The organism is Zhenhengia sp. (assembly GCF_046966505.1).
GTDB classification, from domain to species: domain Bacteria; phylum Bacillota; class Clostridia; order Lachnospirales; family Cellulosilyticaceae; genus Zhenhengia; species Zhenhengia yiwuensis.
Genome location: NZ_JBKVCH010000001.1, coordinates 173,014 through 288,356, shown reverse-complemented (window position 1 = coordinate 288,356; position 115,343 = coordinate 173,014). Strand labels below are relative to the sequence as shown.

At 35.2% G+C, this 115,343-nt stretch carries 118 protein-coding genes and 2 other annotated features (2 of these 120 only partly in view); of the genes, 109 read left to right on the top strand and 9 right to left on the bottom strand.

The window, feature by feature from the left end; translation table 11 throughout:
• The 10 genes from ACLTBU_RS01430 to ACLTBU_RS01385 form a co-directional block, all read left to right on the top strand.
• Nucleotides 1-578 carry the 3' portion of a ribonucleoside-diphosphate reductase subunit alpha gene (locus ACLTBU_RS01430; RefSeq protein WP_412217162.1) on the top strand. Its footprint begins 1,714 nt before the window's first position, so only the last 578 of its 2,292 coding nucleotides appear in the window; its start codon lies beyond the left edge, outside the window; its stop codon occupies nt 576-578.
• Between the two features lie 26 nt (nt 579-604).
• Complete coding sequence (locus ACLTBU_RS01425) at nt 605-1,633, top strand: ribonucleotide-diphosphate reductase subunit beta (RefSeq protein WP_412217161.1); 1,029 nt, start codon at nt 605-607, stop codon at nt 1,631-1,633.
• Between the two features lie 164 nt (nt 1,634-1,797).
• Nucleotides 1,798-2,469, top strand: a complete 672-nt coding sequence (locus ACLTBU_RS01420; protein ID WP_177669536.1) for an ATP-binding cassette domain-containing protein — start codon at nt 1,798-1,800, stop codon at nt 2,467-2,469.
• The gene (locus tag ACLTBU_RS01415) at nt 2,466-3,182 is read left to right on the top strand and encodes a hypothetical protein (protein WP_412217159.1); all 717 of its coding nucleotides are present in this window, start codon (nt 2,466-2,468) and stop codon (nt 3,180-3,182) included. The genes ACLTBU_RS01420 and ACLTBU_RS01415 overlap by 4 nt, the downstream gene beginning before the upstream one ends.
• Nucleotides 3,164-3,937: a hypothetical protein gene (locus tag ACLTBU_RS01410; RefSeq protein WP_412217157.1), complete on the top strand. Its 774-nt coding sequence runs from the start codon at nt 3,164-3,166 to the stop codon at nt 3,935-3,937. The genes ACLTBU_RS01415 and ACLTBU_RS01410 overlap by 19 nt, the downstream gene beginning before the upstream one ends.
• 11 nt (nt 3,938-3,948) lie before the next feature.
• Nucleotides 3,949-5,145, top strand: coding sequence for a hypothetical protein (locus ACLTBU_RS01405; RefSeq protein WP_412217155.1), 1,197 nt, complete (start codon nt 3,949-3,951; stop codon nt 5,143-5,145).
• A 2-nt stretch (nt 5,146-5,147) separates the two neighbouring features.
• Nucleotides 5,148-5,987 (top strand): amidohydrolase family protein, encoded by an 840-nt coding sequence (locus tag ACLTBU_RS01400; RefSeq protein WP_249332417.1) that lies wholly within the window; start codon nt 5,148-5,150, stop codon nt 5,985-5,987.
• 89 nt (nt 5,988-6,076) lie between these two features.
• Complete coding sequence (locus ACLTBU_RS01395) at nt 6,077-6,589, top strand: hypothetical protein (RefSeq protein ID WP_412217153.1); 513 nt, start codon at nt 6,077-6,079, stop codon at nt 6,587-6,589.
• Nucleotides 6,590-6,705: 116 nt separating this feature from the next.
• Complete coding sequence (gene pyrE, locus ACLTBU_RS01390; RefSeq protein ID WP_177669548.1) at nt 6,706-7,377, top strand: orotate phosphoribosyltransferase; 672 nt, start codon at nt 6,706-6,708, stop codon at nt 7,375-7,377.
• 433 nt (nt 7,378-7,810) lie between these two features.
• Nucleotides 7,811-9,358 (top strand): DEAD/DEAH box helicase, encoded by a 1,548-nt coding sequence (locus ACLTBU_RS01385; RefSeq protein ID WP_283246172.1) that lies wholly within the window; start codon nt 7,811-7,813, stop codon nt 9,356-9,358.
• Nucleotides 9,359-9,419: 61 nt separating this feature from the next.
• On the opposite strand, the gene ACLTBU_RS01380 is transcribed toward ACLTBU_RS01385, so the two are convergent.
• Entirely contained in the window at nt 9,420-10,316 is an 897-nt protein-coding gene (locus tag ACLTBU_RS01380; protein WP_412217150.1) for a stalk domain-containing protein, read from the bottom strand.
• 157 nt (nt 10,317-10,473) lie between these two features.
• Here ACLTBU_RS01380 and ACLTBU_RS01375 point away from each other — a divergent pair, with 157 nt between their 5' ends.
• Together ACLTBU_RS01375 and ACLTBU_RS01370 are read left to right on the top strand one after the other, a co-directional pair.
• A complete protein-coding gene (locus tag ACLTBU_RS01375) occupies nt 10,474-12,192 on the top strand; it encodes an ABC transporter ATP-binding protein (protein WP_412217149.1) in 1,719 nt (572 codons plus the stop codon).
• A 131-nt stretch (nt 12,193-12,323) separates the two neighbouring features.
• A complete protein-coding gene (locus ACLTBU_RS01370; RefSeq protein ID WP_177669553.1) occupies nt 12,324-12,905 on the top strand; it encodes a helix-turn-helix domain-containing protein in 582 nt (193 codons plus the stop codon).
• A 60-nt stretch (nt 12,906-12,965) separates the two neighbouring features.
• Here ACLTBU_RS01370 and ACLTBU_RS01365 read toward each other — a convergent pair whose 3' ends face one another.
• Nucleotides 12,966-13,682, bottom strand: coding sequence for a lysophospholipid acyltransferase family protein (locus tag ACLTBU_RS01365; protein WP_177669555.1), 717 nt, complete (start codon nt 13,680-13,682; stop codon nt 12,966-12,968).
• A 161-nt stretch (nt 13,683-13,843) separates the two neighbouring features.
• Between ACLTBU_RS01365 and ACLTBU_RS01360 the strand changes: the two genes are divergently transcribed.
• The 5 genes from ACLTBU_RS01360 to ACLTBU_RS01340 all read left to right on the top strand — a co-directional run bounded on the left by ACLTBU_RS01360 (nt 13,844) and on the right by ACLTBU_RS01340 (nt 17,858).
• Nucleotides 13,844-14,119, top strand: a complete 276-nt coding sequence (locus ACLTBU_RS01360) for a hypothetical protein (RefSeq protein ID WP_249332419.1) — start codon at nt 13,844-13,846, stop codon at nt 14,117-14,119.
• 11 nt (nt 14,120-14,130) lie between these two features.
• The gene (locus ACLTBU_RS01355) at nt 14,131-14,718 is read left to right on the top strand and encodes a class I SAM-dependent methyltransferase (protein ID WP_337530055.1); all 588 of its coding nucleotides are present in this window, start codon (nt 14,131-14,133) and stop codon (nt 14,716-14,718) included.
• The gene (locus ACLTBU_RS01350) at nt 14,711-15,574 is read left to right on the top strand and encodes a class I SAM-dependent methyltransferase (RefSeq protein WP_412217146.1); all 864 of its coding nucleotides are present in this window, start codon (nt 14,711-14,713) and stop codon (nt 15,572-15,574) included. The genes ACLTBU_RS01355 and ACLTBU_RS01350 overlap by 8 nt, the downstream gene beginning before the upstream one ends.
• Nucleotides 15,575-15,577: 3 nt before the next feature.
• On the top strand, nt 15,578-16,795 hold the full coding sequence (locus ACLTBU_RS01345) for a radical SAM/SPASM domain-containing protein (protein WP_177669563.1): 1,218 nt from the start codon (nt 15,578-15,580) through the stop codon (nt 16,793-16,795).
• Nucleotides 16,796-17,078: 283 nt separating this feature from the next.
• Nucleotides 17,079-17,858 (top strand): flavin reductase family protein, encoded by a 780-nt coding sequence (locus ACLTBU_RS01340; protein ID WP_177669565.1) that lies wholly within the window; start codon nt 17,079-17,081, stop codon nt 17,856-17,858.
• A 3-nt stretch (nt 17,859-17,861) separates the two neighbouring features.
• On the opposite strand, the gene ACLTBU_RS01335 is transcribed toward ACLTBU_RS01340, so the two are convergent.
• On the bottom strand, nt 17,862-18,515 hold the full coding sequence (locus ACLTBU_RS01335; protein WP_337530063.1) for a DUF4397 domain-containing protein: 654 nt from the start codon (nt 18,513-18,515) through the stop codon (nt 17,862-17,864).
• 215 nt (nt 18,516-18,730) lie between these two features.
• Between ACLTBU_RS01335 and ACLTBU_RS01330 the strand changes: the two genes are divergently transcribed.
• From ACLTBU_RS01330 to ACLTBU_RS01175, 32 genes are all read left to right on the top strand, one after another.
• Complete coding sequence (locus ACLTBU_RS01330; RefSeq protein WP_337530066.1) at nt 18,731-19,852, top strand: helix-turn-helix domain-containing protein; 1,122 nt, start codon at nt 18,731-18,733, stop codon at nt 19,850-19,852.
• Nucleotides 19,853-19,872: 20 nt separating this feature from the next.
• A complete protein-coding gene (locus ACLTBU_RS01325; RefSeq protein ID WP_412217341.1) occupies nt 19,873-20,223 on the top strand; it encodes a DRTGG domain-containing protein in 351 nt (116 codons plus the stop codon).
• 1 nt (nt 20,224) lies between these two features.
• Nucleotides 20,225-20,638, top strand: coding sequence for an ATP-binding protein (locus tag ACLTBU_RS01320; protein ID WP_177669570.1), 414 nt, complete (start codon nt 20,225-20,227; stop codon nt 20,636-20,638).
• 17 nt (nt 20,639-20,655) lie between these two features.
• Nucleotides 20,656-21,957: a [Fe-Fe] hydrogenase large subunit C-terminal domain-containing protein gene (locus ACLTBU_RS01315; protein WP_177669572.1), complete on the top strand. Its 1,302-nt coding sequence runs from the start codon at nt 20,656-20,658 to the stop codon at nt 21,955-21,957.
• A 10-nt stretch (nt 21,958-21,967) separates the two neighbouring features.
• Nucleotides 21,968-22,315: a DRTGG domain-containing protein gene (locus tag ACLTBU_RS01310; protein ID WP_177669574.1), complete on the top strand. Its 348-nt coding sequence runs from the start codon at nt 21,968-21,970 to the stop codon at nt 22,313-22,315.
• Nucleotides 22,312-23,013, top strand: coding sequence for a PHP domain-containing protein (locus ACLTBU_RS01305; RefSeq protein ID WP_177669576.1), 702 nt, complete (start codon nt 22,312-22,314; stop codon nt 23,011-23,013). Before ACLTBU_RS01310 ends, ACLTBU_RS01305 begins: the two co-directional genes overlap by 4 nt.
• A 124-nt stretch (nt 23,014-23,137) precedes the next feature.
• Nucleotides 23,138-23,632, top strand: a complete 495-nt coding sequence (locus tag ACLTBU_RS01300) for a complex I 24 kDa subunit family protein (protein ID WP_177669578.1) — start codon at nt 23,138-23,140, stop codon at nt 23,630-23,632.
• Nucleotides 23,633-23,649: 17 nt separating this feature from the next.
• Nucleotides 23,650-24,048 carry a (2Fe-2S) ferredoxin domain-containing protein gene (locus ACLTBU_RS01295; RefSeq protein ID WP_249332424.1) on the top strand — a complete coding sequence of 133 codons (399 nt, stop codon included), beginning with the start codon at nt 23,650-23,652 and terminating at the stop codon, nt 24,046-24,048.
• A gap of 20 nt (nt 24,049-24,068) precedes the next feature.
• The gene (gene nuoF / locus ACLTBU_RS01290; RefSeq protein WP_249332425.1) at nt 24,069-25,856 is read left to right on the top strand and encodes an NADH-quinone oxidoreductase subunit NuoF; all 1,788 of its coding nucleotides are present in this window, start codon (nt 24,069-24,071) and stop codon (nt 25,854-25,856) included.
• A 13-nt stretch (nt 25,857-25,869) separates the two neighbouring features.
• Nucleotides 25,870-27,624, top strand: coding sequence for an NADH-dependent [FeFe] hydrogenase, group A6 (locus ACLTBU_RS01285; protein WP_249332426.1), 1,755 nt, complete (start codon nt 25,870-25,872; stop codon nt 27,622-27,624).
• A 127-nt stretch (nt 27,625-27,751) separates the two neighbouring features.
• Nucleotides 27,752-28,972 (top strand): DUF1015 domain-containing protein, encoded by a 1,221-nt coding sequence (locus ACLTBU_RS01280; RefSeq protein WP_177669586.1) that lies wholly within the window; start codon nt 27,752-27,754, stop codon nt 28,970-28,972.
• 94 nt (nt 28,973-29,066) lie between these two features.
• Nucleotides 29,067-29,279: a binding site (T-box leader), on the top strand.
• Nucleotides 29,280-29,328: 49 nt separating this feature from the next.
• On the top strand, nt 29,329-29,910 hold the full coding sequence (locus tag ACLTBU_RS01275) for a M15 family metallopeptidase (protein ID WP_320650294.1): 582 nt from the start codon (nt 29,329-29,331) through the stop codon (nt 29,908-29,910).
• 12 nt (nt 29,911-29,922) lie between these two features.
• Nucleotides 29,923-32,568 (top strand): alanine--tRNA ligase, encoded by a 2,646-nt coding sequence (gene alaS, locus ACLTBU_RS01270; RefSeq protein ID WP_412217141.1) that lies wholly within the window; start codon nt 29,923-29,925, stop codon nt 32,566-32,568.
• A 125-nt stretch (nt 32,569-32,693) separates the two neighbouring features.
• Nucleotides 32,694-32,873: a 30S ribosomal protein S21 gene (gene rpsU, locus ACLTBU_RS01265; protein ID WP_053985353.1), complete on the top strand. Its 180-nt coding sequence runs from the start codon at nt 32,694-32,696 to the stop codon at nt 32,871-32,873.
• Between the two features lie 132 nt (nt 32,874-33,005).
• On the top strand, nt 33,006-33,302 hold the full coding sequence (locus ACLTBU_RS01260) for a YabP/YqfC family sporulation protein (protein ID WP_177669592.1): 297 nt from the start codon (nt 33,006-33,008) through the stop codon (nt 33,300-33,302).
• 5 nt (nt 33,303-33,307) lie between these two features.
• Nucleotides 33,308-34,540 (top strand): sporulation protein YqfD, encoded by a 1,233-nt coding sequence (yqfD, locus tag ACLTBU_RS01255; RefSeq protein ID WP_177669593.1) that lies wholly within the window; start codon nt 33,308-33,310, stop codon nt 34,538-34,540.
• Nucleotides 34,540-35,520 (top strand): PhoH family protein, encoded by a 981-nt coding sequence (locus ACLTBU_RS01250; RefSeq protein ID WP_177669595.1) that lies wholly within the window; start codon nt 34,540-34,542, stop codon nt 35,518-35,520. Before yqfD ends, ACLTBU_RS01250 begins: the two co-directional genes overlap by 1 nt.
• A gap of 36 nt (nt 35,521-35,556) precedes the next feature.
• Nucleotides 35,557-37,578, top strand: coding sequence for an HDIG domain-containing metalloprotein (locus ACLTBU_RS01245; protein WP_337527405.1), 2,022 nt, complete (start codon nt 35,557-35,559; stop codon nt 37,576-37,578).
• A gap of 1 nt (nt 37,579) precedes the next feature.
• Nucleotides 37,580-38,080 (top strand): rRNA maturation RNase YbeY, encoded by a 501-nt coding sequence (gene ybeY, locus ACLTBU_RS01240; protein WP_337527407.1) that lies wholly within the window; start codon nt 37,580-37,582, stop codon nt 38,078-38,080.
• A gap of 12 nt (nt 38,081-38,092) precedes the next feature.
• The gene (locus tag ACLTBU_RS01235; RefSeq protein ID WP_249332433.1) at nt 38,093-38,491 is read left to right on the top strand and encodes a cytidine deaminase; all 399 of its coding nucleotides are present in this window, start codon (nt 38,093-38,095) and stop codon (nt 38,489-38,491) included.
• 10 nt (nt 38,492-38,501) lie between these two features.
• Complete coding sequence (gene era / locus ACLTBU_RS01230; protein WP_337527411.1) at nt 38,502-39,407, top strand: GTPase Era; 906 nt, start codon at nt 38,502-38,504, stop codon at nt 39,405-39,407.
• A gap of 109 nt (nt 39,408-39,516) precedes the next feature.
• Nucleotides 39,517-39,636, top strand: a complete 120-nt coding sequence (locus tag ACLTBU_RS01225) for a YqzL family protein (RefSeq protein ID WP_177669603.1) — start codon at nt 39,517-39,519, stop codon at nt 39,634-39,636.
• Nucleotides 39,637-39,641: 5 nt separating this feature from the next.
• On the top strand, nt 39,642-40,403 hold the full coding sequence (gene recO / locus ACLTBU_RS01220) for a DNA repair protein RecO (protein WP_412217138.1): 762 nt from the start codon (nt 39,642-39,644) through the stop codon (nt 40,401-40,403).
• A gap of 90 nt (nt 40,404-40,493) precedes the next feature.
• On the top strand, nt 40,494-43,115 hold the full coding sequence (gene polA / locus ACLTBU_RS01215; RefSeq protein WP_412217136.1) for a DNA polymerase I: 2,622 nt from the start codon (nt 40,494-40,496) through the stop codon (nt 43,113-43,115).
• Between the two features lie 9 nt (nt 43,116-43,124).
• The gene (gene coaE, locus ACLTBU_RS01210) at nt 43,125-43,730 is read left to right on the top strand and encodes a dephospho-CoA kinase (protein WP_177669609.1); all 606 of its coding nucleotides are present in this window, start codon (nt 43,125-43,127) and stop codon (nt 43,728-43,730) included.
• A 7-nt stretch (nt 43,731-43,737) separates the two neighbouring features.
• Complete coding sequence (locus ACLTBU_RS01205) at nt 43,738-44,271, top strand: lytic transglycosylase domain-containing protein (RefSeq protein WP_177670002.1); 534 nt, start codon at nt 43,738-43,740, stop codon at nt 44,269-44,271.
• Between the two features lie 12 nt (nt 44,272-44,283).
• Nucleotides 44,284-45,888: a peptide ABC transporter substrate-binding protein gene (locus tag ACLTBU_RS01200; RefSeq protein ID WP_177669611.1), complete on the top strand. Its 1,605-nt coding sequence runs from the start codon at nt 44,284-44,286 to the stop codon at nt 45,886-45,888.
• Between the two features lie 90 nt (nt 45,889-45,978).
• A complete protein-coding gene (locus ACLTBU_RS01195; RefSeq protein WP_412217134.1) occupies nt 45,979-46,884 on the top strand; it encodes a DUF4931 domain-containing protein in 906 nt (301 codons plus the stop codon).
• A gap of 22 nt (nt 46,885-46,906) precedes the next feature.
• The gene (locus ACLTBU_RS01190; protein WP_249332459.1) at nt 46,907-47,179 is read left to right on the top strand and encodes an ACT domain-containing protein; all 273 of its coding nucleotides are present in this window, start codon (nt 46,907-46,909) and stop codon (nt 47,177-47,179) included.
• A gap of 24 nt (nt 47,180-47,203) precedes the next feature.
• Nucleotides 47,204-48,562 (top strand): PFL family protein, encoded by a 1,359-nt coding sequence (locus ACLTBU_RS01185; RefSeq protein WP_177669617.1) that lies wholly within the window; start codon nt 47,204-47,206, stop codon nt 48,560-48,562.
• Between the two features lie 13 nt (nt 48,563-48,575).
• Complete coding sequence (locus ACLTBU_RS01180) at nt 48,576-50,036, top strand: aminoacyl-histidine dipeptidase (protein WP_412217132.1); 1,461 nt, start codon at nt 48,576-48,578, stop codon at nt 50,034-50,036.
• A gap of 12 nt (nt 50,037-50,048) precedes the next feature.
• Nucleotides 50,049-51,203 carry an AI-2E family transporter gene (locus ACLTBU_RS01175; RefSeq protein WP_177669620.1) on the top strand — a complete coding sequence of 385 codons (1,155 nt, stop codon included), beginning with the start codon at nt 50,049-50,051 and terminating at the stop codon, nt 51,201-51,203.
• Nucleotides 51,204-51,260: 57 nt separating this feature from the next.
• Here the strand turns inward: ACLTBU_RS01175 and tyrS are convergent, their stop codons facing one another.
• Nucleotides 51,261-52,490, bottom strand: coding sequence for a tyrosine--tRNA ligase (tyrS, locus tag ACLTBU_RS01170; RefSeq protein WP_177669622.1), 1,230 nt, complete (start codon nt 52,488-52,490; stop codon nt 51,261-51,263).
• Nucleotides 52,491-52,543: 53 nt separating this feature from the next.
• Nucleotides 52,544-52,739: a binding site (T-box leader), on the bottom strand.
• 155 nt (nt 52,740-52,894) lie between these two features.
• Between tyrS and ACLTBU_RS01165 the strand changes: the two genes are divergently transcribed.
• The gene (locus tag ACLTBU_RS01165; RefSeq protein WP_320650284.1) at nt 52,895-54,841 is read left to right on the top strand and encodes a glycogen debranching protein; all 1,947 of its coding nucleotides are present in this window, start codon (nt 52,895-52,897) and stop codon (nt 54,839-54,841) included.
• 56 nt (nt 54,842-54,897) lie between these two features.
• Here the strand turns inward: ACLTBU_RS01165 and ACLTBU_RS01160 are convergent, their stop codons facing one another.
• Both ACLTBU_RS01160 and ACLTBU_RS01155 read right to left on the bottom strand, forming a co-directional pair.
• Nucleotides 54,898-55,308, bottom strand: a complete 411-nt coding sequence (locus ACLTBU_RS01160; RefSeq protein WP_249332441.1) for a twitching motility protein PilT — start codon at nt 55,306-55,308, stop codon at nt 54,898-54,900.
• 148 nt (nt 55,309-55,456) lie between these two features.
• Entirely contained in the window at nt 55,457-55,675 is a 219-nt protein-coding gene (locus ACLTBU_RS01155; RefSeq protein WP_177669628.1) for a DUF378 domain-containing protein, read from the bottom strand.
• A 203-nt stretch (nt 55,676-55,878) separates the two neighbouring features.
• Between ACLTBU_RS01155 and ACLTBU_RS01150 the strand changes: the two genes are divergently transcribed.
• The 38 genes from ACLTBU_RS01150 to rsfS all read left to right on the top strand — a co-directional run bounded on the left by ACLTBU_RS01150 (nt 55,879) and on the right by rsfS (nt 89,796).
• Nucleotides 55,879-56,835, top strand: coding sequence for a TIGR01212 family radical SAM protein (locus ACLTBU_RS01150; protein WP_249332442.1), 957 nt, complete (start codon nt 55,879-55,881; stop codon nt 56,833-56,835).
• Nucleotides 56,836-56,870: 35 nt separating this feature from the next.
• Nucleotides 56,871-57,878, top strand: coding sequence for a M23 family metallopeptidase (locus tag ACLTBU_RS01145; protein WP_249332443.1), 1,008 nt, complete (start codon nt 56,871-56,873; stop codon nt 57,876-57,878).
• A 55-nt stretch (nt 57,879-57,933) separates the two neighbouring features.
• Nucleotides 57,934-58,629, top strand: coding sequence for a metallophosphoesterase (locus tag ACLTBU_RS01140; protein ID WP_177669632.1), 696 nt, complete (start codon nt 57,934-57,936; stop codon nt 58,627-58,629).
• A 17-nt stretch (nt 58,630-58,646) separates the two neighbouring features.
• Nucleotides 58,647-60,014, top strand: coding sequence for an RsmF rRNA methyltransferase first C-terminal domain-containing protein (locus ACLTBU_RS01135; protein WP_177669634.1), 1,368 nt, complete (start codon nt 58,647-58,649; stop codon nt 60,012-60,014).
• An 8-nt stretch (nt 60,015-60,022) separates the two neighbouring features.
• On the top strand, nt 60,023-60,754 hold the full coding sequence (locus ACLTBU_RS01130; protein ID WP_177669636.1) for a pseudouridine synthase: 732 nt from the start codon (nt 60,023-60,025) through the stop codon (nt 60,752-60,754).
• Complete coding sequence (locus ACLTBU_RS01125) at nt 60,738-61,403, top strand: HAD family phosphatase (protein ID WP_337530485.1); 666 nt, start codon at nt 60,738-60,740, stop codon at nt 61,401-61,403. The genes ACLTBU_RS01130 and ACLTBU_RS01125 overlap by 17 nt, the downstream gene beginning before the upstream one ends.
• A 172-nt stretch (nt 61,404-61,575) precedes the next feature.
• Nucleotides 61,576-62,511, top strand: coding sequence for an ornithine carbamoyltransferase (gene argF / locus ACLTBU_RS01120; RefSeq protein WP_177669640.1), 936 nt, complete (start codon nt 61,576-61,578; stop codon nt 62,509-62,511).
• A gap of 102 nt (nt 62,512-62,613) precedes the next feature.
• Entirely contained in the window at nt 62,614-63,705 is a 1,092-nt protein-coding gene (serC, locus tag ACLTBU_RS01115; RefSeq protein WP_412217127.1) for a 3-phosphoserine/phosphohydroxythreonine transaminase, read from the top strand.
• On the top strand, nt 63,702-64,859 hold the full coding sequence (locus tag ACLTBU_RS01110) for a phosphoglycerate dehydrogenase (RefSeq protein ID WP_177669643.1): 1,158 nt from the start codon (nt 63,702-63,704) through the stop codon (nt 64,857-64,859). The genes serC and ACLTBU_RS01110 overlap by 4 nt, the downstream gene beginning before the upstream one ends.
• 114 nt (nt 64,860-64,973) lie before the next feature.
• The gene (locus ACLTBU_RS01105; protein ID WP_412217124.1) at nt 64,974-65,516 is read left to right on the top strand and encodes an ATP-binding protein; all 543 of its coding nucleotides are present in this window, start codon (nt 64,974-64,976) and stop codon (nt 65,514-65,516) included.
• 110 nt (nt 65,517-65,626) lie between these two features.
• Complete coding sequence (gene rsxC, locus ACLTBU_RS01100; RefSeq protein WP_320650131.1) at nt 65,627-66,943, top strand: electron transport complex subunit RsxC; 1,317 nt, start codon at nt 65,627-65,629, stop codon at nt 66,941-66,943.
• Between the two features lie 18 nt (nt 66,944-66,961).
• A complete protein-coding gene (locus ACLTBU_RS01095; protein WP_177669648.1) occupies nt 66,962-67,957 on the top strand; it encodes an RnfABCDGE type electron transport complex subunit D in 996 nt (331 codons plus the stop codon).
• Nucleotides 67,954-68,523, top strand: coding sequence for an RnfABCDGE type electron transport complex subunit G (locus ACLTBU_RS01090; protein ID WP_249332450.1), 570 nt, complete (start codon nt 67,954-67,956; stop codon nt 68,521-68,523). The genes ACLTBU_RS01095 and ACLTBU_RS01090 overlap by 4 nt, the downstream gene beginning before the upstream one ends.
• Nucleotides 68,520-69,116, top strand: a complete 597-nt coding sequence (gene rsxE, locus ACLTBU_RS01085) for an electron transport complex subunit RsxE (RefSeq protein ID WP_412217121.1) — start codon at nt 68,520-68,522, stop codon at nt 69,114-69,116. Before ACLTBU_RS01090 ends, rsxE begins: the two co-directional genes overlap by 4 nt.
• Nucleotides 69,117-69,130: 14 nt before the next feature.
• Complete coding sequence (gene rsxA, locus ACLTBU_RS01080; RefSeq protein ID WP_320650132.1) at nt 69,131-69,706, top strand: electron transport complex subunit RsxA; 576 nt, start codon at nt 69,131-69,133, stop codon at nt 69,704-69,706.
• 12 nt (nt 69,707-69,718) lie between these two features.
• Nucleotides 69,719-70,525 carry an RnfABCDGE type electron transport complex subunit B gene (locus ACLTBU_RS01075; protein WP_320650133.1) on the top strand — a complete coding sequence of 269 codons (807 nt, stop codon included), beginning with the start codon at nt 69,719-69,721 and terminating at the stop codon, nt 70,523-70,525.
• A gap of 103 nt (nt 70,526-70,628) precedes the next feature.
• Nucleotides 70,629-70,880 (top strand): DUF4321 domain-containing protein, encoded by a 252-nt coding sequence (locus ACLTBU_RS01070; RefSeq protein WP_177669658.1) that lies wholly within the window; start codon nt 70,629-70,631, stop codon nt 70,878-70,880.
• Between the two features lie 13 nt (nt 70,881-70,893).
• Nucleotides 70,894-71,469, top strand: a complete 576-nt coding sequence (locus ACLTBU_RS01065; protein ID WP_320650134.1) for a Maf family protein — start codon at nt 70,894-70,896, stop codon at nt 71,467-71,469.
• Nucleotides 71,470-71,569: 100 nt separating this feature from the next.
• Nucleotides 71,570-72,253: a RadC family protein gene (gene radC / locus ACLTBU_RS01060; protein WP_249332454.1), complete on the top strand. Its 684-nt coding sequence runs from the start codon at nt 71,570-71,572 to the stop codon at nt 72,251-72,253.
• A gap of 166 nt (nt 72,254-72,419) precedes the next feature.
• Nucleotides 72,420-73,430, top strand: a complete 1,011-nt coding sequence (locus ACLTBU_RS01055; RefSeq protein ID WP_177669663.1) for a rod shape-determining protein — start codon at nt 72,420-72,422, stop codon at nt 73,428-73,430.
• A 23-nt stretch (nt 73,431-73,453) separates the two neighbouring features.
• Complete coding sequence (gene mreC, locus ACLTBU_RS01050; RefSeq protein ID WP_249332455.1) at nt 73,454-74,287, top strand: rod shape-determining protein MreC; 834 nt, start codon at nt 73,454-73,456, stop codon at nt 74,285-74,287.
• Between the two features lie 11 nt (nt 74,288-74,298).
• Nucleotides 74,299-74,808: a rod shape-determining protein MreD gene (mreD, locus tag ACLTBU_RS01045; protein WP_177669667.1), complete on the top strand. Its 510-nt coding sequence runs from the start codon at nt 74,299-74,301 to the stop codon at nt 74,806-74,808.
• Between the two features lie 15 nt (nt 74,809-74,823).
• Nucleotides 74,824-77,955, top strand: coding sequence for a penicillin-binding transpeptidase domain-containing protein (locus ACLTBU_RS01040; protein WP_412217118.1), 3,132 nt, complete (start codon nt 74,824-74,826; stop codon nt 77,953-77,955).
• Nucleotides 77,956-77,970: 15 nt separating this feature from the next.
• Nucleotides 77,971-78,654 carry a septum site-determining protein MinC gene (gene minC, locus ACLTBU_RS01035; RefSeq protein WP_177669671.1) on the top strand — a complete coding sequence of 228 codons (684 nt, stop codon included), beginning with the start codon at nt 77,971-77,973 and terminating at the stop codon, nt 78,652-78,654.
• A 30-nt stretch (nt 78,655-78,684) separates the two neighbouring features.
• Nucleotides 78,685-79,482 carry a septum site-determining protein MinD gene (gene minD / locus ACLTBU_RS01030; protein WP_177669673.1) on the top strand — a complete coding sequence of 266 codons (798 nt, stop codon included), beginning with the start codon at nt 78,685-78,687 and terminating at the stop codon, nt 79,480-79,482.
• 27 nt (nt 79,483-79,509) lie between these two features.
• Nucleotides 79,510-79,785 carry a cell division topological specificity factor MinE gene (minE, locus tag ACLTBU_RS01025; RefSeq protein ID WP_408646574.1) on the top strand — a complete coding sequence of 92 codons (276 nt, stop codon included), beginning with the start codon at nt 79,510-79,512 and terminating at the stop codon, nt 79,783-79,785.
• A 22-nt stretch (nt 79,786-79,807) separates the two neighbouring features.
• Nucleotides 79,808-80,932, top strand: coding sequence for a rod shape-determining protein RodA (rodA, locus tag ACLTBU_RS01020; protein WP_177669677.1), 1,125 nt, complete (start codon nt 79,808-79,810; stop codon nt 80,930-80,932).
• Nucleotides 80,933-80,943: 11 nt separating this feature from the next.
• The gene (mgsA, locus tag ACLTBU_RS01015; protein WP_177669679.1) at nt 80,944-81,339 is read left to right on the top strand and encodes a methylglyoxal synthase; all 396 of its coding nucleotides are present in this window, start codon (nt 80,944-80,946) and stop codon (nt 81,337-81,339) included.
• A 104-nt stretch (nt 81,340-81,443) separates the two neighbouring features.
• On the top strand, nt 81,444-83,285 hold the full coding sequence (locus tag ACLTBU_RS01010; RefSeq protein WP_177669680.1) for a TIGR03960 family B12-binding radical SAM protein: 1,842 nt from the start codon (nt 81,444-81,446) through the stop codon (nt 83,283-83,285).
• Complete coding sequence (locus ACLTBU_RS01005) at nt 83,275-83,967, top strand: TIGR03936 family radical SAM-associated protein (RefSeq protein WP_177669683.1); 693 nt, start codon at nt 83,275-83,277, stop codon at nt 83,965-83,967. The genes ACLTBU_RS01010 and ACLTBU_RS01005 overlap by 11 nt, the downstream gene beginning before the upstream one ends.
• Nucleotides 83,960-85,366: a ribonuclease E/G gene (locus ACLTBU_RS01000; RefSeq protein ID WP_249332456.1), complete on the top strand. Its 1,407-nt coding sequence runs from the start codon at nt 83,960-83,962 to the stop codon at nt 85,364-85,366. The genes ACLTBU_RS01005 and ACLTBU_RS01000 overlap by 8 nt, the downstream gene beginning before the upstream one ends.
• Before the next feature lie 120 nt (nt 85,367-85,486).
• On the top strand, nt 85,487-85,798 hold the full coding sequence (gene rplU / locus ACLTBU_RS00995) for a 50S ribosomal protein L21 (protein WP_177669687.1): 312 nt from the start codon (nt 85,487-85,489) through the stop codon (nt 85,796-85,798).
• A gap of 5 nt (nt 85,799-85,803) precedes the next feature.
• On the top strand, nt 85,804-86,142 hold the full coding sequence (locus ACLTBU_RS00990; RefSeq protein ID WP_177669688.1) for a ribosomal-processing cysteine protease Prp: 339 nt from the start codon (nt 85,804-85,806) through the stop codon (nt 86,140-86,142).
• Nucleotides 86,143-86,161: 19 nt separating this feature from the next.
• Nucleotides 86,162-86,452, top strand: a complete 291-nt coding sequence (gene rpmA, locus ACLTBU_RS00985; protein ID WP_177669690.1) for a 50S ribosomal protein L27 — start codon at nt 86,162-86,164, stop codon at nt 86,450-86,452.
• Nucleotides 86,453-86,554: 102 nt separating this feature from the next.
• The gene (obgE, locus tag ACLTBU_RS00980) at nt 86,555-87,832 is read left to right on the top strand and encodes a GTPase ObgE (RefSeq protein WP_177669692.1); all 1,278 of its coding nucleotides are present in this window, start codon (nt 86,555-86,557) and stop codon (nt 87,830-87,832) included.
• A 24-nt stretch (nt 87,833-87,856) separates the two neighbouring features.
• Nucleotides 87,857-88,147, top strand: coding sequence for a ribosome assembly RNA-binding protein YhbY (gene yhbY, locus ACLTBU_RS00975; protein ID WP_177670006.1), 291 nt, complete (start codon nt 87,857-87,859; stop codon nt 88,145-88,147).
• Nucleotides 88,148-88,215: 68 nt separating this feature from the next.
• Nucleotides 88,216-89,403: a nicotinate-nucleotide adenylyltransferase gene (gene nadD, locus ACLTBU_RS00970; RefSeq protein WP_177669694.1), complete on the top strand. Its 1,188-nt coding sequence runs from the start codon at nt 88,216-88,218 to the stop codon at nt 89,401-89,403.
• A gap of 48 nt (nt 89,404-89,451) precedes the next feature.
• Nucleotides 89,452-89,796 carry a ribosome silencing factor gene (rsfS, locus tag ACLTBU_RS00965; RefSeq protein WP_177669696.1) on the top strand — a complete coding sequence of 115 codons (345 nt, stop codon included), beginning with the start codon at nt 89,452-89,454 and terminating at the stop codon, nt 89,794-89,796.
• Between the two features lie 36 nt (nt 89,797-89,832).
• On the opposite strand, the gene ACLTBU_RS00960 is transcribed toward rsfS, so the two are convergent.
• Nucleotides 89,833-91,182 carry a D-alanyl-D-alanine carboxypeptidase family protein gene (locus ACLTBU_RS00960; RefSeq protein WP_320649814.1) on the bottom strand — a complete coding sequence of 450 codons (1,350 nt, stop codon included), beginning with the start codon at nt 91,180-91,182 and terminating at the stop codon, nt 89,833-89,835.
• Nucleotides 91,183-91,298: 116 nt separating this feature from the next.
• Between ACLTBU_RS00960 and ACLTBU_RS00955 the strand changes: the two genes are divergently transcribed.
• The 6 genes from ACLTBU_RS00955 (at nt 91,299) to holA (ending at nt 98,267) form a co-directional block, all read left to right on the top strand.
• Entirely contained in the window at nt 91,299-91,922 is a 624-nt protein-coding gene (locus ACLTBU_RS00955; protein WP_412217114.1) for a helix-hairpin-helix domain-containing protein, read from the top strand.
• A gap of 11 nt (nt 91,923-91,933) precedes the next feature.
• Nucleotides 91,934-92,620: a response regulator transcription factor gene (locus ACLTBU_RS00950; protein WP_177669701.1), complete on the top strand. Its 687-nt coding sequence runs from the start codon at nt 91,934-91,936 to the stop codon at nt 92,618-92,620.
• 100 nt (nt 92,621-92,720) lie between these two features.
• Nucleotides 92,721-94,046: a sensor histidine kinase gene (locus tag ACLTBU_RS00945; protein ID WP_337531019.1), complete on the top strand. Its 1,326-nt coding sequence runs from the start codon at nt 92,721-92,723 to the stop codon at nt 94,044-94,046.
• Between the two features lie 16 nt (nt 94,047-94,062).
• The gene (locus ACLTBU_RS00940) at nt 94,063-95,010 is read left to right on the top strand and encodes a GerMN domain-containing protein (protein WP_177669706.1); all 948 of its coding nucleotides are present in this window, start codon (nt 94,063-94,065) and stop codon (nt 95,008-95,010) included.
• 49 nt (nt 95,011-95,059) lie between these two features.
• Nucleotides 95,060-97,300, top strand: a complete 2,241-nt coding sequence (locus tag ACLTBU_RS00935) for a DNA internalization-related competence protein ComEC/Rec2 (protein ID WP_412217112.1) — start codon at nt 95,060-95,062, stop codon at nt 97,298-97,300.
• Nucleotides 97,301-97,304: 4 nt separating this feature from the next.
• On the top strand, nt 97,305-98,267 hold the full coding sequence (holA, locus tag ACLTBU_RS00930) for a DNA polymerase III subunit delta (protein WP_249333192.1): 963 nt from the start codon (nt 97,305-97,307) through the stop codon (nt 98,265-98,267).
• A gap of 51 nt (nt 98,268-98,318) precedes the next feature.
• On the opposite strand, the gene rpsT is transcribed toward holA, so the two are convergent.
• Nucleotides 98,319-98,582, bottom strand: a complete 264-nt coding sequence (gene rpsT / locus ACLTBU_RS00925) for a 30S ribosomal protein S20 (protein ID WP_177669711.1) — start codon at nt 98,580-98,582, stop codon at nt 98,319-98,321.
• Between the two features lie 161 nt (nt 98,583-98,743).
• Between rpsT and gpr the strand changes: the two genes are divergently transcribed.
• The 13 genes from gpr to thiI all read left to right on the top strand — a co-directional run bounded on the left by gpr (nt 98,744) and on the right by thiI (nt 113,313).
• Nucleotides 98,744-99,751, top strand: a complete 1,008-nt coding sequence (gene gpr / locus ACLTBU_RS00920) for a GPR endopeptidase (protein WP_337531021.1) — start codon at nt 98,744-98,746, stop codon at nt 99,749-99,751.
• 60 nt (nt 99,752-99,811) lie between these two features.
• On the top strand, nt 99,812-100,987 hold the full coding sequence (locus tag ACLTBU_RS00915) for a stage II sporulation protein P (RefSeq protein ID WP_249333194.1): 1,176 nt from the start codon (nt 99,812-99,814) through the stop codon (nt 100,985-100,987).
• Nucleotides 100,988-101,052: 65 nt separating this feature from the next.
• Entirely contained in the window at nt 101,053-102,864 is a 1,812-nt protein-coding gene (gene lepA / locus ACLTBU_RS00910; RefSeq protein ID WP_177669717.1) for a translation elongation factor 4, read from the top strand.
• 9 nt (nt 102,865-102,873) lie between these two features.
• The gene (hemW, locus tag ACLTBU_RS00905; RefSeq protein ID WP_177669719.1) at nt 102,874-104,010 is read left to right on the top strand and encodes a radical SAM family heme chaperone HemW; all 1,137 of its coding nucleotides are present in this window, start codon (nt 102,874-102,876) and stop codon (nt 104,008-104,010) included.
• A gap of 137 nt (nt 104,011-104,147) precedes the next feature.
• The gene (gene hrcA / locus ACLTBU_RS00900) at nt 104,148-105,179 is read left to right on the top strand and encodes a heat-inducible transcriptional repressor HrcA (protein WP_177669721.1); all 1,032 of its coding nucleotides are present in this window, start codon (nt 104,148-104,150) and stop codon (nt 105,177-105,179) included.
• A gap of 20 nt (nt 105,180-105,199) precedes the next feature.
• Nucleotides 105,200-105,724: a nucleotide exchange factor GrpE gene (gene grpE / locus ACLTBU_RS00895; RefSeq protein WP_177669723.1), complete on the top strand. Its 525-nt coding sequence runs from the start codon at nt 105,200-105,202 to the stop codon at nt 105,722-105,724.
• A 30-nt stretch (nt 105,725-105,754) separates the two neighbouring features.
• Nucleotides 105,755-107,590 (top strand): molecular chaperone DnaK, encoded by a 1,836-nt coding sequence (gene dnaK / locus ACLTBU_RS00890; RefSeq protein WP_249333196.1) that lies wholly within the window; start codon nt 105,755-105,757, stop codon nt 107,588-107,590.
• Between the two features lie 87 nt (nt 107,591-107,677).
• On the top strand, nt 107,678-108,829 hold the full coding sequence (dnaJ, locus tag ACLTBU_RS00885; RefSeq protein WP_412217108.1) for a molecular chaperone DnaJ: 1,152 nt from the start codon (nt 107,678-107,680) through the stop codon (nt 108,827-108,829).
• Nucleotides 108,830-108,851: 22 nt separating this feature from the next.
• Nucleotides 108,852-109,790 carry a 50S ribosomal protein L11 methyltransferase gene (gene prmA / locus ACLTBU_RS00880; RefSeq protein WP_249333197.1) on the top strand — a complete coding sequence of 313 codons (939 nt, stop codon included), beginning with the start codon at nt 108,852-108,854 and terminating at the stop codon, nt 109,788-109,790.
• A gap of 3 nt (nt 109,791-109,793) precedes the next feature.
• Complete coding sequence (locus ACLTBU_RS00875; RefSeq protein ID WP_177669731.1) at nt 109,794-110,537, top strand: 16S rRNA (uracil(1498)-N(3))-methyltransferase; 744 nt, start codon at nt 109,794-109,796, stop codon at nt 110,535-110,537.
• Entirely contained in the window at nt 110,537-110,905 is a 369-nt protein-coding gene (locus tag ACLTBU_RS00870; protein ID WP_177669733.1) for a response regulator, read from the top strand. Before ACLTBU_RS00875 ends, ACLTBU_RS00870 begins: the two co-directional genes overlap by 1 nt.
• A gap of 57 nt (nt 110,906-110,962) precedes the next feature.
• On the top strand, nt 110,963-112,135 hold the full coding sequence (locus ACLTBU_RS00865; RefSeq protein ID WP_177669735.1) for a cysteine desulfurase family protein: 1,173 nt from the start codon (nt 110,963-110,965) through the stop codon (nt 112,133-112,135).
• Nucleotides 112,132-113,313: a tRNA uracil 4-sulfurtransferase ThiI gene (gene thiI / locus ACLTBU_RS00860; RefSeq protein ID WP_412217105.1), complete on the top strand. Its 1,182-nt coding sequence runs from the start codon at nt 112,132-112,134 to the stop codon at nt 113,311-113,313. Before ACLTBU_RS00865 ends, thiI begins: the two co-directional genes overlap by 4 nt.
• Nucleotides 113,314-113,363: 50 nt before the next feature.
• Here the strand turns inward: thiI and ACLTBU_RS00855 are convergent, their stop codons facing one another.
• Nucleotides 113,364-113,594, bottom strand: coding sequence for an HPr family phosphocarrier protein (locus ACLTBU_RS00855; protein WP_177669739.1), 231 nt, complete (start codon nt 113,592-113,594; stop codon nt 113,364-113,366).
• Nucleotides 113,595-113,694: 100 nt separating this feature from the next.
• Between ACLTBU_RS00855 and mtaB the strand changes: the two genes are divergently transcribed.
• Together mtaB and ACLTBU_RS00845 are read left to right on the top strand one after the other, a co-directional pair.
• Complete coding sequence (mtaB, locus tag ACLTBU_RS00850) at nt 113,695-115,008, top strand: tRNA (N(6)-L-threonylcarbamoyladenosine(37)-C(2))-methylthiotransferase MtaB (RefSeq protein WP_177669740.1); 1,314 nt, start codon at nt 113,695-113,697, stop codon at nt 115,006-115,008.
• 90 nt (nt 115,009-115,098) lie between these two features.
• Nucleotides 115,099-115,343, top strand: partial view of an IreB family regulatory phosphoprotein gene (locus ACLTBU_RS00845; protein ID WP_177669742.1) — the 5' portion only. The gene runs 7 nt beyond the window's last position; the window shows 245 of its 252 coding nt (coding positions 1-245); the start codon lies at nt 115,099-115,101; its stop codon lies off the right edge, out of view.

The window sequence follows — 115,343 nt, the reverse complement described above, 5'->3', positions numbered from 1 at the left end:
CTGATAAGCTATTTGAAGAAATTGCTTATCAAGCTATTAAAGCTTCTATGGAACTGGCTAAAGAAAAAGGTGCTTATCCTGCATTTGAAGGATCAGAATGGCAAACAGGTAAATATTTTGAAAGACGTGGCTATACTTCTCCAAGATGGCAGGCTTTAAAAGCAGAAGTACAAAAACATGGTGTAAGAAATGGATACATTATGGCAGTGGCACCTACAGGTAGTACGTCTAATATTGCCAATACAACAGCTGGGATTGATCCAATCTTTAAGAAGTTCTTTATTGAGGAGAAGAAAGGGAGTTTCACACCAAAGACAGCACCTGACTTGTCTATGGAGAATTTCTGGACCTATAAAGAAGCGCATACTATAGACCAACAGTGGAGTATTAAAGCTTGTGGGATTAGACAAAAACATATTGATCAATCACAGTCCTTTAATTTATATATAACACCAAATATAGCAGCTAAAGATATTCTAGATATGTATACAGAATCTTGGCGATTAGGCGTTAAAACACTTTATTATGTAAGAAATCAATCTTTGGAAATGGATGAATGTACAAGTTGTTCAAGCTAGGAGTTTAAGAGAAAAGGGGTTATAAAATGGATAAAAAAATGATATTTAATCAAAGAGGCGATAGAGGAACGCAGTCTATGATTAATGGGAATACAACGAACTTAAGAGAATGGAATCGTATCAAATACGATTGGGCGAATACCTTATACCGTACTATGCTCAATAATTTCTGGATTCCAGAAGAGATTTCTCTACATGAAGATGTGAAGCAATTTCCTTATTTAACAGAGGGGGAAAGAAATGCCTTTGATAAGATTATTTCTTTCTTAAACTTCCTAGACTCTGTACAGTCAGAAAATCTTCCTAACTTATCACGCTATATTACAGCAGCAGAAGTTTCTTCCCTTCTTAATATTCAAGCTTTTCAGGAAGAAATTCATGCGCAGAGCTACTCTTATATCTTGGATACAGTAACCAATCCTGTGACAAGAGATGCTATCTATGATATGTGGCGAGAGGATGAGCACCTTCTTAAACGTAATCAATTTATAGCAGGCATCTATCAAGCTTTTAATGAGGAGCCTACAACCCATAATTTTTTAAAAGCAATTATGGCTAACTATATTTTAGAGGGCATTTATTTCTACTCAGGCTTTAGTTTCTTCTATACCCTTGCAAGACAAGGTAAAATGACAGCTACAAGTACACTTTTTAAATATATTAATAGGGATGAAGTAACGCATTTAGTTTTATTTCAAAATATATTAAAAGAGCTAAAAAAAGAGAATCCCGACTTGTTTACACCGGCCTTTGAAGAAGAATTAAGAGAAATGATGCGCATAGGTGTAGAGCACGAAGTGGCTTGGGGGCAGTATGTGACCAATAACCAAATCTTAGGGCTTAATGATGTGCTTATAGATAGTTATATTAAGTACTTATCTAACTTAAGACTAAAAGCTATTGGCCTTGAGCCTTTATACTTAGAGATTACTGCTCATCCTATGGCGTGGATTGACAACTTCTCCAGTCTTAATGCTACCAAGACAGATTTCTTTGAAGCTAAAGTAACCAATTATACCAAAGCGGCAGTATTTGATTTTGATTCATTAGAATAAATTCCAAAAGGAACTGTTTAGAAAAACAGTTCCTTTTTATTATTTTGAACTAAATACATATAAAATAAATAACTTAAGCATAAAAATAAAGGACAGGCTATATTAGAAATTCATAGAATAAGTGTATACTAAAAGAGATTACTTACACATGTAGGGAGGTATGTATGTCAATATATATTAAATTTGAAAACGTATGTAAATCTTTTCGTCATGAAGAAGTCTTAAAGCATGTAAACTTTGAGCTTAAGAAAGGCCAAATTTATGGTTTTGTAGGTCGTAATGGTTCAGGAAAAACCGTGATCTTTAAGATGATTACAGGTCTTATGAGACCTTCATCAGGTCAAATTTTCTTAGAAGAAGTTAATATGACTCATTCTAAACAATTTCCAAAATCTATTGGTGCACTTATTGAAACTCCAGGTTTTATTTCCCACTATAGTGGTCTTAAAAACCTTAAGATTTTAAATGGTCTATCTGAAAAGCCTGTGTCTCTAGAAGAATTAAAAGAAAGTATGCGTCTTGTAGGGCTTGATCCAGATAACAAAAAGCCTGTTCGTACCTACTCATTAGGAATGAAACAGAAGTTAGGCATTGCTCAGGCTGTTATGAATAAACCGGATTTACTTATTTTAGATGAGCCTATGAATGGATTAGATGAGGAAAGCGTAAAGCGTATGCGTCACTTTTTCAAAACGCTTAAAGAAGAGCATGGTGTAACCATTTTACTGGCTAGCCATAATAAAGAGGACATTCAAATCTTATGTGATGAGTTATTTTATATTGCAGATGGCACCTTAAGAGCACAGAAAGAAACGCAGGCAGGGGTGAGTGCATGAGATGGTTTATAACAGATTTTAAAAGGGGACTAAGTGAACGTAGCTTTTTAGGCGCTATAGCCCTAGGTATACTGAGTTTAGCCTTAGGTTTAGCTTATTATGTATATGGACAAGATACCTATACAGCCGATCAGGCCTTTATTGTCAGTCAATCCTTTGCTATGCCTTTTATTGCACCACTTCTAGCTTCTATGGTTTATAGCAATATGAATATGCTAGAGAAGGATTCAGGCTATAGGAACTTGCTTATTTTAAAGCATAAGGGGAAGAACTATACTTTGAAAAGATGGTTTGTTAACAATATCCTTTCAGGTATAGCACTTTTTATCCCTATGCTTATGTTATACGGTGTATGCAGCCTTTTCTCACCTTATGTGCAGCAGGAAGAGATAGTAGGCGTTATGTTATTAGGCTTTTTATTCGGTTTTGTCTATGGGTCTTTTGCCTATAGCCTGACATTTGTTAATAGAAAACGGTATATTCCTATTGTAACGCCTCAGGTTTTATATTTACTCTTTATCTATGCTTTTCCTTATTTAAATCTGGAAAAATTCTATCCGCCACTAAGCTTTTCACCATGGCTTATGAGGACTCATGTAGATATACAGCTCATTACCCTTGAACTACTCATTATACTTGGGATATCTGGTGTACTTGTAGTAGGTAGTATGCTTTATAGAAAGGGGGAAACGTTATGGTTACAGCAAAGATGATTCGGTATAATATCTCTGAAAGTTTTAATTTAGTAAGATGGTGCCTGACCATTATTGCTTTTGCCTTTGCATGTGTTGTAAGTGTGGCGAAGTATATACAAATATCAGATATGACAGCCATTACGTTTTCATCTCTTGAGATAACTTATTTAATTTTAAATGATACGGTAAGCCTTATTTATATTTATTTACCTCTTTACTTATTCCTTATATGCGGCATTATGTTTGATGATAACTTTGGTTCTTTAGAAGTCATTAAGTGCCAAAGTAGAGGAAAATGGCTTGTTGGGAAATGGGTCACTTTATTGTTTTATACCCTTTTATTTTTTGTAGCACTTTTTACGCTAAACTTTTTAATCAGTGATCAAGTCTTTCCTTTTAGTGCAAGTTGGAGTTCAGATTTCCTTAAAGTACAGGTAAACATGGGGCAAAGTGCAAGAAACTTTATTTACACACCTTTTCAAACCATAGGCTTATCCTTAGGTTCTGTATTTAGCTTGTATTTGGCAGTAGGTATGCTCAGTATGGTCTTTTCACTGCTTACGCATAAGGAAGCTTATGCGTTATTCCTATCTTTAATAATAGGTATTTTAACAAGTGCTGTATTTGTGTATGTACTAGACTTTACAAGCCAAATGAGTGTCGCTTCTTTTGCATGGCGTAATGGTATACTCTTTGCAAGTATGGTACTTACTTTTATAGGTGCTCTTTGGATTACGTATAAAAGAGACTTTAATATAGAGCGAAAGGAATAGGAGGGTAGAACATGATTAGAAATTTAATGAAACTAGGTGTCCTAGCCGCCGTTACAGGTTTTTCCTTAAACTTTGCAAGTCAGACTATTAATGAAATGGTTATTGCAGTACATAAAAGAGAAAAGACTATTGCAGATGCAATTATTAAGCAGCAGGTGCAAGAAATGCTTAAAGAAGCAGAAAAGGAGATTGAAAAGGTACAAGAAGAAACAAAAATAGAAATCAAGCAGGAAGAAGTAGCCATTAAACCACCTCTTCCCCAAAAGCCTAAAAAAGACAAGCCAAAAGAAGAAAAAGAAGAAGAAAAAGTAGAACAGGTAGAAGTTGCTGAGGTTCAAGATGAAATGATTATAGAGGAATCTGAGCAAACTGAGGTGACGGTAGATGGCGCAGCAACGGATGCCAACTTAGATATGACTACTTACTATGCACTTACCAAAGAAGATATTACTTATATAGGTGAGTATTTAGTAGATCACTATTTCTTATTTGGGTATGAATACTATCAGGCAGAAACAGACCCTGTACGCTATGCACGTAAAAAACTTGCAAGTGATATGGAGGACCATGTTATTGGGAGTATAGGAGATAGCTTGACGCTCTTAAGGGATATGAAAAGCCTAAATAGTGCTACGCTTACGCCACTTGCTGAAAATGCACATTTATTAGCAGCGCAGTTCAAAGAAACTTATAAGGATGTAGCCAGTCAGGGCGAAGAGTTTGCACGTATTTATGAGAGTGTTAATAGCTTTATGGATACTTACCTAGCTACATTAAACAAGGCAGAAGAGACTTTTAAAATGTTAGAAGAAACCACCAACAAGGCACTTGTTCTGCCTATGCTTTTAAAAAGTATGAATCAGGACTTATTACCAAGTGTGAAAGATGTCCTAAATGAAGGATTTGCTCTAAAGGAGCAGACAAATAAAATTTATATAGAAGGACTAGAAGCAGATTTCCTTATTACGCCAGAAGAAGTTATGGATATTATCGAAAATCCATACAGCATTCTTCCAAATAAAGTACCACCTACTACACCTAATGAACCGAATACAGTAGTACTAGAGGAGGAGATTCAGCCACCTGTGACCACAACATCTAAACCAGCCGAGTCAGATGTATTAAAAGAGTCTGAAGTAGGTCATGCTACTCATGAAGAAGCTACAAATCTGCAAAGTGAGGAAACTTTAGAAAGCGAAGGAAACTAGAAATGAAAATAGATACACATATTCATATTACCCCCCCAGATATCATAAAGGATTGGAAAAAAATTGGACAGCGTGAGCCTTACTTCAATTTATTGTCTGCAACGCCTCATAATAAGTTTGCCACTTATGAAACAGTAGCAAATCATTTAGAGGAGGAAGGTTTTGATAAAGGTGTAGTATTCGGATTTTCTTTTCAGGATATGGGACTATGTAGATATGTCAACGATTATACGATGGAAGCAGTTAAGCAGTATCCTGATAAGTTTATTGGTTTTATGACCATGCCTGCCCATCATAAAGATTTAGAAAAAGAAATTATAAGGTGTTATGAAGGTGGGTTAAGAGGTATAGGAGAATTGTTCCCAGAGGGGCAGAATTTGCAGCTTGAAGGGCTTCATCATACGGCATTAAAAGCATGTTGTATGAACTATAATTTGCCTGTACTTCTGCATGCTAATGAACTTGTAGGACATGAGTATGCAGGTAAAACAAGCGTGAGTCAGAAAAGCATTGAAACCTTTGTACGTAATCATCAAGAAATTCCTATTATACTTGCGCATTTTGGTGGGGGACTTTTATTTTATGAACTGATGAAAGAAATAAGAAGCAGTTTTAAAAATGTTTACTATGATACAGCAGCAGCTGTCTTTTTATATGAGCCCACTATTTATAAGGTAATTCGTGAAATTGGTATACTGGATAAACTACTCTTTGGCAGTGATTATCCACTTCTTCCTATCAGCCGTTATGAAGAAGGACTTAATATACTTAAAGAAGAAGAAAAGAAAGCAGTTATGGGCGGAAATGCACTAAAACTCTTTGAAACATGTCATATATTGTAGTAAAGTTTTCAGGAAAACTCCTTGAAAAATATTCCGAATTTAATTAAAATGTAATATATATGTAATATTTTTAAGGGGGCAGTTAGGGGATGTTAATTCAAGTAGGTGGGCTTTTAAAAATATGTATTACAAAATTGAAGAGGGGGTTAAGAGAAGAGAGAGCGGCTTTCAATCCTAATCCTTTTACAGCAGAGCATGAACAGGTGCTGTCAGCCATAAGAGGGTATCTAAAGGTGTATATAGAGGAAGAAGTAGAAAAAGTTATACATGATCAGCAGATGCTTATTTTTACGAATGGTATAGATAGGCCCTTTGTACGTGAATGTGAAAAACAGGAAAAGCAACTTGGACAGCTTATTACAGTTGCAGAGCGTGAAATAGAACATACTCTTACAGAATATGAAAAAGCTTTTTTAACCTATGCTTTTTATAATGAAGTAGAAGATACCATCTTAAGACGTGTATGGCAACTCAATTTCTTTAATGTTAAGAAGCTTTGTATCCTCCTGCAGGCTGGGCAAGAAATTCTATATACAGACCTTCAGGAAATATATGCAGCTTATGACAGTAGGAAGATTTGGAAGTATCATTTAGAACAATAAAATAGACCCTACAAAAAAGTTATCTTCTATTATAAGGAAGGTAACTTTTTTATAGTCAATTTACATTTTCCATGATATGATAGATAAGATAAATGCGTATAGAGTGGAGGATTCATATGAGTTACAAAAAAGAGTTTATTGAATTTATGGTGCGTTCAGGTGTACTTACTTTTGGAGATTTCACAACTAAAAGTGGTAGAAAAACACCTTACTTTGTAAACACAGGAAACTATAAAACAGGTTATCAAGCAGGGAAACTTGGTGAGTTTTATGCAAAATGTATTACAGAAAATATAAAAGATGATGTAGATGCTTTATTTGGACCAGCTTACAAAGGAATTCCATTATCTGTAGCAACAGCTATTTCTCTTGCAAATAATCATGATAAAGATGTAAACTACTGTTTTAACCGTAAAGAAGCTAAAGACCATGGCGAAGGTGGTACAATGGTAGGATACAAACTTCAAGATGGAGACAAAGTGATCATTGTAGAAGATGTTATCACAGCTGGAACAGCTATTCGTGAATGCCTTCCTATTTTAAAAGCAGCAGCAAATATTGAGATTGCTGGACTTGTTATTTCTGTAGACCGTATGGAAAGAGGCCAATCAAACAGAACTGCTATTCAAGAAATTGAAGAAGAATTTGGTATAAAAACATACCCAATCGTTACAGTGAGAGAAATCATCGAAACACTTCATAATGTAGAAATCGATGGAAAAGTTGTAATCGATGATGAAATGCGTGCACGTATGGAAGCATATCTTGCTGAATACTGCGTAAAATAGTTAGAAAAGTAGCTAGCAAAAAGAATGCCCAGGGAATCCTGGGCATTCTTTTTTACTTTCAGTATAAAGAGAATATTAAATAAGTACAATGATGAGTTATATGAATGAGATTCAACTATTAGTTCAATTTTTAATATATTAAAGTATGTAAATTAATGGAAAAGTTATCGTTTCTATCTAAAGCGTATACCTATATGAATACTGATGTAGAAGAGAAATGAGTGAAATCGTTAGAAAAGTAGCTTCACTTGGAAGAGACTTTTTTAATAGGCCTAGCTTGTTATTTTAAGGGAAATGTGTTAAGATGAGGGTTGCCGAGAAAAAGAGAAACGAAAATAGACAAATTTAATAGATTGTAGAGGTATAGATTATAGAAACAAGACTTTTTAATGACCTAGATATTTCCAGCGAGATCAAACGCGCTATAAGTGATATGCAATTTGAAGAGATGACACCTATTCAGGCGAAATCTATTGATCCAATTATGGACGGAAAAGATGTTATTGCACAAGCTCCTACAGGAACAGGTAAAACATGTGCCTTTGGTATTCCAGTAGTTGAAAGAATAGATACAAACAGTGATAAAGTACAAGCTCTTATCCTTTGCCCAACGAGAGAGCTTGCAAACCAAATCGGAGAAGAACTTCGCTCACTTTGTAAATATAAGAGCAATGTACGTACATTAGCTGTTTATGGGGGACAACCTATGGACAGACAAATTATGGCTCTTAAGAAAAGACCACAAATCATTATCGGTACACCAGGCCGTGTGATGGACCACTTAAGAAGACGTACTCTTAAATTAGAAGACTTACGTATGCTCGTATTAGACGAGGCGGATGAAATGCTTAACATGGGCTTTAGAGAAGATATTGATACAATTCTTCAAAGCGCTCCAGAAGAAAAACAATTCATTTTATTCTCTGCTACACTTCCAAAAGCTATTCAAGATATTGCTAGCCAATATCAAAAAGATGCAGAGCGTATCAGTGTGCTTAAAAAAACTGTAACAGTAGATACAATTAAACAATATTATTTAGATGTAAATGAACGTTATAAAATTGAAGTACTTAGCCGTATGATGGAAGTAACAGCCTTCAAATTAGGCGTTGTATTCTGTAATACAAAAAGATGTGTAGATGAGGTATGTAGTGCACTTCAACAACGAGGTTTCTTAGCAGAAGCACTTCATGGTGATATGAAACAGCTTCAAAGAGATAGTGTAATGGCTAAGTTTAGAAAAGGTTTTGTTAACGTACTTGTTGCAACAGACGTAGCAGCAAGAGGTATTGATATCGATGATATTGATGTTGTATTCAACTATGATGTACCAACAGATGAAGAGTACTACGTACACCGTATTGGTCGTACAGGTCGTGCTATGCGTCAAGGTTTATCTTATACGCTTTGCACACCTAAAGATCGTTCAAAACTTAGATTTATTCAAAATTACACTAAATCTAAAATTGAAAAAGCTGAGATTCCAACAATCGAAACGATTAAAGAAGGTCAACTTCTTCGTGTATGTGATGAAATCCGTGAGGCAGCTCAATCAAGAATGCCAAAACGTTACAAAGAATGCATTGACCATCTTGTAGAAGAAGGCTACAATGAAGAGCAAATCATGATTGCTTTATTTAAACTTGTAATGAGCAATCAAACAATGAGTGCAAATGATCATATTAAAATGGAAGACTTACAACCACGTCGTGAAGCATACCAAGGTGGTGGAGACTTCGTAAGATTATTTATTAACTTAGGGAAAAAAGATAAGTTAAAAGATATAGATCTTATTAAACTTGTAAGTAATGAAACATCTACGCCACGTAAAGGCATTAGAAAAGTAGACATTATGGAGAAATTCTCATTCTTTGAAGTGCCAAATGGTTGTGAAGATGAAATTCTAGGTGTACTTACAAAACAAAAATATAAAGGTAGAAAAATTAACGTAGAGATTGCTCAACGTAAAAATAGAAGATAATCTCTTATAAATTTGTAAAAAAGAGGCTGGCCCCTTAGGGCAGCCTCTTTTTTAGTTTTAATTATTGAGCTAAAATTGTAATTTCGATAGCAGTTGTTTGACCTGGAAGAGATAAAGTCATAATTGGTGAGTGAACAACTTTAAGTTTCATACCTTTTTCTAAGTCACTTGCTTTATAAATAGCTTTATTTTTTTCATGTTTAATGACCGTTTCTTCATTAATGTGAAGAATAGTTTGATTCATAATATCTTCTGGACTTTCATTTTTTCCTACTAACACAGAGTAACCAAATTTTGTTTCATTAACCTCTACAACTTGGACATCTTCAAGTGTTACGTTTTCGAGAGGTTTTACCTCAGCTTCTGCAAGTACATTAAGTGTAAAAGCTGCTGTTTGTGGTGGTAGAGAACGTGTTGAAACACTTGAATGTGTAACAGATACTTTCATACCTTCTACAAGATCATTTAATGTAAGTGAAGTGCCATCTTGTGTAAGTGTAGTATCTTCACTAATATTTAAAATAATATAGTTTGTAAAAACATCTTCCTTACCTGCTGGAAGAACTCCTACTTGTTTACTTTCTACATCAACGCTCATAATAGTAGCTTCATCAATCGTTACAGCTTCAAGTTCTGGTGTTATTTCTGTAGCGGATACTTGAGATTCTTTTGTATTAGAAGAAGCAGCTTCTGGGTCAGTTTCTCCTGTTGTAATAGATACAACTTTATTTTTATAAGTAATATCAGCATCTAATGTTTCACCAATTGCGCGTACAGGTACATAAAGAGTATCATTGTACATAAGTGCTTCAGAATCGCCCATAACTTTTTCACCATTTAGTTCAAAAGAGATAGCTGGGTCAATTTTTGCTGTTACATTTTTTACGATAGGTGCTGCAATAAGTGTTACACTAAGTGTACCCATTGCTGTAAGCATAACTAATAATTTTTTACTCATATTAAATCCTCCTAAGATTACATGTTTGAATTTCTATATTACTTTAGACGAATGAATATAAAATAAAGTTCCTTAACGGATAAAAATGTTTTATAAGTTAGGAGCCTATGCTACAATAGATAAGAATGATTAAAAAACTTGAAAGGATGATAGTATAATGTTTAAGAGATTTGTAAGCTATTATAAGCCATATAAAAAGCTCTTTTTCTTAGATTTACTCGTGGCTTTTTTATTTGCAGTATGTGACCTTGTCTACCCCATGATGACAAGAGAATTACTTAATAATAGTATACCAAACAAAGAATTCCGTATGATAGGGGTCTTTGCAATAAGTCTTCTTGTGATTTATGGTATTAAATATGCATGTAGCTTCTTTATGCAATACTGGGGACATGTTGTAGGGGTACGTATGCAGGCAGATATGAGAAGAGATATTTTCACACATTTGCAGAAGTTACCTTGCACCTTCTTTGATAATACAAAGACAGGAGATGTCATGTCTCGTATCATTAATGACTTAATGGACATTTCAGAACTTGCTCACCATGGTCCTGAGGATTTATTTATCTCAGCTGTTATGTTAGTGGGTTCCTTCATTATTTTATTAAATATTAATGTATCTTTAACCTTACTTATTTTTGCTTTTATCCCACTTACTTTCTGGTTTACATGGAAGAAGAAAGATAAAATGGGAAGAGCTTTTACAGCAAGCCGTGTAGAAACAGGGAAAGTTAATGCTATTTTAGAAAATAGTATTGCAGGTATGCGTGTTTCTAAAAGTTTCTGTAGCAAGGATACAGAGCTTGAGAAATTCCAAAAAGGAAATAATGCCTTTAAGAATGAAAGAGAAAAAGCCTACAAAGTAATGGCAGAGTACTTCTCAGGTTCTACTTTATGTATTGATATTTTAGACTTTGTATGTATGATTGGTGGAGGGCTTTTTGCTATTAATGGCACCATTACCTTTGGTGATTTTATGGCTTATATGCTTTATATTAAAATGTTTACACAACCTATTAAAAAACTTGTCAACTTTATGGAGCAGTACCAAAGTGGTATGACAGGTTTCAAACGTTTTACAGAGCTTATGGATGAAATAGAAGAAGCAGATAGAGCGAATGCTATTAATTTAGAAAAGGTAGATGGGGAAATTACCTTTAAAGAAGTTTCTTTCAAATATGAAGATGAATATGTTTTAGATAAAATCAATTTAACCATTCCAAAAGGTAAGATGGTTGCACTTGTAGGCCCATCAGGTGGGGGTAAAACAACCTTCTGTAATCTTATTCCAAGATTTTATGAAATTGATGGAGGGGATATCCAAATTGATGGACGCAGCATCTATGATATTAAGTTAGAGAGCCTTCGTTCTCACATTGGTATTGTGTCCCAGGAAGTATTCCTCTTTACAGGAACCATTAAAGAAAATATCCTTTATGGGAATCCACAAGCTACAGAAGATGAGGTTATTGATGCAGCGAAGAAAGCTAATATTCACGACTTTATTTTAAGCCTTCCAAACGGTTATGAAACTTTCATTGGAGAAAGAGGCGTAAAACTTTCGGGAGGACAGAAACAGCGTTTATCTATTGCGCGTGTATTTCTTAAAAATCCTTCTATTCTTATCCTTGATGAAGCCACATCGGCGCTGGATAATGCAACAGAGTTTATGATTAAGAAAGCTATTGATGAAGTATGTAAAGGACGTACAACAATTGTTGTTGCTCATAGGCTTTCTACAATCCGTAATGCAGATGAGATTATTGTACTTGGAAAAGAAGGTATAAAAGAATCAGGAAGCCATGAAGAGCTCCTTGCTGAAGAAGGTATTTACAAAATGCTTTATGAGGCTCAGTTTGAAGGTTTAGTAAGTTAATAAATAATAAAGGAGAAATAGCTGCATGCTAAAAACATGCAGCTATTTCTATTAAAAGAAGGGTGAACTCTACGGAGCGTTTGTTGTAGGTTTAAGATAAAAACAGTATGATAACAAAGGAGGTGAGCAGGATGGATTGCACTAAAGTAGGCAAGCTCATTGCAAGTTTAAGAAAAGAAAAGCATATGACACAAAAGGCATTAGCAGAGGCTATGCATCTGAGCGATAGAACCATTTCAAAATGGGAGAGAGGGCTTGGCTGTCCTGACGTAACACTTTTACGTAGCCTTTCTGAGCTTTTAGGTGTCAATGTAGAGCAGATTTTAGCAGGTGATTTATCACCTAATGAAAAGGATGGAGGCAATATGAAAAAAATAAAATTTTATGCATGTCCACAGTGTGGGAATGTTGTATGGAGTACAGGTGAAGCAGAACTATCTTGCTGTGGTAGAAAGCTTGCAGCCCTAGAAGTACAGAAAGCGGATGAAGGGCATGAGGTAGAGATTGAAGAAGTGGAAGATGATTATTATATTACAATAAATCATGAAATGACTAAAGCACACTTTATTTCATTTATAGCTTATGTAAGATATGATCGTGTACTTATTGTAAAACTTTACCCAGAACAAAACGCAGAAGTACGTTTTCCTAAAATGAGTAAAGGTAACATTTATGCGTATTGTACACAACACGGACTTATTAAACTTAAATAAAAAAGCACTAGGCAAGTAAAAGATTGCCTAGTGCTTTTTGCATTATAAAAGTACTTCTTATTAAGAAAGTTTAGAAGCAATAATGTTTTTAACACGTTCTGGAAGTTCGATTTGTTCTTCCTTAGTTAAGTTAGCGGTTTCAACGGGTGGGTGAATATAAACATTGACAGTAGCAGGTTTAACCTTTCCGCCTTGAGCTTCCATGAGTTTATAAGTACCATCCATTGTTACTGGAATGATAGGTGCTTTAGATTTTGTAGCAAGTTTAAAACTTCCTGCCTTAAATTCACCAAGGGGACCGCCTTTACTACGTGTACCTTCTGGGAAAATAACAAGAGAGTGGCCTTCCTTAATGATTTTAATACCTTCTACAATAGCCATTGCAGCTCCTTTTAAGGAAGAGCGGTCCATAAAGACGCAGTGGATAAGACGCATCCAAGTACGTACGATAGGAAGTTTATCAATTTCAACTTTAGATACATAACCTTTTGGTTTATCAATATAGCTCATGAAAAGGGCAATATCAAAATTGCCTTGATGGTTGCTCATAAAAACAACGGCTTTATCTTTTGGAATATTTTCTAAGCCATGTACATGTACAGTTGCACCACTGTTCTTAACTTGGGCCATTGCCCATTTAGAGGTCACTTTATTAATGTATTTTTCCGCTTCCTCAGTTTGTCCTTGTTTAAGAAGAGATTTAGCTTTATAAAGTGCAGGTAAAGTAAATACTAAGCTAATAGCAAAATAACCATACCAATAAATCGTTCTAAACATATAAAACCTCCTATTATGATTGCCTGTATAGCATTTCTTCCTATATTATAGCAAAAAACTAGGTTAGAATACAGGATTATTTGCAAAGGTATAGATGCAGAATAGTTTAAAATATTATGGTATAATAGGCTTAATTGAGAAGGTAAGAAAGGGGAAAGGATATGTTACTTATTTTAATAGGTGTGATTATAGGTTTTTATGTATTGTATCTTATACTTATGACAGTGGTGGAGCACTCAGGAATAGTAGAAGAATTACAAGAAATTAAAGTTTTGCTTAAAGAGATAAGGGATGAGATTTGCACAGAGCATGTGAATGAAGAAATAAAAGAAGAAGTGCTTAGCATGGAGCAATGCCCTGCTTGTGGTATAACTTTAGCAGAAACGGATGAGGCATGCCCAAGTTGCGGACTTAGTTTGAATAACGAAGAAGAATAGAGGAGAAGTAAGTGGCTTATTTATTTAAATACTATGCTAGAATTTACGATAGATTTATGCGCAGGTTTAAATTAGATACAAATGAAGTACTTTTAGAAAGTCTAGGAGAGCTTAAAGGTAAGCGTATCTTAGACTTAGGTGGAGGAACTGGTACCTTGGCAGATAAGTTGCAGCACATGGGTGGGGATGTCACACTCATAGATCCTCAGAAGGAAATGACAGCTATTGCTAAAGAGAAAAATGCCTATCTTACCATTTATAATGAAACACTCGAGGAAGTATTGCAACATAATAAAGTAGCACCTTTTGATATAGTTGTCATACGAGATGCTTTGCATCATATAAGTAATCAGCAGGAAATTATAAGACAGGTTGCCTTATGCCTAACTGAAGAAGGAATACTTGTGATTAGTGAATTTAATATTCGTCATATAAAAGCTATGTGTATTTGGTGCTTTGAAACTTTATGCTTTGAACGGTGCCATATGTTTACAATGGAAAGTTTACTTAACTTATGTAGCCCTTATTTTAAAAATCAGGAGATTAGACCTATAAGCGCTTTTGAGATGCTTTATAAAGGAGAAAAGAAGAATGTTTAAGCATATACAATTACTGTCTAGACTTGTAGGGCTTTGTCTAACACATCAAATGGTGACAAAGGAATGTATTGGACAGACCTATAGTGAGGTAAGTAGTACGTATGAAGATTATTTTTTAAAAACAATGCATACTTATAATGACCTTGTATTAAAAGGGTTATTAAAAGAAGAGCCTCCTTTGGATTTACGTGTGCTTGACCTAGCATGTGGAACAGGCTATAACAGTGTGTATCTTCAAAAGTACTATGAAAAAGCTCAATTTAAACTTGTAGATATTTCAGAAGGGATGCTTGAGCAGGCAAAGAAGAAAGGGCTTAAAAATGCAACCTATACACAGCAGGATATGCTCAGTTTTTTAGCTAGGGAAAAAGATGCTAGCTTTGATAGAATCATATGCTGCTGGGCAATTAAATATCAATCCCCTCAAAAGATTATCAAAGAAGTTTATAGAGTCTTAAAGCCAGGTGGTCTATTTGGTGTTATTGTGAACACAAAGGAGACCTTGCCAGAAATACGTAGCATTTATCCAAAGCTCCTTTTAAAGGAACACAAAGCCATTCAAAAGGTTATGTTAGAACTTCCTAATCCAGTCAATAAAAGAACTTTCGATAGTTGGTTTGAGAAGATGGGGTTCAACGTTTTAGAAGGTGAAGAAGGTAAACATATTTTTACATTTGAGGAGGAAAGTCTATTAATAGACTGGGTCACCCATACAGGGGCGCTAGCAGGTTTTGATACTATGATTGATTTAAAGAATAAAAGTGTGCAGAGGGAAATGTGTAAACTATTTGCTGAAAAAGGGATTAAACAGGTAACGCATACTTTTGTATGGGGCATCTTTAAAAAGGAGGAGTAGAATATGGATAGACAAGTAATAGGTAAGATTCTACCTATGTGTTTAGATAGAATGGCGATAAAGAACTTTTACACTTTACATAGACGTTTTAAAGAAAATAAAGCATATAAACTGCGTTATCTTATAGACTGTTCATGTAATGTGATTAAGCATGAAAGAATTGTAAAGCATGACGGGTACTATATCATCAATGCATTTTTACCTCCAGTAAATAGTAGAGCTTTTGAACAAATTGCTAGGAGTGTACCAGGAGAAGGGGCAGAGTTTTATACAAGCCATGTATCAGGTAAAAGATTAGCACCTATTTCTACTTATGTTGCAGTTACCGGAAAGTGTATGTATCATTGTTGGCATTGTAGTGCAAGTAAGATGATGCAAGAAGGAGAAGAGGACTTAGATACACGTAAGATAATCCAAATTGTAAAGAGTCTACAGGATTTAGGTGTAGGTATTATTGGATTTACAGGGGGAGAACCTCTTATAAGAAAGGACTTAGAGAAGATTATACAAGCTATAGATAATAGAAGTATGACTTTAGTCTTTTCAAATGGCTATGGGCTAACATTAGAGCGTGCCAAGGCCTTAAAGGCAGCGGGACTCTTTGGCATTGCTATAAGTTTTGATAGCACTAAAGCTGAGGTACATGATGTAAAGCGTGGTTATAAAGGGGCTTATGAGATTGCTTTAAAAGCTATTAGACATGCTAAAGCAGCAGGACTTTATACTATGGGGCAGGTTGTTTGTACGAAGGAGATGCTTAGAACGAAAGAGATTCATGATATAGCCAAATTCTTAAAGCAAGAAGGTATACATGAATTAAGAATAGTAGAGCCTATTCCTTGTGGACTGCTAGAAGAGGCTAAAGATGAAATGCTAACAGAAAAGGAAAAGAGAGAGCTTATTCAGCTACACATTACATTTAACGAGGACCCGTCTTATCCTAAGACTTCTGTATTTCCTTATGTAGAATCTGAAGATCAATATGGCTGTGGAGCAGGTGTACAGCATAGCTATATTGATCAAGTAGGTGATTTTAGATCTTGTGATTTTATTTATAAAAGTTACGGTAATGTTTTGGAAGAGCCTATTGGTCAAATTTGGGAGCGCATGCATAAGGCTTGTGGTGGACCTAAATGTATGTGTTGTGCTAAGCATAAGTGTAGTAACAGCCAAAGTGAAAAAATCCCTAAATACTATAGATTATTAGGTGGGAAAGCATAATTGAACATAAAAATTCTAAGGAAACACTTTTAGAGGAAAAGAGCAGTATTGAGCAAATTACAAGTGGTAAGGAAAAGTATGAAAGCTTATTTTAAGATATTGATGAATCTCAAAAGTCTATTTACATTTAGTATTAGGGCATACATAATGACCTGGTAGGGCAGCCTTAAAGTATAAAAATATTTCTCCAAATACTATTCAAATACTTGAAAAACTGTGCTATTCCTTATATGCTTAAATAAGCATTGTAAAGCCAAGACTAACATCAAGGAGGCATACATTAATGGCAAAACAAAAATGGAAAGCGGGCAATATGGTTTATCCACTGCCAGCAATTATGGTAAGCTGTGGAAGTGAAGATAAGCCTAATATTGTAACAGTTGCATGGACAGGAACTATTTGTACCAATCCACCTATGACTTATATTTCTTTAAGACCCTCTAGATATTCCTATGATCTTATTAAAGAAAGTGGCTATTTTGTAATCAACCTGACAACAAGAGCACTTGTTAAAGCTACAGATTTCTGTGGTGTAAGATCAGGAAGGGATGTAGATAAATTTAAAGAAATGAATCTTACAGCAAGTTGTGACAATGTAGCTGGTGTTCCTATGATTGAAGAAAGCCCAGTTAATATTGTTTGTAAGCTTAAAGAAATTAAACCATTAGGGTCCCATGACTTATTCATTGCAGATGTATTAGAAGTCTATGTGGATGACCAATATATGGATGAAAAAGGTAAGTTCCATTTAAATCAGACAGATTTGATTGCTTATTCTCATGGTACCTACCTTACATTAGGAGAAGAACTTGGCACTTTTGGCTATTCGGTTAAGAAAACAAAACCAGTAAAAAGTAAACAAGAGGTGCAGCGTACTAACAAGAGTTCTATTAGTGAGAAGAGTAAAAAACAACCTAGAAGAGGAACTGCAGCAGAGAAAAAACAATCAGAGAAAAATACTAAAAAGTTTGCTTCAAAAAAGACATCAAAAGGTAACAGTACTTTTTCAAAAAGCAAAAAGTCGGTAGTAAACAAAAAGCAAGAACCACGTAGGAAAAAATAATTCCTAGGTGGTTCTTTTTTGTATCTTTTCAATGGGTAGATAGGAAAAACCATCAATACTTAAAACGGGTTTATATGGGAAAGTCTTAGTGCCATCACCTACTAGATAAATAGAATACAGCCTACCGGGCTTAAGCTTTTTAGAAGAGAGTGTGGTAAGTTCATTTTCCTCACTTGTTTCTTTAATGATGAAGGTATAAGGGGCTGGTTCTTTAACAAGATAGGAAGAAGCCTGGCCATAGCGAATGTTACGAATGGGAAGTGGCTCTTCAGGAAGATTTAAAGAAGTAGCACCATCAAAGCGTGCAAAATGGTTAAGACGTACAGCAAGTCTAGGTGGTTCTAAAAGCTTTTGCGGTTCTTCTAAACAGAAAATATGATAAGTTTCAGGGTCTTTATACTTACAAGCTAAGACACCTGTATAAATCTGAAAACGTTGCAAGTTTATTTTCTTTTCATAGAGCACATCTTCCTTATGATGCTGTGTTAATTTTAAGATATGCTTTCCAGATGGAATAGGATAGTATTTAGTAAAGTCTTCATATAGGAAATAACTATACATGAGTTGATTATCTAAATAAAGGTCAAAGGCTATAGATGAAGTGAAAGCGTTAAAAAGACGTATATAACAAAGGGATGTATCCTTTTTTGTGGGCATTTTGAAACCTCCTCATAAAATTGAAGCTTAATAATATATATGAAGAAGAATAGAGAGAGATAACCTTATTGAAAAGTATAACTTTTCTGTAAATTATAAAATATAATTTATTAAATAAGTAACATAACAATATAATAGTCTACAAATTGTTTGTTTAATGTGTTAAAATAGAAACAAATCAAATAAATTAGAATTCTTATTAGGCAGGTGAATTAATGAACAAATCTAAGCTCATACACTTACTTAATGAAGATGAAGGTTTTAAATTAGATTTTAAGCTTAAATTGGCTTTAGAATTAGACTCTGATAAGAAAGAGTTCGTAAAAGATGTTATTGCTATTGCGAATACAGAAGGTGGGAGAGGGTATATCATCTACGGTATTGAAGATAAGACGAAGCGATTAGTAGGACTAAAGGATATACCTATAGATATAGAAGAGCGTATTCAACAAGTCATTGCTTATAGAAGTGTACCACCTGTTCCGGTAAGTTTTGAAATACTAGAAATAAAGCAAAAGAAGATAGGTATACTTACTATTTTTAAAAGCAGGCAGGTGCCACATCAGATGCGTCAAAACGGAGCATTTTATGTGAGAAGAGGTTCTACAACAGATACAGCAACAAGGCATGAATTAGCTCAGATGCTCCAAGAGCAGGGAATTATAAGTTTTGAGCAGGTACCTTGTAGGGCTGCGACTTTAAAGGATTTAAATTTTGAACTTATAGAGTGTTATTTAAAACATTTTAATCTATATGAAACCAATCAAATGCAGATGCTTAAAGTGCTAGGTATTATAAGTGATAAAGAAGAAGGAATACTAACATGCCCTACTTATGGCGGTTTACTTCTTTTTGGTAAGCTTCCACAGCTTTTTATGCCTAATGCATTGATAGAGGTAACTTATGAAAAAGAAAACTTTGGTATTATGGGCAATATAATAGAGATGTTCAAAGACTTTAATGAACGTATTAAGCCACTTTTGCCAAGCAGTTATCCTTATGAAGCTTTATCAGAAGTACTTGCAAATGCCATTATTCATAGAGATTATTGGAACCCTTACTATTATACTAAGGTGGAAATTGGCTTAGATAAAATTTCTGTTATGAATCCAAGACAGTATTATTATGAAAAGTTTAATCAGCTTAGTATCCATACGAATCCATGGCTTTACTCTAGACTTTTATTATTTGAACAAAAAGATAATACACTTCACTTTGGAATAGGACTTAAAAAGGTACAGAAAATCTTTGAAGAAACCGGATGTGGAGAAATTGAAACAAGTTTTCAGGAAGGCTTTTTTACTGTGAAATTACCAGGCATAGCCTATTACAGCTGATAATGAGGGAGGAATCAATGATGAAAATAAGGGAAATTAAAGAAATATTAGGTGCAACCATATGGGTAGGAGAAGAATATCTAGATCAATGCTTACATGCTGCGTGCGGATGTGACTTGATGAGTGATGTACTCGCGTTTGCTAAAGAAAAGGTGTTACTTCTTACAGGGCTTATTAACCCTCAGGTTATTCGTACGGCTGAAATGCTGGATATTAGAGCTATTGTATTTGTAAGAGGAAAATCCCCAACAGAGGAAATGATAGAACTTGCAAGGCAAAAACATATTACACTTTTGTCAACTAATGAACCACTTTATATAGCTTGTGGCAAACTTTATGAAAAAGGATTAGGTGGTGGAGGCGAGGAATAGAATGAAGCTACACTTTGAAGTGGATGGGAATGATTTTTTACTTGCAGGAGATGCATCGGGAAAGGTTAAAAATGTACTCAAAAAATTAGGAATAGAAAGTAGCATCATTCGTAAGATTGCTATTGCCATGTATGAAGCAGAGATGAATATGGTCATTCATGCTAATGGAGGAAGGGTAGATGTAGATATTTTGCCGGAACAGATACAAGTTGTACTGCAAGATACAGGACCGGGCATTCCAGATATTGATTTAGCTATGAAGGAAGGTTATTCTACAGCTTCTCATGAAATACGTGAGCTTGGATTTGGTGCAGGAATGGGACTACCCAATATGAAGAAATACAGTGATAACCTTCATATTACATCAGAAGTAGGTAAAGGAACTAAAGTAGAAATCATAATACTTTTAAAGTAGAAATTAGGTGAAAAGAGATGTATAGCCATTCTGTAACACTAGATAGCAGTAAGTGTAGAGGTTGTACGGACTGTATTAAAAGATGTCCGACAGAAGCTATTCGTGTACGTGATTCAAAAGCTAAAATTATTAATGACCGTTGTATTGACTGTGGTAACTGTATTGCTGTATGTAACAACGGTGCTAAGAAAGCAGTTATGGATAGCATAGGAATGATTAAGGCTTATCCTTACCGTATCGCTTTAACTGCTCCTAGTTTCTATGCTCAGTTCTCTAAAGGAGAAAGTATAGAAAATATTATTGCGGCTTTATATACCATTGGGTTTACAGACGTATTTGAAGTGAGTCAGGCTGCACAGATTATTACAAAGCATACACAAGAGTATATGAAATCAGATAGAGAATATCCAGTCATCTCTTCAGCCTGTCCAGTTATTATGAGACTTATTCAAAGAAGATTCCCGGCACTTATTCACCATGTCCTACCCATTATGTCGCCTATGGAGCTTGCTGCGCGCTATGTAAAAGAAACTTATGCTAGAGCGGGTATAGATGTAAGTCAGGTAGGCGTATTCTTTATTTCACCATGCCCTGCTAAGGCAACAGATATTCATAAGCCTAAAGGCTTTGAAAAATCTTATGTAGATGGTGCATTCTCTATGCAGGAGATTTATCTAAAAGTAATCCATACTATGGAAGGAACCTATTTAAAAGAAAAGAAGAGAGTACCTTCACCAGATGGCATTCTCTGGGCAACACGTAATGGAGGCGTTTCTAATAATGAAATAGATAATCATATTGCTGTAGATGGCATAGAGAGAGTTATTGATATTCTAGAAAAAGTAGAAGATGGCACTTTGTCAAAGATTCATTATATAGAGGCACTTGCTTGTACAGGAGGATGTTTAGGAGGTGCCTTAACCATAGAGAATCCTTTTGTAAGTAGGCACACCCTTAAGAAATTAGTAGAGAAAGAGCGTAAGCTGTTAGGAGATAAGGCTATACAAGAAGATACTCTACTTGAGGAAATCCCCTACCTTTATAATATATCCGTTGACCCTAAACCTGTATTTTCATTAGATGAAGATTTAGAGACTGCTATAGAAATGATGGAACATATAGAAAGTTTATATAAGCAGCTTCCGCAAATTGACTGTGGATCATGTGGAGCCCCTACGTGTAGGTGCTTTGCAGAAGATGTGGTCAAGGGATGTGCAAATGTAGAGGATTGTATTTTTATGCTTAGAAAACGTATTAAGGAATTATCAGAATCTATGTTTGAACTTACAAAGAAAATTCTACCAACTACTAAGGGTTAGGAGGGGCGATATGACTGTAGGAGAATTAGTAAAGAAATATAATTTGAGTATATTAAGTGAAAGTGATGGTCTAAATCAAGAGATAACAGGTGGATATGTAGGGGATTTATTAAGTTTTGTAATGGCACATGCCAAGGAAAAAATGGTATGGATTACTATACAGGGACATATTAATACCATAGCGGTTGCAAGTTTGGTAGGAATAGGGGCTATTATCTTAGCTGAGGGGAGTGAGCCTACGGCTGATATGCTTGAAAAAGCACAGGAAAATGGTATTCCCGTTCTTACCTCTCCTTTAAGTAGCTTTGAGATCGCTTATAGGTTTGGGATGGACCAAACTTTAGGGGGGATAGGGTGAGAATTTCTTATGATTTTCACATTCATACCACGGCCTCACCTTGTGGGGATGAGGCCATGACCCTAAATAACATTATTAATTTATCCTATTTACTTGGTAAGCAAATTATCGCCATTACAGACCACCAAAGCTGTGGCAACTGTGAGGTTGCCGTAAAGCTAGGAAGACAGAAAGGCATTATAGTTATCCCAGGGATGGAAATAGAATGTATGGAAGAATTTCATGCTATTGCACTCTTCCCTTCGTTGGATGCTGCAAAATATATAGAAAAGGAAGTACAAGGGCATATGCCCTATATCAAAAATCAAACACATATATTTGGACACCAGTGGCTACTAGATGAAGAGGGAGAGGTTGCAGGAGAAATTGAAAGGATGCTTCTAGTAGCTACCAATCTATCTATTTATGACTTAGTACTCTTAATTAAACAGTGTGGGGGTATTCTTTATCCTGCTCATATAGACCGAAGTGCATATAGTATTCTATCGAATCTAGGAACAGTACCTGATGACTTAGATTTCAAAGTATTAGAGATCTCTAAGATGGGAAATCAGGAAGTTTTTGAGAGACAGTTTAACCGGTATAAACTACTTAGAAGTTCTGATGCGCATACATTAGAAGCGCTTTGTGAAAGTGAGCAATTCTTAGAATTAGAATACTTAAGTCAAACGCAACTGTTTGGTTTTCTGAAAAGTTAGGTAAAGTGTAAAAGTGATGATGATACTACAAAAGCGTAGTATTTTCATAAATAAGTTATTGAAGATATTGGCTACTTATTCAATAAGTTAGCCAAAAGTAATAAAAGTGTGAGGAGGATAGGCTATGTCATGTGAAAGTTGCAAAAATGAGCTTGCAAGAGAAATGTATGCAGAACTCGAAAAATTTATTGACGAATTACCAGAAAAAAGGGGCGCTTTAATTTCAGTACTTCATAGAGCACAATCTATTTTTGGGTACCTTCCGAAGGAGGTCCAAGCATTCGTTGGTGAAAAGTTAAATATTTCAACAGCACAAGTTTATGGTGTCGTAAGTTTTTATTCCTTTTTTACAATGGAGCCAAAGGGGAAATATCCTATTTCTGTGTGTCTAGGAACAGCTTGTTATGTAAGAGGTGCAGATAAAGTATTAGAGGCTTTTAAAAATGAGCTTGGCATTGATGTAGGGCAGACTACTTCAGATGGTAAGTTTTCGCTTGATGCATTAAGGTGTGTAGGTGCATGTGGCCTTGCGCCAGTTGTACTTATTGGAGATAAAGTATATGGACGCATTAACTCAGCTGAACAGGTTAAAGAGATTATTAAAGAGTACCAAGATTAATTCAGGAGGGGAAAGCTATGACTAAAATTATGTCACTTGATCAGCTTAAAACACTAAGAGACAATGTAAAAAATAAAGTTGATCTAAGAGTAAAAGGTGAAAATGTTGAAAATATGGTAGTCGTTCGTGTTGCAATGGCAACTTGTGGGATTGCTTCAGGAGCAAGAGAAGTGATGAACTATTTAGCAGAGCTTATAAGAGATGAAGACATCGAAAATGTAGTCATTACACAAAGTGGCTGTATGGGGTACTGTTATGCAGAGCCAACAATTGAAGTTACACTTCCAGGGAAAGAGCCAGTTGTCTATGGAAATGTAGATAAAGCCAAAGCAAAAGAAATTTTAGAGAAACATATTCTTGGCGGCGAAATGGCAGATGGTATTATACCAGCTATTCATAAATCCCTTGATGAGTAAAGAAAGAAGGTGGCCTAAAAATGTCTAAATATACAATGCACGTTCTAGTATGTGGTGGTACAGGATGTATTTCTTCAAGATCTAAGGAAATTGTAGAAAATCTTAATTTACATATTAAAGAAGTAGGTATGGAAGACAGTGTACAGATACTTACAACAGGATGTTTTGGTTTTTGTGAAAAAGGACCGATTGTTAAAATTCTTCCAGATAATACGTTCTATGTACAGGTAAAACCAGAAGATGTAGAAGAAATTGTAAAAGAACATATTGTAAAAGGTAGAAAAGTTGAAAGACTTCTCTATGTGAATCCAACAACAAGTGATAGTGTATCAGATTCCAAGCATATGGAATTCTATAAAAAACAAATGCGTGTAGCACTCCGTAACTGTGGTTTTATCGATCCAGAAAATATTGAGGAATATATTGCAAGAGATGGCTACGGGGCACTTGGTAAAGTTCTTTCTATGACTCAGCAAGAAGTTATTGATGAAATGAAGAAGTCAGGTTTACGTGGACGTGGGGGCGGTGGATTCCCTACAGGGCTTAAATGGGAGTTTGCTTATAAAAACAAGAGTGATCAGAAATACGTTGTATGTAATGCGGATGAAGGGGACCCGGGTGCTTTCATGGATCGTTCTATTCTAGAAGGGGATCCGCACTCTATTGTAGAGGCTATGGCTATTTGTGGTTACGCTATAGGGGCAAATCGTGGGCTCGTTTACATTCGTGCAGAATATCCACTTGCTGTTAAACGTCTTGAAACAGCGATTTTAGCTGCACGTGAGTATGGTTTACTAGGTCATGATATTTTGGGTACAGGTTTTGACTTCGATATTGAAATTAAGTTTGGTGCGGGTGCTTTTGTATGTGGAGAAGAAACAGCGCTTATCCACTCTATGGAAGGTATGCGTGGTGAGCCAACAACCAAACCACCATTCCCAGCAGAGAGTGGTTATTGGGGTAAGCCTACTAATGTAAATAACGTTGAAACTTTCGCTAATGTACCTGTTGTTTTTCTTAAGGGAGCAGATTGGTTTAGTAAGATTGGTACAGAAAAATCTAAGGGTACAAAAGTATTTGCTTTAGCAGGTAAAATTAACAATGTAGGGCTTATTGAAGTACCAATGGGAATCACTTTGAGAGAAGTTATTTATGATATTGGTGGCGGTATTAAAGATGGTAAGAAGTTTAAAGCTGTTCAAACTGGAGGACCATCTGGTGGCTGCTTGACAGAAAAAGACTTAGATACACCTATAGATTTTGATAACCTTATTGCAAAAGGGTCTATGATGGGTTCAGGTGGTATGATTGTTATGGATGAAACAGACTGTATGCCAGCTGTTGCTAAGTTCTATTTAGAATTTACTGAAGAAGAATCTTGTGGTAAATGCACACCTTGCCGCGTAGGTACAAAGCGTTTACTTGAAATCTTAGAGAAGATTATAGCTGGTAACGGTACGATGGAAGATTTAGAGACTTTAAAAGAACTGAGCCAGGTGATTAAAGATACAGCACTTTGTGGACTTGGCCAAACAGCACCAAACCCTATTTTATCTACACTTGAAGCGTTTGAAGATGAATACATTGCCCATGTAAGAGATCATAAATGCCCTGCGGGTAAATGTACGGCATTACTTCAGTACAACATAACAGATAAATGTATAGGTTGTACAGCGTGTGCAAGAATTTGTCCAGTAAATGCAATTTCAGGTAGTCCAAAACAACAACATACAATTGACCAAACTAAATGTATTAAGTGTGGTGCTTGTATGACTAAATGCCGTTTTGGGGCTATTGTAAGAGAATAGGGGGGAGTTTAAGATGTCAGAACTTAAAATTACAATAGATGGCAAAGAAACCATGGTAAATCAAGGTGCAACTATTCTTGATGCTGCAAAACAAGTAGGTGTAGAAATTCCTACCCTTTGTTATCTTAATTTACATGGTACAGCAATGAAAAGTCAGACTGCATCTTGCAGAATTTGTGTTGTAGAAGTAGAAGGTAGAAAAAATCTGGCACCAGCATGTGCAACACCTGTTATAAATGGTATGGTGGTTAAGACACATACACCACGTGTTATGAAATCTAGACGCATGGTACTTGAACTTTTGCTCTCAGACCATCCAAAGGATTGCTTAAGCTGTGAAAAAGCTGGGAATTGCCAGCTGCAAGATATGGCTGTGAAGTTTGGTATCCGTGATGTAGCCTTTAATGAAAATCATGCACAATCTACTTATCCAAAACAATTAGGCGTATCGATTATGCGTGATATGGATAAATGTATTATGTGTCGTAGATGTGAGACAATGTGTAATAAAGTACAGACTGTAGGAGCTCTTTCAGGTGTAAATCGTGGATTTAATGCCTTTGTAGGCACAGCTTTTGGTCTGCCACTTGAAGAAACAGTATGTACACAATGTGGTCAATGTGTAGCTGTATGTCCAACGGGAGCACTTTGTGAAAATGAACAAGTAAGTGATGTACTAAGTGGACTTGCAAATCCAGACAAAGTCGTAGTAGTTCAAACTGCGCCAGCTGTTCGTGCTGCACTTGGGGAAGAGTTTGGGATGGAAGCAGGTACACTTGTAACAGGTAAGATGGTAGCAGCACTAAAAGAACTTGGTTTTAATTATGTATTTGATACAGACTTTGCGGCAGATGTGACCATTATGGAAGAAGGTGCAGAGCTGATTGACCGTTTAACACGTTCAATAAAAGGAGATAAGAGTGTACATCTTCCAATCCTTACAAGTTGCTGTCCTGCTTGGGTAAATTTCTATGAAACACAATTTAGTGATTTATTAGATTATCCATCTACGGCAAAATCTCCACAACAAATCTTTGGTGCTATTGCAAAATCCTATTTTGCAGAAAAAATGAATATTCCAAGAGAGAAAATGATAGTAGTTTCTATTATGCCATGTCTAGCTAAGAAGTATGAAGCAGATAGACCAGAGTTTGAGAAAGATGTAGATATTACACTTTCAACAAGAGAGCTTGCGGCACTTATTAAACAGGCTAATATTGATTTTAATAGTTTAGAAGAAGCCGAATTTGATCATCCATTAGGGGAGTCGACAGGTGCAGCTGTAATCTTCGGTACCACAGGTGGTGTTATTGAAGCAGCAGTACGTACAGCATATGAAAAAGTAACAGGAGAAAGTCTTGGTAAAGTAGATTTTGAAGAGCTAAGAGGATTTGATGGTGTACGTGCAGCTACTGTAAAAGTGGGAGACTTAGATCTAAAGATTGGTATTGCACATGGCCTTGGCAATGCAAGAACACTTATGGAAGAATTAAGAAACGGTAACCCAAGAGGTTTCCATGCTATTGAAGTGATGGCATGCCCAGGAGGATGTGTTGGCGGTGGTGGCCAGCCTTATCATCATGGCAATATTGAAGTGGTACAAAAACGTCGTGAGGCACTTTATAGGGAAGATGAGCATAAACCACTACGTAAGTCTCATGAAAACCCAGCAGTAATTGAAATGTATGACACTTATTTTGGACATCCAATGAGTCATAAGGCACATGAACTGCTACATACACATTATACAAAGAAAGATAGAATTTAAAAAAAGGAGTAAGGCAATCTAAATGCCTTACTCCTTTTTAGTATGACTTTTTACTTGAAAGAAAAATAAGACATAATTTAGGGTTCTTCTTAATAAAACTAAATAAGATAGAAAGGAGGGATATGGGATGATTTCTATTAAGCCTTTTAGGGCTTACAGACCCCGAATAGATTATGCAATGCAGGTTGTAGCCTTACCTTATGACGTAATAAGTGAAGAAGAAGCAAGAAGAATTGGAGAAAGTAATCCCTATTCTTTTTTACATATAGATAAACCAGAAGTTTTTTATAAAGGGCAAGAGCTGAAGCAATATGAGTATGCTAGAAACATTTTGGAAGAGCTTATAGAGGTAGGTATACTGATACAGGAAGAGAGTCCTTGCCTATATATCTATGGGCTTATTACATCTTCAAGTAGCCAATATGGCATTGTAGGATGTCTAAGCTGTAGGGAGTATGATGAAGGCAAAATCAAAAGACATGAGAAGACTAGAGAGGATAAAGAGCAAGATAGGTTTTTGCATATTGAAGAGTGTCAGGCGCATACAGGGCCTATTTTCTTAGCATGTAAAGAAGAAGCACAGCTTAAAGCTTTTATAGAAAGGTATAGGCTAGATCATAAACCTCTTTATGATTTTGAACATGAGGGAGTAAGGCAATTGGTATACTGTATAGAGAATCCGCATGAACAAGCTGAAGTAATAGCCTGTTTTAATAAAATGAAGAATTTATATGTAGCAGATGGACATCATAGATTAGCTGCTGCAGCAAGTTATGCAAGAGTAAGAAGAAAAGAGGTATTTAAGGAAGAAGGAGAATATGAAGACTTTCTAGGTGTTATATTTCCAAAATCTGATTTAAACATTATAGATTATAATCGTGTGATTCAAGATGAGAGTGAATTGAGTGAAGAGGCACTGATGAATGCCATAGAAAAACAATTTAATATTACTCAGATGAAAGAGCAGACATACCATCCATCTAGACCCCATCATATAGGGATGAGATATAAGGGAAGTTGGTATAATCTGAGCCTTAAGGATAATCAGGTTAATGAAAAGGATCCTGTAGCAAGGCTAGATACAGCTATTTTACAAGATTTAATTTTAGAGCCTATTTTTCATATTAAGAATCCAAGGACAGATAAAAGAATAGATTTTATAGGAGGTATCAAAGGGATAGAGGCACTTAATAGGCGTACAGATGAAGATATGGATATTGCTTTTGCACTTTGCCCGACTACTATGGATGAGCTTATACAGGTAGCTGATGCTAATAGACTTATGCCACCTAAGTCCACCTGGTTTGAACCTAAGCTTAGAAGCGGCTTATTTATTCATAGGTTTTAAAGGAGACATGCATTGACAAAAATGCCTTTATTTCTTATAATCAGTATCATAATACGCATATGAGAAGCTGTACTAAGTATATATATAGAATAAGTGAAATGCGAAGATAAGGAATAGTATATAAATAAGGGTTTTCAGAGAGGAAAGTGGTGGTGAGAGCTTTCTAATGCCTGTTTATAGAAGCAGCCTTTGAGCATGCATCTTGAACCATAAGTAGGGATGTACGGGTAACTACGTTACAAGTTGAAGAGGGATACTCTATGTAGAGTATAACTAGGGTGGTACCGCGAGAAACCTCGTCCCTAATTTGGGATGGGGTTTTTTATTTTGCCTTGAAATCAAAAAGAGGTGATTCTATGTATAAACTTAGTATAGTCAATGAAGATAGACCTTTAGATGCTTTATATATTCCAGAGTCTTTAGTTTGTGACCCAGTCATGCATATTTGGCTTGTCAAAGAGGTTTATGAAGCTTTTTATGAGATGAATAGAGCTTTGCAAAGAGAAGGCCTGCCATCTATTTATGGACGCAGGGGTTACTTATGCTTTGCTTATCAAAAAAAGCTTTTTCAAAATGAAGTTCAAAAAAATATAAGGCAGGGGCTTAAGGCAGAGCTTGCTTATGAAAAAGCAAGAAGAACGCTTATGCCACCAGGATGCAGTGAGCATCAGTTAGGGCTTTGTATTGACATTGCGCTTCATCATATGCAACAAGATAATAGTATTTCTATATATGAAGAAAGTCCACAGTTCCATTGGATGAGGGAATATGCCACATCTTATGGATTCATACTTAGGTACCCTAAAGATAAGATGTTCTATACAAAGTTTTCTTATAGACCGTGGCACTATCGTTATGTAGGTATAGGGCATGCTAAAAAAATGGCTAAGCTAGGACTTTGTCTTGAAGAGTATTATGAAGCTTTTTATAAAGAATAAGGAGGATTACTTATGAAAAACTACGGTTTAAATGAACTAAGAGAAATGTATTTAAGCTTTTTTGAGTCAAAAGGACACTTACGTAAAAAAAGTTTCCCACTTGTACCTCAAAATGACAACAGTTTATTATTAATCAATGCGGGGATGGCACCACTTAAGCCTTACTTTACAGGTCAAGAAGTACCACCAAAGACACGTATGACAACTTGTCAAAAATGTATTCGTACAGGTGATATCGAAAATATCGGCAAAACAGCACGTCACGGTACATTCTTTGAAATGTTAGGGAACTTCTCATTTGGGGATTACTTCAAAGAAGAAGCAATTAGCTGGGCATGGGAGTTTGTAACAAAAGTACTTGAGCTTCCTGAAGATCGTCTTTATGTATCTGTTTATGAAGAGGATCAGCCAACAGCTGAAATTTGGCATGAAAAAATGGGCGTTCCAAGAGATCACATTGTATTCATGGGTAAAGAAGATAACTTCTGGGAAGTAGGCGTAACAGGTCCATGTGGTCCATGTTCAGAAATTTACTTTGATAGAGGTCCAGAGTTTGGTTGTGATTCCCCAACTTGTGCGGTAGGGTGTGACTGTGACCGTTACTTAGAATTTTGGAACTTAGTATTTACACAATTTGATAGACAAGAAGATGGTACTTACCTTCCACTTCCAAAACCAAATATTGATACAGGTATGGGTCTTGAAAGACTTGCAGCTATGATGCAAGGTGTAACATCTATCTTTGATGTAGATACAGTTAAAGCAATCCGTGATCATGTATGTGAACTTGCAGGTGTAGAATACGGTCAATCTCAAAAAACAGATATGTCTATCCGTGTTATTACAGATCATATCCGTTCAGCAACATTCATGGCATCTGACGGGGTACTTCCATCAAATGAAGGCCGTGGCTATGTTATGAGAAGACTTATTAGACGTGCAGTAAGACATGGTAAACTTTTAGGTATTGAAGGCTTATTCTTAAAAGAACTTGTTAAAACAGTAGTAGATAACTCAAAACATGAGTATACAGAGCTTGAAGATAAATTCGACTATATTGTAAAACTTCTTACAGTAGAAGAAGAAAACTTCAACAAAACAATTGAACAAGGACTTAACATCTTAACAACTTATATTGAAGAACTTGAAGCAAAAGGTGAAAAAGTATTAGATGGTGTAGCTTGTTTCAAACTTTATGACACTTATGGTTTCCCTATCGATTTAACACGTGAGATTTTAGAAGAAAAAGGTCTTGCAATTGATGAGGAAGCTTTCAAAAATGAAATGGAAAAACAAAAACAACGTGGTCGTGATGCACGTGGTGAAACAAACTACATGGGTAGTGATGAAACAGTATTCCACAAATTAGATACAAACTTATCAACACAGTTCGTTGGCTATCATACACTAGAAGTAGAGTCTACTATTGATGCACTCACAACAGAAACAGAAATTATTGAAGAAGCAAAAGAAGGCATGGACGTGTATATTGTATCAAAAGCAACACCATTCTATGCTGAAAGTGGCGGTCAAGCTGGTGACGTAGGAACGATTACAACAGCTACAGGTACAGTAGAAGTAACAAATACAACAAAAGCTGTGGGTGGTAAATTTGTACACCATGGTAAAGTAGTAGCAGGTACGGTGAAGCAAGGTGAAACAGCTACATTTAAAGTAAACAGTGTAGTACGTCTTGATTCTGCACGTAACCATAGTGCAACACACCTTCTTCAAAAAGCGCTTCGTGAAGTAGTAGGTGGACACGTAGAACAAGCTGGTTCTAATGTAACAAAAGATCGTTTAAGATTTGACTATACACACTTTGAAGCTTTATCAGCAGAGCAAATCGAACGTGTAGAAGCTATCGTAAATGAAAAAATCTTATCTGCTTTAGATATTACAACAATGGAAACTTCTATTGATGAAGCAAGAAAAATGGGTGCTATGGCACTCTTTGGTGAAAAATACGGTGAAGTTGTACGTGTGGTAGACATGGGTCATTACTCAGTAGAGCTTTGTGGTGGTACACATCTTATTAATACAGCTCAAATTGGTACATTTAAAATTGTTTCTGAATCAGGTGTTGCTTCAGGTGTAAGACGTATTGAAGCAGTTACAGGTCGTGGTGCAATCCATTATTACCAAGAAATTGAAAAAGAATTAAATGAAGTTGCTAAACTTGTTAAAGCTAAAAAAGATGGTATTACTAAAAAAGTTGAGCATTTAATGGCTGAAAGCAAAGAGCTTCAAAAAGAAAATGATAAACTTAAAGCAGAAATGGCGAAAGCTGAAGCAGAAAATATTTTTGATCAGGTACAAGAAATTGCAGGACTTAAAGTATTAGTAGCAGCACTTCCAAATATGGATATGAATGCTCTTCGTAATATGGGAGATACATTCAAAGACAAATTAGGTGAAGGTGTAGTTGTACTTGCAAGTAGCCAAGATGAAAAAGTAAGCTTAGTAGCAATGGCTACAAATGATGCAGTAAGCGCTGGTATCCACTGTGGTAATATTATTAAAGCATCTGCTCCTGTCGTACAAGGAGGCGGTGGTGGTCGCCCTAATATGGCACAAGCTGGAGGTAAAGATGCATCAAAAATGAATGAAGCATTACAAACAGCAACAGATATCATTAAAGAACAATTAAAGAAATAGCTAAAAGTTGCTAAGAACCTATTGACGTAATATAAGATGTCAATTATAATTTAGGGTAGTGCTTTAATCTTTTCTCCGTACAAATGCATAAAGCACGATACTGCAGCCCGGAGGGAGGGAAAGAAATGTCAGAGGTTACTGTTCGCGAAAATGAATCTTTAGATAGCGCTCTTCGTCGTTTTAAAAGAAATTGTGCTAAAGCAGGTATCATGCAAGAAATTCGTAAAAGAGAACATTACGAAAAACCAAGTGTGAAACGTAAAAAGAAATCAGAAGCAGCACGCAAAAAAAATAGACAATACTAATTAGTATAAATAGTGAGTGCTATAGTCAACACATATTGGCTAATGAAATCCTAGAAGCTAGATAGCTTCTAGGATTTTTTGTTATACTTGTCCTGCCCTATGCATAATATAGAAATAAGGGGGGAATCAGTCATGAAGAAGGAAAAATCAGACAAGAAGAAAGAATGGATACTTGATATGATGGAAAGCTTTGAAATTCCTAAAGAAACCGTGCTGGATGTACCTATTATTTCTTTAGTTGGAGATAGAGAAATTGTCATTGAGAATTTTATAAGTATCGTAGAGTATGGAGATGAAGTCATTAGATTAAAAACGCAGTGCGGAGAATTTACAATAGAAGGCAAGAACTTAGAGGCACGTAGTATGGATAGTGAGCATATCCAAATCAACGGGAAAATCCAAGCTTTAAGCTTTGGGAATAGGGGGTGAGCCATTTGTTTTTATCTTTATGGAATTATTTAAAAGGTTATGTTATAGTAGAAGTAAGTGGCTACACTTTAGAAAAATTTATGAATTTAGCAATACGCCATCAGAATACTTTTTGGAATATTAAACGTAAAGATGGTAAAATCTATTTAAGTACTACTATTGAAGGCTTCAAGCGTTTGAAGCCTTATGCCAAGAAGGCACGATGTCGTATGAGAATTGTAGAAAAAAGGGGTCTTCCTTTTTTGACATTTAGATATCGTAAACGTGTCATGTTTAGTGTAGGTGTCTTTTTGTTTATAGGTTGTATTTACCTGCTAAGCTCATTTGTATGGCTTGTAGAAGTGCAAGGCTGTGAGAGGCTTAATGAAACAGAGGTTATAGAGACATTAGAAGAAAGTGGTTACAAAGCAGGAAGGCTTAAAGCAAGACTGAATTTACGAGAGGCCGAGCAAAAACTCATTAATACATACCCGGACATTATTTGGACTGGGATTAAGTTTGAAGGAACAAAGTTGGTTGTAGAGATTTCAGAATCTGTTCCTAAACCAACTATACATACAGAAAATGCACCTTGTCACCTTGTTGCTAAAAATGATGGACTTATTACTTATATTGCGACAGATAAAGGAATGCCTGGCGTGAAAAAAGGAGATACTGTGAAAAAGGGAGATATTTTAGTCTCAGGCAGTATGCAGCTAGGTGATGAAGGAGGTTCCCTTTATTTAACACATGCAAAGGCAACCGTTAAGGCAAAGACAGGCTATGCGCTAGAAGCAAGTATGCCTCTTGAAACAGTTCAAAAGGTTTATACCAATCGTGTCAGTACAAAGTGTGATTTAAGGCTTTTTGATTTAAGAATTCCTTTTTTAAGGAGTCATACAAAAGAGCAGTATGACGATTATGATGAAGTGATAACGGTTAAACAGTTTAAGCTTACAGATCAGTTTCCATTACCATTCTATTATGAAAAAGAGCAGAAAGTAGAGTATACACCGTATAAACAGCCTATTGATGAAGAAAGTGCTAAAGAAAAACTTTATGGAACACTTTATGACGCTTTGCTTAAAAAGTTAGGTGATGAGGCTCAGGTGATTTACCATGAAGTTGTTTATAGTAAAGATGATAATAAGCTGGTTGCAAAGCTTCAGGCTATTGTAGAAGAAGATATTAGTGAAGCTCTTTATTTAACACCTCAAGAGATGATGCCACAAAGTGAAGTAGAAGGAGAAAACGAATAATGGGTTTAGACGAAAAGAAAATACAAATTCCAACATGTTATATAGCAGGAATCTTTGGAAAGTTTGATGAACATATTAAACTTCTAGAAAAACTTTTTCATATCAAAGTAGTCCTTCGAGATGAAGATATTAAAATATCTGGAGAACCTGCTCATATCGATTTAGCCATTAGAACTTTCAAAGAGCTTCTAAGTGCAGCTGAAAAAGGAGAAGTTATAGATACACAGATGGTAGAATATACCGTTGACCTTATTAAGAAAAACAAAGAAAAAGAATTCTCTATGGCCACACAAGACCTTATTACAATGACTGCAGCTGGAAAACCTTTAAAAGCTAAGACATTAGGTCAAAAACAATATATAGACAGTATTAGAAAGAATATGGTAGTATTTGGGATAGGTCCTGCTGGAACAGGAAAAACGTATCTGGCTATGGCTATGGCTGTAAATGCTTTTAGAAAGAATGAAGTAAGTAAAATTATTTTAACGAGACCGGCTATAGAAGCTGGAGAAAAGCTAGGTTTCTTACCAGGAGACCTTCAAAGTAAGGTGGATCCTTATTTAAGACCTTTATATGATGCGTTGTTTGAGATTATGGGTGCTGAGCAGTTTGAAAAGAATATGGAAAAAGGACTTATTGAAGTTGCACCACTTGCTTATATGAGAGGGCGTACACTTAACAATGCTTTTGTTGTCCTTGATGAAGCGCAAAATACAACACCACCACAGATGAAGATGTTCTTAACAAGACTTGGATTTAACTGTAAAGCCATTATTACTGGAGACTTAACACAAATAGACTTACAAGCAGATCAAAAAAGTGGTTTAAAAGAAGCAGCTAAGATTTTATCTCATGTGGAAGGTATTGGATTTAGTTATTTAAATCGTAATGATGTTGTAAGACATCCGTTGGTTCAAAAAATTGTAGATGCTTATGATGAGTATGAAAAAGTACATGAGAAACCAAAAAATAACCGCTAAACTTTAGCGGTATTTTTTGCAGAATGGAGGCAGGGGATGAAAAAGTTTCGATGGGAAGTTATCTATTTCATGATTGCTGTAATGCTAACCTTTTTTGTAATAAGCTCGGGGGATTTCTTTAGGAAAAAGATTCATATCGAGATAGGACAAATCGCAAGTGAAACCATTGAGGCCCCTTTTCAAGTAGAAAATGAAATTGCAACAGAAAGAAAACGTAATCAATTGGAAGCACTAACGCCAGATATTTATAAAATGGATGAGCGTGTACTTGAAAAGGGTATTGCTAATATTGAGTTATTATTCGATTATGCAGAAGCTATTAAGGTGACAGCTATTCCACAGGAGCATGGAGTATCGCCTATACAGACGCTTCAAAGTAAGTCACCTATTCCCCTTTACGAAGACGAATATAAAACACTTCTCGGAATGAGTGTGAACCGTTTACATAGTTTAGAACAAATTTGTATCAATCTACTTACCAACACTATGGAAGAAGGCATTAAAGAGAATGAAAATAAGGCTCTCGATGTAAGAGCTAAACTAGAAAAGACAGATTTGAGTACAGTAGAGCAAAAAATTGCTTATGAGATTATTTCTTCTCAAATTAAGCCCAATTTTATAGTAGATAAGGAAGCAACCGCATTAGCTAAGGAAGAGGCTAGAGAAAGTGTAGAACCTGTTTATATACTTCAAGGAGAAAGAGTGGTTGAACAAGGTACAAGGGTGACAGAAGAAGCTTATAATGTTTTAAACAAGATAGGTTATCTGAATATAGATGATTCAGAGGTCTATACGCAGTATATAGGTGTAGGGATTCTTATTATATTAGCCGTATTATTCCTTTATCGTAGTATGAAATACGAGATAAGTAATACAAGTCTTAATAGAGGACAGGCTAGCTTGATTTTTATTTTGTATATTTTATCTTTAGGGATTATTCGAATGGTTTTAATGGGAGACTATATTTATATGCCATTGGCGTTTGCTCCTATTTTGGTTGCTATTTTAATCCATAAAGATATTGCTATTGTCATGCATCTTATTTTGATTGTAGTAGCTGCACTGACTCATAAGGCTGATAGTGTATTTATCATTTACCATCTTTTAGCTGGGCTCATTAGTATTAGTATCGTGGCTCAAATGCAAGAGCGTAAACAAACTATGGTCAATGCACTATTAGTAGGACTTCTGCAAACACTAATTTTTATTAGTTTAAATATGTTGGTAGGAATTTCTTTATCTACGCAGCTTATGCTAAAGGGAGTAGAAGCATTCTTTGTAGGTGTTCTTGTAGTCGTTCTTGTAGTAGGAAGTTTACCTTTATGGGAAGCAGCTTTTGGATTTATTACACCCATTCAGCTACTTGAACTGACCAATCCAGACCAACCCATATTGAAGCGCCTACTTATTGAAGCGACGGGGACTTATTATCATAGTCTACTTGTTGCCAACCTAGCAGAGGCTGCAGCAGATGAAATTGGAGCCAATCCACTTATGGCAAGGGTAGGTGGTTACTATCATGATATTGGTAAACTGACATGCTCTAATTATTTTAAAGAAAACCAAGTACTTGATAATCCACATGATTATTTAGATCCACAAACAAGTGCAGATATTATATTATCCCATGTAACTTCAGGAATTGAACTGGCAGATACATATAAACTTCCTAAGTGTGTAAAAGATATGATTAAAGAACATCATGGGACAAGCACAGCACAATATTTTTATATTAAAGCTAAAAATATTGAAGGGGAAGAAGTAGACATTAAGGACTTTAGTTATAAGGGGCCTAAGCCACAGAGTAAAGAAGCGGCACTTATTATGCTTGCAGATGTGGTAGAAGCAACAGTAAGGTCTATGCAGCATAAAATAGGAACAGAGGTAACTGTTGAAGACCTTGTAAGAAAAATGGTTAAACAAAAATTAGATGAAGGACAGTTAGATGAATGTCCACTTTATATATCTGATATAGAAAAAATTATTGACTCCTTTACGCGTATGCTAAAAGGGATGTATCATGAACGTATTGAATACCCAGAGAGAAAGGGCAAGTAGAATGAACGTATACTTAGAAGATGAATATAACTTTTTTGAAAAACATGAAGACTTATTTGAGGAGATACAAAAGGTTATTGCAAAATGCCTAGAAGTTGAAAAAGTACCTTATGAATCAGAAATTAGTTTAACTGTCGTAGACAAAGAAGAGATAAGATCTATCAATCATGAATACCGAGATATAGATCGTGCAACAGATGTTTTATCTTTTCCACAAATTGATCCTGAGTCAAATGGTATAATTGACTGGGAAAAATTAGATGAAACAGAAGTGATGAATTATGACACAAATCATATCATGCTAGGAGATATTGTGTTATGCTATGAGGTAGCAGATGAACAAGCTAAGTCCTATGGACATTCTTTAAAGCGTGAAGTATGTTTTTTAGTAGCACACAGCATGTTCCACCTTTTAGGATATGACCATATGAATGAAGAAGATGAAAAAGTAATGATTGCAAAGCAAAATGAAGTGCTTTCAGATCTTGGAATTAATCGATAGGAGATGTTTTAAATGGAAGAGTATAAACAACTAGTAGAAAAAGCCAAAGAGGCTATGACCTATGCCTATGCACCATACTCTAATTTTAAAGTAGGCGCAGCGCTCCTTACAGACACAGATAAAATTTATACGGGATGTAATGTTGAAAATGCATCTTTTGGTGCAACAAACTGCGCAGAGCGTACAGCTATTTTCAAGGCTGTATCAGAAGGGGAACTTCGCTATAAGGCAATTGCTATTGTAAGTAGTAGCAAGGAATTTACTTATCCATGTGGGATTTGCAGACAAGTAATCGGAGAATTTATGCCCAATGGCCATATTATATTAGAAAATGCACTAGGAGAAATAAAAGTCTTTGAATTTAAAGAGCTTTTACCTGGGCACTTTACACAAGAAGATCTTAACAAATAAGGAGAAACTCATGAACGATACATTTAAATCAGGCTTTATTTCAATCATTGGGAGAACCAATGTAGGAAAATCTACACTTATGAATAGATTAATTGGCGAGAAGATCGCTATTATGTCTAACAAACCTCAAACAACACGTAATCGTATTCAAACTGTATTGACTACAGATACGTATCAAGCTGTTTTTATAGATACACCTGGGATTCATACGCCTCAAAATAAATTAGGGGAAATGATGATTAAAACAGCTAACACAACACTTAATGAAGTGGATATTATTTTCTACCTTGTAGAGCCACATCCAATCATTGGTAAAAATGAAGCTACTATTATTGAGAAGCTTAAATCAGTTCATACACCAATCTTCCTCTGTATCAATAAAATTGATAGTGTATCGAAGGAAGAAGTAGCAGAAACTATTAATAAGTATAAAGAGGAATTAGATTTTAGTGAGATTATTCCTATTTCAGCTTATGAAGGTGTTAACATTGATGCCCTTTTAAAATGTATTGAAAAGTATTTACCAGAAGGACCGCAGTTCTTCCCAGACGATGTTTTAACAGACCAACCAGAAAGACAAATTGTAGCTGAGCTCATTCGTGAGAAAGCACTTCACCTTTTAGATAAAGAGATCCCTCACGGTATTGCGGTAGAAATTGATACAATGAAATCTAGAAAAAATGGAGATATTGTAGATATTGAGGCAACGATTGTATGTGAACGTGATTCTCATAAACGTATTATTATTGGTAAACAAGGTGCAATGATTAAAGAAATCGGAAGTAAAGCACGCTATGATATGGAGAGGCTTTTAGGATCTAAGGTTTATTTAACTTTATGGGTTAAAGTTAAGAAGAATTGGCGTGACAGTCAATTCCTACTTAAAAATTATGGATTTAATGATCAAGATTTTTAGTAATCGAAAATTTTAATAGTCAAGGTCTTTTACAATGGCAATTTTTTTGTAGCATAGGATAGCCAAACTTGTATAAGCTAATAGTAATAAGCTGAAGGGGGTAGTTCATATGTTAGATCATTTATGGAAATGCTTTGAAACCACAGGAGATATACAAACCTATTTGAACTTTAAAGAATATGAAAGAACCAGACAAGGCTTACAAGAAAAGAGATTGGATGAAAACTAGAGATTATGGTTATAAAAGTTGATGCAGTTGTTGTAAAAGAATATGTAGTAGGAGAGAGTGATAAATATATCACTCTCTTTACAAGAGAATATGGAATTATTCAAGTAGGTGCACCACGTGCTAAGAAGTTTGATAAAGGACTTGCTTCAGGAACAGAGCTTTTTGTATATGGTGAGTTTGTCTTGACTCAGTATAAGCACACTTACAAATTAATTAGTGTAGAGCCACGTTATACTTTTCATCATTTAAGAGAAAACTTGGTGATTTTAAGTTATGCTTCTTACATTGCAGAATTTGTAAGTGAAGTAGCAACTGAAAGTAGTGGTAACAGTGAGCTGCTTACTCTTATGCTTTATGCTTTACATAGTTTGAATAAAAGTAGTGAAGAAAGTGCAGAGCGTATTCGCCGTACCTTTGAAATGCGTGCTCTTGTCGTATTAGGATTCACACCGGAGTTAACAAGATGTGTATCATGCGGTATGTCAGTAGAAGGAGATGAATATGCTACTTATACTTTTCTTGTGGAAGAAGGTGGTTTATGCTGCAAGAAATGTAGAAGCATGAGCGCTCTTATAACTTTAAGTTATACAACATGGTATGTGCTTAATTACATACGACTTGCACCCTATAAAACACTTTTTAATTTCGAAATTAAACCCTATGTCTTGCAAGAGATGGCAAGGCTATGTGATGAAATGGTTGCCTATTATATTGAGAAGTCTTTTAAAACCTTAGAATTTATTAAGAGCTTAGGAATTTTATCTTAAAATTCCTAAGCTCTTTCTTCGTTTATAGCATAAAGTATGCTATAATAAATAGGAATATTTTGGGGTATCCTTAAATATAGGAGGTGTATAATGAAGAAAAAAATATTATTATTTGATGGTTTAAGTATTGCTAATAGAGCCTTTTATGGCATTCCACTTTTGACAAACAAAGAAGGACGTTATACTAATGCTGTTTATGGCTTTTTAAATATTATGATTAGTATGATTGAAAAGGAAAAACCAGACTTAGTAGGTGTAGCTTTTGATGTAAGTGCACCAACTTTTAGACATATTCAAAATGTAGAATACAAAGGGACACGTAAAGGGATGCCACAGGAATTAAGAGAGCAGATTCCACTGCTTAAAGAAGTCCTTGCTCTTATGAACGTACACATTCTGCAAAAAGAAGGTTTTGAAGCAGATGATATACTGGGTACTTTAGCTAAAGCTGGTGAAAGAGACGGCTATAATATGGTGGTCGTATCAGGAGATCGTGACTTATTGCAAATTACAAGTGAGGACATTGAACTTAAAATTCCTAAAACAAAGCAGCAGGGAACAGAGATTGAAAGTTACTTTGCAAAAGATGTAGTGGAGAAATATGAAGTTTCACCTTTGGAATTTATTGATGTAAAAGGGCTTATGGGAGATGCCTCAGATAATATAAAAGGGGTACCAGGCATAGGTGAAAAAACAGCTATTAAGCTGATTAAACAATATCATTCCATTGAAAACTTATATGAACATATTGATGAGCTTACACAAAAGAAATTAAAAGAAAATCTTATAACCTATAAAGATCAGGCTTTAGAAAGTAAGATGCTTGCAACGATTGTGTGTGATGTGCCGCTTGAGTATACATGGGACGAGTTCTATCTAGACCTTACTTTATCTGAAGAAGCAGAAGAAGTGTTTAAACAGCTTGACTTTAAAAAGCTTATAGCAAGACTTCCAAGAACTTCAGCCACTAAAGAAGTAGAAACTATAGAAGTAAGTAAGCAGGAAAGTTTAGACACAATGGGAAGCTCAGAATGCATGGCGATTACTTATGCTTATGAGGATGGGTGCTTAGAATTAGGTATTGCAGAAGGCAAAGGCGTTAATTTCTTAAGTTTAAATTTAAGTAAAAATCAGGCAGAGGTCAAGACTTTCTTTGAGAAAGAGACAGGCCTTAAAGTGATTCATGATAGCAAGAAGCTTAGACATATTCTAGCTGAGATGCACATAGAGATTAAAGGACAAGTGTTTGATACTTTTATTGCTGCTTATCTCATTGATCCTACAAGTGAAACCTATGAGATTAGTGAGCTTGCTGATAATTTCTTAGGGATGCAAAATGTACCTTCTTATGAAGAACTTGTTGGCAAAGGTAAAAGTCAAAAACGCTGGCTAGGTTTAGATGAAAATACACGTGTGGACTTTTTAACAAGAAGAGCACATATTCTTTATGAAGCTTATGATGTACTTCAGAAAGAGTTAGATAAAAATGATATGCAGATACTCTTTAATGATATTGAAATGCCGCTTGTTAAAGTGCTTTTTGATATGGAAAGGGAAGGCATTAAAGTAGATCTTGAGAAACTGCAAGCTTATGGCAAAGAATTAGATGCCTTAATTGAGAAAGAAGCAGAAAGAGTCTACGAGTTAGCGGGAGAAAGTTTTAATATTAATTCGCCTAAACAGTTAGGTGTTATACTTTTTGAAAAGATGGATATTCCACCTGTTAAGAAAACCAAAACAGGCTACTCTACAGCTGCAGAAGTCCTTGAGAAGTTAAGAGATGGCTATCCAATTGTAGAACATATTCTAGCCTACAGACAGTATACAAAGCTTAAATCTACTTATGTAGAAGGTCTTATTGCAGTAATGACATCTGAGCATAAAATTCACTCAAGCTTTAACCAAACTATTACAGCTACAGGCCGTATTAGCTCTACAGAACCAAATCTTCAAAATATCCCTGTAAAATTAGAGATGGGGAGACGTATCCGTGAACTCTTTATTCCAAGTTCAGATGAGTATATCTTCTTAGATGCAGACTATTCACAAATTGAACTACGTGTTCTAGCTGCACTTGCAGGAGATGAGAACCTCATTCATGCTTTCAATGAAGGCATTGACATTCATACTTTAACAGCATCACAAGTTTTCCATGTGCCATTTGAAGAAGTTACGCCACTTGAACGTAGTAATGCTAAGGCCGTTAACTTTGGTATCGTATATGGTATAGGTGCCTTTTCTTTATCAGAAGATCTTAAGATTACACAGAAAGAAGCGGCAGCTTATATAGAGGGATATTTTGAAAAATATCCTAAAATAAAAGAATACCTTGATGGATGTATAAGTTTTGCAAGAGATCATGGTTATGTAAAGACTATCTTTAATCGTAAACGTGATATCCCAGAGATTAATTCTAAAAACTTCAATTTAAGAGAGTTTGGCAAACGTAAAGCCATGAATACCCCTATTCAAGGTACAGCGGCAGATATAATTAAGCTGGCTATGGTGCATGTTCACCAAGCACTTCGAGATGAAGGTCTTAAGTCTAAAGTTATTTTAACTGTTCACGATGAGCTGTTATTAGAAGTTTATAGACCAGAACAAGAAAAGGTTGCCAAACTATTAAAAGAAAAAATGGAGCAAGCAGTAAATTTAAAAGTAGCTATGTCTGTAGAAGTGCATAGCGGTGAAAACTGGTTGGCGGCAAAATAGGAGAAAGCGATGCAAACATTAGGAATTGTTGGAGGAATAGGTTCAGGGAAGAGCACGATTGTATCTCTTCTTTGTGAACTTAAAAAATGTTTTGTCATAGGTGCAGACGAGCTAGGTCATCGTATTTTGCTAAAGGGGGATTTAGCATATGATCAAGTTGTTGAAACCTTTGGAGAAAGTATTTTAGATGAAAATGGGCAGATTGTGCGTAGAAGGTTAGGAGATATAGTCTTTGCAGATAGAGAAAAGCTTAATGCACTTAATACCATTACACATCCTATTATCTATAATGAAATTAAAGTACAAGTAGAAAGATGTAAAGAAGAAGAGAAATGGGATTTTGTCATTATAGATGCGGCGCTCTTAATTGAAATAGGACTTGTTCCTTTAACGGATCGTATTATAGGTGTCTTTTCGGATGAACAGACACGTATTACACGTCTTATAGAACGGGATCATTTTACAAAAGAACAAGTGTTAGAGAGGATTAATAAGCAGAAAAAGTGGGAAGAATTAGAAAAAGTCTCTCACTATATTATTGATAATCGTTTCACACGTGAAAATACCAAAGAACAATTAAAAGCCTTATTAGAAAAAATAATGAAGGGGTATTAGCGTGAAGATGAGGAAATGTATTAAAGGGTTAGTGTACGGTATACTTATAGTGTGTATACTTACAGGAGGTCTGTTCTTAAGCTATAGAAGACCATTTAGAGATTTAGTCGAAACTTATAGTAACCAGTATGGTCTAGATAGCAACCTTGTTTATGCAGTTATGAAAGCAGAAAGCGGTTATGACCCTATGGCTATTTCTAAAAGTGGTGCGAAGGGGCTCATGCAAATTATGAATAAAACAGGAACTTGGGGAGCAGAAGAATGTGCGATTCCTGATTATGCTAATGATAGACTGTTTGAGCCAAGTATTAATATCCAAATTGGAACATGGTATTTAGCAAGGCTTATGAAACAATATGAAGGCAATTTGCAACTTGTTTTAGCAGCCTATAATGCAGGTACAGGTAATGTAGCCAAGTGGCGTAACAATACACTTTATAGTAGCGATGGCAATGTTTTGCATACAATTCCCTTTAAAGAGACACAAAAGTATATACAAAAAGTAAGCTTTTATTATAAAGTTTATAATTTGTTATACTAAGGAGGAATGTAAATGGTACAAAAGATATGGAAATATATTTTTCTAATAATGTGTGTAGGCCTTTTAACAGGCTGCACGCCTGAGACAGATATTAAAGAAAACTCTACTTCAAAAGTAGAAGTACCTGTTGAGGAAGAAACACCTAAAAAAGAATCTGTATCTAAAATTACAATAGGTATGCAAAATCCAGTCACTTTAAATCCTATTTATAATATGGATAAAAGTGTTCAGCACACACTTTATCTCCTCTTTGATACTCTTGTAAATATTGAAGAGGACGGAAGTGTAACACCTAATTTAGCTGAAAGCTTTACGTATAGTGCAAAGGACAAAGTCCTTATTGTAAAACTTAGAGAAGATATTAAATGGCAAGATGGCACGCCTCTTACAAGTGAAGATGTTCTTTTTACTTTAGATTTGATTAAGAATGCTACAGAGTCACCTTATAAGTTAACTACAGCTAATATAGCTAATGTTCAGGCTATGGATCGCTATACTTTTAAGATTTTCTATAGACAGGATTTTAGTGGAGTTTACCAAACTTTATTCTTCCCTGTTTTACCTAAACATATCTATAATGTTGAGAAAGAGCAACAGCTGTCCTTATTACCTATAGGGAATGGACCTTATATGTATAAGGAAAGTGTACCCCATAAGGAAATTACACTTGAGGCTAACCCTAATTACTTTAAAGGAGAGCCTACTATTAAAAATATTGAAGTTATGATTATTCCAGATGAAGAAAGTTTACTTTATGCTTTTGAGCAGGGACTTATTGATGTCATCTATACAGATGTAATGGAATGGGGAAAATATGCTAAGGATAAATCAGCTACTATTTATGAAATAGGAACTAATTGCTATGAATTTATGGGACTTAATTTTAATAAACCTATTTTTCAAAATGCAAAGGTAAGAGAAGCGTTAGTTTATGGAATTGATAGGCAAAAGATATCTGATACCTACTATCTAGGGCATTCAGTTGTAACAGATACACTTATTGCACCATATTCTTATCTCTTTGACCCAACACTTCAGATTAAAGAGTATAATGTGGAGAAAGCGAAATTACTTTTAGTGGGTGAGGGGTATCAATATGATGAGGATTCCAAATTATTTACGAAGAATAATGTACCACTAAGTTTTAATCTTCTTGTTAATGAAGAGAATAAGGAGCGTCTTCGTGTAGCTGAATATATGCAGAAGATGTACAAAGAATTAGGTATTGAAGTGAACATTGATAAAGTAGCTGCCGAGGTTTATAAAGAACGCATCTATAATAAGCAATTTGATGCTTTCTTAGGTGGATGGAAGATTTCATATATTCCAGATGTAACTTTTGCATTCCATTCTAGTCAAATTACAAATGGTGATAATTTTATCAGTTATTCGGATCAAATGATGGATGATTTAATTAGAAATGCTTTTAATAGTCATCCTGATCAAATTACAGAGGCATATGGACGTTTGCAACAATATATTGCAGAGCAAAATCCTTATATTAGTTTATATTTTAAGAATGGTGCACTCATTACAAAGAAAAAGATAGGTGGTAATATACAACCAAACCCTATTAATTTTTACTCAAATATAGAAGAATGGAAACTTATAGACTAGTTCAATTGAACTAGTCTATTTTGGTATCTTTAATTTTACAAAGGGATATAGTACAATAAAAACTATGAAAAATAAGAGGTGAACAAGAAGATGCTCTATGAGAATGAAGCTTTAGGAATAAGTACTATTATAGCGGAGAATAGGCAGAAAAGGCCTAATAAGGTCAAAGGTGAAAGTATGTGTCCTTTCTGTAAGCAAAATGAGTCGGCAATAGAACAAGTTGTTATGGAGACGTTCACTTCTGATGAAGATCATATAAGAATTGTCAATAATAAATATCCTGTTTGTCATAAACGGGGAGATTTATATGGTATACATGACGTAGTGATTGAAACGTTATATCATGATAAGAAACCTCATAGCTTTTCAAAAAGTCATTGGTATGACCTTATCAAGCTTATACAGCTTAGATGGCTAGAGATAAGCCAAGATGAGCGTATACAGTTTATTCAAGTCTTTAAAAATGAAGGAGAGAAGGCTGGGGCTAGTATTATGCATTCACATTGGCAAATTATTGCATTAGAAGAAACTCCACTTACAATGAAAAGACATTATGAAAGCGTGAGAGAGCAGTATGAAAAAGAAGGATGTTGGCTTTGTAAACAGCAGGATTCCTCTTGGTTGGACATTATAAAAACAAGCAAGTGGCGACTCACTGTACCTGAAGGTGCTCGAGCACCCTATGAAAGTTGGATTGTACCTAACATACATTTTGCGAATTTAGGTCAAATAACGGATGATGCACTTAAGGAACTAGCTCTGCTTCTAAGTGATACATTAAAGCTTTATGAACGTATGCTACCGGAGGTAAGTTATAATATTTGTGTAATGAGCGGAAAACCAAAAGGAGATCAGTCTTATCACTTCTATATTAGTCTACTACCTAGAACAGGCAATTTTGCAGGTTTTGAACTTGCAACAGGCTGTTATATCAATATCTTAAGTCCAAAGGGACTAGTAGATAAGATGAAAGAATTAGTAGAAGAAATTAAATAAAAAATAATAAGGGAGTAATACAATAATGAAGGGTATTATAACAGTTGTAGGAAAAGATCAAGTAGGTATCATTGCTAAAGTATGTACGCTTTTAAGTGATGCTAATGTGAATATATTAGATATTTCTCAAACTATTTTACAAGGGTACTTTAATATGATGATGATTGTAAATTTAGAAGCAAATACTATGTCTTTTGATGAACTTGTAGATTCTTTAAATGAACTTGGAAAGGCTTTAGAGGTAGATATTCGTCTTCAACATGAACAGATTTTTGACTCTATGCATCGTATTTAAGAAACTTACAAGGGAGGAATAGGTGTGATTTCAAGATTTGAAGTACAAGAAACAAATAAAATGATTCAAGAAGCGAACTTAGATATCCGTACGATTACAATGGGAATTAGTTTATTAGACTGCATTTCCGGTGATATGGATAAACTTTGTGAAAATATTTATAATAAGATTACAACTTGTGCAAAGGACTTAGTATCAGTAGGTGAACAAATTTCAAAAAAATATGGTATTCCTATTGTGAATAAACGTATTTCTGTAACACCTATAGCACTTGTAGCAGGTGCTACAAAAGCTACATCTTATGTACCTATTGCAAAAACATTAGATAGAGCAGCCGAGGCAGCTGGTGTAAACTTTATAGGAGGGTTTTCGGCTCTTGTACAAAAAGGTATGTCTCCAGCAGATAGAGTGCTTATTGAATCGATTCCAGAGGCTTTAAGTGTGACAGAACGTGTATGTAGTTCTATTAATGTGGGGTGTACAAAGTCTGGTATTAATATGGATGCTGTAAAGCTTATTGGCGAAGTGATTAAACAAACAGCAGAGTATACAGCAGATAGAGAAAGTATTGGTTGTGCCAAATTTGTGGTATTCTGTAATGCGCCAGATGATAATCCATTTATGGCAGGTGCCTTTCATGGTGTAGGAGAACATGATACAGTAATTAATGTGGGTGTAAGTGGCCCTGGTGTGGTGAAGAAAGCACTTGAACAGGTAAGAGAAGCAGATTTTGAGACTTTGTGTGAGACAGTAAAGCGCACAGCTTTTAAAATTACAAGAGCAGGACAGATGGTAGCTGAGGAAGCTTCTAAGATGTTAGGTGTACCATTTGGTATTATTGACCTATCTCTTGCTCCAACACCTGCTATTGGAGACAGTATTGCAGAAATTTTTGAAGAGATGGGACTTGAAATGGCAGGTGCACCAGGGACAACAGCAGCACTAGCTATTCTTAATGACAGCGTTAAAAAAGGTGGTGTTATGGCTTCTTCTTATGTAGGTGGATTAAGCGGTGCCTTTATTCCTGTAAGTGAAGATCATGCTATGATTAAAGCAGCTGAAGCAGGTGCTTTAACTTTAGAAAAACTAGAAGCCATGACATGTGTATGCTCAGTAGGACTTGATATGGTAGCTATCCCAGGAGATACAAGTGCTAAAACGATATCAGGTATTATTGCAGATGAGATGGCAATAGGTATGATCAATGCTAAGACTACAGCTGTACGCATTATTCCAGTACAAGGCAAAGGTGTAGGAGAGTGTGTAGAGTTTGGTGGACTTTTAGGTAGAGCACCTATTATGCCTATCAATAGCTATAATTGTGATAGATTTATTGATAGAGGCGGTAGAATTCCAGCGCCTATCCATAGTTTTAAAAATTAAAGGAGTGTTAAAAATGTCTAGAATTTTAGAAAACTTACAACCAGAAAAGGTTTTTTACTACTTTGAAGAGATTAGTAAAATCCCACGTGGTTCAGGTAATGAAAAAGAAATTAGTGATTATATGGTACAGTTTGCAAAGTCACTTAACTTAGAAGTTAAACAAGATGAAGCAAATAATATTTATATTAGAAAACCAGCTACACCAGGCTATGAAGATGTACCAACTGTTATTCTTCAAGGTCATATGGACATGGTTTGTGAAAAAAATAAAAATACAGAGCATGACTTTGAAAAAGAAGGTATTAAACTTATTGTAGATGGTGACTTTATCCGTGCAGATGGTACGACACTTGGGGCAGATAATGGGGTTGCTATTGCTTACCAAATGGCGGTTTTAGCAGATGATACGCTTGAGCATCCAGCTATTGAAGTCCTTATGACAACAGCAGAAGAAACAGGTATGGATGGTGTTGCGAACCTTCATCCAGAATATCTACAAGGTAAAGTACTTCTTAACTTAGATACAGATATTGAAGGAGAATTTTTAGTAAGCTGTGCAGGTGGTGCTAAAGCCCATGTAGAGCTTCCAGTAAGCTATGAAAAAGCTCCAGAAGCGCATACTTTATATAGTTTAACTATTAAAGGTTTAACAGGCGGACACTCAGGTGCAGACATTCATAAAGAGCGTGCGAATGCTAATATATTAGTAGGCCGTATGCTGGATAGGATAAGATGTGAAATACCCCTTTATATAGCACGTTTTGCAGGTGGAAGTAAAGATAATGTTATTACACGTGAAGCAGAGGTAAGTTTCTACGTTTCAAATGCACAAAAAGAAGCACTTGAAAAGACTATAGATGAAATGACTATTGCTTTTAAAACAGAATATGCTAAACAAGACCCAGGTCTTGAAGTTATCTTTACTACATTACAAGAAGAGATGGAAGTTCTTTCTTTAGAAAATACAGCAAAAGCTATTGACCTTCTCATGTTACTTCCTCATGGTATTACAGCTTATAGTATGCAAATTGAAGGACTTGTTGAGAGTTCTCTTAATATTGGGGTGGCACAACTTGAAAAGGAACGTTTCCACCTTGTACTTGCAGTAAGAAGTTCTGTACCAACTAAAAAAGAAAATATGCTTCGTAAAATTAAACTAGTAAGTGAAGCCTTAGGTGCAAAAGCTACAGTGAATGGAGATTATCCAGCATGGGTATATGCACCAAACTCACGTATACGTGAACTTGCTAGTGAAGTATTTGAAAATATGTACCATAAACAACCTAAAATTGAAGCCATCCATGCAGGTCTTGAATGCGGCTTTATTCTAGAAAAGATACCAGGTATTGATATGATTGCTTTTGGGCCAAATGCTTATAATATTCATTCTCCAGAAGAACGTGCAAGCATTAGTTCCATGGCACGTGTGTATGAATACTTAGTAAACCTTCTTAAAGAAATGAAAAACTACTAAGAAGGTGACCCCATGAAATTTGAAAAAAATAATAAGTATTTTACAATCAGTGTTTATGTTGTAGTTAGTATATTGATTACAGTATTCGCTACATTTTTGCTTATTAATTTCAAACTTATTGGGGGATATATAGCGACGTTTATTAAATGGATTTTTGATCTTTTAAAGCCTCTCATTTTTGGTTTTATTATTGCTTATCTTTTAGATCCACTTACAGATTTTTATGAGAGATGGTTAAAACGTCTTGGAAAGAAGGAAAAGTCTAAAAGGAGTTTTGCCACTTTACTTACGTTAATAAGTTTTATTAGTGCAGTAGGAGCACTTGTTATTCTGGTAGCAGTGAATGTGAAAAAAGTTATTGGTGTTGGAGCAGTGAAAAATCTACAAGATAGTCTGATGCAGTACACTCATTACTTTACCAGTATGATTGAAAGTATGGAATTTGCAACATCCAGTATGCCTTTTCTAAGAAGTGGAGGTAGCTTTATTGCACAAGTTTATAGTAACATAGATGCCTTTGTAAACTGGATAGGCACAAAGGCTATCAGCGTCCTTACTGGAATGGGTGGGAATTTGCTTAACCTTGGATTAGGTTTTGTCATTGCTTTTTATGGGCTGAAGGATAAGAAAATTTTATTAACCATATACAATCGTTTTCTAGATTTAATGATTCCTAAGCGTATAAGTGGTGAAGTAAGAGATATTGGTAGAGATATAGATTATGTTTTTTCAGGCTATATTAGGGGGCAACTTATTGATGCTGTTATTATGGCTACATTAATTAGCATAGCACTTATGTGCATCGGTATCGATTTTGCCATTATTATAGGCATTATTTCAGGTATTTTTAATCTGATTCCATACTTTGGGCCTGTAGTAGGTTTTATTTTAGCAGGGCTCATTGGTTTTATTGGACCACATCCTATTAAAGGAGTCTATGCTGTTATTGCCGTTATGATTTTGCAGCAAATAGATGGATGGTTTATTGTACCAAAAGTTATGGGCAAAACCGTGAAACTTCATCCTATAGCTGTACTTTTAGCTATTGTAATAGGTGGGCAGATTTGTGGTTTAGTAGGTATCTTACTAGGTGTACCAGTAGCAGGTTTTATTAGACTACTCGTGATGCGTTATATGGGAGACTTGTTTAGTCCAAAAGAAAACTAATAAAGTAAATGGAAGAATAAAAAAGGACTATTGCACGAGCAATAGTCCTTTTTGTGTTTAAACAAGATTTACTTGGTGGAATACTTTTTTACCTTTTTGTATCATTAAAGCATTATCTGTAAAAAGATCTGCTGTTACTTTGAAATCGATAGCTTCAACAGGTTTACCATCAAGTTTAATGCCTTTTTGATCAAGAAGGCGACGTGCTTCTGAACGTGTTGCAACGATCTTTGTATGGTCTACAAGAAGGCTGATGATATCAAGGCCCTCTGTGAATAAATCTGCACTAAGGTCTGTTGTTGGAAGTGAACCACTAGCACCTTTACCAGCAAAAGCAGCTTTAGCAGCTTCCTGAGCTTTAGTAGCTTCTTCCTCGCCATGTACGATTTTTGTAATCTCAAATGCAAGACGTGCTTTAGCCTCGTTGATTGCCGCACCTTCTACATTACAAAGTGTATTAATTTCATCCATTGGAAGGAATGTAAGAAGGCACATACATTTTCTAACATCAGCATCTGCAACATTTCTCCAGTATTGGTAGAAGTCGTATGGAGATGTTTTTTCAGCATCAAGCCATACAGCACCATTTTCAGTTTTACCCATTTTTTTGCCTTCACTGTTTGTAAGAAGAGAGAATGTCATACCAAAAGCAGTGTCACCATGTAAACGTCTTACAAGTTCTACACCACCTAAAATATTTGACCATTGGTCATTACCGCCAAGCTCTAATTTACAGCCGAATTTTCTATAAAGCTCTAAGAAGTCGTAAGACTGCATAAGCATGTAGTTGAATTCTAAGAATGATAGACCTTTTTCGAGACGTTGTTTGAAACATTCTGCTGTAAGCATGCGGTTTACAGAGAAATGTACACCAACTTCACGAAGGAAGTCTACATAGTTTAAGTTTAACAGCCAGTCACCATTATCAACAATAATGGCTTGATCATTATCAAATGTAATAAAGCGTGAAAGTTGTTTTTTAAAGCAATTTACATTATGCTTAATGATTTCTGGTGTAAGCATTTTACGCATATCTGTTTTACCAGTAGGGTCACCAACCATACCTGTACCACCACCAAGAAGGGCAATTGGTCTATGACCAGCTTTTTGCATATGAGACATAGCCATAACTGTTACAAAGTGACCAACATGTAAGCTGTCTGCTGTAGGATCAAAACCAATATAGAAAGTTACTTTTTCTTTTTCTAATAATTCTCTAATTTCTTTTTCGTGTGTTGTTTGTTCAATAAACCCACGTTCCATGAGGGTATCAAATACGTTACTCATTGTTAAAACCTCCTAATATTTTATTTAAAATTAAAAAAGGGTGATTCATCCTAGAAAAGGACGAGATCACCCGTGGTACCACCTTAATTCGCAAATAAACTTTGCCTTGACATGATAACGGTATGAAACCGGCACAATTGTGCAACTCAAAAGGTGTAATTCATAATAAATTCGGTATGTACTTGCACCAACCGTACATTCTCTGAAGACGCCCTTTATTATTACTGCTTCCTTCATCAACATTTTTGACTATGTTTATATTGGTTATTATTATAACATAGCTTAAATATTTTGCAAGACTCTAAATAGTATAGAATAAAAGTGGAAAAAAGTGGTAAACTATAATAATATAAAGTATAGAGTAAAAATGAGAAGAAGTAATAGGAATTCAAGGGGGGACACATATGTTTGAGATCAGTAAGGGGCTACCTACATTAGGTTGTCACTTAATAGATGGTAATTGTTACTTTGGTATTTATTCCACTAAGGCAAAATATATGATTCTTAAATTATATAAAGAAGTTTATGAAGATGGACCTTTGTTAGAAGTTGTATTAGATAGAAAAGACTACGCCACAGGGGACATTTTTCATGTAGCTATTGAAGATGTACAAGAAGGCTATAGTTATACGTGGCAGACGCAAAACGAAAATGATGAAATAAGTGTGCCACTTATTGACCCTTATGCAAGAAGTTTATATGCCTTTCCTAAGGGGAGTAATCATTATAAAAATATAGTGGTTAAAGATGAGTATATTGTAGCCAATAGGCCTCATTTAGAATGGCAAGAGACCATTATATATGAAATGCATGTAGGAGCTTTTACTAAAAGTCCTACATGTACAGTACTTGAAAAAGAGAAAGGTACTTTTGAAGGGATTATAGCAAAACTTCCTTATTTAAAAGCATTAGGTGTAACAACCTTGGAATTATTGCCTGTGTTTAAATGGAATAAACATACTCTTGCGAATAAGCATCCTATTACTCAAGAAACTTTACAGGATGAATGGGGATATAATACTATAGCTTTCTTTGCTTTGCAGGAAAATTATAGTGCAAATAAAGAAGTGCTTGGAGAATTAAAATCTTTTAAAAAGTTTATAAGTACCTTACATGATGAAGGTATGGAAGTAATTTTAGATGTAGTTTATAACCATACAGGAGAAGGAAGTAAGGAGGGGAAAGTCTTTAGCTTCAAAGCCTTAGCGCCACAAAGTTATTATAAGTTTCAAGATGAGTATTATCGTAATGATGCAGGTGCGGGTAATACTTTCAATAATATGCATATAATGACCAAAAAATTAATTTTAGATAGTTTGAGGTATTGGGTTATTTGTATGGGTGTAGATGGTTTTAGATTAGATTTGGCATCTATTTTAGCACAAGATGAAGCAGGAAATTGGTATGAAGGGTCTCTCGTTGATGATATTGCGAAAGATCCTATTTTATCTCATATGAAGCTCATTGCAGAATGTTGGGATGCAAAGGGTGCTTATGATGTGGGGCGTATGCCTTATCCTTTTGTAGAGTGGAGTGATCGATATAGGGATACCATTAGACGGTTTGTTAGAGGAGATCAGGGAATGACTCGAGATGTAGCACAGTGTTTAATGGGAAGTGAAATCCAATTTAAAGATTTACGTAAGACTAAGCAAAATACCCTTCATTATGTAACAGCCCATGATGGGTTTACCTTATGGGATTTAGTTTCTTACAATACGAAGCATAATAGGTTAAATGGAGAAGATAACAGAGACGGCCACAACGCCAACTATAGTTATAACTGTGGGGTAGAGGGGGAGACGCAAAACGAAGAAATTTTGGCTATGCGCATAAGACGTATTAAAAATTATTTTACCCTTCTTATGCTATCACAAGGTGTACCTATGATTCTTATGGGGGATGAAATAGGAAGGACACAAAAAGGCAACAATAATGCCTATTGTCATGATAATGAACTCACTTGGATGAATTGGGAGAATGTAGAACGTAACAAGGAAATCCTTAATTTTGTAAAACAAATAATAGCTTTTAGAAAAGAGAGCCATTGTTTTATGAAGCAGTATGAGCATGAACTTAAAGTCACGTTCCATGGTGTGAACTACAATCAGCCAGACTGGTCTTATTATTCCTGCAGTCTAGCGGTTCAGATGGAAGTAGGGGATGAGAAGCTCTATATAATCATTAATCATTATGTAGAGCCTCTTAGATTTGAACTACCACGTACAATGCAAGGTTGGAAGCTCATGATAGATACCTCAAGAAATGAAAGTTTTATACAGTCTAGTCTTAAGATTCAAGAGTCTAATCATAAGGTTATGCCATTTAGTATATGCGTTTTTAAAACATAAAAAATAGAACCATCATTATAAAAAGAATAATGATGGTTCTATTTTTTTATAATGAGCTAAGCGACAAGATAGGAAAGTAGATGCTCAGGAATTTCTCTTTGAGAACAAGAAGCTCCAACTATAAAGTTAACGGAATATTTTTCAGAGAGCTTTTTGAGTTTGTCGAAGAAAAGACTGAGTTCATCAATACCTAAATGGGTGATTTGAATAAGTTCATCAATGAAAACAAGTTCAATATCATGATTGCTAGATAGAATCCCACATAAAAAACCAAAGAAATCATGGGCACTAATTGGGAAATTTGTCGTCTCGATAAGACGTATACGATGAGAAAGTGCAAAACGATGTTGAGTCGTACTATCAATGTAAACAATGTGACCATTTAAAGATTTGCTACGTTCATTGGCAAGTTCAATCATTTGTTTGGTTTTACCTTCACCTGTCTGTCCTGTAATAATCTGAATCATGGTTATCACCCCTAATAGTATGATTTATTAATATACATATTCAACATATTGCCTAAAATATCCTTTAAAATGAAAAATATTTTATAAAAAATATTATAAAAATGGTAATAAAAATAACTAGGCAACTATGTGTCTAGTTATTTTTAGATTAGCTATTATAATTGTTTTGAGATACTTTTCCAAAGAGCGTCAGAGAATAGAGACCTGCGATACCTATTACAGCATAAATAATACGGCTTATCCATGAAGCCATTCCTCCAAATAATGCAGCTACTAGGTCAAATTGGAAAAAGCCGATAAGTCCCCAGTTAATGGCACCAATAATAATTAATGCTAATGCTACATAATCAAGTCCTTTTGTATCCATATCTTCACCACCTTTGTAGTATTATTAGGAAATCTATGGTGATAGTATGGGAAAAAATAAAAATTTTATGCAGTAAATAAACTCTTGGAATAAATAACCATCTCTAAGCTATATATATAATAAAGGCTTGTTTGACAAACAAGCTATCTCGTTTTAACATAAAGAAAAATGACTTAATGAAATAGACAAGGAGCTAATAAGACGTGAGCACATATAGACGTTATGCAGATTATTTAAAAGAGAAATATGGCGGAAAGGTTTATAAAATTCCAGTTAATCTGCCAGTTACCTGTCCAAACCGCGATGGAACATGTGGTAAAGGAGGATGTACTTTTTGTAGTGAAGTAGGAATAGGCTATGAAATGTTAGACACACAAATGGCTATTAGTAAGCAGATAGAAGAAAATATTGCTTATATTGGCAAGCGTTATAAAGCAGATACCTTTATTGCTTATTTACAAAATTTCAGTAATACGTATATGCCTCTTGAAACTTTCGAAGAGGTGCTTGGACAGATCAAACATGAAAAACTTGTAGGCATTAGCATTTCTACAAGACCTGACTGTATTCATGATGCCTATCTTGAGAAAATAAAAGCATGGCAAGACGAAACTGGATATGATGTATGTATTGAACTTGGTTTACAGACACTTAACTATCATGCATTAGAGAAAATTAACAGAGGACATGGGCTAAGCGAATATATTGATGCTGTATTACGCATTAAGCGCTATGGCTTTGAAATTTGTACTCACTTGATTTTAAATTTACCATGGGATAATCAGCTAGATGTCATTGAAAATGCTAAGTTAATGAGTGTACTTGGTATAGACTATGTGAAGCTACATGCACTTTATATTGTGAAAAATACGGTCATGGGGCAGCAATATTTAAAAGGTGAATTTGACATGATTAGTATGGAGGAATATGAAGAGCGTGTCATTACTTTCTTAAGATATCTTTCAGAAGATGTGGTCATTCAACGTATTATAGGGAGAGCACCAAGTGAATATACATTATTTGCTAACTGGAATACAAGTTGGTGGAAAATACATGATGAGATTATAGCAACTATGGAAGATGCAGGGTATAAACAAGGTGATTTGTGTCAATATCAAAATGGGAAAGCTGTTAAAAAATTTATTACTAAAGAAGCATAAGTTTTTATGCTTCTTTAATTTTTTAGGGGGTTAAAATGGGAGCTATGGAAAGAGTCATTAGCCAGATGAGCTATGATATGAGGAGGAAACGTTATTTAGGTAAGTCCAAAAAGCAAAGTAGAAATCCACAACATGAGATCCATCATAGAGCAAAAAGTACAAGTGGTAGGCAAGTGTATATGCCTGTACTAGCATTAGGTGGAGGAAATGCTAAAAAAGTAATAGGTATTCTTTTAATTGCAATAGGTGTTATACTTATTTTGACGAGATGTTTTGGAGGAAGTAGAAAAGATGCAGTCAAAGATATTAATGAAAAGAAAGTAGTTTATGAAACACAGACTTCTTATGAAAATTTTATACAGGATTTTAATATTGAAGAAGAGGATTTAAAAGTACTTTTGGATTTATCCCTACGCTATAAACAAGATTATGCCCATACACTTGGTGTGTGGGCAGTAGAATCTTATAAAGGAGGCTCTATGGCACAGGTGAAGCAGTGCTTAAGGCAATATAGACCAGAAAATGAAATAGATGATTTTGGTATGTATGATGCAGCCACAAAATTGTACAAGCAGTTTATTTATGACATTCGTAAGTTTCCCCTAAAAATTAGAAAAGGGTATACCTATGAAAATGGATGGAAACAATCTAGAACATATAATGGAAATAGGCTCCATTATGGTATTGATATTATGTCTGATACCAATGAATCAGGGAAAATTGAAGTGATTAGTATGACCGATGGTATAGTAGAAAATGTTGGGTGGAATGAAACAGGTGGTTATAGGGTAGGCATTAGAAGTCCAGGAGGGGCTTATTTTTATTATGCGCATTTAGATGATTATCCTAGTCATTTACAAAAAGGAGATAGGATTGATGCAGGAGATTTGCTTGGGATGATGGGAGATACAGGATATGGTACTGAGGGGACTAGGGGGAAGTTTCCTGTACATCTGCATATAGGGATTGCGGTTAAAACGAAGGATCAAGTAGAGTTTTGGATTAATCCTTATGCACTTCTTAAATATACAGAGGACAAATAGCTGCGTTGGAAAGAATCAAGGAATGTGCTATAATACGAGCATAAGGAGCGATAAAATGAAAGTTTATGCAATAGGAGACCTACATCTAGGTTTTACATCAGATAAACCTATGGATGTGTTTGGTGAAAGATGGCAGGGGCATGTAAGTCGTTTGAAAGAAGCTTGGCAAAAGAAAGTAACCGATCAAGATCTGGTTATTTTGTGTGGGGATCTTTCATGGGCTATGCGTTTAGAAGCAGCTAAGGTAGATTTAGCTTTTATACATGAATTGCCAGGATATAAAGTCTGTATTAAAGGTAATCATGACTTCTGGTGGGAGAAAATAGGGCTTTTAAACAGCCTTTATGAAGATTTGTATTTTATTCAAAATAAAGCGTATATCTTAGGAGAACTGGCTATATGTGGTACAAGAGGATGGCCTATTCAAGAAGATATGACAGCTGAAGATAGGAAAGTTTATGAAAGAGAGAAGGAACGCCTTAAGCTATCTTTAGAAGATGCTATAAAGCAAGGGGCAAAAGAAATTATTGTAGCACTTCATTACCCACCTACTAATGAAAAAGATGAACCCTCTCTTTTTACAGAGCTTTTAGAACGTTACCCTGTTCGTCATGTGGTATATGGACATTTGCATGATGAAAGGGCATGGATGGTATCACGTAAAGGAAAATATGGAAGTCAGTGCTATCATCTTGTAGCGGCTGACTATATAGATTTTAATCCAAAACATATCTTAGAAATTAATGACTAAAGCAAGGGGCAAGATCAATGAAATTACCAGTACTTTTTAAAGAAAAAATGCAACGCCTTTTAGGTGATGAATATGAAGCTTATTTAGAAAGTTATAATAATCCTAAATATCAAGGTATTCGTATCAATACGATGAAAGTAAGTGATGAGGAGTGGAAGCAAATAAACCCATTTACAGAGCTTCAGCCAGTCCCTTGGTGTAAAGAGGGCTATTATTATACAGAGCCGAATAAACCAAGTAAGCATCCGTATTACTTTGCAGGGCTTTATTATATGCAAGAGCCAAGTGCTATGGCACCAGGTGCTTATGTGCCTATCAAAGAGGGAGACAAAGTTCTGGATTTATGTGCTGCCCCAGGTGGGAAAACAACACAAGTTTTAGCTAAGCTGAACCAAACAGGAGTATTAATTAGCAATGATATTAGTGCTTCAAGAACGCAGGCACTTCTTAAAAATGTAGAAAACTTTGGGGCACGTAATACGATTATTACGAATGAAACACCAGAAAGGCTGGCAAGTAAACTACCAGGATACTTTGATAAAATTCTTATTGATGCACCTTGTTCTGGAGAAGGTATGTTTAGAAAAGATGAAGGGGCTATAAAAAGCTGGGAGACTCATGGTGTAGAGCACTGCCAGGCACTTCAAAGGGAAATTTTAGAATATGCTTATGCCATGCTTAAAGAAGAAGGAATGATTTTATACTCTACTTGTACTTTCTCACCAGAAGAAAATGAAGGGATGATACAGGAATTTTTAAATCATCATCCTCTGTGTGAAGTGGTACCTTTAACACCAGTAGGGGGCATTGCAACTGGTCATCCAGAATGGACTAAAGGAGGAGATGCGAGTCTTAAGGGGGCACTGAGATTATGGCCACATCATTTACAAGGTGAAGGGCATTTTGTGTGCTTGATTCAAAAGAAAGAGCCTACATTAGACCTAGCAAAAAGACAAGTTATTAAGAAACGTATTAAAGATATTCCAGCTTTAAGTGAATTTATAGAAACCTATACACATATAGATACGGACACACCTGTTATAGAAGTGAAAGATAAGGTTTTCATGGCTATAGAAGATGCACCCGATTTACAAGGTTTACGCATTGTACGCAGTGGCATGTTACTAGGTGAACTTAAATCTAAACGTTTTGAGCCTGCTCATGCACCTGTTCTGGCTTATAGTAAAGAAATGTTTAAGCAAACTATAGATTTAGCTGTAGATGATGTAAATGTCATCAAATACTTAAAAGGTGAAACATTGCTTGTAGAAGCCCAAAAGGGGTACCATGTTATCTGTGTAGAGGGACATCCTTTAGGCTTCGTAAAAAGTAATAATGGTACATTAAAAAATCAATATCCGCCACATTGGCGTATGATGGGATGAGGATAAAAATGAGATTAGACAAATATTTAGTACACACAGGTTATGGTTCTCGTTCAGAAGTACAAAAACTTGTAAGAAGTAAACGTGTTAAAATTAATGATGAAGTGGCTAAAAAGCCAGATTGTAATTTGAACCCTGATGTAGATGTGGTTAAGGTAAGAGATGAAATCGTAGACTATGCAGAGTTTTATTATTATATTATGAATAAACCACAAGGATGCATTACAGCTACGGAAGATCCAAGACATGAAACAGTGATTGACCTTTTAGATCCTATTGCTAAAGGCCGTAGTTTATCACCAGTAGGAAGACTAGATAAAGATACAGAAGGTCTGCTTATTTTAACGAATGATGGTAAGTTTAATCATGAATTGCTCTCACCTAAAAAACATGTAGATAAGGTGTATTATGCAGAAGTAGATGGCAAAGTGGTAGAAGAAGACCAAAGCGCTTTTGAAGAAGGCATAGATATTGGTGAAAATAAAGTATGCATGCCAGCTCAGTTAGAAATTATAGAAGCGCATGAGGATTATTCTAAGGTCTATATTACCATTAAAGAAGGTAAATTCCATCAAGTTAAACGTATGATGCGCGCAAGAGGGAAGGAAGTGACGTTCTTAAAGCGTATTAAAATGGGCGGTCTTATGTTACCAGAAGATTTAGAGACAGGTAGCTATCGTAAATTAACGGAGGCAGAATTGCAACTACTTGGAGGGAAAATAGGTGAAACAACTATTTGATGCAGTTATATTTGATTTAGATGGGACACTTGTAGATTCTATGTGGGTGTGGCCCAAAATAGATGAGGTATATCTAGGGCGCTTCGGCTTTGAAGTGCCTGATACACTTGAAGCAGAATTTGAAGGAATGAGTTTTACAGAAACAGCACTCTATGTGAAGGAGCGCTTTAATATACCTGATGATGTAGAAGCTATCAAAGCGGAGTGGAATAAACTTGCTTTTGAGTTCTATCAAAAACAGGTACCTCTCAAAACAAGTGTCCTTGCCTTTTTAGATTATCTTAAGGAGCAAGGCATTAAGGTAGGGATTGCTACAAGTAATAGCCATGAACTTGTTAATGCTGTATTAGAAGCTCATGGCATTAGGGAGCGTTTTGAGGTGATTCGTACGTCTTGTGAGGTAGAAAAAGGCAAACCTTATCCTTATATTTATCAGAGGGTAGCCGAGGAGCTAGGTGTAAATGTGCATAGATGTTTAGCATTTGAAGATGTGCCAAATGGTGTCCTTGCAGCTAAAAGAGCAGGAATGACTGTATGTGCCATAAAAGATAGACAAAATGAAGAAATGGAAGCAGCACTACATAAAGAGGCTCATTATTTTATCGAAGACTATAGTGAGGTTATAGAATACTTTCAAAAGAATGCATAAAGATTAGTAAGTATGGATGTTCCTAGGGATAAGGAGCATCCTCTTTTTTGTGAGTAGCATGTGAAAACTATCTTTATAAAAGTAGTTGCAAAAATAAAAAGATAACGTATAATATAAATAAAAATGCATATATATTAATAAATATTAAATTGAAAAAATAGGAGGGTTATATATGTACGGATTAAAAGGAAAATCATTTTTAACTTTACATGATTATTCATCACAACAAATTAATTATTTATTAGAGCTTGCAAAAGAACTTAAAATGAAAAAAAGAATGGGGATAAAGGGAAATTTATTAGAAGGAAAAAATGTGGCCCTTATTTTTGAAAAACCCTCTACACGTACACGTTGTGCTTTTACAGTTGCTTGTGTAGATGAAGGTGCTCACCCTGAATATTTAGGAAAGAATGATATTCAATTAGGCTATAAAGAAAGTGTAGCCGATACAGCAAGAGTACTTGGCCGTATGTTTGATGCTATAGAGTTTAGAGGATTTTCTCAAGATACAGTAGAAAAATTAGCACTTTATAGCGGTGTGCCTGTTTATAATGGACTTACAGATCTTTATCATCCAACTCAGATTTTAGCTGATTTGCTTACTGTAAAAGAGCATTTAGGTAGTTTAAAAGGTAAGAAGTTTGCCTATATAGGTGATGGGCGTAATAATATGGCGAATAGTCTTATGATTGGTTGCTGTAAAATGGGTTTACATATGGTTATTGTAGCACCAAGAACTTTATGGCCTGACCAAGGACTTATTGAAACTTGTAAAGCATATGCTAAAGAAGGTGGAGGAAGTTTAATCGTGACAGATGAGGTAAATGCTGTAGAAGGTGCACATGTCCTTTATACCGATGTATGGTGCTCTATGGGAGAAGAAGAAAAGGCAAAAGAGCGCATTAGCCTACTTAAACCTTATCAAGTCAATGAAGAACTTATACAACTTACTAATAATCCAGATATGATTTTTATGCATTGCCTTCCAGCAGTAAAAGGTAATGAAGTAACGGAAGAAGTTTTCGAAGCTAATTACTCTGTTGTCTTTGATCAGGCAGAAAATCGTATGCATACGATTAAAGCTGTAATGGTAGCTACTTTGAGTTAAAGTTAAAATTTATAAATTTATTAATTATTTTATAAATTAAAAGTGTAATTTAATATTTATAGCACATTAAAGTGCAAAAGAATCTAAAGGGAGGATGTCAATATGAGAGTCTACAATTTTTCAGCAGGACCAGCTGTATTGCCTCTTGAAGTCTTAGAAAAAGCACAAAGTGAATTTGTCTGCTTTCAGGATTCAGGGATGAGTGTCATGGAGATGAGTCATCGCTCTAAGGCATATAGCCAAATTATTGAAGGAACTGAAGCAAAGTTAAGACAGCTTATGCAGATACCAGATACTTATAAAGTACTGTTTCTGCAAGGTGGCGCATCTTTACAATTTACCATGGTACCTATGAATTTGATGACAGGTTCTAAAAAAGCTGATTTTATTGACACAGGTGTATGGTCATCAAAAGCTATTAAAGAAGCCAAAAAGTTCGGGAAAGCTAATGTGATTGCATCCTCCAAGGCGGATACTTATTCATATATTCCAACTTATAAAAAAGAGCAGTTTGATAAAGAAGCAGATTATGTATATATCTGTCAGAATAATACAATTTATGGAACTAAATTTAACACATTGCCTAATACAGGGAATGTGCCTTTAGTGGCTGATCTTTCTTCTTGTATCTTATCAGAAAAGATGGATGTAAATCGCTATGGGATTATTTTTGCAGGTGCTCAAAAAAATTTAGGTCTCGCTGGTGTAACAGTAGTGATTATAAGAGAGGATTTGATTGGAAGAGTAGATGAAAGTATTCCAACTATGCTTAATTATAAAACCCATGCAGCTAACGATTCCATGTTCAATACACCACCTACTTATGCCATTTATATGTTAGGACTTGTTTTGGAGTGGATGCTTGCACAAGGTGGTATAGAAGTTATAGAAAAGAAAAATAAAGAGAAAGCATCAATTCTTTATGATTATTTAGATACGTCTAAATTGTTTAGAGGTACAGCGGCTAAAGAGGATCGTTCTCTTATGAATATCCCTTTTGTAACAGGAGATGAAACATTAGATGCAGCTTTTGTAAAAGCAGCTACAGCTAAGGGTCTTGTTAATTTGAAAGGACATAGAAGTGTAGGCGGTATGCGTGCAAGTATTTATAATGCCATGCCAATAGATGGTGTCAAGGCACTCGTTGATTTTATGAAACAATTTGAAAGACAGCATGAGGAGGGGATTTTATGAGTAAAATTTATACGCTCAATAAGATTTCATCCAAAGGATTAGAAGGTTTTGGTCAGTGTTATGAAGTTCAAGAAAGTTTACAAGATGCAGATGCCATTTTAGTAAGAAGTGCTAAAATGCATGAACTAGAGCTTCCGAAGTCTGTAAAGGCAATTGCAAGGGCTGGAGCAGGGGTTAATAATATTCCTATTGATGCTTGTACTCAAAAGGGAATTGTCGTTTTTAATACACCTGGAGCTAACGCTAATGCAGTAAAGGAAATGGTCATTGCAGGACTTTTATTATCTTCTCGTAAAATTATAGAAGGGGTAAACTGGGCACAGACTTTAAAGGGTAATATTGCTAAAGAAGTTGAAAGTGGAAAGAGTGCTTTTACAGGACCTGAAATTTTAGGTAAAAAATTAGGTGTAGTAGGGCTGGGGGCTATAGGTGTTCTAGTAGCCAATGCCACACAGGCATTAGGGATGGAAGTAATAGGCTATGATCCTTATCTTTCTGTAGATGCAGCATGGGGAATCTCTAGGCATATTAGGCATGCACATACATTAGAAGAAGTATTAGGGCAAGCAGATTATATTACAATTCATGCTCCTCTTACATCTGCTACAAAAGAAATGTTTAATGAAGAAGCTTTTAATAAAATGAAAAAAGGTGTACGACTTTTGAATTTTGCAAGGGATACTTTAGTAGACAATCAAGCACTTGTAAAAGCTATTGAAAAAGGAACTATAGAAAAGTATGTAACAGATTTTCCAGTAGAAGGTCTTATAGGGCATCCTCAAATTATAACCATTCCTCATCTAGGTGCTTCTACACCAGAATCAGAAGATAACTGTGCAGTTATGGCAGTTAAAGAGCTTAAGGGTTACTTAGAGAAGGGTACGATTACAAACTCTGTGAATTTCCCAGAATGTGAGATGCCGTGGCATGCAACTTTTAGATTGACATTGATTCATAAAAATATTCCAGCTATGATTGGAAAGATTACAAGTATTATTGCAGAAGAGGGCATTAATATTTCAGATATGATTAATAAAAGCAAGGGAGAATGGGCGTATACCATTATTGACACAGATACAAAAGTAACGGATATAAAGATTAAAAGTATAGAAGCTCTTGACGATATGATTAAAGTAAGAGTATTATCAAAGTAAGACAAGAAAAGATGACAACAACATAAAAAGGCTGCTACAAAATAAGAAAGATAGATTATTTTGTAGCAGCTTTTTATTTACTTGAAAATAAGATTTAATAAGGAGGTATGAAAGATGAAAGAAATGGCATTACATATTTTAGATATTATACAGAACAGCATTCGGGCAGAGGCAACATGTATTATACTTCGCATAGAGGAGAAGCCATCTGTTGATAGATTTGTAATAGAGATTGAGGATAATGGTAAAGGTATGCCCGAAGCCATTAGAAGTACTGTAACCAATCCTTTTACAACAACACGCACCTTAAGGAGGGTAGGGCTTGGTATTCCACTTTTGCATCAGCTCTGTGAAGAATGTGAGGGGAAACTTACTATAGATAGTAAAGAGGGAGAAGGAACTAGAATAAAGGCTATTATGCGTTACCATCATATTGATAGACTCCCTTTAGGGGATATGGTAGGCACCCTATATATGCTTATTATGGCTAAACCAGAGATTCGCTATATTTATGAGCATAATTATGAAGCACAAGGTTTCAGAATGGATACGGAGCAGATTGTAGAAATGTTAGATGGTTTACCTATTAACCATCCAGATATTCTAACCTGGATTAAGAGCTATATAGCAGAAAATGAAAGGGCACTCTATAAATAAGTAAAGTGTATAAATTAATCTGTGTTTTGTTGAGAAATTAGAATATAAAGTTTATAATTTCGGTAGGAGGCAAATATACTAAGAGTAAGACAGAAAGAGGGGGGAAGTACATGAAACTTTTAAGTTTTAAAAAAGGTATCCATCCAAAATATTATAAAGAATTAACTAGGGATAAAACTATTGAGCTTCTAATGCCAAAAGATGAACTTGTCTATCCTATGCAGCAACATATAGGTAGCCCGTGCAAACCTATTGTCAAAAAGGGCGATCACGTTTTAGTAGGACAGAAGATTGGGGAAGAGACAGGATATGTATGTGCACCTATTTACAGTACAGTATCTGGTATAGTAAAAGCTGTTGAAGAGCGATTGAATTTTCAAGGTATGCAGGTTTTATCAGTAGTTGTGGTCAATGACTATACTTATGAGGAAGTGCCTCATTTGCAAGAGGCACCGTTTAGAGATTACAAAACACTTACGAAAGAAGAAATTGTAGAAATCGTTAAAGAAGCAGGACTTGTAGGAATGGGAGGAGCTACTTTTCCTACTCATATTAAGCTTTCTCCGCCTGCTCATAAGATTATTAAACATATCATTATCAATGGAGCTGAATGTGAGCCTTACTTAACATCCGACCACCGGATTATGTTAGAGGAAGGTACACGTATTATAGATGGTATTAAAATTCTTTTACATATGTTCAGTGAAGCGACAGCTTCTATAGGGATAGAAGATAATAAAAAAGATGCTATAAGTCATTTGAAAGAGCTATGCCAAGGAGAACCTAAAATAGAAGTAGAAGTATTAGAAACTAAATATCCTCAAGGTTCAGAAAAACATCTCATTTATGCTATTACAGGCAAAGAGGTGCCAAGTGGTAAGCTACCCGCTGATATAGGGGCTATTGTGCTTAATATTGATTCAGTTGTAGCTATATGGCGTGCAGTAACCAAACACAGGCCTATTATGCGACGTATTGTCACTGTATCAGGAAAAGGAGTAGACAAACCTTCTAACTTTAAAGTAAGACTAGGGATGTCTTATAGGGAGTTATTAGAAGCAGCAGGATGGGATGAGAGGAGAACAGTAAGGATCATTTCTGGTGGACCTATGATGGGGACAGCCTTAAGCTCAGTAGATGTACCAGTTGGAAAAGGAACTTCTGCTATCTTATGTCTTACGGCTGAAGAAATTGGAGAATATGAAATGTCTAACTGTATAAGATGTGGAAGATGTGTAGAGGCTTGTGCTATGAGGCTCGTGCCTAATACACTGCATCAGGCAGCTCTCAATAAAGATGATGAAACTTTTATGGCCTATCACGGTATGGACTGTATAGAGTGTGGGAGTTGCAGCTATGTATGCCCAGCAAGAAGACCTATTGTACAGACTATTAGAACAGAAAAAAATAGGATAAGACGAAAATAGGACGAAGGAGAATAAGACATGGAAAAATTATTTACAGTGGCATCTTCACCTCATGCACACCAGAAGCAAAATGTACAGAGTATTATGCGGGATGTAGTCATTGCACTTATTCCAGCATTTCTAGTAGGTACATACCTATTTGGATTAAAGGCTTTATGGACTACACTTATATGTGTTCTATCTTGCGTAGCCTTTGAAGCCATTTGGCAAAAGTTTACCCATCAAAAAGTGACCATTACAGATTTAAGTGCTGTTGTAACAGGGATGCTATTAGCTTTTAACTTACCAGCAGATATACCCATCTATGTACCTATAGTAGGTTCCTTTGTAGCAATCATTCTAGCTAAACAGATGTTTGGAGGTATTGGGCAGAACTTTATTAACCCGGCTCTTGCAGCACGTGCCTTTTTACTTGCAGCTTATCCTACTGCAATGACTAACTTTCAAAAACCTGAACGTTTTATGGGAAGTGCACCTGTTACCAATTGGGATGCAACATCTGCAGCATCAGCTGTAGATACACTTTCAGGTGCTACACCACTTGTAGCGTTTAAATTAGGAGATTCAAGCTATATGCCTTCTTTAATGGATGCTTTTTTAGGAAATATAGGAGGGTGCCTAGGTGAAGTATGTGCGCTAGCTTTACTTTTAGGAGGGCTTTATCTTATTTATAGGAAAGTTATTTCTTGGCATATTCCAGTATGCTATTTAGGTACACTTTTTATTGTGACAATGTTATTTAGTGGGCATGGGTTATACGAAAGCTTTACTTCACTGTTTTTAGGGGGAGCTATGTTAGGTGCTTTCTTTATGGCGACAGACTATACGACAACACCGATGACTCATAAAGGACAAATACTTTTTGCTGTGATGGCAGGTATCATTGCAGGCGTTATTAGGATTTTTGGAGGTTACCCAGAAGGAGTAAGCTATAGTATTTTACTTATGAACCTTGCTGTACCACTTATTGATAAATTTATGAAACCTGTTCGTTTTGGAGGTGGCAAAGCATGAGAGAACCATTAAAATTAGGTGCCATTTTACTTGTGATTACAACTATATGTGCAGGGCTATTAGGTTTTATTAATAATCTAACAGCACCAGTAATTAAATTAGGCAGACAAGAGACACAAAATCAAGCTGTTAAAAAACTTTTGCCAGATGTTGAAACGGTTAAAGAAATTGAAGTGACAGATCAGGATAAAATAACTACAGCTTTTATTACTTATAAAGGAAGTGATTACACAGGCAGTGTTATTAAAGTTTATCCAGAAGGCTATGGTGGGAGTATTGAGCTTTTAGTAGGTATTTTGCCAGAAGGAAAGGTGGCAGGTATTCAAGTATTAAGCCATCAAGAGACACCAGGTCTTGGAGCGAATATGGATAAGGAAGATTTTAAAGAACAATTTCCAGGTAAGCAGACCCCTATAGTTGTTAATAAAATGAATCCGAGTGAAAATGAAATTATGGCTATTACGGGTGCTACTATTACAAGCAAGGGGGTAGCAGATGGTGTTAACTTAGCTGCTGAATATGTTCAAAGCCATCAAGAAGAATGGCAGAAGGGGGATGCTCAATGAAAACATTACTTGAAAGGTTAAAAGCAGGAATTTTAATAGATAATCCTACCTTTATGCAGGTACTAGGTATGTGCCCTACATTAGCTGTTACAACAAGTGCACAAAATGCAGTGGGGATGGGGCTAGCTACAACCGCAGTACTTATTTGCTCAAATACAGTTATTTCACTTCTTAGAAAATGTATTCCTTCCAAAATACGTATTCCAGCATTTGTTGTCATTATTGCAAGCTTTGTAACCATGATTGACCTACTCTTGCAGGCTTATATTCCGGCACTTCATGCACAACTTGGCCTTTTTCTTCCTTTAATTGTAGTAAACTGTCTCATATTAGGAAGAGCAGAAGCTTATGCTTATAAAAATAAGGTGATTCCTTCTTTATTTGATGGACTAGGGATGGGACTTGGATTTACACTAGCTCTTACAACCATTGGTACGGTTAGAGAAATACTGGGTGCAGGGAGCTTATTTGGAATAAGTGTTATGCCAGCAACCTATGAACCAGCTATCATTATGATTTTAGCGCCAGGTGCCTTCTTTACTTTAGCTATTTTAATGGCTATTTTAAATGCAATTAGGGCTAGAAAACACTAGAGGGGGATGTAACGATGGAATTATTACTAGTATTTTTAGGTGCTGCATTAGTGAACAACTTTGTTCTTACAAGGTTTTTAGGAATTTGTCCTTTTTTAGGTGTTTCTAAAAAAATAGAAACAGCTATGGGTATGGGTATGGCTGTAACTTTTGTAATGGGCCTTGCTTCAATGATTTCTTATATTGTTTATGAATTTATTTTACAGCCTTTACATTTAGAGTATCTTTATACAGTAGCATTTATTTTAGTTATCGCATCTTTAGTACAGTTTGTGGAAATGGTTATTCAAAAGACAAGTCCATCTCTTTATTCAGCACTAGGTGTTTACTTGCCACTGATTACAACAAATTGTGCTGTACTGGGTGTAGCTATTATCAATATGCAAAAATCCTATACACTCATTGAATCTATTGTAAATGGTGTGGGTGGTGCATTAGGGTTTACTTTAGTTATTGTACTTTTTGCAGGTATACGTGAACGTATTGAAAACAATAATATTTTACCATATTTAAAAGGTTTTCCAATAGCACTTATTACAGCAGGGTTTATGGCAATTGCCTTCTTAGGCTTTCAGAACCTAATTAAATAGGAGGGGAAAAACATGGATTTAACAGCAGTGATCAACCCTATTTTAGCCATAGGCGGTATGGGGCTCGTTTTTGGAGTAGGACTTGGTATTGCCTCAAAGAAATTTGCAGTGCCTGTAGATGAAAAGGTAGAAGGTATAAGAGAAAATCTTCCAGGAGCCAACTGCGGAGGGTGTGGCTTTGCAGGTTGTGATGCCTTTGCTAAAGCAGTTGCAAGCGGTGAGGCAAAAGCTAATGGATGTCCTGTAAGCAGCAAGCTTCAGAAAGAGGCTATTGCTAAAATTATGGGAGAAGAAGTTGTCGAATGTTCTAAACAGGTAGCCATTGTAAGATGCCAGGGTAATCATGATTTGGCGCGTGAGAAGTATGAGTATGAGGGTATTTTGACTTGTGAAGATGCACATTTAGTAGGGGGAGGACCCAAAGCTTGTACATATGGATGTTTAGGATACGGAAGTTGCCAAAAAGCATGTCCATTCGATGCTATTGCGATAGAAAATGGTTTAGCCGTTATTCATGAAGATAAGTGTAAAGCTTGTAGTGCCTGCGTGGTTGCCTGTCCAAGACAGCTGATTTATATAGGAGATGCAGGGACAAAATATCAAGTTATGTGCAAATCCTATGATAAAGGAAAAATTGTAAAAGGAAATTGCCAAGTAGGTTGTATAGGATGTGGTCTTTGTGTCAAACAATGCGAGTTGGGTGCGATTACATTAGAAAATGGACTGGCTACTATTGATCCCTCTAAGTGTACGGAGTGCGGCAAATGTATAGGGAAATGTCCAACTCATGCCCTTACACTTTATCACGAAGAAGATTAATAGTAATAAGAAGCTCTTTGAAAATAAGAGCTTCTTATTTTGTGTGTATTTAAACTATGATATAATAATGGGATGATACAAAGGATAAGTAGGGGGATAAAAGATGAAAGCAAAAAATTTCTGGGTTTTACTGCTTTGTATGTTGGCAGGGCTTACAGTAGGTTATTTTATAGGAGAGTTATGTACGAAAGTACCTGGTTTAAGTTTTATGAATTACCAGCAGATTTTTGGCCTTGAAGAGCCTATACCGATTGACTTAGGTGTTATAAGTGCTGTATTTAAATTTCAAATTAAAATTAGTCTAGCAGGTATACTTGGGATGGTTGGCGGTATACTGATTTACAAAAAGATTTAATAAGGAGAAAGTTATGCAAAAGATTATTTTAGCTTCAAAGTCTCCAAGACGCAAAGAGCTTATGGGGCTGATCCCGGTAAATTTTGAAGTGATTACAAAGGAAGTAGAAGAGGTGATAGATAGGTGCAAAACACCTGAGGAAAACGTAAAAATGCTAGCACAGCAAAAAGCTTTAGCTGTTGCACAGGATCATGAAGATAGGTGGGTAGTGGGCTGTGATACCATTGTTGTAAATAAGATGGAGATTATGGGTAAACCGAAAGATGTACAAGGGGCTTTAAATATGCTTGAAGACTTGCAGGGAGGTTGCCATAAAGTCTGTACAGGCGTAAGTCTTGTTAATCTTAAACAAGGAGTAAGTAGAAGTTTTACGACTACAAGTCTTGTTTATATGCGAAAATTAGAGGCTGAGGAGATAGAATGGTACGTAAGTACGGGTGAACCTATGGATAAGGCAGGTGCATATGGTATTCAAGGCTATGCAAGTAACTTTGTTGAAAAAATAGAAGGTGATTACTTTAATATAGTAGGTTTGCCTGTATCAGCTCTTTATCAAGTTTTAAAAGAATATGAACTACTTAGCTTTTAGGAAATAACCTAAAAGCTTTTTTGCAATAAACTAGTAATGATTTGTATAAACACGAAAAAATTAGGTAATCATTTAATAAGTCATTAAAGGAGTTTATCTAATGAAAATAGAAGATTTTCCAGTAGAAGAGAGACCTTATGAGAAATTTATAAAATATGGAGAGAAAGCTTTAAGCGTTAGCGAACTTTTAGCTATTTTACTTCGTAGTGGGACCAGAGAGTTAAGCAGTATTGAACTTGCCAGAAATCTTGTGTTAGATATTGATCAAAAAGAACAGATTCTAAAGCTTTATGATTATACGTATGAAAGTCTTATAGCGCTAAATGGCATAGGTCCTGTTAAAGCTATACAGATTTTAACTCTATTAGAGTTAAGTCGAAGGCTTTCTAAAGCTACCTATAAACAAACTATGAAATGGACCAGTCCTAAAGATGTAGCAGGCTATTTTATGGAAGAGATGAGGCATAAGAAAAAAGAACAGTTTCTTGTTGTTTACCTAGATACAAAGTGTAAATGTATTGGTTATGAGAGAGTGTCGGAAGGAAGTCTTAATGCTTCTATTGTCCACCCAAGAGAAGTTTATAAAGGTGCTATATGCAAATCTGCTTATAGTATTATTGTCCTTCATAATCATCCAAGTGGAGAGCCCATTCCAAGTAAGGAAGATCTTCAGATTACGGCTAAACTAAAAGATACAGGAGATATTGTAGGAATTAGGCTTCTTGATCATATTATTATCGGTGATGGATGTTTTATAAGTCTGAAAGAACAAGGGTATCTTTGAAATATTTATTAAAACAAATGCAGTTTTTTTGTTGAAAAATAACGAAAAAAACTGTATCATGTTAGCTATGGGATTTTATGCAAATTCTATAGGATAACGACTTGATTAACAAATAAAATACAAGCAGATCATATGATGATTATGGACATGAGTAGGAGGAAAGAACATGTTTGGAAGAGATATGGGAATTGACTTAGGAACAGCGAATACGCTTGTTTTTGTAAAAGGTAAAGGTATTGTAGTAAATGAACCATCAGTAGTTGCCATAAAAGAAAAGACAAATCAAATTTTAGCAGTAGGTGATGAAGCTAAAAAAATGATCGGTAGGACACCAGGAAATATCGTTGCTATTAGACCACTTAGAGATGGGGTTATTGCAGACTTTGGCACAACAGAAGCAATGATTCGCTACTTTATTGGAAAAGCATATAAACAATCTTTATTCTCACCAAAACCACGTGTTATCATCTGTGTACCATCAGGGGTTACATCAGTTGAAAAACGTGCAGTTGAAGAAGCAACACTTAAAGCAGGTGCTAAACAAGCGCTTATTATGGAAGAGCCTATGGCAGCAGCTATTGGAGCTAACCTTCGTGTAGAAGAACCAACAGGAAATATGGTTGTGGATATCGGTGGTGGTACAACAGATGTAGCAGTTATTTCGTTAGGTGGTATTGTTGCAAGTCGTTCTCTTCGTATTGCAGGGGATGAATTTGATGAATACATTGTTTCTTACATTAAAAAAGAATACAACCTTATGATCGGTGAACGTACAGCAGAACAAATCAAACTTACAATTGGTGCAGCATATCCTACTGGTGAAAATAATACAATGGAAATCCGTGGCCGTGACCTTGTAACAGGACTTCCAAAAATCTTAACAATTACTTCACAAGAAGTAACAGAAGCTATCAAAGAACCTGTTAATGCTATTGTAGAAGCCATTAAATATACTTTAGAAAAAACACCACCAGAATTATCAGCAGATATTATGGAAAGTGGTATTATGCTTACAGGCGGTGGTGCACTCCTTACAGGTCTTGATACACTCATTAGCTTAGAAACAGGTATGCCGGTTAATATTGCAGAAAATCCACTTGACTGCGTAGCACAAGGGACTGGTTTAGCACTTGAAAATATTGAAAAATGGGCGGGGCTATTTGCCGACGATAAATAGATAGAGACAAGGAGTAAGAGGCCGTGAAATTATCACAAAAAACCAAAAAGAAACTCATAGTAATCGGGATAAGTGTAACTGCGGTTCTCTCTGTGTCAGTAGTATTAGGTGTTAAGTATAATATCTCCATGCTTAGTAGTGTGGCAGATATTATTACCTACCCTTTTAAAAAGAGTATTTATTTTCTAACTGAACAAGTGAGTGAAGTAACGGGGTATTTTAAAAACGTAGAAGATTTGATTAGAGAAAATGAAGAACTTAAAACTCAAAATGATCGCTTACTGTATCAAAATACTATGTTAGAACAATACAAAAGTGAAAATGAAGGACTTAAGGAAATTCTATCCCTTAAACAACGTTATCAGGAATACCCAACATTAGGGGCTAATGTTATAGCAAAAGATATAAGTAACTGGTATAAATCTTTTAATATTGATAAAGGACTTATACAAGGCATTAAAGAAGAAGATGTTCTTTTATCAGGTGGAGGACTAGCTGGACATATAACAAAGGTAGATCCTCTTACATCTACTGCCATTTCTATTATAGACGATCGTAGTTCTATCAGTGTAAAAGTAGTAAGAACAGGTGACACAGGTATTTTAAGAGGTGACATTGAACTTGCTGAGAAGGGGCTGTGTAGACTAGAGATTGATATTGAGTCAGAAGTTGTAAAAGGAGATCAAATTATTACTTCTCATTTAAGTGATATTTATCCACCCGGTATTCCTATAGGAACGGTAGAAGAAGTGACAACAGGTAAAAATGGCCTGACACAATATGCTTATATCAAACCTTTTGTAGACTTCAAACATTTAGAAAATGTACTAGTTATTACTAGTGATTCTGAAGAATAGAGGGACTACTTATGCGTATAGTTGTAATAACGATTTTACTTGTTATGACACACATTCTTGAGATGACACTTTTTAAATCCATTCGAATAGGTGGAGTTGCACCTGATTTTATGCTTATGATCATTGTATCTTTTGCACTTTTAAGAGGAAGTAAGGAAGGCGCATTAATAGGAGCGCTTGCCGGACTTTTTTATGATGTAACATTTGGTATGTTTATTGGACAACATACAGTAGCGTACATACTTATTGGTTATGTATGTGGTAAGTTTAATAAGAATTTTTACAGAGAAAATTTTATTATGCCATTCTTCTGTACCCTTTTTAGTAGTTTATTTATGAGCTGTAGTTCCATGTTTATTTATGTTATGCGTGGAAAAGCCAATTTACTCTTTTTCCTTAAGGCACTAGTTATTCCAGAAGTTATTTATACAGTTACATTATCTTTAGTTCTTTATCAACTGATTTATCTAATTAATGAAAGGTTAGAACTAAGAGAAAAGAAAACAAGGAATATATTTTAAGTACAGGAGGGGCATATGAAAAAGAAAACAAATAAAATCCTCCATATGTTATCAGAACGTCTTTTCTTAATGTATTTAGGTGTATGCGTTTTATTTCTTGTTATTGTAGGGAAATTTTATCAGCTTCAGATTATTGAACATGATAAATATGCAAACAATTTAAGAGCAAGTGTAGAACGTGTTATTGATATAACAGCACCGAGGGGGCTTATTTATGACAGATACGGTAGACCTCTTGCTATTAATAAACCAACTAATGTAGTGCGTTTAGACCAACAAGTTAAGATGGATAAAGAAAAACTCAACCAAGTTTTGTTAGAACTTGCCCTTTTACTTGAGAAAAATGGTGATACTTATGAGGATAATATTCCTATTAGTAAAAGTACACCTTTTGAGTATACAGAAAGTAAGACAAGCATTAATCAGTTTATGTATTCCATTCCTTATAATGATGAAAAACATAGACAAGAACTTTTACAGAAATCAGCAAGTGAAATTATTGATTATTTAAAAGTTAAATATGATATTAAAAACATGACCGATGAAGAAGCTAGAAAAGTCATTGCCCTTCGCACAGAAATCTACAAAGTAGCTTATAGCAAATATAAACCGGTAGAACTTGCAACACATGTTTCAGATGAAACCATTGCCTACTTAGAAGAACATCATGATGATTTCCCAAGTATACTGGTAGATGTAGCGCCGGTAAGATACTATACAGAACCAGAGGTATTAGGAAACCTACTAGGTTATACCAGAACTATTACAGAAGCTCAGTATGAGGAAATGAAAGATGAAGGATATGACAAGGATGATATTGTAGGGCATGAAGGTATTGAAAAGACTATGGAAAGTGAGCTTCGAGGTCAAAAGGGTGTAGAACGCGTTGAAGTTGATAACGTAGGAAGACGTGTACACACTATAGAAAAAGATGAGGCTATTCCAGGAAATGATGTGTTTTTAACTATTGATTTAGACCTTCAGAAAGTAGCTTATGAAAGTACTGAGAGAAACCTAAGTGAAGCTTTAATTGAAAGACTTAAAGGTGGAAATGATAAGGTTGAGGCAGTATCGAGTAAAGAAATGATTGTTTCTATGCTAGAAAGTAGTCAGCTTAATCTGAAGCAAATGGATGAAGCTAAAGAAGATAGTATACAAAAGCAGCTTTATACAAGACTTATGGAAAAATACAATAGCCTAGATGCAGTTATTAAGGAAACTATGAATGCACTTGATCTCCTTATTCAACTTGTAGATGAAGAAACAGGAGATTTTACTGAAAAAGAAATTCTTCTTGCACTTAATGAACAAGGCGCACTTAACTTGTCAGAACAAACAGTTACTAACTTTATGAACAATCGACAAGGTACAACGGAAGCAACCTTAATTCAGCAACTTGAAACAGGAGGGCTAAAGCCAAACCAGATGTCTATTATGCCATCTAGTGCTGCAAGTGTAGTTGTAGATGTGCATACAGGAGAAGTACTCGCCTTAGTAGGTTACCCATCTTATGATGCTAATCAAATGACTACTAACTTTAACCGTTATTATAACACACTTTTTGATAGCAGGAGTATGCTATGGAATAGGGCACTTATGACAGCGAAGGCACCAGGATCTACTTTTAAAATGATTACAGGTATTGCAGGGCTTGAAGAAGGAGTAGTTACACCTGACACTCTGATTTATGATACCGGTGTATATGAAAAAGTAGGAACACCTGCTCCAAAATGTTGGATTCACACTAATACAGGTGGTGGACACGGTAATACTAATCTTAATAAAGCATTAGAAGTATCTTGTAACTATTACTTCTATGAGGTAGCTTATCGTTTAGGATTAAAAGGCAAAACACCTTATGGTGGGATTGATATGCTCACTAAATATGTAGAGATGTTTGGACTAGATAAGAAGACAGGTATCGAACTTGCAGAGTCACCTCCAAATATTTCAACACCCTATAACTTAGTTAAAAATCAAGTAGCTGAGCAATTTTCTATTTTAAGAAAAGCAGAAGAAGAGCGTATGGCAGGATATGTAGAAGATGTACTAGCTGAAATGGAGAAAGGCATTTATCCAATTGTTTCACAAAGTGGGCCTTCTTTAAACGAGCAAATTGATTATTTAGCCCAGTACGAGCTCAAAAGACAGTTGGAGCCTGTATTGCAAGATGGTTTTGAAGATCATTTAGAAAGTCTGATTGAAAATGCCTATAAACAAATACAGCTTAGCCTTCAAACTAAGTCTAATGAATATCTAGAAAAAATACTTCAAGGAACGATTAATGATACACAAGAAAAATCTTTAAAAAATAAAGCTAAAGTTCAAATTACAGAGGTCATAGGTGAGATCATTTCAGATCATCTAGATACACAAATTAAAGAAATTGTAGATAAGATAGATGTTTATGATATTTTAGATAGCTATGAATATGCTTATAATACACTTTATAATAGACAGTTTAAAACAGACCCTAATGGAGAAATTGTGAAAGAAGTTAAAAGACGTCTTGAAACTTTGGATGAGGATGAAGCAATTTATCGTGGTTATTTGATAGAAAAAGTGAAAAGTAACTTAATTACCTCTATTACAAATGAAATTTTGTCAGGATTAAGATTAGACTGGAAAGAGGGTACAACTGTCCGTACAGCTATTGGACAAGGTGATAATGCCTTCACACCGCTGCAGATGGCTCGCTATATTGCAGCCCTTGCAAATGGTAAAAATGTACATGACTTGCGTGTTATTAGTGGAATCAATCAGGTTAAAGAAGATCTAGGCTATATGGCTACTGATCCTGTAGTATATAATACTTTAAATCTTAAAGCCTCAACACTAGAACATATTTATGAAGGTATGTATGCTGTAACACATGGTACACTTGGTTCAGCCCGTCATACATTTAAAGACTTTGAGATAGAAGTAGCAGGTAAAACGGGAACTGCGCAGGAAGGCAAATATGAACATAGTTGGTTTGTAGGTTTTGCACCATATAAAGATCCACAGATTGCAGTCGTAACAACTGTATATAATGCAAATGGACAAGGAACTTATGGCCAGCTTATTGCAAGAGATATTTTGACAGAGTACTTTAGTTTAGGTAAAGAAGTGCCCAAAATGACATTAGATAATATGTTTGTTGAATAAAGGGGGAGACGTAATATGGAAAACCTTGTAGTGTTTAAAGGCTCTATAGATGGAATTACAGTCATGCTTGATGCACATGCACCTTTTGATGAACTATTAGATAACTTTATAACCAAGCTAGAAAGTTCAAAAAAGTTTTTTAGTGGTGCAAAAGTTAATATGCGTTTTAAAGGCAGAAAGCTTTCTAAAGAGCAGCAAGATGAGCTTATGAGCTTACTTGCCAATCAGAATATCTTAAATGTAGCCTTTATCCATGAATTTGAACAAAGTAGTAGTGATAAAAGAGAAGACTATTTGAAATGGATTGGTGAAGAGCTAGAAAGGCCTAATGTTTCTTTAACTAAATATCATTATGGTATTGTTCGTTCAGGTCAACATATAGACTTTGCCGGGAGTGTTGTTGTAATAGGGGATATTAACCCCGGCGGGGTCATTACAGCAGGTGGTAATGTAATTGTAATGGGAACCTTGAATGGGAAAGTCCATGCAGGACTTGATGAGAAATTTAAAACCCCTTTTATACTGGCTAACCATATGTATCCCATGCAGATTGGTATTCGAAATGTGATTGCACAGTCACCAGAGGGAGAGAGTGTAAGCCGGATGAAGGATGAAATGCCACAGATAGCCTATGTGAATGAAGATCAAATATATGTAGAAGAAATAGATTTTAAAACGCTTAATCATATGATAGAATAAGATAACAGAAAGAATAAGAGGGGGAAAAACATGAGTCAAGTAATCGTAGTTACATCAGGTAAAGGCGGCGTAGGTAAGACGACAACATCTGCTAATATTGGTACTGCATTAAACTTATTAGGAAAGAAAGTTGTTCTTTTAGATGCAGATATTGGTCTTAGAAATTTAGATGTGGTTATGGGTCTTGAAAATCGTATTGTCTATGATTTAGTAGATGTTGTAGAAGGCAGATGCCGTATTAAACAAGCACTTATTAAGGACAAGCGTTATGAAGGGCTCTACCTATTACCTGCTGCACAGACAAGAGATAAAGATGCAGTAAGCCCTGAGCAAATGAAAAAACTTTGTGATACATTAAAAGAAGATTTTGACTATATTATTGTAGACTGCCCAGCAGGTATTGAACAAGGCTTTAAAAATGCCGTAGCAGGAGCTGATCGTGCACTTGTTGTAACAACACCAGAGGTGTCAGCTGTACGTGATGCAGACCGTATTATTGGATTGCTAGAAGCAAATGGCATTTCGAATATTCAGCTTATTATTAACCGAGTACGTATGAATATGGTTAAACGTGGTGATATGATGGCTATGGATGATGTAGTAGAAATCCTTGCAATTAACCTTCTTGGTGTTGTGCCAGATGATGAAAATATCGTTATTACAACCAATAGAGGAGAACCAGCAGTATCTGATAAAAATGCTTTAGCAGGTAAAGCATTTAGAAATATTGCAGACCGTATTGAAGGAAATGAAGTACCATTTTTAGATTTAGATATGGACAATGGTTTTTTAGGTAAGCTTAAAAAAATATTTGGTTTTAATAACTAAAATAAGCAAAGAGGGTGAAAAGGGATGCTGGATTTTAGTCAACTATTTGGTAGAAAAAATCAGTCAAGTCATGTTGCAAAAGATAGGTTAAAACTTGTACTTATTCATGACCGTATGAACTGTTCAACAGAACTTCTAGAAATGATGCGTTCTGATATTATTGCTGTTATTTCAAAATATGTAGATATTGATACAGATGAATTTAATATTGAGGTATCTTCTCTGGAATGTGATAAAGAAGGGAATAAAGCACCTGTTTTGTCAGCTAATATTCCAATTAAAAATTTAAAAAAAGTAAGATAACTAAGAAAGGTAAAGTTAGAACATGTTCAATTTTAAGAGAGAACATCTAAAGAAGATAGATTATTGGCTTGTACTGTGCATATTTGCACTAGTGGGGATTGGTATGCTTGCCATCAGTAGTGCAACTTCTTATTCGGGTGATATAGATATATTAAGATCTCAATTTCTGTTCTTTATAGCAGGGCTTGGACTTATGGTTTTGGCTATGTCTATAGACTATCACCTATTAGGAGAATGGTATTTGCCTATTTATATTTTGATGAATATTGTACTGATTGCTGTATTCTTCCTTGGTAAAAATGTTAACGGAGCGACAAGATGGATCCAAGTTGGTCCTATGACTATACAGCCTTCTGAATTTGCCAAGATTGGTTGTATTTTATGTACAGCAAAAATGTTAGAGAAGTATAATGATAAAATAAATAGTATTCCTTCTCTTCTTATTATTGGACTATTTCATTTTGTGCCTTTTATTCTTGTAAATAGACAGCCCAATTTATCAACCAGTCTTGTCATTTTAGGGATTCTAGTGATACAATTATTTATAAGTAAACTAGACTTTAAAGTAATGCTTACGACGGTAGGGATAGGCACCTTAGTGTTAGGTATTGCACTGGCCTATATTATTGGGAATCCAAATCAAAAACTTCTTCCAGATTATCAACGTAACCGTATTGTGACTAAAATACAGGGGGGAGATAACCTGGCAGAAAACTATCAAACGAATCAGTCCGTTCATGCTATTGGTTCAGGAGGACTTGAGGGGAAAGGTTTATATCAAGGTGCTATTAGTCAGCTGAATTACTTACCAGAGTCTCATAATGACTTTATTGTAGCCATTATTGCAGAGGAGTTTGGTTTTATAGGTATATTAATCGTACTAGGTATTATTCTCTTTATGATTGCTAGGGGGCTTTGGATTGCACATGCTGCTCCGGATAATTTTGGTAGATTTATTATTGCAGGCTATATGGGTATGATTGCCATGCAAACCTTTGTAAATATGGGGGTTGTAACAAGCTTATTACCTAATACAGGCTTACCTTTACCTTTTATTAGCTATGGTGGAAGCTCATTATGGGCGAATATGATTGGTATAGGATTAGTGTTAAATGTTGGGATGAGAAAAGAAAAATCAATGTTTTAGGAGGTAAGTTGATGAATATCGGACTTATAGCACATGATGCTAAAAAGAAACTTATGGAAAACTTTACAATTGCCTACAGACATATATTAGCGAAACACACTTTATATGCCACAGGCACAACAGGTAGGTTAGTAGAAGAAGCAACTAACTTAAATATTTACAAATATTTAGCAGGTCATCTGGGTGGTGCACAGCAGCTTGGCGCTCAAATTGCACACAACCAGTTAGATATGGTTATTTTCTTAAGAGACCCTGTTACTCAAAAAGTACATGAGCCAGACGTGGGTGCTTTAGAGAGACTATGTGATATCCATAACATTCCTATAGCGACCAATCTCGCAACAGCTGAACTTTTAGTGAAAGCTCTTGAAAGAGGAGACTTAAGCTGGAGAGAAGTTGTAAGATAAAAAAGACTTAAACAAGTCTTTTTTTTATGGATATTTATAGATGCTAAACTAAGGTTTAAATATAAAAGGAATACAACACGTATTTCATTAATTGGAGGACAAAAATGACTATTTTATCAGATCATATTTTAAAGCAAGTTGATAAGCCAGCCAGATATATTGGTGGCGAAATTAATGCCTATAACAAAGAATTATCTCAAATAGATATACGCTTTGCTTTTGCATTTCCAGATGTTTATGAAGTGGGGATGAGCCACTTAGGAATGCAAATTCTTTACCATTTCTTAAATCGACGTGAAGATACATTCTGTGAACGTGTTTTCTCACCATGGGTAGACATGGAGAAAATCATGAGAGAAAAACAAATGCCACTTTTCTCTTTAGAAACACATTCACCTATTAAAGATTTTGATTTTGTAGGTTTTACACTTCAATACGAAATGAGTTATACAAATATCTTAAATATGCTTGATTTAGCAGGTATTCCACTTTTAAGTAAAGATAGAAAAGAGGATGATCCAATTATTGTAGCAGGTGGTCCATGTGCGTATAACCCAGAACCTCTTGCACCATTTATAGACTTCTTCTATATTGGTGAAGGAGAACTTGCTTATGATGAGATTCTTGATCTTTACAAAGCATATAAACAAGAAGGACGTACAAGAACTGAATTTTTAGAAGCACTTCTTGAAATTGAAGGAATGTATGTACCTTGTTTCTATGAAGAGGTTTATAAAGAAGATGGAACAATTTTAGAGAAGAAACCACTTCATCCAAAAGCAAAAACAAAAATTCGTAAACTCATTATGCCAGATATGGATGATGTATATTATCCAACAACACAAGTTATTCCTTGGATTCAAGCGGTACATGATCGTGTAACACTCGAAATGTTTAGAGGTTGTTTAAGAGGTTGCCGTTTCTGTCAGGCAGGTATGATCTATCGTCCAGTACGTGAAAAGTCGAAAGATGTACTTTTAGGCTATGCAGAAAAACTTTTAGCTTCTACAGGATATGAAGAAATCAGTTTAGCATCTCTTAGTACAAGTGACTATAAAGATCTAGAACCATTTGCAAATGAACTTGTAGAACTTTGCGAGAAAGAATGTGTTAATATTTCTCTGCCATCACTTCGTATTGATGCTTTCTCTGTAGATCTTATGCAAAAAGTACAAGAAGTAAGAAAGAGCAGCTTAACTTTCGCACCAGAAGCTGGGACTCAGCGTATGCGTGATGTAATCAATAAAAATATTACAGAGGAAGAAATTTTAAGAGGATGTGACCTTGCCTTTAATGGAGGCTGGAATCGCGTTAAACTTTACTTCATGCTAGGACTTCCAGGTGAAACACCTGAAGATGTAGTAGGTATTGCAAACCTTGCTGAAAGTATTGTAAACACATACTACAATATTGATAAGTCTAAACGCCAAGGAGCACTTCAACTTGTTGTAAGTACATCTTGTTTCGTACCAAAAGCCTTTACACCATTCCAATGGGAACCACAAGATACATGTGAAAGTTTCATTGAGAAACATGTTATGCTTAAACGTGCTATTTCAAGCAAACAAATTAAATACAATCACCATGATGCTAAAACAAGTGTATTAGAAGCTGTTATTGCAAGAGGAGATAGAAGGGTAGCAGGTCTTATTTATGAGGCATTTAAATTAGGTTGTACATTTGATAGCTGGAGTGAACATTTTGATGGAGAGAAATGGAATGAAGCAGCACGTCTTTCAAATGTAGACTTTGCTTTCTATGCGAATAGAAGACGTGAATATGATGAAGTATTCCCATGGGATCATATTGATATTGGTGTAACAAAGAACTTCCTTATCCGTGAGAGCAAAAAAGCCCATGAAGCTGTAACAACACCACAATGTCGCGAGAAGTGTTCTGGATGTGGGGCAAGTAAGTTTAACAAAGGAGTATGTTATGAGAACTAGATTAAAATTTACAAAACAAGGCTATGTAAAATTTGTAGGTCATTTAGATACAATCAGAATGTTCCAAAGAGCAATTAGAGTAGCGCGTCTTCCAATTTCTTATTCACAAGGATTTAATCCACATGCAAAAGTATTCTTTGCCCTTCCTTTATCAGTAGGTGTAGGAAGTTGTGGGGAGTATATGGACATGCTTACGGATACAGATATTCATGTAGAAGAGGCTGTAGCAACTTTAAATACTATTTTACCAGAAGGTATTAAAATTGTAGAAGCTTCAGTGATTAAAGAGGGAACACCTTCTCTTATGAGCTTAGTAACAGCTGCAGATTACCGCATCACTTTTGAAAAGAATCAGCTTACACCTGAACAAATTGAAGGTGCAAAAAAAAGATTAGATGCTTCTGAACTTGTTGTACTGAAAAAAGGTAAGAAGAAAACAAAAGAGGTAGATATTAAACCCCTTATTCATCATGTGGAGATTAAAGAAGAGGATGGCACAATTTTTGAAGTAAGGATTGCGGCAGGCAGTATGGAAAACTTAAATGTAGACCTTCTTTTAAAATCTTTATTACAAGTAGAACTTGAAGGTATGGTTTATACTATAGAGAGAGAAGAGCTCTATGCAACTACAGAAGAAGGGCATCTTAAGCCGTTAAGCGAAGTTGGAGCAGAAAATGCATAAGCAAATCCTTATTGATGATGCTTTAAGTTTTATGCGCATTGGGATACTGAGTGAAGGTACTTTACATCAAGTTTATATACAAGATGAAGAAGATGTGCTTAGTCAAAATACAGTAGTGCAAGGACAGGTTCAAAAAGTTGTAAAGAATCTTAAAGCAGCTTTTATTGACTTTGGAAAAGATAAGAATGGTCTTTTGCATTTTTCAGGGGTACCTGAAACTTATCTTAAGCATTTACAACCAGGTATGCGGCTACCTGTTCAAGTCCAAAAAGAGAATAAAGGTGAAAAAGGAGACCGTCTAACAGCAATGGTCAGTATACAGGGTTACTATTTAGTGGCCCTTCCTTTTGAAACAGGTATTCAAATTTCTAAAAAAATTAAAGATAAGCATATAAAAGCAGAGCTAAAAAGTTGGATTGAAGAAGTAGCTTTAGAGGACGTAGGCTTTATTGTACGTACGAATGCAGAGAAAGCTTCTAAAGAAGAGCTGATAGATGAAGCAGCTTTTTTGCTTGAGAAAGTAACTCAATTTAGAAAAATGAAAGATGCCATGCAAAAAGGGACAACACTTATAGAAATGGACTCTCTGTATTGGCAAGTTATTAAAGAACATGTAACACCAGAAGATTCAGTGGAGATTATTTGTAATAATGATCAGATTTTAAAGGATGTAGAAGAAAGACAGAAAGTGTTCTTAAAAAATGTAGAGTTCACTTATAAAGTTTATCCTTATTGTGAGAATATTTTTAGACTGTTTAGTATAGAAAAAGATTTTATGGATATACTCAAGAGAAAGATTTGGCTTAAAAATGGTGGTAATATTGTAGTAGACTATACGGAAGCTATGACTGTAATTGATGTCAATAGTGCTAAAGCTATAGAAGGTAAGAATAGTAACGTGGCAGTACGTAAGCTAAATGAGTTAGCTATAGAAGAAAGTCTTTATCAGATTATGAGACGCAATTTATCAGGTATTATTATTATAGATTTAGTAGATCTTAAGTCAAAGGAAGATCGTATACAGCTTTATGAATTTGCTAAGAAGCGTTTTATGGCATTAGATGGAAGACGTTCTAAGATCTACCCCCTTACTGAATTAGATTTACTGCAAATTACACGTACTAAGAAGTACCTGCCTATTCATCAAAAGCTTAAAACTGCTGAGGGAGAATACCATTTTAATTATATCTTTTTTGAGATTGAACAAAAAATCAAGCTAACTGCAAGTGAAACAGCTATGAAACAAATCTATCTTTATGGTCATAGTGAACTTTTAACTTGGATTAAAACTACCGAGAGGGATAGACTTATAGAGGAAACTTATGGTATTAAACTTCATCTTATAGAGAAAACGTCACTTTCAAAAAGAAGTTATGAAATTAAATATCATCTTGCATAAATAAGTTGACATGATACAAGTAGTATGATATATTAATGAAGTGTTTTAGCCGCACGGAGAGGTTTTGAAACTATTTATAGTACCACATCCGGCGAGTTTACGGTTTAAGGAGGTGTACAGATGTACGCAATTATTGAAACAGGTGGCAAACAATACAAAGTTGAAGTTGGCACAAGCTTATTCGTTGAAAAATTAAACGTAGCAGCTGGTGAAACAGTTACTTTCGACAAAGTATTAGTTGTATCTAAAGATGACAAAGTTGTAGTAGGTAGCCCTGTTGTTGCAGGTGCAGCAGTTAAGGCTGAGGTTGTAGAAGAAGGCAAAGGTCCTAAGATCATTGTTTACAAATACAAATCTAAAAAATCTTACCACAAAAAACAAGGTCATCGTCAACCTTTCACAAAAGTGAAAATTACTGCTATTGAAGCGTAATTCCTATGATTCGAGTAGACCTTTATTATGATAAAGAATATCTAACAGGCTTTAGATTATCTGGACATGCAGGCTATGCTGACCATGGACAGGATATTGTCTGTAGTGCTGTGAGTGTTCTTGTGATTAATACTATTAATGCAATAGAAGCATTAACTACCGAAATCGTTACACTAAACAGTGTAAAACAGTCTGAGGGCATTATTGATTGTGCTTTTCCGAAGCGTAAGCAGGGTGCACCAGATGAAAAAGCAACGCTTCTTTTAGAGGCGATGCTAATGGGCCTTAGGTCTGTTGAACAAATGTACGGAGAATACATTATCATAAAAAATAAATCACTTTAAAACTCAGGAGGTGGATTAAATGATGCGTTTAGACCTTCAGTTTTTTGCTCATAAAAAAGGGGTTGGATCTACAAAAAATGGTCGTGACTCTGAATCAAAACGCTTAGGCGCTAAAAGAGCAGATGGACAAATCGTAAAAGCTGGTAACATCTTATATCGTCAAAGAGGTACTAAAATTCATCCAGGCGTTAACGTAGGCCGTGGTGGAGATGATACTCTTTTTGCTTTAGTTGATGGTAGAGTTAAATTTGAACGTAAAGGCAGAGACAAAAAACAAGTTTCTGTATATCCAGTAGCACAAGAAGCGTAATAGAGATATACTTGAAGGTTTCAACATCTGTTGAAACCTTCTTTTTATTAAGAGAGTGAAAAATAAATTTTAACATACACTATAGATGAAAGGAGTGAGACAATGTTCGTAGATAACGTGAAAATATTTGTTAAATCAGGAAAAGGCGGAGATGGACATGTTTCTTTTAGAAGAGAGAAATATGTACCCAATGGTGGTCCAGACGGTGGAGATGGAGGCCGTGGTGGACATATCATTTTCCAAGTTGACCCTGGTATGAATACTTTAATGAACTTTAGGCATAAAAGACACTATAAAGCTGAAAACGGTGAAGATGGAGGCAAAAAACGTTGCCATGGTAAAGATGGAGCGGATTTAATTATAAAAGTTCCACAAGGAACTGTTATAAAAGAAGCAGAGACCGGAAAAATTATTGCTGACCTTCACAAAGTTGATGATAAACAAGTTATCTTCAGAGGCGGTTACGGTGGTCGTGGTAATCAGCATTTTGCTACACCAACAAGACAGGCACCAAAATATGCAGAAAAAGGCCGTCCTGCTAAAGAATATTGGGTTACACTTGAGCTAAAAATGATTGCGGATGTAGGTCTTGTGGGCTATCCAAATGTAGGGAAGTCTACACTACTTTCAATGGTAAGTAATGCACAGCCTAAAATTGCAAATTACCATTTTACAACTTTATCACCAAACTTAGGAGTTGTCTCTAATCAATATGGCAAACAATTCGTTATGGCTGATATTCCTGGACTTATTGAAGGGGCTGCTGAAGGTGTAGGTCTTGGACATGACTTCTTACGACACGTAGAACGTACAAAAGTACTTGTGCATGTAGTAGATGCTTCAGGAAGTGAAGGACGTGACCCAGTTGAAGATATTCATGCAATCCAAAGAGAATTGAATCAATATAATCCTGAGATTATTGAGACTAAACCACAAATTATCGCAGCGAATAAGATGGATATTGAAGGAGCTGAAGAAAATCTTGAGCGTCTTAAAGAAGTTTTTGAACCAGAAGGGCTTAAAGTGATTCCAATTTCAGCAGCAGCAAATGATAATTTACAAGTTTTATTAGAAGATGTAAGTAACCTACTTGCAACTGTGCCAGATGAAGTTATTGTATTTGAGCCTGACTTTGAAGAAGAGCAAACAATTGACCATGAAGCCTTTACAATTAATAATGAAGAAGAAGGTTACTTCATTGTTGAAGGTGTAGGTGTAGAGAAGATGATAGGTTATACTTCACTAGATACAGAAAAAGGGTTTGCATTCTTCCAGAAATATCTGCGTGAACGAGGTATTATTGATGCACTTGAAGAAGCTGGCATCCAAGAAGGTGATACAGTACGTATTTATGACCTTGAGTTTGAATATTATAAATAGAGAAGGAATGTACCTATGAAAACAATTACAAGCAAACAGAGAGCTTATTTAAAATCTATTGCTCAAACAGTAGAGCCGATTTTCCAAATTGGTAAAAATGGTTTAACACCAGAAGTTACAGAAGCTATTTTACTTGCATTGGATGCAAGAGAAATTGTAAAAATTTCTGTTTTAAATAACTGTTTAGAAGATCCAAAAGAAATGTGTCAAGTACTTAGTGAACGTACACATTCTATACCAGTACAAGTTATCGGAAAGAAAATTGTACTTTATAAACCAGCAAAGAAAAACCCTAAAATTACATTACCTTCATAATATATGGCGCTACTTTATGTAGCGTCATCATTATCAATAAGGATAAACTTTAAAAGGAGAGACTTAGGATGAAAATTGCTATTATGGGTGGAACATTTGATCCTATACATATGGGACATTTAGTAACAGCAGAAGCAGTAAGACATGAATTTAAAATTGATGAAGTACTCTTTGTGCCTACAGGAAACCCACCACATAAAGCGGGTATGGGAATTACACCAGCAGAACAGCGTTATTTAATGACTGTCTTGGCTACAGCAGCAAATGCTCACTTTAATGTATCCCGTATTGAGATTGATAGGAAGGGAACAACTTATACGATTGATACTATTAAGGAACTACGTACTTTATACGGCCCAGATACACAGCTATACTTTATTACAGGAGCAGATGCTGTACATGAAATTCTGACATGGAAAAATTCTGAAGAGCTTCTGCAAATGTGTACTTTTGTAGCGGTAACAAGGCCAGGCTATAAAAAACAGCAGCTTATTACACATATTGATGAATTACGTAGTCAGTATCATTCAAGTATTAAATTTTTAGAAGTGCCAGCACTCGCTATTTCATCTTCGGATATTAGAGCACGTGTGAAGAATGAGGCTCCTATTAAATATCTTGTAACAAGTGCTGTCGAAAACTATATTTATAAACATAAACTCTATACCCATCCAGTATCCTTGAATAAAGGCCTTATTACAAAAATGAGCGAGTATGTAAGACGTATACTGTCAGAAAAGAGATATGAACATACAAAAGGTGTAGTAGAGATGGCAACAGAACTTGCTAATCTTCATAATATCAGTACAGATAAAGCTTTTATTGCAGCTCTATTCCATGATATTGCAAAAGAAATGCATATGCAGGAAGCTTTAGCTATTTGTGAGAATGAAGGCATTGTACTAGATGAATTTGAAAGAGAGCATCCTCACATTATACATGGCAAAATTGGTGCACTACTTCTTGAAAAAGAGTGGGGTATACATGATGAAGATATCTTAAATAGTATTCGTTCTCATACAATAGGGAGAGAACATATGACAGATTTAGAGAAGATTATTTATCTTGCAGATATGGTAGAGAGAGGGCGAAAACCTTATCCTGGTATTGAAGAAATAAGAAGACTTGCAAAATATGATTTAAATAAGGCCATGTATATAGCATTAACAAGATCAAAAGACTATGTTGTAAATCATCAGAAACAGTCTATGCATCCTATAACAGATATTTTAATCAAGGAGTATGCGTTATACTAAAAAGACATTTTTAGAATAAGTGTTATTTAAGAAAGGAGTTTTAGACTATTGCATAACGAATCTATTTTACTAGCACAAAAAATTTATCACATTTTAGATAATAAAAAACTTGATGATATACAAGTGTTAGATGTTCATGAGATTACAACACTTGCAGATATTTTTATTATTGTAACGGGAAGTAATACAAGACAAACAAAAGCTTTAGTGGATGAATTAGAAGATGCATTATCTGAAGAAAATATAGAAGTGATTCAAAAAGAAGGCTATCAGACAGCTAACTGGATCTTAATGGATTATGGTAATGTCATTGTACATGTTCTATATAAAGAAGATGCAGAATTCTATGGTCTGGATAGACTTTGGCAAGATGGTAAAACAATTCTTTTCTAAAAATAAAAGGATGCTACAAAAAATGTAGCATCCTTTTTATTTTAATGTTTTTGAAAATTTAAGTTTTTTATGTTTGAAGCGTTTTTTATGTTTACGTTTAATGATTATAATAAGTATAACACAAATACTTACTAGAATTCCCAGTAAAATGAGGAAAGAGGAAAGAGGAAAAGTAATAAGTGGTTTAGTAGGCTGGTTTGCCGTATAGGGTGAAGAAGCATATTCAAAATCTGCTACTTTAAGATCACTACGTGCAAGAACTTTATTATTGTAAATATATTCAATGGAGCCTACGACATCGCCTGGACTTACGCCCATTTCGAGATATTCTGGGAGCGATATATTCGTAACAAGGTCACGTAATTTAATGTTTTTATTAATAAGTACGGATTCGTTGCTTGAAGCAATAATATCACATTTTGCAAATTCAATAAGTTTGCCGCTTTTAATAGAATAGATAGGTAGTGTGGAAATGACTTCATCTTGTGTAAGGAGATCAAAGATTTCATAGTTGTTGAAGCCATAGTCGAGTAATTTAGAAGTATCTTCATACATACCTTGTTTACTGCTACTTTTTAAAATAACGACGATAAGATCAATATCTCCTTGTCTGGCTGCTGTAACTAATGTATGTCGTGCTTGGTCAGTATACCCTGTTTTACCCCCAATAACATCTTGCCTATATAATGTACTATCACCAAATGGTGTTAATAATTTATGTTGCTGAGCAAGATAGCGTTTTTCATTTACTTTATTAGTTGGGGGAATCTCATAAGTGAAATTTCCCATGATTTCTAAAAAGTATTCATTGTTATAAAGAGCGCGCATAATAAGAGCCATATCTAGTGCAGTTGTATAGTGATTGTCGTCGTGCAAACCATGGGGATTAGCAAAATGAGTGCCTTTAGCTCCTAAAGATTCAGCCTTTCTAGTCATGGCAACAGCAAAGTTTTCAATAGATCCACTTACTTTTTCAGCGATACCATTAGCCACTTCATTTGCAGACATAAGAAGGAGTCCGTGTAAGGCTTGATCAACTGTAATTTGTTCCCCTACACGCATTCCAATGTGGCTACTATTAGGTTCTATCCCATAAATAGCTTCTTCTGAAAAGGTAATCATATCAGAAGGCTTCAGATTTTCAATAGCTAATAAAGCGGTCATAAGTTTTGTAATACTTGCAGGATATTGTCTAAGTGTACTATTTTTCTCAAATAAGATTTCTCCTGTTTTAGCATCCATCAAAATAGCAGATTCAGCTTCTACTGTAGGAGCTCCAGAAGAACTGTTATTGGCATCTAATTCAGCAGAATAAATAGGTGTATTAAATAATAATGTTAAAATTAATACAATATTAATAAATTGTCTAAAAGTATTTTTTTTCATAAGTACGATGATACTCCTTTCAATAGTAATAGTATATAAAAAATATAAGTATTCGTAAAGGTCAAGGTGACTAAGTTATGCAAAATATGTTAAAACTTTGTACAAGAGGTGATTATGTGATAAAATTATTAAATAAGTATAAAGTTCTGTTTATCTTTATATTACTAACTGTTTCTAGTTTAATTTATAGCATAGCTCATCAAGACCAAGAAGTTATTGAAATTATTCAAACAACAGAATTAGAAAGCTTATCTATAGATGAAGAAGTAGAAATACCTCATGAACAGATTGTTCCTACTAATAAGATGGTACCTGTTTTTATTTGTGGAGCCATTAAGAGGCCAGGTGTTTATGAGATTAGGGAAGACAGCCTTATAGAGGAAGTCGTCATGAAAGCTGGAGGATTTACTGAAGAGGCTAATAGGGAAGCAACTAATCTTGCAAGAGTTGTAACAGCACATGAGCAAATCTATATCCCGAAAGTAGGAGAAGAAATTGACAAAGTGATGGATTCATATGACAATAGATTAAGGGAAAGTGAGTCTGGTCGCACGAATATTAATACAGCAGAAATTCAGGAACTTGAAAAGCTTCCGGGAATTGGAGAGGTGAAAGCCAGTCAGATTATTGCATATAGAAATGAGCATGGATTATTTAAAAATTTAGAGGAGTTAAAAAATGTTTCTGGCATTGGTCAGAAGACTTATGAAGCTTTACTAGAATATATTACAATAGAATAGGAGGAGTTAAAATGAATAGTAGAGTATTAGTGGTAGATGATGAAAAACTCATTGTTAAAGGAATAAAGTTTAGTCTTGAACAAGAAGGCTGGGAAGTGGATGTAGCTTATGATGGGGAAGAAGCCCTTAATCTGGTTAAACAGGGACATTATGATGTGATGATTTTAGATGTGATGCTTCCCAAATATGATGGGCTACAGGTATGTCAGCTTGTAAGAGAGTTCTCCAATATTCCTATTGTTATGCTTACAGCAAAAGGTGAGGATATGGATAAGATTATGGGACTTGAATATGGAGCAGATGACTATGTGACGAAGCCTTTCAATATTTTAGAACTTAAAGCACGTATTAAGGCTATTTTAAGACGCTCTGTACAAAGTGAGAAAGAACAGAGTAAAAAGCTCCTTGAAGTAGGCAGTTTAAAATTAGAGTTAAGTAGCAAACGTGTATTTTTAAATAATCAAGAAATCAATTTAACAGCTAAAGAGTTTGATATGCTTGAACTTTTTGCAACCCACCCAGGTAAGGTGTATAGCCGTGATCAGCTTCTTGATACAATTTGGGGGCGTGACTACCCTGGTGATGTTAGAACAGTAGATGTACATGTAAGAAGGCTGCGTGAAAAGATTGAACCAAATCCAGGGCAACCTGAATATATTCATACTAAATGGGGGGTAGGTTACTATTTTAAGGATTAAGATGAAATGGTTCCATAGCCTAAGATGGAGATTATTTATCTTATTCTTTTTAGTAAGCTTTTTGCCATTTATGTTTTTTTCTCCCATATTAATGGGGCGTATGGAATCTTATTATATTGAACAAAGTAAGCACGATTGGCTTAGGGAGGCAAATCGTATCTCAATACAAATTACGCAAGGTAACTATCTCAAAGACCAATCAAGTTATACTTACTTTGAGTCCTATATTAAGGGACTTGGTAAAGAAAAGGGATTTGATGGACGTATTGTAGTTGTAGATAGACTAGGTTATATTATTGCAGATTCAGCAGCTGCTGATAAAGGGCATACCATTATGAATAAGCAGGTTTTTGATGCCCTTAATAAAGAAGAGAGTGCACAGGTTTTTATAAGAGAAGACCAAGAAGTGATCAGTGCAGTTGTTCCTATAGTAGATAAAGAAAATAAAGATGAAGTATTAGGTACCGTTGTAGTTACAGCCTATATAAATGATATTTATGATTCATTAGGTGAAATGCGTAATCAAGTTTACTTATTATCTTTATTTACAAGTTTTCTGATAGGCTTATTAAGTTTCTTTACTTCTTCTTTTATTTCAAGACCACTTAAACTTCTTATGAAATTTGTACAAAAGATTACGAATGGCCAGCTTGACCAAAAAGTAGATATTAAAGGGAAAGATGAAATTGCAGAACTGGGTAATGCTTTTAACCATATGGCTGAGCAGTTGCAACGTGTCGAACATTCTAGACAGGAATTTGTATCTAATGTATCTCATGAATTAAAAACACCTTTATCTTCTATTAAGGTTCTAACAGAATCTTTATTATTTCAGGAAAATGTACCTGTAGAAATGTATCAGGAATTTTTTATGGATATTAACTCTGAAGTGGACAGGCTCAATAATATTATTAGTGACTTATTGACACTTGTTAGGCTGGATCAGACAGAAGTACCGATGAACATTAAAACAACCAACCTAAATGATATGACACAAGCCATTTTAAAAAGACTTATTCCTTTGGCTAAGAAGAAAGACATTAAGCTTATTTATCAAAGTCATAAGGAAATTTTTGTAGATATTGATGAGGTGAAGTTGACACTTGCTATATCCAATCTTATTGAGAATGCTATTAAGTATACACCAGAAGGTGGAGAAGTAAGAGTTATTTTACAAAGTGACCTTCAAGATGCATGGGTAAGTGTAGAAGATACGGGTATTGGTATTGCAAAAGATGAACAATCTAAAATATTTGAACGCTTCTATCGAACAGATAAAACACGTAATAGGGAAACAGGGGGAACAGGCCTGGGGCTTTCTATTACATACCGTACAGTTATTATGCATAATGGTTCGATACAAGTAGAAAGTGAAGAAGGTAAAGGTTCTATTTTCACAGTTCAAATACCGATTAGGCAGATATAAGAGGAGGCAGAAGAGGATGAACAAATGGATACGTATCCCCCTCCTATTACTAAGTTTAAGTTTTCTTTTATTAGGTGTAGGGTGCTTTAATGGTAATAGTTCAGGTGGGGATTTAGAAAAAGTTAACCTTTATTTTTATGATGAACATCAGAATGCATTAGTTATGGAAGAACGTAAACTTGAAATAACGGCTGATATGTCGAATGAACGCCTGATGCTTACAGTCATTGATGCACTTGCAAAAGGACCGCAGACAAGTAACCAAGGTGCAAGACCCATAAACTTTAATATTGACCAGGCTATTTTAAAGGAACGCAGTGCTTTTATTAATTTTACAAAGGATTATGATAAATTAGATACGCCAACACAGATTATTCATCGGGCTATGCTTGTCTATACGCTTACAGAGTTAGAATTTATTGATAAAATTGAATTCTTTGCAGGGGATCAGCCACTTGTCAATAGCAATGGCGAGAAGATTGAACCAGTAGAGCGCAAAGATATTTTAATTAGTGTACTCAATCCTAAGCCACCGACAAATAGTCAGATTATTACTTTATACTTCCCAGGACCACAAGGTGATTTGCTTTATAAAGAACCAAGGGAAATTAGAGTCGATAATAATACACCACTTGAAAATTATATTCTAGCAGAGCTTATAAAAGGTCCTGTCACACAAGGATTGGTAGCACCACTACCTATAGATACAAAGGTTAATGCTATTAAAACACAAGATGGGGTATGCCAAATTGATTTGTCTTATGATTTACAAGTACCACAGCTGGCTAATGGTTTACGAGAAGATATTGTGATTTATTCTATTGTAGACTCATTAACAGAGTTATCAAGAATCAAAAAAGTTATTTTCCTAAAGGATGGAAAGAAACAGACAGAGTTCACACTTCCAATCCATACAGGTGGTATCTTTGAAAGGAATGAAGCGATTATTGCACCGACTCCATAGACCCTTAGTTTGGGTAGGAATTTATTTTATATTAGGATTAATAGGGGGAATGATAAGAGAGAATATCTCATATCATTCCTTTTTTATTTATGGTTTAATTGTACTTGGAAGTAATTTAGTGATTATACATTACACAAAGAAATGGGCTTATATGCTCTTAATTATTATGATGGGGATAGGAAGCGTAAGTATGCAGATGCATCCTGTATCTAAAGAACAGTTTTTAGAAGGAGAACAGGTCACTTTAAAGGGGATTATAATAGATGAAGCAGAAACAGCTTTTAATCAAGTTCTTATTTTAGATCAAGTGATAAACGTACAAAAGGATAAAGCAGTAGCCTTAAGAAGTAAGATTAAAGTGATTACAAATTATCAAGAGGACTTTCATTTAGGAGAGACTGTACTTATACAGGGAAAAGTAAATCCTTTACCTAAGCAGTACAATCCCTCTGACTTTGATTATGGTCTTTATTTAAAAAGTCAGGGAATTGTCAATGAAGTCAAGCTACAACAAGTTATAAAAAGATGGCCTTATAAAGGTGTACTTTATAAAATAAGAGAGAAAGTGCGTATGCAGATTGAGTACATTTTTAAAGGGCAAGATGATGGCTTAGTGAGTGCTTTAGTAATAGGAGAAGACGGAGATTTGAATGCTGATACAAAGGCATTGTACGAACAACTAGGGATAGCACATGTACTTGCTATTTCAGGTTTGCATATGAGTATCATAGCAGGTGGCATCTGGTGGCTTTTAGGATTTATGAATCTAGATTATGAAATGAGAAATTGGATGAGTCTAATAGGTATATGGAGCTATAGCATACTTGTAGGTATGGGGGTATCTGTTATGCGAGCAAGTATAATGTTGACTGTTATGCTTATTGTAAGAAGTTTGTGGGAGGAGGATGATTTATTAAGTAGCTTAGCACTAGCAGCTTTAATTATTCTAATAGGTAATCCTTTTCAACTTTATCAGGTAGGTTTTCAGCTTTCTTTTACGGCCTTATTAGGTACAGCTTTTTATCAATCTATTTATCGCTTTATAAAACATGAATGTGGCTGTACAAAAAGTGTGCTTAAGATATGTCGCATACTTTTACCTTCCATATGTATAGGATTTTTTATAAGCCCTGTTATAGCTTATCATTTTTACGAAGTACCTCTTTTAAGTGTACTCCTTAATGTACTGCTGGTCCCTGTTTTTGGATTTTTGCTTCCTTTAATATTCATAGTCCTTTTATTAAGTATGGTAATGCCAGGCATTAGTTTTTTATTAGCCTATAGTATTTTAGGTTGCCTAGAGGGTATTAAAAGTATAGGAGCTTTTCTGACTACATTGCCCTATGCCACTTTAATAGTAGGTAGGCCAAGTGGCTTGCTCCTTATTTTATACTATGGCATGTTATGCCTAATAGGTTTTAATCTAAATAATATATGGCGTAACAGAAATTATTATTTAATGGGAGCAGCCGGTCTAGTGCTTTTAATAGGGCTTTTAAATACAGAGGGATCATCTGTGGATATTACACATCTTTATGTAGGGCAAGGAGATTGTACTGTTGTAACAACACCAAAGGGCAAGGTGCTACTTATAGATAGTGGACCAGAGCAGTCGGGCAAGAAGGTAGAAAGTTATCTTAAATATAAAGGAAAAAGGCAAGTAGATTTAGCTGTTGTTTCACATCCTCATGAAGATCATATAGGTGGGCTTATTGATTTAATAGAGGCAGGCTATCCTGTAAAGGCAGTTATGTGGCAAGTGCCTGATCATTTAGAAGATGATTATGTCTTTAGACTTACGAAATTGTGTAAGGCGAACAAGATTCCAATTTATAAGGGGTATACAGGTAATGAAGTGAGAATAGATGATGTTTGCCTACAGGTGCTTTGGCCTTACAAAGATGCTGACTATAGCAATGCCAATGAAGCTTCACTTGTTTGTGTATTAAAGTATGGAGAATTTGAAGAACTGTTTACAGGAGATATTGGATTTGCTACAGAAAAGTATTTAGAAAATGATTTAGATGATTTAGGTGATTTAGAGATTTTGAAGGTTCCCCATCATGGATCAAGTTATTCATCTTCCTCAAAGTTTTTAGAGAAACTAAGCGTAGAATATGGTATGATTAGTGCAGGTGTTCGAAATCTTTATGGTCATCCTAACAGATTAACATTAGAAAGACTTAAGGAGCAGCAAATAGAGATTATGCGTACAGATATACAAGGTGCGCTTTTTGTTCGAACAGATGGTAAACAGTATACGGTGCAGTCACAAATACAGGAGGAATAGGTACGTGAACCAGAAGGGGATTACCCTCATTTATGGTGAGGAAGAATGGATTAAAAATGAGGCTCTAAATAAAATTAAAAGTCAAAGTGTAGATGAATCAGATTTAATGAATTATACTACATTTGAAGGCAAGGATCTTATTGTTTCTAATTTGATAGACACAGGTGAAACAATGCCGTTTTTTGCAGAGGAAAAACTCATTGTTGTAAGAAAAAGTGGACTTTTTAAGGCGGGTAGAAAAGAAGATACACAAAATCTTCTTGACTGGCTTAAGAAAAAGCCTAATTATACGAAGATTGTCTTTGTGGAAGATGAAATTGATAAACGTAATGCACTTTATAAGTATGTCAAAAGTGATTTTGAAGTAATAGAAGGGGTATGCCCAGATGATGAAGCTTTAATGCGTATTTTGAAAGAAGCTTGTAAAGAGAGAGGACTTAAAATAGAAGATTATCTTATCCGATATTTAATCATGAATTTGCCACGTAATATTGGACATATTTTAATTGAACTAGATAAACTAGCATCTTATGTAGGTAAAGAGGCTGTTACAAAAGAAGTGATTAATGAGGTTTGTGTATTCTCATTAGAACAAAGAGTATTCGAGCTTCTAAAAGCAGTAAGCCAAAAAAATACGAGCCAGGCTCTAGCAATTTATAATAAACTTATTGAAAGTAAAGAATCACCTATAGGTGTACTTGTACTCATAGCTAGACAGTATCGTATTTTATTACAGGTAAAATATTTGCTACGAACGCAAACACCGATTAAGCAAATTAGTCAAAGTGTAGGTGTACCTTATTATGTGGCACAGGATTTAAGTAAGCAAGCTCAAAGTTTTAGTTTTAAAGTCCTTCAGGATATTTTAGAACTTTGCCTTGAAAGTGATAGTGCTATTAAAACAGGTAAGATGGAACCTGTTAAGTGTATTGAACTTCTTATTATTAAATGTATTACAATACAATAAAAGAACAATAAAAAACTACTAACCTTAAGGTTAGTAGTTTTTTGTATTAAATTACGCCATTTTGTTAACTAAACGAGTTAAAGTTGATTTTTTACGAGCAGCTGCATTTTTGTGGAAAAGACCTTTTGCAGTAGCTTTATCGATAGCTTTAACAGCAACTTTTAATTGAGCTTCTGCTAATGCTTTATCATTGTTGTTTGCTGCAGCAACAACTTTTTTGATGTATGTTTTAACTGCTGAGTTAAGTGCACGGTTACGTGCTGTTCTAGTTGCGATAACTTTAATACGTTTTTTTGCTGATTTAATATTTGCCATGTGATGGCACCTCCATTCATATTCTATGGACACGGTTTGGGGAATTATGAACGGTTAATCATATCATGGTACATTATATAGTATTACCAGAGACAAGTCAATGTATAGTCTCTAAATTTATGGTAAAAATACTTGAAGAGTAGTACAGAAAGGATGACGTTATGGAAAAAACGCTTACAAGCTGGACACCACGTACGGATTTAGCCTTAGAAATCGGTATGGAACTTAATAAAAATAATACAGAAGATGACGGATATCATATAGAGGGTGTAGAGGTTAAAATGACTCAAAATGAAAAATTTCCTATTACAACAACTTATGTGCATATTCAGAATGAATTAGGCGAAAGAAATATGGGGAAACCTATTGGGCATTATATTACAGTAGAGTCTCAAGATATGAAGGATAACAATCCAGAAGTACATCAAGAAATTATTCATATCGTTTCTACAGAGATTAAAAAGTTATTACCTAAAAAGTCAGAACTCCATGTATTAGTTGTAGGACTTGGTAACCGTTATGCTACACCAGATATGTTAGGTCCCGAGGTATCTGGAAAAGTACTTGTTACAAGACATCTTAAAGAACATGCTCCAGAAGCTATAGATGAGTCAGTCAATACTTTAAGTAGTCTTACACCAGGTGTTATGGGATTAACCGGTATTGAAACTGGAGAAATTATAAAAGGGGTTGTCGAAAATATTAAACCAGACTGTATAATTGCTATTGATGCACTGGCGGCAAGAAGTCCAGAACGTATTAATTCTACCATTCAAATTAGTGATACAGGTATTTCTCCAGGTGCAGGAATAGGAAACAAACGTAAGGAACTTAGTGAAGCTACAATGGGATGTCCAGTACTAGCTATAGGTGTTCCTACTGTTATTGATACGGCAACTCTTGTTAATGATACATTAGACCATATGATACATCAAATGCTTACACATGCACCCGATCATGCTTTTTACAGCCTTCTTAAGGAAGTTAGTGAAGAAGAAAAATATAGTATGATTAAGGAAATTCTTGTTCCCCAATTAGGTAATCTTTTTGTAACAGCTAAAGATATTGATGAAATTATTACCTACCTTACGACTATTATCTTTAATAGTATCAATATTGCAGTGCATCCTGGTATAGGATTAGATGATATTAATAAATACTCTAATTAGTCATAAATCCCCTTTCTAAATTATACAATAGTAAAGACAGGCTATAAGAGGGGGTACAGGATGAATAAAAATAAATTGAATATTAAACCATATGGCATACGACTTGCACTAACACTTATGATTATTTGTGGTACGTGGAAGTTGTATGCTCTATTAAATGATAAGACGAATCAACAAGCACCATTGCTTTTTACAAAGCTTACAATGCCAGCCTATAGTCAAGAAGTGCTAAATATAGATATTGAAGAAGAAGTTGCAACATCTATAAAAAGGCTCAGTATGCCCCTAGCACTTGTTAAACAAACTATGCCATTTAGTAAACTAATAGATAGAGGGAGTTATGAAGAAGAACTTTCAGGACATTTTCATATTCCTGAAGAGGAAGAGCTGATTACCCTTGAAAAAGATAATCTCTATACACCTGATTTGCCTACGCCTATTAAGCAACAAATTAACTTAGATCAATTAAGTGATCCACAATATCTTTTAAATAAAATCTATACAGGGGATCGTAATATTCTTACTATAGATGAAGAACTGTTTGAAGAGTGGGATTTTAAAGAGCTAGCGCAAAGAGAGTTTAGAATAGATGAATCCGTAGAGGGACCTAAAGTTCTTGTTTTCCATACACATGCAAAAGAACTTTTTGCAGATGAAGAAACAGGTGACTTAGGTGTAGTAGCTGTAGGGAATGCATTAGAGGAAATTTTAGAGGAAGAATATGGTATTGAAACCTTACATGTTACAGATCATTTTTATGAAAATGACACAACAACGAGTACAGATGGTTGTTATGAACGTATGGAGGCTGTAATACAAACTGTATTAGATCAAAACCCATCTATACAGATTTGTATAGATTTACATAGGGATGGTATTGAGGGAGATGCTAAAGTAACGGGGGATTTAAATGGCGAAGAGGCAGCAAAGATTATGTTCGTAAATGGTATGACCAGGCAGAAAAATCAAGCTGGAGAAAATGTTCCTATGAAGTCTCTAGTTAATCCTTATTTAGAAGATAATCTAGCCTTTTCACTGCAGATGCAGATAGAAGGGATGAAATACTATCCTCAGCTTATGCGAAAAATCTATTTAAAAGGTTACCGCTACAGCCTAAATATGAAACCTATGTCACTTCTTATCGAAATTGGTGCGCAAAACGAAACCAGTGAAGAAGCTATTAGAACAGCTGAACCTATTGCACATCTATTAGCAAAGGTTCTTGAAAAGGATTGATACATGTAAAAGGGTTATGCTATAATAAAACGAATATACTAGAGAAAATATTAAGGAGGAGCAATATGTCTCTTTCAAGACAAGAAAAAATTAGAAATTTTTGTATTATAGCACATATTGATCATGGTAAAAGTACATTAGCCGACAGGATCATACAAATGACAGGTACTCTTACAGAAAGGGAAATGCAAGAACAAGTTCTTGATAATATGGATTTAGAACGTGAACGTGGGATTACCATTAAATCACAAGCTGTAAGGCTTGTTTATAAAGCAAAAGATGGTGAAGAATATATCTTTAATTTAATTGATACACCAGGACACGTAGACTTTAATTACGAAGTATCTAGAAGTTTAGCAGCCTGTGAAGGTGCTATTCTGATTGTAGATGCAGCTCAAGGTATTGAAGCTCAGACGCTTGCCAATGTATACCTAGCACTTGATCATGATCTTGAGATTATGCCAGTTATTAATAAAATTGATCTTCCAAGTGCAGACCCAGATGCTGTTAAGAATCAAATTGAAGATGTTATTGGTTTAGATGCTAGTGAAGCACCGCTTATTTCAGCTAAGAATGGTATTAATATTGAAGACGTGCTTGAACAGGTTGTAAAAAGTGTGCCGGCACCACAAGGTGATGAAAATGCACCACTACAAGCCCTTATCTTTGACTCTCTTTATGACCCTTATAAAGGTGTTATTATCTTCTGTAGTATTAAAGAAGGTACAGTGAAAAAAGGTATGAAGATTCGTATGATGGCTACAAAAGCTGAATTTGATGTTGTGGAAGTTGGAACATTTGGTGCAGGTGCCTTTAGACCAACAGATAGCCTTAAAGCGGGTGAAGTAGGTTATATCACTGCAAGTATTAAGAATGTAAAAGATACAAGTGTTGGGGATACGGTAACAGATGCTAACAATCCTACAGCAGAGCCATTGCCAGGTTATAAAAAAGTAAATCCAATGGTTTACTGTGGCCTTTATCCAGCAGATGGTTCAAAGTATGGAGATCTTCGTGATAGTCTTGAAAAACTCCAACTTAATGATGCAGCACTTACATTTGAACCTGAAACATCTGTAGCATTAGGATTTGGTTTTAGATGTGGTTTCTTAGGACTTCTTCATATGGAGATTATTCAAGAGCGTTTAGAGCGTGAATATAACTTAGATCTTGTTACAACAGCACCTAACGTTATTTATCATGTCTATAAGACAAATGGCGAGCGTATCGATTTATCTAACCCTTCTAACCTTCCAGATCCATCTCATATTAAACATATGGAAGAGCCTATGGTAAAAGCACAAATTATTGTGCCATCTGATTATATCGGTGCAGTTATGGACCTTTGCCAAGAAAGACGTGGTATTTATCATGGTATGGAATATTTAGAGGGTACACGTGCGGTACTTACGTATGATCTACCACTTAATGAAATTATTTACGATTTCTTTGATGCACTTAAATCTAGAACACGTGGTTATGCATCATTTGATTATGAGCTTACAGGTTATGCAGAGTCTAAGCTTGTAAAACTTGATATACTTGTTAACAAAGAAATGGTAGATGCACTTTCTCTTATCGTGCATGAATCTAATGCAGTAGAGAAAGGTAGAAAAATTGTTGAAAAGCTTAAAAAGGAAATTCCAAAGCATTTATTTGAAATTCCAATCCAAGCTGCTATTGGCAATAAAGTTATTGCTAGAGAAACCATTAGCGCTATGAGAAAAGATGTTCTTGCTAAATGTTATGGTGGGGATATTTCACGTAAACGTAAACTTCTTGAGAAACAAAAAGAAGGTAAGAAACGTATGCGTCAAGTTGGTAATGTAGAAGTGCCACAAGCAGCATTCATGAGCGTTTTAAAACTTGATGAATAGAGGGACTATATGAAAATAGGATTGTATGTACACATACCATTTTGTCATTCTAAGTGTTATTATTGTGATTTTTTATCTTTTCCTAATAAAGGACAAGAAGAAATTTATGTAGATGCACTTGTAAAGGAAATTCAGCATTATGGTCTGAAGGTAAGAGGCCTGCACACAATCGGTAGTCTATTTATTGGTGGAGGTACCCCTACGGTACTTCCACCTTTTTTATTAGACCGTGTGCTAGAGGCTATTAGATTAAATTTTGACATTGAAGAAGATGCAGAGTGGACAGTAGAGTCTAACCCTGGAACCATTTTAGAAGAGCATGTTGAAAGTTTTAAAAAGAATGGGGTTAATAGAGTAAGTTTAGGCCTTCAAGCTGTACAGAATCATCAGCTTAAGCAGATTGGACGTATTCATATTTTTGAAGATTGGAAACGTAGTATCATGCTACTTAGAAATCATGGTATGACTAATATTAATACAGATATTATGTTTGCACTCCCTAACCAGACTATGGAAGAATGGCAAGATACAGTAGAGACAATGATTGCTTATGAATTGCCACATATTTCAGCTTACTCTTTGATTATAGAAGAAGGGACTGTGTTTGGAAAAAAATATGAAGAAGGTACACTTAAGACTATTGATGAAGAGACAGACCGTCAGATGTATACCTTTGTAAAAGAACGTTTAAAAGAAGCAGGGTATACTCAGTATGAGATTTCAAATTGGGCTAAAGATGGATTAAACTGCAGGCATAATGAACTCTACTGGGAATGTGGATTTTACTTGGGTCTAGGATTAGGTGCACATGGTTATATGGATGAGATACGTTACCATAATACAGTAGTATTTAATGACTACCTTACAGCAAAAGGTCAGCCTGACAAGCTCGTTACAGAAAGAGAGACGATTACACCCAAAATTGCTATGGAAGAATATATGTTTCTGGGATTACGTATGTTAAAAGGTATAAGTATAGGGGAATTCTATAAAAAGTTCGGGGTTTCCATTTTTGAAATATATAGGGAACCTATAGAAAAATGGATGAAGGAAGGAATCCTGATACACAATAAAGACAGGCTTTTTTTAAGTGAGATAGGTATTGATTTATCTAACCAAGTATTCGTTTCTTTCTTATTAGATTAGATCTTATAAAGGTTAATAATTTATTCAAAATATATTTACTAAATCGTATTGACATTACTATAAAAGAATGATATCTTAAAAATGTAGTTAGCACTCGTAAATGATGAGTGCTAACAAAAGAAAAAGGAAGTGAAATCATGGATATAAATGAAAGAAAAATAAAGATTCTCGAAGCCATTATTCATGATTATATACAGACAGGAGATCCTGTAGGATCAAGGACAATTTCTAAAAAATATGATCTTGGTATAAGTTCTGCAACCATTCGTAATGAAATGGCTGACCTTGAAGATTTAGGGCTTATTGTACAGCCACATACTTCAGCAGGACGTATTCCTTCGGATAAAGGTTATCGTTTATACGTTGATAATCTCATGCAATATCCGGATATCGCTCCTGATATTCAGAAGGTTGTTGCAGAGGTCATTCATAGTAAGTTTGACAAAATTGATAAGTTACTTGAAGAGACAGCAAAGCTTATTTCAACTGTAACACATTATGCAACAATTGCATCTCCACCTACTATACATCAAACAAAGATTAAACATCTTCAACTGGTGCCAGTAGATGAAAGAAATGTAGCTATTGTCATTGTTACAGATGCTAACATTGTAAGACATTATGTGATTCGTACAAAGAAAACTTTAGACTATGCACTATGTGGTATTTTAACGAATATTATTAATGAAAGTCTAACAGGTACATCATTGGATGAACTTAGTATAGATAAGATGCGTATCCTTGAAGAGCGTATGCTAGGGTATAAAGATATAGCAGTAGACCTAATGCATGCTATTATTGATACACTTGAATCTGAAGATATCCCAAATGTATTTACAAGAGGCATGACAAATATGCTTAATTTCCAAGAGTTTAATGACATTGAAAAAGCGAAAAAGCTTTTTGAAGTACTTGAACAAAAGCCTTACTTATATAAAATGCTTAAACATAAACCGAGTACAGAAGTAAATATCAGCATTGGTGAAGAAAATGGGTTAGAACCTATGAAAGAGTGTAGTATTATTACAACAAGCTATGAGATAGGAGATTATAACTTAGGTACAATCGGTATTATTGGTCCAACACGTATGAATTATGGACAGGTAGTATCACTACTTGAACATATTTCTCATCATATTAAAAATATGCTAATTGAAGCAAAAGAGTAATTCAGAAAGGATGCTGGTTCATGGAGGAAAAAGAAATTAAAGATCAAGTGCAAAATGAAACGGTAGAAGAAGTTACAGTAGAAGAAGTTAAAGAAGAGGCTCAAGAAGAAGCAGTTGAAGAGGTTAAGTCTGCAGTCGATGAGAACATTGAGCGCCTTCAAAGACTTATGGCTGAGTTTGATAACTACCGTAAGCGTACTGAAAAAGAAAAACAAAACATTTATGACTTAGCAGTAAGTACTACAGTAACAGAACTTTTAGGAACTGTAGATAATTTTGAAAGAGCTTTAAAACAAGAGACAACTGATAAATCATTCTACGAAGGTGTATCTATGATTTATAGACAACTCTTAACAGTTCTAGAAAAATTAAATGTAACTCCTATTGAAGCAGCAGGCAAAACATTTGATCCAGATTATCACAATGCAGTTCTACACATAGAAGATGATACTTTGGAAGAAAATATAGTTGTTGAAGAGCTTCAAAAAGGTTATTTATATAAAGAAAAAGTAATCCGCTACAGTATGGTTAAAGTAGCTAATTAATAAAGAAGTAAAGATTAGGAGGAAAAAATAATGGGAAAAATAATTGGTATTGATTTAGGAACAACAAACTCTTGTGTAGCAGTTATGGAAGGTGGAAAACCTGTTGTAATCGTAAATACAGATGGTAATAGAACAACACCTTCAGTAGTTGGTTTCACAAAAACAGGAGAAAGACTTGTAGGTGATGTTGCAAAACGTCAAGCAATTACAAACCATGATCGTACAGTAGCATCAATCAAACGTCACATGGGTACTAACTACCGTGTAAGCATCGATGGAAAAGATTATTCACCACAAGAAATTTCAGCAATTACACTTCAAAAACTTAAAGCTGATGCTGAAAGTTACTTAGGTGAAGCTGTAACAGAAGCTGTTATTACAGTTCCTGCATACTTCTCAGATAGCCAAAGACAAGCAACAAAAGATGCTGGTCGTATTGCTGGTCTTGAAGTAAAACGTATCATCAATGAGCCAACAGCAGCAGCGCTTGCATATGGTCTTGAAAATGAACAAGAACAAAAAATCATGGTATATGACCTTGGTGGTGGTACATTCGACGTATCTATCATTGAAATCGGTGATGGTGTTATCGAAGTATTAGCAACAAGTGGAGATAATCACCTTGGTGGGGATGACTTTGACCAACGTATTATCAACTATTTAGTAGAAGAGTTCAAAAAACAAGAAGGCGAAGATTTATCAGCAGATAAAATGGCTATGCAACGTCTTAAAGAAGCAGCAGAAACAGCTAAGAAAGAACTTTCTTCTAAATCAACAGCTAATATCTTAATTCCTTTCATCTGTGCTGCAGGTAAAAACTTAGATATTACACTTACACGTGCTAAATTTGATGAATTAACAAGTGACCTTGTAGAACGTACAATGGGACCAGTAAGAACAGCACTTAGCGATGCAGGTCTTAATGCAAACGAACTTGATAAAGTATTATTAGTTGGTGGTTCAACACGTATTCCAGCTGTTCAAGAAGCTGTTAAACGTATCACAGGAAAAGAACCATTCAAAGGAATCAATCCAGATGAATGTGTAGCTGTAGGTGCTGCTATTCAAGGTGGTAAACTTTCAGGTGAAGCAGGTGTTGGTGATATCCTTCTTCTTGATGTAACACCACTTTCACTTGGTATTGAAACATTAGGCGGTGTTGCTACAGTTCTTATTCCAAGAAATACAACAATCCCAACTAAGAAAAGCCAAGTATTCTCAACAGCAGCAGATAACCAACCAGCAGTTGATATCCATGTTGTTCAAGGTGAAAGACCAATGGCTAACCAAAACAAAACACTTGGTAACTTCAAATTAGATGGTATTATGCCAGCTCCACGTGGTATTCCACAAATTGAGGTTGGATTTGATATTGATGCAAATGGTATTGTTAAAGTAACAGCTAAAGATCTTGGTACTGGTAAAGAACAGCACATTACTATTACTGCAAGCACAAACTTAAGTGAAGATGAAATCAACAAAGCTGTAGCTGAAGCAGAACAATATGCTGCTGAAGATAAAAAACGTAAGGAAGCAATCGATGTTAAAAATGAAGCAGATAGCATGGTATTCCAGACAGAAAAAATGATGAAAGACATGGAAGATAAACTTGATGCTACAGATAAAACAGACGTTGAAGCGAAACTTAATAAATTAAAAGAAATCAATGACCGTGTAAATGTAGAAACAATTACAGATGCAGAGGTTAATGAACTTAAAGAAGCTAAAGAAGCTTTAACACAAGCATTCTACGCAATTTCTGAAAAAATGTATGCACAAGCTGCTCCAAATGCAGCACCTGGTGCTGATGCAGGAAGTGCAAACGCAAACGATGATGTAATCGATGCAGATTTTAAAGAAGAATAAGAGTTAACAAATAGAACGGTCAAAGAGTTATACTCTTTGACTGTTTCTACGTTGTGAGTGTATAATGGAAGAAGTCAATAAAATGGGATGGTGAAAAACGTGGCAAAAAGAGATTATTATGAGGTTCTTGGTGTTCAAAAAGGTGCAAGCGATGCTGAGATAAAAAAAGCATATAGAAAACTAGCAAAGAAATATCACCCAGATACTAATCAAGGGAATCCAGAAGCTGAAGCGAAGTTCAAAGAAGCAAGTGAAGCTTATGAAGTTTTAAGTGATGAACAAAAAAGAGGTGCTTATGACCGTTATGGACATAGTGCTTTTGAACAAGGCGGAGCTGGTGGCGCTGGCGGATTTAGTGGCGGTTTTGATTTCGATATGGATGATATCTTTGGTAGTGTATTTGGTGACATGTTTGGAGGCGGTGGTAGACGTCGTCCACGTGGGCCTAGACCAGGTAATGATATTAAACAAACTATTCAAGTTGAATTTGCAGAAGCTGCTTTTGGTGTAGAAAAAGAAATTAAGATTCAAACATCTGAAACATGCGAAACTTGTCATGGTACAAAAGCAAAATCGGGAACAAATCCAACAACATGTACAAAATGTAATGGGACAGGTCAAGTACGTGTCACACAACGTACAATCTTAGGCGCAATGCAAAGTGTTCAAACTTGTGATGCTTGCCATGGTGAAGGGAAAATCATCAATGAGCCTTGTCAAACATGTCATGGACAAGGTAAAGTAAGAACAAGTAAAACAATTACTGTAAGCATTCCAGCAGGAATTGATCATGGTCAAACACTTCGTATTCAAGGAAAAGGTGAAGCAGGAGATGTGGGTGCACCAAATGGCGATTTACTTCTTACTGTTTATATTAAAGCACATGAACTCTTTGAACGTCGTGGTATGGATGTTTATATGCGTATGCCAATTAATTTTGCGCAAGCAGCATTAGGGAGTGAACTTTCTATTCCAACACTTGATGGTAATGTGAAATTCACTATTGGAGAAGGTACACAAACAGGGACTACATTTAGACTCCAAGGTAAAGGAATTCCAAGTCTTCGTAACAAAAAACAACGTGGTGATCAATATGTAGAAGTTTATGTAGAAGTACCTAAAAACCTTACAGCTAAACAAAAAGATTTACTACGCGAATTTGCAGATGGTACAGTAGAGCATCAGCCAGAGCAGATGAACTTCAGAAAGAAAATAGAAAAATTCTTTAACAAAAATTAGATAAAAGTAGGAGGATTGCCCAGTGGATTATATTCAAATTGCGATTGAGACAACACATGAAGCAGTAGAAGCCATCAGTTATTTTTTAGTAGAGGAAATGTCAGGTGGTGTAGAGATATGTGACCCTATAGATGTGGTTTCTCAAGACCGCTCTCAGGTAATTTTTGATTTAATAGATGAAAGTTTGATAAGTGAAGATATGGACACTGTGGTGGTTAAAGCTTACTTTTCAACAGAAATTGATATTGTAGAAAAAGTTGAAGCTATTAAAGGGCATTTAAAGCATATTAGTGAATTCTTAAATATTGGAACAGGTAAAATTACTTTACTTGATATTCCAGAAGAAAAATGGGCAAATGAATGGAAGAAATACTATAAGCCTGTTAAATTAGGTGACCATATTGTCATTAAGCCAAAATGGGAAACTTATGAAGCAGAGGTAGATGACCTTATTATAGAAATGGATCCAGGTATGGCATTCGGGACAGGAACACATGAGACAACAGCTATGTGTGCGCAGCTTGTTGAAAAGTATATAAGACCAGATCAGACTATTATAGATATTGGTACAGGTAGCGGTATTTTAGGGATTATTGCAGCTAAAATGGGTGCACAAAAAGTTATTGGTGTAGATATTGATCCTGTAGCAGTTAAAGTAGCTAAGGAAAATGTAGCTTACAATCATGTAGAAGACCAGATGGAAGTATATGCAGGTAACTTAATTGATGTTGTAAAAGAAAAAGGTCAAATTGTCGTATCTAATATTATTGCGGATGTTATTATTATGCTTGCAGATCAGGTAGAGCAGGTTATTACAGAGGAAGGCATATGGATTGCTTCAGGAATTATACAGATGAGAAAAGACGATGTTATAGCAGCTATTGAAGCAAATGGTTTTGAAATCATAGAAATTCACGAGCAAAAAGAGTGGGTAGCTGTTGTTGCTAGAAGGAGAAAATAATCAATGGCAAAGTTTTTCGTTAATGCTCAAAATATTTCAGAGACAGAAATTATCATTGATGATGAAAATGTTAATCATATTAAGAATGTATTAAGGCTCCAAACAGGAGATGAAATTATAATAAATGATAGACAAGGTCATGACTATAAGTGTATAATAAATGCAATAGAACAAGGTAGAATTATAGCTCTTATAGACAGTGTAACCCATTCATTAGCAGAACCTCAGGTAGAAGTTGTGCTATTCCAATCCCTTATTAAAGGTGAGAAAATGGATTGGGTAATTCAAAAAGCTGTGGAAATAGGTGTAACAAAAATTATTCCTATTTGTACTACAAGATGCGTCGTAAAATTAGAAAATCCTAAAAAAATGGCTTCTAAAGTAGAGAGATGGAACAAAATTGCAGAGTCGGCAGCTAAACAAAGTGGCAGAGGGGTTGTACCAGAAGTGGTTTTACCAATATCTATGTCGGAAAGTATAGCTTATGCTAGAACTAATGCATTATGTGCCATTATTCCATATGAGAAAGAACGTGAAATAGGTATTAGAAAAGTTTTACAAAGCACAGAGGCTAAAAGTTTTGGAATCTTTATTGGGCCAGAAGGTGGATTCACAGAAGAAGAGATTGAAGAAGCACTTCATCAAGGAGTGCATTCGGTAAGCCTAGGTAATCGCATTTTACGTAGTGAGACAGCGAGTTTAGTAACACTGGCTAATATTATGTATGAAATGGGAGAGATGGGATAATGGACGACCTCACTTTTATCGTAGTAGATGATGCCGTTTTTATGAGAACTGTACTTAAGAAGATGCTTATAGAAGCTTCCTATCAAGTTGTAGGAGAAGCAGGAAGTGGTTTAGAAGCGATAGCATTAGCTGAGAAGCTTAAGCCTGATATGATGACACTTGATATTACTATGCCTGAAATGAGTGGTATAGAAGCTATAGAAGGAATTTTAAAAGTAAGCCCAGATACGAAGATTATTATGTGTTCAGCAATGGGACAGCAATCAAAAGTGGTAGAATCTATTAAAAAAGGTGCTAAAGACTTTATTGTCAAGCCTTTTGAAAAAGCGAGAGTACTCCAGGCCATTAACAACGTAAAAAATCTATAAGAGGGGGGAGACCCCCCTTTTTTATGGAATTATTTTGAGAGCGGAAAGGAAAAAGGTATGAGAGAAATTTATTTAGATAATGCAGCAACCACAAAGCCTCTTGAGTGTGTGATTGAAGCAGTTTCTGAGACAATGCGCCTTGAATATGGCAATCCATCTTCTTTGCATAAAAAAGGTATTGAAGCAGAAAATAAGATTAAAGAAAGTACAGCTTTTTTTGCTAATTTATTAGGTGCAAGTGAAGATGAGATTTTCTATACATCAGGTGGTACAGAAAGTAATAACTTAGCTATCATAGGAAGTGCACTTGCTTATCAGAAGACTGCAAAGCGTATTATTACAACAGCTATCGAACATCCTTCAGTAGGTGATGTTTTTACTTATTTAAAAGGGCAAGGGTTTGATGTAATTATCTTAAATGTAGATGAAAAGGGTTACATTAATCTAGAGGAATTAGAGGCAAGTATTAATGAAGAAACTTCTTTAGTAAGTATTATGCATGTTAATAATGAAATTGGAACTATCCAAGACATTGAAAAAATAGGAGCTCTCATTAAAAAGAAAAATCCTAGAACGCTCTTTCATGTAGATGCTGTACAGTCTTTTACTAAAATACCTGTATCCGTACGTAAAGCTCAAATAGACCTTCTTTCTATTAGTGCACATAAATTTTATGGGCCAAAAGGTGTAGGATTACTCTATAAAAATAAAAAAGTAAGACTGCAAAATATGCTTCATGGTGGTGGACAACAAAAAAATATGCGTTCAGGAACAGAAAATGTTCCAGGCATTTATGGTATGTATATTGCAGCAAAATATGTATTTAACCGTCAACGTGAAATTTTAGAGCACTATAAAGCATGTAAAACTTATTTATATACACGTATTTTAAATGAGATCGAAGGTACACATCTTAATGGGGATGTGGTAGAAGTAAGTGCACCACATATTCTTAATATTGCATTTGAAGATATACGTGCAGAAGTACTCCTTCATTCCCTTGAGCAGAATCATATTTATGTATCTTCAGGTTCAGCATGTGCATCTAACAAAATGTCTAAAAGTGGGACATTAGCAGCTATTGGACTTAATGGGCAGGCACTTGACAGTGCTATACGTTTCTCATTTAGTATAGATGTTACAGAAGAAGACTTAGAAACATGTGTAGACGTATTGAAAAAACAACTTGTATTACTTAGAAAATTTACACTAGGAGGAAAGAAAAGATGACAAATGTCTTTTTAGTTAAATATGGTGAATTGGCTATTAAAGGTAAAAATCGCTATATCTTTGAAAATAGACTAGTAGCAACAATTAGAAGAAACCTTAAACCACTTGGGAAGTTTGAAGTTCAGAAGGAACAAGGACGTATTACGGTAGAACCTAAAGAGGATAATATTGATCCACAAATCGTTATTGATAAACTAAGTCGCGTGTTTGGTATTATTGGAATTGCATATGGTACAAAAAGGGAAGAGGTTTCTTTCAATGCAGTGAAAGAACTTGCTCTTGAACATATGAAAGCAGAACTTGAGCATAAAGACTACCTTACTTTTAAGGTGAATACAAAACGTGCAGATAAACGTTTTCCAATGGCTTCAATGGAAGTAAGCGCAGAGCTTGGGGCCTATCTTTTAGATGAGTTTCCTGATAAGCTTAAAGTAGATGTACACAACCCAGATATGATTCTTACAGTAGAACTTAGAAATGGAACTTATGTTTATTCTAAGACACATAAAGGTGCAGGCGGTATGCCATATGGTACAAATGGTAAATCAACACTTCTTTTATCAGGTGGTATCGATAGTCCTGTAGCAGGTTGGATGATTGCAAAACGTGGTGTTGAAATTGATGCGGTTTATTTCCATAGTCCTCCTTACACAAGTGAACGTGCGACACAAAAAGTTATTGATTTAGCTAAGAAGGTTGCTATGTATACAGGTGGTATGAAAGTTCATATTGTACCATTTACAGATATTCAAATGGCTATCTATGAAAAGTGCCCACATGAACAATTAACGATTATTATGCGTCGTATTATGATGGAAATTGCACAGCGTATTGCTGAAAGCAATGAGAGCATGTCTCTTATTACAGGAGAGAGTATCGGTCAAGTAGCAAGTCAAACAATGCATAGCTTAGTTGTGACAGATGATTCTGCACGTATGCCAGTATTTAGACCTCTTATTGGATTTGATAAAGAAGAAATCGTACAAATTGCTAAGAAAATAGATACTTTCGAGACATCTATTTTACCTTATGAAGACTGCTGTACAATCTTCGTACCAAAACATCCAGAAACTAAACCTCGTTTAGAGTCTATTGAACGTTCAGAAGAAGCGCTTGCAGATTGTATTGAAGAAATGATTGAAGAAGCAATCCGTACTACAGAAGTTGTTTCAGTATAAAATTAAAAGTCTACTTGAAAAAGTAGACTTTTAATATATGGTTATGATTTTTAGATTAGAAACTCTTTTAAGTGCATCATAAGCATGCTTGCGCTTTGGTCATCATGGATATCCAGTTTTAGAGGTTTGCTAAGGTCTAGGCTGAAGATGCCCATGATTGATTTAGCATCGATAACATATCTACCAGATGTTAAATCAAAATCACCATCGTACTTACTGATAAGATTAACGAACTGTTTTACTTTTTCGATAGAGTTTAAACTAATGGTTACAGATGTCATGCTTATTCCTCCTTACAATACTAATTGTATCATATATGGAACAAAGATGAATGTCAATATACTGACTATTACATGAAATATTTAGATAGAGGAGAACACCATGTTACAAAATAAAAATAAAAAATATATTGCAACCTATACCCTAGGATGCAAAGTAAATCAATACGACACAGAAGCTGTTGTAGAGCAATTTAAGGCAGAAGGCTATGAAGAAGTGGCTTTTGATGAAGTTGCAGATGTATATCTTGTTAATACATGTACAGTGACACATTTAAGTGATAGAAAATGTCGTCAGATGCTACGTAAAACAAAAAAACTTAATCCAGATAGCGTACTTGTTGCTATGGGATGCTATGCTCAAGCAGCAGGGGAGAAAATTAAAGAAGACGTATCAGAAGTAGACATTATTGTAGGAACGAATAAAAGAAGTGAAATCTTAAAGCTTGTAGAAGAATATCATAATAATCAAGAGACTTATAATTATGTGAGCAATATTATGGATGTAGAAGAATTTGAAGAGCTTCAAATTAGTAATATGGGCGAGCATACACGCGTCTACCTTAAAATTCAGGAAGGCTGTAACAATTACTGCACATACTGTATTATTCCATATGTAAGAGGTAAAATCCGTAGCCGTAAATTAGAGAATGTAGTACAAGAAGCGCAAAGGCTTGTAGAGGCTGGTTTTAAAGAAATTATCTTAACAGGAATACATGTTCTAGCATATGGGAAAGATTTAGGTAATGTAACACTTCTAGATGCTATAAAAAAAGTACATGATATAGAAGGCGTTGAACGTATTAGGTTAAGCTCAATAGAGCCTGTAGCCATAACAGATGAGTTTTTAGAAGCTATTAGCCAACTTCCAAAGCTCTGTCATCACTTCCATCTTTCTTTACAAAGTGGTTCTGAAACTGTTCTAAAACGTATGAATCGTAAATATACGGCGCAAGAATATAAAGAAAGTGTACAAAGATTACGTGGTGTATGGCATGATGTCGCTATTACTACGGATATTATTGTGGGATTCCCAGGTGAAACGGATGAAGAATTTAAAGAAACAGTAGACTTTGTTAAGGAAATTGGTTTTGCGCAAGTACATCTTTTCCCATATTCTAAGAGAGAAGGCACAGCAGCAGCTAGGATGAAAAATCAAATTGATAGTCCTATTAAAGATGAACGTATGAAAGTGTTAAAACAGGTTACATTAAAGAGTCAAGATGCTTTTCTAGATGAACATATAGGTAAAGAAGTAGAAGTTTTATTTGAAAAAGCCGAAGAAGGCATGGCACAAGGTTATACAAGTAACTATATGAAAGTTGAAGTAGATACAGAACTTCATCTTGAGAATACAGTCGGTAAAGTATATATTGAGACAAGAGAGCACGAAGTGCTTAAAGGAAAGCTTTTATAGAAAGGTCAAAACATTTTATAATTGCATATAACCTTAGATTGTATTATCATATAGCTAAGATAGAAGTGTAAATATTGGAAGGTGAAGCAAATGAAAAACATAAACGAAACAGTGCAATTTCATTTTGAGATGCCTGAAAAGGCTTCAACTCGTGATATATTAATGGATGTTTACGAAGCGCTTAATGAGAAAGGATATAATCCTATTAATCAAATTGTAGGGTATATTATGTCAGGCGATCCAACTTATATTACCAGCTATAATGGTGCACGAAATAAAATTAGAAAATTAGAACGTGATGAGATTTTAGAAGAATTAGTAGCTTATTACCTAAA

Bases quoted from the DNA above. Each gene is read 5' to 3' on its own strand.
- ACLTBU_RS01425 (WP_412217161.1), top strand. From the start codon at position 605: ATGGATAAAAAAATGATATTTAATCAAAGAGGCGATAGAGGAACGCAG.
- ACLTBU_RS01420 (WP_177669536.1), top strand. From the start codon at position 1,798: ATGTCAATATATATTAAATTTGAAAACGTATGTAAATCTTTTCGTCAT.
- ACLTBU_RS01415 (WP_412217159.1), top strand. From the start codon at position 2,466: ATGAGATGGTTTATAACAGATTTTAAAAGGGGACTAAGTGAACGTAGC.
- ACLTBU_RS01410 (WP_412217157.1), top strand. From the start codon at position 3,164: ATGGTTACAGCAAAGATGATTCGGTATAATATCTCTGAAAGTTTTAAT.
- ACLTBU_RS01405 (WP_412217155.1), top strand. From the start codon at position 3,949: ATGATTAGAAATTTAATGAAACTAGGTGTCCTAGCCGCCGTTACAGGT.
- ACLTBU_RS01400 (WP_249332417.1), top strand. From the start codon at position 5,148: ATGAAAATAGATACACATATTCATATTACCCCCCCAGATATCATAAAG.
- ACLTBU_RS01395 (WP_412217153.1), top strand. From the start codon at position 6,077: ATGTTAATTCAAGTAGGTGGGCTTTTAAAAATATGTATTACAAAATTG.
- pyrE (WP_177669548.1), top strand. From the start codon at position 6,706: ATGAGTTACAAAAAAGAGTTTATTGAATTTATGGTGCGTTCAGGTGTA.
- ACLTBU_RS01385 (WP_283246172.1), top strand. From the start codon at position 7,811: ATGCAATTTGAAGAGATGACACCTATTCAGGCGAAATCTATTGATCCA.
- ACLTBU_RS01380 (WP_412217150.1), bottom strand. From the start codon at position 10,316: ATGAGTAAAAAATTATTAGTTATGCTTACAGCAATGGGTACACTTAGT.
- ACLTBU_RS01375 (WP_412217149.1), top strand. From the start codon at position 10,474: ATGTTTAAGAGATTTGTAAGCTATTATAAGCCATATAAAAAGCTCTTT.
- ACLTBU_RS01370 (WP_177669553.1), top strand. From the start codon at position 12,324: ATGGATTGCACTAAAGTAGGCAAGCTCATTGCAAGTTTAAGAAAAGAA.
- ACLTBU_RS01365 (WP_177669555.1), bottom strand. From the start codon at position 13,682: ATGTTTAGAACGATTTATTGGTATGGTTATTTTGCTATTAGCTTAGTA.
- ACLTBU_RS01360 (WP_249332419.1), top strand. From the start codon at position 13,844: ATGTTACTTATTTTAATAGGTGTGATTATAGGTTTTTATGTATTGTAT.
- ACLTBU_RS01350 (WP_412217146.1), top strand. From the start codon at position 14,711: ATGTTTAAGCATATACAATTACTGTCTAGACTTGTAGGGCTTTGTCTA.
- ACLTBU_RS01345 (WP_177669563.1), top strand. From the start codon at position 15,578: ATGGATAGACAAGTAATAGGTAAGATTCTACCTATGTGTTTAGATAGA.
- ACLTBU_RS01340 (WP_177669565.1), top strand. From the start codon at position 17,079: ATGGCAAAACAAAAATGGAAAGCGGGCAATATGGTTTATCCACTGCCA.
- ACLTBU_RS01335 (WP_337530063.1), bottom strand. From the start codon at position 18,515: ATGCCCACAAAAAAGGATACATCCCTTTGTTATATACGTCTTTTTAAC.
- ACLTBU_RS01330 (WP_337530066.1), top strand. From the start codon at position 18,731: ATGAACAAATCTAAGCTCATACACTTACTTAATGAAGATGAAGGTTTT.
- ACLTBU_RS01325 (WP_412217341.1), top strand. From the start codon at position 19,873: ATGAAAATAAGGGAAATTAAAGAAATATTAGGTGCAACCATATGGGTA.
- ACLTBU_RS01320 (WP_177669570.1), top strand. From the start codon at position 20,225: ATGAAGCTACACTTTGAAGTGGATGGGAATGATTTTTTACTTGCAGGA.
- ACLTBU_RS01315 (WP_177669572.1), top strand. From the start codon at position 20,656: ATGTATAGCCATTCTGTAACACTAGATAGCAGTAAGTGTAGAGGTTGT.
- ACLTBU_RS01310 (WP_177669574.1), top strand. From the start codon at position 21,968: ATGACTGTAGGAGAATTAGTAAAGAAATATAATTTGAGTATATTAAGT.
- ACLTBU_RS01300 (WP_177669578.1), top strand. From the start codon at position 23,138: ATGTCATGTGAAAGTTGCAAAAATGAGCTTGCAAGAGAAATGTATGCA.
- ACLTBU_RS01295 (WP_249332424.1), top strand. From the start codon at position 23,650: ATGACTAAAATTATGTCACTTGATCAGCTTAAAACACTAAGAGACAAT.
- nuoF (WP_249332425.1), top strand. From the start codon at position 24,069: ATGTCTAAATATACAATGCACGTTCTAGTATGTGGTGGTACAGGATGT.
- ACLTBU_RS01285 (WP_249332426.1), top strand. From the start codon at position 25,870: ATGTCAGAACTTAAAATTACAATAGATGGCAAAGAAACCATGGTAAAT.
- ACLTBU_RS01280 (WP_177669586.1), top strand. From the start codon at position 27,752: ATGATTTCTATTAAGCCTTTTAGGGCTTACAGACCCCGAATAGATTAT.
- ACLTBU_RS01275 (WP_320650294.1), top strand. From the start codon at position 29,329: ATGTATAAACTTAGTATAGTCAATGAAGATAGACCTTTAGATGCTTTA.
- alaS (WP_412217141.1), top strand. From the start codon at position 29,923: ATGAAAAACTACGGTTTAAATGAACTAAGAGAAATGTATTTAAGCTTT.
- rpsU (WP_053985353.1), top strand. From the start codon at position 32,694: ATGTCAGAGGTTACTGTTCGCGAAAATGAATCTTTAGATAGCGCTCTT.
- ACLTBU_RS01260 (WP_177669592.1), top strand. From the start codon at position 33,006: ATGAAGAAGGAAAAATCAGACAAGAAGAAAGAATGGATACTTGATATG.
- ACLTBU_RS01250 (WP_177669595.1), top strand. From the start codon at position 34,540: ATGGGTTTAGACGAAAAGAAAATACAAATTCCAACATGTTATATAGCA.
- ACLTBU_RS01245 (WP_337527405.1), top strand. From the start codon at position 35,557: ATGAAAAAGTTTCGATGGGAAGTTATCTATTTCATGATTGCTGTAATG.
- ybeY (WP_337527407.1), top strand. From the start codon at position 37,580: ATGAACGTATACTTAGAAGATGAATATAACTTTTTTGAAAAACATGAA.
- ACLTBU_RS01235 (WP_249332433.1), top strand. From the start codon at position 38,093: ATGGAAGAGTATAAACAACTAGTAGAAAAAGCCAAAGAGGCTATGACC.
- era (WP_337527411.1), top strand. From the start codon at position 38,502: ATGAACGATACATTTAAATCAGGCTTTATTTCAATCATTGGGAGAACC.
- ACLTBU_RS01225 (WP_177669603.1), top strand. From the start codon at position 39,517: ATGTTAGATCATTTATGGAAATGCTTTGAAACCACAGGAGATATACAA.
- recO (WP_412217138.1), top strand. From the start codon at position 39,642: ATGGTTATAAAAGTTGATGCAGTTGTTGTAAAAGAATATGTAGTAGGA.
- polA (WP_412217136.1), top strand. From the start codon at position 40,494: ATGAAGAAAAAAATATTATTATTTGATGGTTTAAGTATTGCTAATAGA.
- coaE (WP_177669609.1), top strand. From the start codon at position 43,125: ATGCAAACATTAGGAATTGTTGGAGGAATAGGTTCAGGGAAGAGCACG.
- ACLTBU_RS01205 (WP_177670002.1), top strand. From the start codon at position 43,738: ATGAGGAAATGTATTAAAGGGTTAGTGTACGGTATACTTATAGTGTGT.
- ACLTBU_RS01200 (WP_177669611.1), top strand. From the start codon at position 44,284: ATGGTACAAAAGATATGGAAATATATTTTTCTAATAATGTGTGTAGGC.
- ACLTBU_RS01195 (WP_412217134.1), top strand. From the start codon at position 45,979: ATGCTCTATGAGAATGAAGCTTTAGGAATAAGTACTATTATAGCGGAG.
- ACLTBU_RS01180 (WP_412217132.1), top strand. From the start codon at position 48,576: ATGTCTAGAATTTTAGAAAACTTACAACCAGAAAAGGTTTTTTACTAC.
- ACLTBU_RS01175 (WP_177669620.1), top strand. From the start codon at position 50,049: ATGAAATTTGAAAAAAATAATAAGTATTTTACAATCAGTGTTTATGTT.
- tyrS (WP_177669622.1), bottom strand. From the start codon at position 52,490: ATGAGTAACGTATTTGATACCCTCATGGAACGTGGGTTTATTGAACAA.
- ACLTBU_RS01165 (WP_320650284.1), top strand. From the start codon at position 52,895: ATGTTTGAGATCAGTAAGGGGCTACCTACATTAGGTTGTCACTTAATA.
- ACLTBU_RS01160 (WP_249332441.1), bottom strand. From the start codon at position 55,308: ATGATTCAGATTATTACAGGACAGACAGGTGAAGGTAAAACCAAACAA.
- ACLTBU_RS01155 (WP_177669628.1), bottom strand. From the start codon at position 55,675: ATGGATACAAAAGGACTTGATTATGTAGCATTAGCATTAATTATTATT.
- ACLTBU_RS01145 (WP_249332443.1), top strand. From the start codon at position 56,871: ATGGGAGCTATGGAAAGAGTCATTAGCCAGATGAGCTATGATATGAGG.
- ACLTBU_RS01140 (WP_177669632.1), top strand. From the start codon at position 57,934: ATGAAAGTTTATGCAATAGGAGACCTACATCTAGGTTTTACATCAGAT.
- ACLTBU_RS01135 (WP_177669634.1), top strand. From the start codon at position 58,647: ATGAAATTACCAGTACTTTTTAAAGAAAAAATGCAACGCCTTTTAGGT.
- ACLTBU_RS01130 (WP_177669636.1), top strand. From the start codon at position 60,023: ATGAGATTAGACAAATATTTAGTACACACAGGTTATGGTTCTCGTTCA.
- argF (WP_177669640.1), top strand. From the start codon at position 61,576: ATGTACGGATTAAAAGGAAAATCATTTTTAACTTTACATGATTATTCA.
- serC (WP_412217127.1), top strand. From the start codon at position 62,614: ATGAGAGTCTACAATTTTTCAGCAGGACCAGCTGTATTGCCTCTTGAA.
- ACLTBU_RS01110 (WP_177669643.1), top strand. From the start codon at position 63,702: ATGAGTAAAATTTATACGCTCAATAAGATTTCATCCAAAGGATTAGAA.
- ACLTBU_RS01105 (WP_412217124.1), top strand. From the start codon at position 64,974: ATGAAAGAAATGGCATTACATATTTTAGATATTATACAGAACAGCATT.
- rsxC (WP_320650131.1), top strand. From the start codon at position 65,627: ATGAAACTTTTAAGTTTTAAAAAAGGTATCCATCCAAAATATTATAAA.
- ACLTBU_RS01095 (WP_177669648.1), top strand. From the start codon at position 66,962: ATGGAAAAATTATTTACAGTGGCATCTTCACCTCATGCACACCAGAAG.
- ACLTBU_RS01090 (WP_249332450.1), top strand. From the start codon at position 67,954: ATGAGAGAACCATTAAAATTAGGTGCCATTTTACTTGTGATTACAACT.
- rsxE (WP_412217121.1), top strand. From the start codon at position 68,520: ATGAAAACATTACTTGAAAGGTTAAAAGCAGGAATTTTAATAGATAAT.
- rsxA (WP_320650132.1), top strand. From the start codon at position 69,131: ATGGAATTATTACTAGTATTTTTAGGTGCTGCATTAGTGAACAACTTT.
- ACLTBU_RS01075 (WP_320650133.1), top strand. From the start codon at position 69,719: ATGGATTTAACAGCAGTGATCAACCCTATTTTAGCCATAGGCGGTATG.
- ACLTBU_RS01070 (WP_177669658.1), top strand. From the start codon at position 70,629: ATGAAAGCAAAAAATTTCTGGGTTTTACTGCTTTGTATGTTGGCAGGG.
- ACLTBU_RS01065 (WP_320650134.1), top strand. From the start codon at position 70,894: ATGCAAAAGATTATTTTAGCTTCAAAGTCTCCAAGACGCAAAGAGCTT.
- radC (WP_249332454.1), top strand. From the start codon at position 71,570: ATGAAAATAGAAGATTTTCCAGTAGAAGAGAGACCTTATGAGAAATTT.
- ACLTBU_RS01055 (WP_177669663.1), top strand. From the start codon at position 72,420: ATGTTTGGAAGAGATATGGGAATTGACTTAGGAACAGCGAATACGCTT.
- mreD (WP_177669667.1), top strand. From the start codon at position 74,299: ATGCGTATAGTTGTAATAACGATTTTACTTGTTATGACACACATTCTT.
- ACLTBU_RS01040 (WP_412217118.1), top strand. From the start codon at position 74,824: ATGAAAAAGAAAACAAATAAAATCCTCCATATGTTATCAGAACGTCTT.
- minC (WP_177669671.1), top strand. From the start codon at position 77,971: ATGGAAAACCTTGTAGTGTTTAAAGGCTCTATAGATGGAATTACAGTC.
- minD (WP_177669673.1), top strand. From the start codon at position 78,685: ATGAGTCAAGTAATCGTAGTTACATCAGGTAAAGGCGGCGTAGGTAAG.
- rodA (WP_177669677.1), top strand. From the start codon at position 79,808: ATGTTCAATTTTAAGAGAGAACATCTAAAGAAGATAGATTATTGGCTT.
- mgsA (WP_177669679.1), top strand. From the start codon at position 80,944: ATGAATATCGGACTTATAGCACATGATGCTAAAAAGAAACTTATGGAA.
- ACLTBU_RS01010 (WP_177669680.1), top strand. From the start codon at position 81,444: ATGACTATTTTATCAGATCATATTTTAAAGCAAGTTGATAAGCCAGCC.
- ACLTBU_RS01005 (WP_177669683.1), top strand. From the start codon at position 83,275: ATGAGAACTAGATTAAAATTTACAAAACAAGGCTATGTAAAATTTGTA.
- ACLTBU_RS01000 (WP_249332456.1), top strand. From the start codon at position 83,960: ATGCATAAGCAAATCCTTATTGATGATGCTTTAAGTTTTATGCGCATT.
- rplU (WP_177669687.1), top strand. From the start codon at position 85,487: ATGTACGCAATTATTGAAACAGGTGGCAAACAATACAAAGTTGAAGTT.
- ACLTBU_RS00990 (WP_177669688.1), top strand. From the start codon at position 85,804: ATGATTCGAGTAGACCTTTATTATGATAAAGAATATCTAACAGGCTTT.
- rpmA (WP_177669690.1), top strand. From the start codon at position 86,162: ATGATGCGTTTAGACCTTCAGTTTTTTGCTCATAAAAAAGGGGTTGGA.
- obgE (WP_177669692.1), top strand. From the start codon at position 86,555: ATGTTCGTAGATAACGTGAAAATATTTGTTAAATCAGGAAAAGGCGGA.
- nadD (WP_177669694.1), top strand. From the start codon at position 88,216: ATGAAAATTGCTATTATGGGTGGAACATTTGATCCTATACATATGGGA.
- ACLTBU_RS00960 (WP_320649814.1), bottom strand. From the start codon at position 91,182: ATGAAAAAAAATACTTTTAGACAATTTATTAATATTGTATTAATTTTA.
- ACLTBU_RS00950 (WP_177669701.1), top strand. From the start codon at position 91,934: ATGAATAGTAGAGTATTAGTGGTAGATGATGAAAAACTCATTGTTAAA.
- ACLTBU_RS00945 (WP_337531019.1), top strand. From the start codon at position 92,721: ATGGAATCTTATTATATTGAACAAAGTAAGCACGATTGGCTTAGGGAG.
- ACLTBU_RS00940 (WP_177669706.1), top strand. From the start codon at position 94,063: ATGAACAAATGGATACGTATCCCCCTCCTATTACTAAGTTTAAGTTTT.
- ACLTBU_RS00935 (WP_412217112.1), top strand. From the start codon at position 95,060: ATGATAAGAGAGAATATCTCATATCATTCCTTTTTTATTTATGGTTTA.
- rpsT (WP_177669711.1), bottom strand. From the start codon at position 98,582: ATGGCAAATATTAAATCAGCAAAAAAACGTATTAAAGTTATCGCAACT.
- gpr (WP_337531021.1), top strand. From the start codon at position 98,744: ATGGAAAAAACGCTTACAAGCTGGACACCACGTACGGATTTAGCCTTA.
- ACLTBU_RS00915 (WP_249333194.1), top strand. From the start codon at position 99,812: ATGAATAAAAATAAATTGAATATTAAACCATATGGCATACGACTTGCA.
- lepA (WP_177669717.1), top strand. From the start codon at position 101,053: ATGTCTCTTTCAAGACAAGAAAAAATTAGAAATTTTTGTATTATAGCA.
- hemW (WP_177669719.1), top strand. From the start codon at position 102,874: ATGAAAATAGGATTGTATGTACACATACCATTTTGTCATTCTAAGTGT.
- hrcA (WP_177669721.1), top strand. From the start codon at position 104,148: ATGGATATAAATGAAAGAAAAATAAAGATTCTCGAAGCCATTATTCAT.
- grpE (WP_177669723.1), top strand. From the start codon at position 105,200: ATGGAGGAAAAAGAAATTAAAGATCAAGTGCAAAATGAAACGGTAGAA.
- dnaK (WP_249333196.1), top strand. From the start codon at position 105,755: ATGGGAAAAATAATTGGTATTGATTTAGGAACAACAAACTCTTGTGTA.
- dnaJ (WP_412217108.1), top strand. From the start codon at position 107,678: ATGGTGAAAAACGTGGCAAAAAGAGATTATTATGAGGTTCTTGGTGTT.
- ACLTBU_RS00875 (WP_177669731.1), top strand. From the start codon at position 109,794: ATGGCAAAGTTTTTCGTTAATGCTCAAAATATTTCAGAGACAGAAATT.
- ACLTBU_RS00870 (WP_177669733.1), top strand. From the start codon at position 110,537: ATGGACGACCTCACTTTTATCGTAGTAGATGATGCCGTTTTTATGAGA.
- ACLTBU_RS00865 (WP_177669735.1), top strand. From the start codon at position 110,963: ATGAGAGAAATTTATTTAGATAATGCAGCAACCACAAAGCCTCTTGAG.
- thiI (WP_412217105.1), top strand. From the start codon at position 112,132: ATGACAAATGTCTTTTTAGTTAAATATGGTGAATTGGCTATTAAAGGT.
- ACLTBU_RS00855 (WP_177669739.1), bottom strand. From the start codon at position 113,594: ATGACATCTGTAACCATTAGTTTAAACTCTATCGAAAAAGTAAAACAG.
- mtaB (WP_177669740.1), top strand. From the start codon at position 113,695: ATGTTACAAAATAAAAATAAAAAATATATTGCAACCTATACCCTAGGA.